Source organism: Haloplanus rubicundus, assembly GCF_003342675.1.
Taxonomy (GTDB): domain Archaea; phylum Halobacteriota; class Halobacteria; order Halobacteriales; family Haloferacaceae; genus Haloplanus; species Haloplanus rubicundus.
In genome coordinates this window covers 1774821-1886255 of the sequence record NZ_CP031148.1, presented here as the reverse complement: position 1 = coordinate 1886255, position 111435 = coordinate 1774821, and the positions used below count along the sequence as shown (strand labels likewise).

The 111435-nt window shown below is 67.6% G+C and carries 114 protein-coding genes, 1 tRNA gene and 2 pseudogenes (2 of these 117 running past the window's edge); 51 read left to right on the top strand and 66 right to left on the bottom strand.

Features of this window, described 5'->3' with window-relative positions:
- Both DU484_RS10565 and DU484_RS10560 read left to right on the top strand, forming a co-directional pair.
- Window positions 1-457 carry the 3' portion of a hypothetical protein gene (locus DU484_RS10565; RefSeq protein WP_114605868.1) on the top strand. Its footprint begins 440 nt before the window's first position, so only the last 457 of its 897 coding nucleotides appear in the window; its start codon lies off the left edge, out of view; it ends in the stop codon at window positions 455-457.
- A gap of 2 nt (window positions 458-459) precedes the next feature.
- Window positions 460-2169, top strand: a complete 1710-nt coding sequence (locus DU484_RS10560) for a GMC oxidoreductase (protein ID WP_114605867.1) — start codon at window positions 460-462, stop codon at window positions 2167-2169.
- 86 nt (window positions 2170-2255) lie between these two features.
- Here the strand turns inward: DU484_RS10560 and DU484_RS10555 are convergent, their stop codons facing one another.
- Complete coding sequence (locus DU484_RS10555) at window positions 2256-2606, bottom strand: type II toxin-antitoxin system PemK/MazF family toxin (RefSeq protein ID WP_114586017.1); 351 nt, start codon at window positions 2604-2606, stop codon at window positions 2256-2258.
- The gene (locus DU484_RS10550) at window positions 2603-2974 is read right to left on the bottom strand and encodes a MarR family transcriptional regulator (RefSeq protein WP_114587235.1); all 372 of its coding nucleotides are present in this window, start codon (window positions 2972-2974) and stop codon (window positions 2603-2605) included. The genes DU484_RS10555 and DU484_RS10550 overlap by 4 nt, the downstream gene beginning before the upstream one ends.
- Window positions 2975-3207: 233 nt before the next feature.
- Between DU484_RS10550 and DU484_RS10545 the strand changes: the two genes are divergently transcribed.
- The 5 genes from DU484_RS10545 (at window position 3208) to DU484_RS10525 (ending at window position 7580) form a co-directional block, all read left to right on the top strand.
- Complete coding sequence (locus DU484_RS10545; protein ID WP_114605866.1) at window positions 3208-3909, top strand: SOS response-associated peptidase; 702 nt, start codon at window positions 3208-3210, stop codon at window positions 3907-3909.
- A gap of 171 nt (window positions 3910-4080) precedes the next feature.
- Complete coding sequence (locus DU484_RS10540) at window positions 4081-4455, top strand: DUF5805 domain-containing protein (protein WP_114586015.1); 375 nt, start codon at window positions 4081-4083, stop codon at window positions 4453-4455.
- 41 nt (window positions 4456-4496) lie between these two features.
- Entirely contained in the window at window positions 4497-5468 is a 972-nt protein-coding gene (locus DU484_RS10535; RefSeq protein ID WP_114587234.1) for a tyrosine-type recombinase/integrase, read from the top strand.
- Window positions 5469-5641: 173 nt separating this feature from the next.
- Window positions 5642-6619 (top strand): aminopeptidase, encoded by a 978-nt coding sequence (locus tag DU484_RS10530; protein WP_114605865.1) that lies wholly within the window; start codon window positions 5642-5644, stop codon window positions 6617-6619.
- 1 nt (window position 6620) lies between these two features.
- Window positions 6621-7580 carry an NAD(P)-dependent oxidoreductase gene (locus DU484_RS10525; RefSeq protein ID WP_114605864.1) on the top strand — a complete coding sequence of 320 codons (960 nt, stop codon included), beginning with the start codon at window positions 6621-6623 and terminating at the stop codon, window positions 7578-7580.
- A gap of 9 nt (window positions 7581-7589) precedes the next feature.
- Here DU484_RS10525 and DU484_RS10520 read toward each other — a convergent pair whose 3' ends face one another.
- Window positions 7590-7934 (bottom strand): cupin domain-containing protein, encoded by a 345-nt coding sequence (locus tag DU484_RS10520; protein ID WP_114586012.1) that lies wholly within the window; start codon window positions 7932-7934, stop codon window positions 7590-7592.
- 102 nt (window positions 7935-8036) lie between these two features.
- Here DU484_RS10520 and DU484_RS10515 point away from each other — a divergent pair, with 102 nt between their 5' ends.
- Window positions 8037-8975 carry a thiamine-phosphate synthase family protein gene (locus DU484_RS10515; RefSeq protein WP_114586011.1) on the top strand — a complete coding sequence of 313 codons (939 nt, stop codon included), beginning with the start codon at window positions 8037-8039 and terminating at the stop codon, window positions 8973-8975.
- A 221-nt stretch (window positions 8976-9196) separates the two neighbouring features.
- Here DU484_RS10515 and DU484_RS10510 read toward each other — a convergent pair whose 3' ends face one another.
- Window positions 9197-9838 (bottom strand): halocyanin domain-containing protein, encoded by a 642-nt coding sequence (locus DU484_RS10510; RefSeq protein ID WP_114586006.1) that lies wholly within the window; start codon window positions 9836-9838, stop codon window positions 9197-9199.
- A 127-nt stretch (window positions 9839-9965) separates the two neighbouring features.
- Here DU484_RS10510 and DU484_RS10505 point away from each other — a divergent pair, with 127 nt between their 5' ends.
- Window positions 9966-10394: a universal stress protein gene (locus DU484_RS10505; RefSeq protein WP_114586005.1), complete on the top strand. Its 429-nt coding sequence runs from the start codon at window positions 9966-9968 to the stop codon at window positions 10392-10394.
- Between the two features lie 3 nt (window positions 10395-10397).
- On the opposite strand, the gene DU484_RS10500 is transcribed toward DU484_RS10505, so the two are convergent.
- Both DU484_RS10500 and DU484_RS10495 read right to left on the bottom strand, forming a co-directional pair.
- The gene (locus tag DU484_RS10500) at window positions 10398-10997 is read right to left on the bottom strand and encodes a HalX domain-containing protein (protein ID WP_114586004.1); all 600 of its coding nucleotides are present in this window, start codon (window positions 10995-10997) and stop codon (window positions 10398-10400) included.
- Between the two features lie 186 nt (window positions 10998-11183).
- Window positions 11184-11621, bottom strand: a complete 438-nt coding sequence (locus tag DU484_RS10495) for a chemotaxis protein CheW (RefSeq protein ID WP_114586003.1) — start codon at window positions 11619-11621, stop codon at window positions 11184-11186.
- A 243-nt stretch (window positions 11622-11864) separates the two neighbouring features.
- On the opposite strand from DU484_RS10495, the gene DU484_RS10490 reads away from it, so the two are divergent.
- The 5 genes from DU484_RS10490 to DU484_RS10470 are packed head-to-tail and all read left to right on the top strand — an operon-like array spanning window position 11865 to window position 17789.
- Entirely contained in the window at window positions 11865-12926 is a 1062-nt protein-coding gene (locus DU484_RS10490) for a protein-glutamate methylesterase/protein-glutamine glutaminase (protein ID WP_114605863.1), read from the top strand.
- Entirely contained in the window at window positions 12923-14884 is a 1962-nt protein-coding gene (gene cheA, locus DU484_RS10485) for a chemotaxis protein CheA (RefSeq protein ID WP_114586001.1), read from the top strand. Before DU484_RS10490 ends, cheA begins: the two co-directional genes overlap by 4 nt.
- A gap of 4 nt (window positions 14885-14888) precedes the next feature.
- Window positions 14889-15707, top strand: a complete 819-nt coding sequence (locus DU484_RS10480) for a CheR family methyltransferase (protein ID WP_114605862.1) — start codon at window positions 14889-14891, stop codon at window positions 15705-15707.
- Window position 15708: 1 nt separating this feature from the next.
- The gene (locus DU484_RS10475) at window positions 15709-16926 is read left to right on the top strand and encodes a HEAT repeat domain-containing protein (protein ID WP_114585999.1); all 1218 of its coding nucleotides are present in this window, start codon (window positions 15709-15711) and stop codon (window positions 16924-16926) included.
- Entirely contained in the window at window positions 16923-17789 is an 867-nt protein-coding gene (locus DU484_RS10470; RefSeq protein WP_114585998.1) for a CheF family chemotaxis protein, read from the top strand. The genes DU484_RS10475 and DU484_RS10470 overlap by 4 nt, the downstream gene beginning before the upstream one ends.
- Window positions 17790-17826: 37 nt before the next feature.
- On the opposite strand, the gene DU484_RS10465 is transcribed toward DU484_RS10470, so the two are convergent.
- The 16 genes and pseudogenes from DU484_RS10465 to DU484_RS10390 all read right to left on the bottom strand — a co-directional run bounded on the left by DU484_RS10465 (window position 17827) and on the right by DU484_RS10390 (window position 31952).
- A complete protein-coding gene (locus tag DU484_RS10465) occupies window positions 17827-18681 on the bottom strand; it encodes a DUF7504 family protein (RefSeq protein ID WP_114605861.1) in 855 nt (284 codons plus the stop codon).
- A 68-nt stretch (window positions 18682-18749) separates the two neighbouring features.
- Window positions 18750-19619, bottom strand: a complete 870-nt coding sequence (locus tag DU484_RS10460) for a CheF family chemotaxis protein (RefSeq protein WP_114605860.1) — start codon at window positions 19617-19619, stop codon at window positions 18750-18752.
- Window positions 19612-21357, bottom strand: coding sequence for an archaellar assembly protein FlaJ (flaJ, locus tag DU484_RS10455; RefSeq protein WP_114585995.1), 1746 nt, complete (start codon window positions 21355-21357; stop codon window positions 19612-19614). Before flaJ ends, DU484_RS10460 begins: the two co-directional genes overlap by 8 nt.
- Window positions 21357-23030, bottom strand: a complete 1674-nt coding sequence (locus DU484_RS10450) for a type II/IV secretion system ATPase subunit (protein WP_114585994.1) — start codon at window positions 23028-23030, stop codon at window positions 21357-21359. Before DU484_RS10450 ends, flaJ begins: the two co-directional genes overlap by 1 nt.
- Window positions 23030-23788 (bottom strand): ATPase domain-containing protein, encoded by a 759-nt coding sequence (locus DU484_RS10445; protein WP_114585993.1) that lies wholly within the window; start codon window positions 23786-23788, stop codon window positions 23030-23032. The genes DU484_RS10450 and DU484_RS10445 overlap by 1 nt, the downstream gene beginning before the upstream one ends.
- Window positions 23785-24231, bottom strand: a complete 447-nt coding sequence (locus DU484_RS10440; protein ID WP_114585992.1) for a CARDB domain-containing protein — start codon at window positions 24229-24231, stop codon at window positions 23785-23787. Before DU484_RS10440 ends, DU484_RS10445 begins: the two co-directional genes overlap by 4 nt.
- On the bottom strand, window positions 24232-24672 hold the full coding sequence (locus tag DU484_RS10435) for a fla cluster protein FlaF (RefSeq protein ID WP_394338743.1): 441 nt from the start codon (window positions 24670-24672) through the stop codon (window positions 24232-24234). It lies immediately after the preceding gene.
- Window positions 24659-26032: pseudogene (locus DU484_RS10430) on the bottom strand (FlaD/FlaE family flagellar protein); the annotation flags it as partial. The pseudogene DU484_RS10430 and the gene DU484_RS10435, both read right to left, overlap by 14 nt.
- Before the next feature lie 190 nt (window positions 26033-26222).
- Window positions 26223-26723, bottom strand: a complete 501-nt coding sequence (locus tag DU484_RS10425; RefSeq protein ID WP_114585989.1) for a chemotaxis protein CheD — start codon at window positions 26721-26723, stop codon at window positions 26223-26225.
- A gap of 1 nt (window position 26724) precedes the next feature.
- Window positions 26725-27951: a chemotaxis protein CheC gene (locus DU484_RS10420; RefSeq protein ID WP_114585988.1), complete on the bottom strand. Its 1227-nt coding sequence runs from the start codon at window positions 27949-27951 to the stop codon at window positions 26725-26727.
- A 2-nt stretch (window positions 27952-27953) separates the two neighbouring features.
- The gene (cheY, locus tag DU484_RS10415; RefSeq protein WP_114585987.1) at window positions 27954-28313 is read right to left on the bottom strand and encodes a chemotaxis protein CheY; all 360 of its coding nucleotides are present in this window, start codon (window positions 28311-28313) and stop codon (window positions 27954-27956) included.
- A gap of 108 nt (window positions 28314-28421) precedes the next feature.
- Window positions 28422-29006, bottom strand: a complete 585-nt coding sequence (locus DU484_RS10410) for a DUF7500 family protein (protein WP_114585986.1) — start codon at window positions 29004-29006, stop codon at window positions 28422-28424.
- Window positions 29007-29081: 75 nt separating this feature from the next.
- Complete coding sequence (locus DU484_RS10405; protein ID WP_114585985.1) at window positions 29082-29831, bottom strand: archaellin/type IV pilin N-terminal domain-containing protein; 750 nt, start codon at window positions 29829-29831, stop codon at window positions 29082-29084.
- Window positions 29832-29987: 156 nt separating this feature from the next.
- Window positions 29988-30662, bottom strand: coding sequence for an archaellin/type IV pilin N-terminal domain-containing protein (locus DU484_RS10400; protein ID WP_114585984.1), 675 nt, complete (start codon window positions 30660-30662; stop codon window positions 29988-29990).
- 155 nt (window positions 30663-30817) lie between these two features.
- Window positions 30818-31525, bottom strand: coding sequence for an archaellin/type IV pilin N-terminal domain-containing protein (locus tag DU484_RS10395; RefSeq protein ID WP_114605858.1), 708 nt, complete (start codon window positions 31523-31525; stop codon window positions 30818-30820).
- Between the two features lie 145 nt (window positions 31526-31670).
- A complete protein-coding gene (locus DU484_RS10390) occupies window positions 31671-31952 on the bottom strand; it encodes a DUF7521 family protein (protein WP_114585982.1) in 282 nt (93 codons plus the stop codon).
- A 146-nt stretch (window positions 31953-32098) separates the two neighbouring features.
- Between DU484_RS10390 and DU484_RS10385 the strand changes: the two genes are divergently transcribed.
- Window positions 32099-32437, top strand: coding sequence for a winged helix-turn-helix domain-containing protein (locus DU484_RS10385; RefSeq protein WP_114605857.1), 339 nt, complete (start codon window positions 32099-32101; stop codon window positions 32435-32437).
- Here DU484_RS10385 and DU484_RS10380 read toward each other — a convergent pair whose 3' ends face one another.
- Window positions 32438-33172 (bottom strand): RAD55 family ATPase, encoded by a 735-nt coding sequence (locus tag DU484_RS10380; protein ID WP_114585980.1) that lies wholly within the window; start codon window positions 33170-33172, stop codon window positions 32438-32440.
- 158 nt (window positions 33173-33330) lie between these two features.
- Between DU484_RS10380 and DU484_RS10375 the strand changes: the two genes are divergently transcribed.
- Window positions 33331-34035 (top strand): RAD55 family ATPase, encoded by a 705-nt coding sequence (locus tag DU484_RS10375; RefSeq protein WP_114585979.1) that lies wholly within the window; start codon window positions 33331-33333, stop codon window positions 34033-34035.
- A 1-nt stretch (window position 34036) separates the two neighbouring features.
- Window positions 34037-34444 carry a hypothetical protein gene (locus DU484_RS10370; RefSeq protein ID WP_114585978.1) on the top strand — a complete coding sequence of 136 codons (408 nt, stop codon included), beginning with the start codon at window positions 34037-34039 and terminating at the stop codon, window positions 34442-34444.
- Here DU484_RS10370 and DU484_RS10365 read toward each other — a convergent pair whose 3' ends face one another.
- The 3 genes from DU484_RS10365 to DU484_RS10355 form a co-directional block, all read right to left on the bottom strand.
- Complete coding sequence (locus DU484_RS10365) at window positions 34445-35086, bottom strand: chemotaxis protein CheW (RefSeq protein ID WP_114585977.1); 642 nt, start codon at window positions 35084-35086, stop codon at window positions 34445-34447. It lies immediately after the preceding gene.
- A 64-nt stretch (window positions 35087-35150) separates the two neighbouring features.
- The gene (locus DU484_RS10360) at window positions 35151-37661 is read right to left on the bottom strand and encodes an efflux RND transporter permease subunit (RefSeq protein WP_114605856.1); all 2511 of its coding nucleotides are present in this window, start codon (window positions 37659-37661) and stop codon (window positions 35151-35153) included.
- 13 nt (window positions 37662-37674) lie between these two features.
- Complete coding sequence (locus DU484_RS10355; protein WP_262342769.1) at window positions 37675-39312, bottom strand: COG1361 S-layer family protein; 1638 nt, start codon at window positions 39310-39312, stop codon at window positions 37675-37677.
- 121 nt (window positions 39313-39433) lie between these two features.
- Here DU484_RS10355 and DU484_RS10350 point away from each other — a divergent pair, with 121 nt between their 5' ends.
- A complete protein-coding gene (locus DU484_RS10350; RefSeq protein ID WP_222844830.1) occupies window positions 39434-40051 on the top strand; it encodes a TetR/AcrR family transcriptional regulator in 618 nt (205 codons plus the stop codon).
- Between the two features lie 117 nt (window positions 40052-40168).
- Here the strand turns inward: DU484_RS10350 and DU484_RS10345 are convergent, their stop codons facing one another.
- Window positions 40169-40456 carry a HalOD1 output domain-containing protein gene (locus DU484_RS10345; RefSeq protein WP_114585975.1) on the bottom strand — a complete coding sequence of 96 codons (288 nt, stop codon included), beginning with the start codon at window positions 40454-40456 and terminating at the stop codon, window positions 40169-40171.
- Window positions 40457-40707: 251 nt separating this feature from the next.
- Between DU484_RS10345 and DU484_RS10340 the strand changes: the two genes are divergently transcribed.
- A complete protein-coding gene (locus DU484_RS10340; RefSeq protein ID WP_114585974.1) occupies window positions 40708-41625 on the top strand; it encodes a ketopantoate reductase family protein in 918 nt (305 codons plus the stop codon).
- Window positions 41626-41740: 115 nt separating this feature from the next.
- Window positions 41741-42508 carry a 3-methyl-2-oxobutanoate hydroxymethyltransferase gene (gene panB, locus DU484_RS10335; protein WP_114585973.1) on the top strand — a complete coding sequence of 256 codons (768 nt, stop codon included), beginning with the start codon at window positions 41741-41743 and terminating at the stop codon, window positions 42506-42508.
- On the opposite strand, the gene DU484_RS10330 is transcribed toward panB, so the two are convergent.
- A complete protein-coding gene (locus DU484_RS10330; RefSeq protein WP_114605855.1) occupies window positions 42505-43314 on the bottom strand; it encodes a TrmB family transcriptional regulator in 810 nt (269 codons plus the stop codon). The genes panB and DU484_RS10330 overlap by 4 nt on opposite strands.
- Window positions 43315-43507: 193 nt before the next feature.
- Here DU484_RS10330 and DU484_RS10325 point away from each other — a divergent pair, with 193 nt between their 5' ends.
- A complete protein-coding gene (locus tag DU484_RS10325) occupies window positions 43508-44488 on the top strand; it encodes a transcription initiation factor IIB (RefSeq protein ID WP_114585971.1) in 981 nt (326 codons plus the stop codon).
- Between the two features lie 3 nt (window positions 44489-44491).
- Here DU484_RS10325 and DU484_RS10320 read toward each other — a convergent pair whose 3' ends face one another.
- Both DU484_RS10320 and DU484_RS10315 read right to left on the bottom strand, forming a co-directional pair.
- Window positions 44492-45436, bottom strand: a complete 945-nt coding sequence (locus DU484_RS10320) for a hypothetical protein (RefSeq protein WP_114605854.1) — start codon at window positions 45434-45436, stop codon at window positions 44492-44494.
- Window positions 45437-45496: 60 nt separating this feature from the next.
- Window positions 45497-46840, bottom strand: a complete 1344-nt coding sequence (locus DU484_RS10315; RefSeq protein ID WP_114605853.1) for a hypothetical protein — start codon at window positions 46838-46840, stop codon at window positions 45497-45499.
- 119 nt (window positions 46841-46959) lie between these two features.
- Between DU484_RS10315 and DU484_RS10310 the strand changes: the two genes are divergently transcribed.
- The 5 genes from DU484_RS10310 (at window position 46960) to DU484_RS10290 (ending at window position 56237) form a co-directional block, all read left to right on the top strand.
- Window positions 46960-49938 (top strand): GAF domain-containing protein, encoded by a 2979-nt coding sequence (locus DU484_RS10310; RefSeq protein ID WP_114605852.1) that lies wholly within the window; start codon window positions 46960-46962, stop codon window positions 49936-49938.
- Window positions 49939-50075: 137 nt separating this feature from the next.
- Window positions 50076-51611 carry a globin-coupled sensor protein gene (locus tag DU484_RS10305; protein ID WP_114605851.1) on the top strand — a complete coding sequence of 512 codons (1536 nt, stop codon included), beginning with the start codon at window positions 50076-50078 and terminating at the stop codon, window positions 51609-51611.
- 141 nt (window positions 51612-51752) lie between these two features.
- Window positions 51753-52442: a response regulator transcription factor gene (locus tag DU484_RS10300; RefSeq protein ID WP_114585966.1), complete on the top strand. Its 690-nt coding sequence runs from the start codon at window positions 51753-51755 to the stop codon at window positions 52440-52442.
- On the top strand, window positions 52435-54990 hold the full coding sequence (locus DU484_RS10295) for a hybrid sensor histidine kinase/response regulator (protein ID WP_187347688.1): 2556 nt from the start codon (window positions 52435-52437) through the stop codon (window positions 54988-54990). The genes DU484_RS10300 and DU484_RS10295 overlap by 8 nt, the downstream gene beginning before the upstream one ends.
- On the top strand, window positions 54987-56237 hold the full coding sequence (locus DU484_RS10290; RefSeq protein ID WP_157969550.1) for a sensor histidine kinase: 1251 nt from the start codon (window positions 54987-54989) through the stop codon (window positions 56235-56237). The genes DU484_RS10295 and DU484_RS10290 overlap by 4 nt, the downstream gene beginning before the upstream one ends.
- A gap of 4 nt (window positions 56238-56241) precedes the next feature.
- On the opposite strand, the gene DU484_RS10285 is transcribed toward DU484_RS10290, so the two are convergent.
- Window positions 56242-57084: an MBL fold metallo-hydrolase gene (locus tag DU484_RS10285; protein ID WP_114585963.1), complete on the bottom strand. Its 843-nt coding sequence runs from the start codon at window positions 57082-57084 to the stop codon at window positions 56242-56244.
- A gap of 48 nt (window positions 57085-57132) precedes the next feature.
- A complete protein-coding gene (locus DU484_RS10280; protein WP_187347687.1) occupies window positions 57133-59421 on the bottom strand; it encodes a sensor histidine kinase in 2289 nt (762 codons plus the stop codon).
- A 165-nt stretch (window positions 59422-59586) separates the two neighbouring features.
- On the opposite strand from DU484_RS10280, the gene DU484_RS10275 reads away from it, so the two are divergent.
- Window positions 59587-60063, top strand: coding sequence for a PUA domain-containing protein (locus DU484_RS10275; RefSeq protein WP_114585961.1), 477 nt, complete (start codon window positions 59587-59589; stop codon window positions 60061-60063).
- Here the strand turns inward: DU484_RS10275 and DU484_RS10270 are convergent, their stop codons facing one another.
- From DU484_RS10270 to srp19, 3 genes are all read right to left on the bottom strand, one after another.
- Window positions 60064-61104: a presenilin family intramembrane aspartyl protease PSH gene (locus tag DU484_RS10270; protein ID WP_114605847.1), complete on the bottom strand. Its 1041-nt coding sequence runs from the start codon at window positions 61102-61104 to the stop codon at window positions 60064-60066.
- Window positions 61105-61153: 49 nt separating this feature from the next.
- Complete coding sequence (locus DU484_RS10265) at window positions 61154-61384, bottom strand: H/ACA ribonucleoprotein complex subunit GAR1 (protein WP_114585959.1); 231 nt, start codon at window positions 61382-61384, stop codon at window positions 61154-61156.
- Between the two features lie 82 nt (window positions 61385-61466).
- Window positions 61467-61745, bottom strand: a complete 279-nt coding sequence (gene srp19, locus DU484_RS10260; protein WP_114585958.1) for a signal recognition particle subunit SRP19 — start codon at window positions 61743-61745, stop codon at window positions 61467-61469.
- Window positions 61746-61854: 109 nt separating this feature from the next.
- On the opposite strand from srp19, the gene btuC reads away from it, so the two are divergent.
- The 4 genes from btuC (at window position 61855) to DU484_RS10240 (ending at window position 65373) form a co-directional block, all read left to right on the top strand.
- Complete coding sequence (gene btuC / locus DU484_RS10255) at window positions 61855-62865, top strand: vitamin B12 ABC transporter permease BtuC (RefSeq protein ID WP_114605846.1); 1011 nt, start codon at window positions 61855-61857, stop codon at window positions 62863-62865.
- Window positions 62862-64160, top strand: coding sequence for an ATP-binding cassette domain-containing protein (locus tag DU484_RS10250; RefSeq protein WP_114585956.1), 1299 nt, complete (start codon window positions 62862-62864; stop codon window positions 64158-64160). Before btuC ends, DU484_RS10250 begins: the two co-directional genes overlap by 4 nt.
- Window positions 64161-64198: 38 nt before the next feature.
- Window positions 64199-65251, top strand: a complete 1053-nt coding sequence (locus DU484_RS10245) for a class I SAM-dependent methyltransferase (RefSeq protein WP_114585955.1) — start codon at window positions 64199-64201, stop codon at window positions 65249-65251.
- 49 nt (window positions 65252-65300) lie between these two features.
- Window positions 65301-65373 (top strand) — tRNA-Thr (locus DU484_RS10240).
- Window positions 65374-65713: 340 nt separating this feature from the next.
- Here DU484_RS10240 and DU484_RS19540 read toward each other — a convergent pair.
- Together DU484_RS19540 and DU484_RS10235 are read right to left on the bottom strand one after the other, a co-directional pair.
- A complete protein-coding gene (locus DU484_RS19540; protein ID WP_157969549.1) occupies window positions 65714-65866 on the bottom strand; it encodes a hypothetical protein in 153 nt (50 codons plus the stop codon).
- A 204-nt stretch (window positions 65867-66070) separates the two neighbouring features.
- Window positions 66071-66982: a DMT family transporter gene (locus DU484_RS10235; protein WP_222844829.1), complete on the bottom strand. Its 912-nt coding sequence runs from the start codon at window positions 66980-66982 to the stop codon at window positions 66071-66073.
- Between the two features lie 89 nt (window positions 66983-67071).
- On the opposite strand from DU484_RS10235, the gene DU484_RS10230 reads away from it, so the two are divergent.
- Complete coding sequence (locus DU484_RS10230) at window positions 67072-67683, top strand: class I SAM-dependent methyltransferase (RefSeq protein WP_114605845.1); 612 nt, start codon at window positions 67072-67074, stop codon at window positions 67681-67683.
- Here DU484_RS10230 and DU484_RS10225 read toward each other — a convergent pair.
- Both DU484_RS10225 and DU484_RS10220 read right to left on the bottom strand, forming a co-directional pair.
- Entirely contained in the window at window positions 67680-68057 is a 378-nt protein-coding gene (locus tag DU484_RS10225) for a DUF2237 family protein (protein WP_114585952.1), read from the bottom strand. The two genes, DU484_RS10230 and DU484_RS10225, sit on opposite strands and share 4 nt — an antisense overlap.
- Window positions 68058-68103: 46 nt before the next feature.
- A complete protein-coding gene (locus DU484_RS10220; protein WP_114585951.1) occupies window positions 68104-69336 on the bottom strand; it encodes a HEAT repeat domain-containing protein in 1233 nt (410 codons plus the stop codon).
- A gap of 102 nt (window positions 69337-69438) precedes the next feature.
- Between DU484_RS10220 and DU484_RS20000 the strand changes: the two genes are divergently transcribed.
- Window positions 69439-70392 carry a PGF-CTERM sorting domain-containing protein gene (locus tag DU484_RS20000; RefSeq protein WP_187347686.1) on the top strand — a complete coding sequence of 318 codons (954 nt, stop codon included), beginning with the start codon at window positions 69439-69441 and terminating at the stop codon, window positions 70390-70392.
- A 96-nt stretch (window positions 70393-70488) separates the two neighbouring features.
- On the top strand, window positions 70489-71109 hold the full coding sequence (locus DU484_RS10210; RefSeq protein ID WP_114605844.1) for a DUF7547 family protein: 621 nt from the start codon (window positions 70489-70491) through the stop codon (window positions 71107-71109).
- A gap of 30 nt (window positions 71110-71139) precedes the next feature.
- Here the strand turns inward: DU484_RS10210 and DU484_RS10205 are convergent, their stop codons facing one another.
- The 5 genes from DU484_RS10205 to DU484_RS10185 all read right to left on the bottom strand — a co-directional run bounded on the left by DU484_RS10205 (window position 71140) and on the right by DU484_RS10185 (window position 74296).
- The gene (locus tag DU484_RS10205) at window positions 71140-71382 is read right to left on the bottom strand and encodes a helix-turn-helix domain-containing protein (protein ID WP_222844828.1); all 243 of its coding nucleotides are present in this window, start codon (window positions 71380-71382) and stop codon (window positions 71140-71142) included.
- Between the two features lie 157 nt (window positions 71383-71539).
- A complete protein-coding gene (gene phaC, locus DU484_RS10200) occupies window positions 71540-72928 on the bottom strand; it encodes a class III poly(R)-hydroxyalkanoic acid synthase subunit PhaC (RefSeq protein WP_114585949.1) in 1389 nt (462 codons plus the stop codon).
- On the bottom strand, window positions 72925-73467 hold the full coding sequence (locus DU484_RS10195) for a poly(R)-hydroxyalkanoic acid synthase subunit PhaE (RefSeq protein ID WP_114585948.1): 543 nt from the start codon (window positions 73465-73467) through the stop codon (window positions 72925-72927). The genes phaC and DU484_RS10195 overlap by 4 nt, the downstream gene beginning before the upstream one ends.
- 39 nt (window positions 73468-73506) lie before the next feature.
- Window positions 73507-73929 carry a hypothetical protein gene (locus DU484_RS10190; RefSeq protein ID WP_114585947.1) on the bottom strand — a complete coding sequence of 141 codons (423 nt, stop codon included), beginning with the start codon at window positions 73927-73929 and terminating at the stop codon, window positions 73507-73509.
- Between the two features lie 52 nt (window positions 73930-73981).
- The gene (locus DU484_RS10185; protein ID WP_114585946.1) at window positions 73982-74296 is read right to left on the bottom strand and encodes an AbrB/MazE/SpoVT family DNA-binding domain-containing protein; all 315 of its coding nucleotides are present in this window, start codon (window positions 74294-74296) and stop codon (window positions 73982-73984) included.
- Between the two features lie 152 nt (window positions 74297-74448).
- Here DU484_RS10185 and DU484_RS10180 point away from each other — a divergent pair, with 152 nt between their 5' ends.
- A complete protein-coding gene (locus DU484_RS10180; RefSeq protein ID WP_114585945.1) occupies window positions 74449-75108 on the top strand; it encodes a MaoC family dehydratase in 660 nt (219 codons plus the stop codon).
- A 38-nt stretch (window positions 75109-75146) separates the two neighbouring features.
- Here DU484_RS10180 and DU484_RS10175 read toward each other — a convergent pair whose 3' ends face one another.
- Genes DU484_RS10175 through DU484_RS10165 form a run of 3 tightly spaced genes read right to left on the bottom strand, consistent with a single transcriptional unit; the run spans window position 75147 to window position 78060 of the window.
- Window positions 75147-75503, bottom strand: a complete 357-nt coding sequence (locus tag DU484_RS10175) for an OB-fold domain-containing protein (protein ID WP_114587229.1) — start codon at window positions 75501-75503, stop codon at window positions 75147-75149.
- Between the two features lie 2 nt (window positions 75504-75505).
- Complete coding sequence (locus DU484_RS10170; RefSeq protein WP_114605843.1) at window positions 75506-76660, bottom strand: thiolase domain-containing protein; 1155 nt, start codon at window positions 76658-76660, stop codon at window positions 75506-75508.
- A gap of 41 nt (window positions 76661-76701) precedes the next feature.
- Entirely contained in the window at window positions 76702-78060 is a 1359-nt protein-coding gene (locus DU484_RS10165) for a heme o synthase (protein WP_114606766.1), read from the bottom strand.
- Window positions 78061-78321: 261 nt separating this feature from the next.
- Here DU484_RS10165 and coxB point away from each other — a divergent pair, with 261 nt between their 5' ends.
- Window positions 78322-79122 carry a cytochrome c oxidase subunit II gene (coxB, locus tag DU484_RS10160; protein WP_114585943.1) on the top strand — a complete coding sequence of 267 codons (801 nt, stop codon included), beginning with the start codon at window positions 78322-78324 and terminating at the stop codon, window positions 79120-79122.
- A 65-nt stretch (window positions 79123-79187) separates the two neighbouring features.
- On the opposite strand, the gene DU484_RS10155 is transcribed toward coxB, so the two are convergent.
- Window positions 79188-79613, bottom strand: coding sequence for an adenylyltransferase/cytidyltransferase family protein (locus DU484_RS10155; protein WP_114585942.1), 426 nt, complete (start codon window positions 79611-79613; stop codon window positions 79188-79190).
- Window positions 79614-79792: 179 nt separating this feature from the next.
- On the opposite strand from DU484_RS10155, the gene DU484_RS10150 reads away from it, so the two are divergent.
- Window positions 79793-81709: a DHH family phosphoesterase gene (locus tag DU484_RS10150; RefSeq protein ID WP_114585941.1), complete on the top strand. Its 1917-nt coding sequence runs from the start codon at window positions 79793-79795 to the stop codon at window positions 81707-81709.
- Between the two features lie 20 nt (window positions 81710-81729).
- Here DU484_RS10150 and DU484_RS10145 read toward each other — a convergent pair whose 3' ends face one another.
- The gene (locus DU484_RS10145) at window positions 81730-83346 is read right to left on the bottom strand and encodes a phospholipase D-like domain-containing protein (protein ID WP_262342768.1); all 1617 of its coding nucleotides are present in this window, start codon (window positions 83344-83346) and stop codon (window positions 81730-81732) included.
- A 67-nt stretch (window positions 83347-83413) separates the two neighbouring features.
- Here DU484_RS10145 and DU484_RS10140 point away from each other — a divergent pair, with 67 nt between their 5' ends.
- The 3 genes from DU484_RS10140 (at window position 83414) to DU484_RS10130 (ending at window position 85356) form a co-directional block, all read left to right on the top strand.
- On the top strand, window positions 83414-83656 hold the full coding sequence (locus DU484_RS10140; protein ID WP_114585939.1) for a hypothetical protein: 243 nt from the start codon (window positions 83414-83416) through the stop codon (window positions 83654-83656).
- A 96-nt stretch (window positions 83657-83752) separates the two neighbouring features.
- The gene (locus DU484_RS10135) at window positions 83753-85114 is read left to right on the top strand and encodes a phosphoribosylamine--glycine ligase (protein ID WP_114605841.1); all 1362 of its coding nucleotides are present in this window, start codon (window positions 83753-83755) and stop codon (window positions 85112-85114) included.
- 38 nt (window positions 85115-85152) lie between these two features.
- The gene (locus DU484_RS10130) at window positions 85153-85356 is read left to right on the top strand and encodes an HVO_0649 family zinc finger protein (RefSeq protein ID WP_114585937.1); all 204 of its coding nucleotides are present in this window, start codon (window positions 85153-85155) and stop codon (window positions 85354-85356) included.
- A 5-nt stretch (window positions 85357-85361) separates the two neighbouring features.
- Here DU484_RS10130 and DU484_RS10125 read toward each other — a convergent pair whose 3' ends face one another.
- Together DU484_RS10125 and DU484_RS10120 are read right to left on the bottom strand one after the other, a co-directional pair.
- Window positions 85362-86204, bottom strand: a complete 843-nt coding sequence (locus DU484_RS10125; protein ID WP_114605840.1) for an aldo/keto reductase — start codon at window positions 86202-86204, stop codon at window positions 85362-85364.
- 75 nt (window positions 86205-86279) lie between these two features.
- On the bottom strand, window positions 86280-87359 hold the full coding sequence (locus tag DU484_RS10120; protein ID WP_114605839.1) for a sensor histidine kinase: 1080 nt from the start codon (window positions 87357-87359) through the stop codon (window positions 86280-86282).
- 97 nt (window positions 87360-87456) lie between these two features.
- Here DU484_RS10120 and DU484_RS10115 point away from each other — a divergent pair, with 97 nt between their 5' ends.
- The gene (locus DU484_RS10115; protein WP_114605838.1) at window positions 87457-89625 is read left to right on the top strand and encodes a thioredoxin domain-containing protein; all 2169 of its coding nucleotides are present in this window, start codon (window positions 87457-87459) and stop codon (window positions 89623-89625) included.
- A gap of 5 nt (window positions 89626-89630) precedes the next feature.
- Here the strand turns inward: DU484_RS10115 and DU484_RS10110 are convergent, their stop codons facing one another.
- Entirely contained in the window at window positions 89631-90014 is a 384-nt protein-coding gene (locus tag DU484_RS10110; protein ID WP_114585933.1) for a thioredoxin family protein, read from the bottom strand.
- Window positions 90015-90107: 93 nt separating this feature from the next.
- Here DU484_RS10110 and ligA point away from each other — a divergent pair, with 93 nt between their 5' ends.
- Window positions 90108-92144: an NAD-dependent DNA ligase LigA gene (gene ligA / locus DU484_RS10105; RefSeq protein ID WP_114605837.1), complete on the top strand. Its 2037-nt coding sequence runs from the start codon at window positions 90108-90110 to the stop codon at window positions 92142-92144.
- Between the two features lie 35 nt (window positions 92145-92179).
- On the opposite strand, the pseudogene DU484_RS20760 reads toward ligA, so the two are convergent.
- Window positions 92180-92568 (bottom strand): annotated as a pseudogene (locus DU484_RS20760) (type II toxin-antitoxin system VapC family toxin).
- On the bottom strand, window positions 92565-92717 hold the full coding sequence (locus tag DU484_RS19995) for a hypothetical protein (protein WP_187347685.1): 153 nt from the start codon (window positions 92715-92717) through the stop codon (window positions 92565-92567). Before DU484_RS19995 ends, DU484_RS20760 begins: the two are co-directional and overlap by 4 nt.
- Before the next feature lie 111 nt (window positions 92718-92828).
- On the opposite strand from DU484_RS19995, the gene DU484_RS10095 reads away from it, so the two are divergent.
- The gene (locus DU484_RS10095) at window positions 92829-93731 is read left to right on the top strand and encodes a PLP-dependent cysteine synthase family protein (RefSeq protein ID WP_114605836.1); all 903 of its coding nucleotides are present in this window, start codon (window positions 92829-92831) and stop codon (window positions 93729-93731) included.
- Window positions 93732-93734: 3 nt separating this feature from the next.
- Here the strand turns inward: DU484_RS10095 and DU484_RS10090 are convergent, their stop codons facing one another.
- The 4 genes from DU484_RS10090 to cyaB all read right to left on the bottom strand — a co-directional run bounded on the left by DU484_RS10090 (window position 93735) and on the right by cyaB (window position 97357).
- Window positions 93735-94187, bottom strand: coding sequence for a DUF5804 family protein (locus tag DU484_RS10090; RefSeq protein WP_114585930.1), 453 nt, complete (start codon window positions 94185-94187; stop codon window positions 93735-93737).
- Between the two features lie 23 nt (window positions 94188-94210).
- Window positions 94211-95401: a tRNA sulfurtransferase gene (locus DU484_RS10085; protein ID WP_394338763.1), complete on the bottom strand. Its 1191-nt coding sequence runs from the start codon at window positions 95399-95401 to the stop codon at window positions 94211-94213.
- A gap of 133 nt (window positions 95402-95534) precedes the next feature.
- Window positions 95535-96755 (bottom strand): methionine adenosyltransferase, encoded by a 1221-nt coding sequence (locus tag DU484_RS10080; RefSeq protein WP_114585929.1) that lies wholly within the window; start codon window positions 96753-96755, stop codon window positions 95535-95537.
- A gap of 59 nt (window positions 96756-96814) precedes the next feature.
- Window positions 96815-97357 (bottom strand): class IV adenylate cyclase, encoded by a 543-nt coding sequence (gene cyaB, locus DU484_RS10075; protein WP_114585928.1) that lies wholly within the window; start codon window positions 97355-97357, stop codon window positions 96815-96817.
- A gap of 84 nt (window positions 97358-97441) precedes the next feature.
- Here cyaB and DU484_RS10070 point away from each other — a divergent pair, with 84 nt between their 5' ends.
- Both DU484_RS10070 and DU484_RS10065 read left to right on the top strand, forming a co-directional pair.
- Entirely contained in the window at window positions 97442-98440 is a 999-nt protein-coding gene (locus DU484_RS10070) for an FKBP-type peptidyl-prolyl cis-trans isomerase (RefSeq protein ID WP_114585927.1), read from the top strand.
- 33 nt (window positions 98441-98473) lie between these two features.
- Window positions 98474-98734, top strand: coding sequence for a hypothetical protein (locus tag DU484_RS10065; protein WP_114585926.1), 261 nt, complete (start codon window positions 98474-98476; stop codon window positions 98732-98734).
- On the opposite strand, the gene DU484_RS10060 is transcribed toward DU484_RS10065, so the two are convergent.
- Window positions 98731-99354, bottom strand: a complete 624-nt coding sequence (locus DU484_RS10060) for an RAD55 family ATPase (RefSeq protein ID WP_114605835.1) — start codon at window positions 99352-99354, stop codon at window positions 98731-98733. The two genes, DU484_RS10065 and DU484_RS10060, sit on opposite strands and share 4 nt — an antisense overlap.
- Window positions 99355-99375: 21 nt before the next feature.
- On the bottom strand, window positions 99376-99999 hold the full coding sequence (locus DU484_RS10055; RefSeq protein WP_114605834.1) for a MinD/ParA family ATP-binding protein: 624 nt from the start codon (window positions 99997-99999) through the stop codon (window positions 99376-99378).
- Between the two features lie 201 nt (window positions 100000-100200).
- Between DU484_RS10055 and DU484_RS10050 the strand changes: the two genes are divergently transcribed.
- On the top strand, window positions 100201-101403 hold the full coding sequence (locus DU484_RS10050) for a SipW-dependent-type signal peptide-containing protein (RefSeq protein ID WP_245957227.1): 1203 nt from the start codon (window positions 100201-100203) through the stop codon (window positions 101401-101403).
- A 47-nt stretch (window positions 101404-101450) separates the two neighbouring features.
- Here the strand turns inward: DU484_RS10050 and DU484_RS10045 are convergent, their stop codons facing one another.
- Entirely contained in the window at window positions 101451-101825 is a 375-nt protein-coding gene (locus DU484_RS10045) for a YlbF family regulator (RefSeq protein WP_114585922.1), read from the bottom strand.
- 82 nt (window positions 101826-101907) lie between these two features.
- Between DU484_RS10045 and DU484_RS10040 the strand changes: the two genes are divergently transcribed.
- Together DU484_RS10040 and DU484_RS10035 are read left to right on the top strand one after the other, a co-directional pair.
- Window positions 101908-103947 (top strand): hydantoinase/oxoprolinase family protein, encoded by a 2040-nt coding sequence (locus DU484_RS10040; RefSeq protein ID WP_114605833.1) that lies wholly within the window; start codon window positions 101908-101910, stop codon window positions 103945-103947.
- Window positions 103944-105650 (top strand): hydantoinase B/oxoprolinase family protein, encoded by a 1707-nt coding sequence (locus tag DU484_RS10035; RefSeq protein ID WP_114605832.1) that lies wholly within the window; start codon window positions 103944-103946, stop codon window positions 105648-105650. Before DU484_RS10040 ends, DU484_RS10035 begins: the two co-directional genes overlap by 4 nt.
- Window positions 105651-105656: 6 nt before the next feature.
- On the opposite strand, the gene DU484_RS10030 is transcribed toward DU484_RS10035, so the two are convergent.
- The 3 genes from DU484_RS10030 to DU484_RS10020 form a co-directional block, all read right to left on the bottom strand.
- Window positions 105657-106322 carry an RAD55 family ATPase gene (locus DU484_RS10030; protein WP_114605831.1) on the bottom strand — a complete coding sequence of 222 codons (666 nt, stop codon included), beginning with the start codon at window positions 106320-106322 and terminating at the stop codon, window positions 105657-105659.
- The gene (locus DU484_RS10025; protein WP_114605830.1) at window positions 106315-106914 is read right to left on the bottom strand and encodes a response regulator; all 600 of its coding nucleotides are present in this window, start codon (window positions 106912-106914) and stop codon (window positions 106315-106317) included. The genes DU484_RS10030 and DU484_RS10025 overlap by 8 nt, the downstream gene beginning before the upstream one ends.
- A gap of 93 nt (window positions 106915-107007) precedes the next feature.
- On the bottom strand, window positions 107008-108135 hold the full coding sequence (locus DU484_RS10020) for an NAD(P)/FAD-dependent oxidoreductase (protein WP_114605829.1): 1128 nt from the start codon (window positions 108133-108135) through the stop codon (window positions 107008-107010).
- Window positions 108136-108221: 86 nt separating this feature from the next.
- Between DU484_RS10020 and DU484_RS10015 the strand changes: the two genes are divergently transcribed.
- Window positions 108222-108755 (top strand): hypothetical protein, encoded by a 534-nt coding sequence (locus DU484_RS10015; protein ID WP_114605828.1) that lies wholly within the window; start codon window positions 108222-108224, stop codon window positions 108753-108755.
- Here DU484_RS10015 and mvaD read toward each other — a convergent pair.
- A complete protein-coding gene (gene mvaD / locus DU484_RS10010) occupies window positions 108752-109720 on the bottom strand; it encodes a phosphomevalonate decarboxylase MvaD (RefSeq protein ID WP_114605827.1) in 969 nt (322 codons plus the stop codon). The two genes, DU484_RS10015 and mvaD, sit on opposite strands and share 4 nt — an antisense overlap.
- 83 nt (window positions 109721-109803) lie before the next feature.
- Between mvaD and DU484_RS10005 the strand changes: the two genes are divergently transcribed.
- Together DU484_RS10005 and DU484_RS10000 are read left to right on the top strand one after the other, a co-directional pair.
- Entirely contained in the window at window positions 109804-110700 is an 897-nt protein-coding gene (locus DU484_RS10005; protein WP_114585914.1) for a hypothetical protein, read from the top strand.
- A 47-nt stretch (window positions 110701-110747) separates the two neighbouring features.
- On the top strand, window positions 110748-111356 hold the full coding sequence (locus tag DU484_RS10000) for a DUF655 domain-containing protein (protein ID WP_114585913.1): 609 nt from the start codon (window positions 110748-110750) through the stop codon (window positions 111354-111356).
- Window positions 111357-111373: 17 nt separating this feature from the next.
- On the opposite strand, the gene DU484_RS09995 is transcribed toward DU484_RS10000, so the two are convergent.
- A protein-coding gene (locus DU484_RS09995; RefSeq protein WP_114585912.1) for a hypothetical protein crosses the window boundary here: on the bottom strand, window positions 111374-111435 show its 3' end. 601 nt of this gene lie beyond the right edge of the window; the window shows 62 of its 663 coding nt (coding positions 602-663); the start codon falls outside the window, past its right edge — the gene reads right to left on this strand; it ends in the stop codon at window positions 111374-111376.

Genomic DNA, 111435 nt, shown 5'->3' with positions numbered 1-111435 from the left:
TCGGAGAGCGGCCGGCCCGTTCTCGAAACTGTCCCGACGGGACCGCCTCCGCGCCATCGGCCTGCTCGACGAACTCGAACTCGAACTCAACCAGTTCGAGGACGAACTGTTCGAGTTCGACGGCGGACTCGTCGGCCAACTCGTCGTCGGGTTCACCGAGATGATCTACTACAGCGAGTGGCAGGGCTACGACGAGTTCACGCAGCGGCCGAGCGACCGCGTGCATCCGAACGATTCCACGGCCGTGCAGAGCTGGCGGCAGACGGGCTATCCCGGCTTCAGCGACGGTTACGCCGCCTTACGGGGGTATCTCGGGAGCGACGACGGGCCGCTCGGCGAGGGCGAAGTCTGGACGACGATAGACGCATCCGGATCGGTTCGGATCGCCCGCGAACCCGGTTCGTTCCGCGAGAACGACTACGACACGAGCGGCTACGCGGAGCCCTACCCGGAGTGACCATGGTCGCACCTAACTACGACGTCGTCGTCGTCGGTGCGGGCGGTGACGGCCCCGTGACGGCCTGGAAGCTAGCCGAGGCGGGGCTGTCGGTACTCGTCCTCGAAGCCGGACCGTTCTACGGGAACGAGCAGTGGCCGAAGCCGAGCGAGGAGTCGGGTGGAGAGGCGTCGTCCAGCAGCACGGACCTGAGCGGCGAGTTGCTCGACGAGCAGTTCACGACCCGAGAGTTCGAGATGGTGAACAAACTGCTCTTCGGGCCGGCCGACCACGAGCGGGGCTTCTGGTTCCGGAAGTTCCCCGGCGACGGGGCGATCCTCCAGTGTGCGGGCGTCGGGGGGACGACGCTTCACTACACCGGCTGTCATCCCCGGGCCTACCCGGCGTCGGTCGACGAGCAGGGCCACTGGCCCATCGACTACGCGGACCTGCTCCCGTACTACCGAGAGATCGAGGCGATGTGTGAGGTGAGCCCCGCGCCCGTCACCGCGAAGGAGGAACTGTTCTTCCGCGGAGCGGCGCGGGCGGGCTGGGACCTCCTCCACGACCTGAACGTCACCGAACCCGGATACAGACCGCAACCGAACGCGATCAGACGGCCCGATCCGAAACTCCACGTCGACGCGGGCTACGACGGCGACTTTAGCTATCCCGAGGTGGAGGGTGACACCCTCGCGCTCGGCAACATCGCGGGGAATCCCCATCCACGGGGGGCGCCCTACGAGGAGAAGGCGAAGCGATCCAGCAACGTCAGCTTCGTACCCGCGGCACTCGAGACGGGCAACGTGACGATTCGCCCGAACGCGTTCGTCACGGACGTGCGGACGGAGACGTCACTCGGCGATAGGCCCACGGCGACGGGCGTCACGTTCCGGGACACGTGGTCCGGCCGGACCGAACGCGTGGACGCCGAGGTGGTGGTTCTCGCCGCGGGCGCCATCGAGACGCCGCGCCTCTGGCTGAACGCGGACCTGCCGGACAACGAGTGGGTGGGCCGGGGACTGACCATCCACTTCGGTGACAACGTGATGGGGCTGTGGAACGAGGACGATCTGGACGAACTACTGGGCAAGGACACGGTCGACCAACACGAGGGGCAGGACATCGCCGCCCGGTTCGACTACCCGGGACTGGGGATGTTACAGACGGTGGGCACCACGCCCGGCGTCGGCGCGATACTGGGCTTCGGCGCCAGCGCATCGGGCTTTACGTTCCAGAACGACACCGCGGACGCCCCGTGGGACACGATGGGACGGCTGGCCGGCCCGGAACTGAAGCGACTGCTCGCGGACTACCGTCGGATGCTGCAGGTACTGGTCGTGAGCGACGACCGGCCCCACCGGCGAAACGGCGTCACCGTGACGCCGGGGTTGGCGGACGAACACGGGCCGATTCCCGTCGTGAACTACGAGCCGAGCGAAGGGGATCAAAAGCGCCGCGACGAACTCGCGACCATCGCGGCGGAAATCCTCAGGGAGGCGGGCGCCTCGCACGTCCACCGGTCGGACTCGCCGCCGACCGCCCTGCACGTCCACAGTACGATGCGGATGGGGAAGGTACTCGACGAGGCGTGTGAGGCCTACGACGTGGAGCGACTGTTCGTCGCCGACCACTCGGCGCTCCCGAACGGCGTCGGCGGGGCGAACCCCACGAACACGGGGCAGGCGCTCGCGGCCCGGACGGCCGACGAGATTCTCGACCGGTGCTTCTGAGGGCCCGATCCAGCCGAGCGCCTAGTTCACGATGGCGGGCTTCGAGATGCAATCTCGTTGTCGACAGGTCGAGACGACAACGCGCGCTACTGGAGTTCGTCGACGAGGGACGCAACCGCGCCGTCGACGAGGGCACTGTCGAGACGACCCTGCCAGAAGTCGATGTCCTCGTAGTCGATCGACTGGACGGCCCATGGAACGATCCGACTGTCATCCGGTGTCCCACCACGAACCCAACTCGTCTCCGGAATCTCGATCAGGCCATCCATCCACGATTTCGACGTCAGCGTCAGCGCGATATACTGCTCGCCGTGGAACGGACGGCCGTCGTGGTTCGAGAGAACGAGCCAGGGCCGAGCGTTCTCGTCACCTTTGAACGGATCAGCACCGTAGACGACATCCCCACGCTCGAAGATCGGTGTCTCTTCGTCGGTCACCGTTCGTCCTCGACGCTCGGGTGTGATTCTTCGGGTGCGTGCTCGCGCCACGCCGCCGCGTCTTCCGTCCCGAGTTGGTCGTTGAACAGTGCGGTTGCTCGCTCGTAGCCGCGGTATCCTTCGAGTCGCTCGTCGTCGTCGATCACCGCCCAGTACGTCGCCTTGTGTTCGACTAGGTCGCGACTCTTCAACCGCGAAAGAGCGGTGCTGACTGCTCCCTCGTCGACGTCGATTCGCGACGCGATTTCACGGGCTTTGAACGCGTGATCTGCATTGGCTGCGAGGAAGCCGAGCACCTGATCCGGGACCGAAAGGTCCGCGAGTTCGCCCTCACTCGCGTTCTCGAAGGTGTCTCGATCGATGGACATCGTCGAATCGAGGTACATCATCTACTGTAAAGAGTGTTAGGAGTGAAAGATACGAAAACGCCGAAGGGGAGTACATGCTCTGGACGAAGGGCCGTATGCATCGAGACAGCCGGTCTCGACTACGCCCCCGATAGACTCTATATAGCGACATACAGTTTATCGTTGCGGGCAACGGTACCGACGTGCGAGTCGTCCGGCGGGCGCTTTAACCCACTCCGACCGAAGGAGCAGGTATGTGTGGCCGGTACACGCTCTTCACGTCGGCCGAGGAACTGGCCGAGCGGTTCGGGACGCAGTCGCCGAACGTCGAACCGCGGTACAACTGCGCGCCGGGGCAAGAGCTCCCGGTGGTGACCGGGGCGGACCCAAAGCAGTTCACTCACCAGCAGTGGGGACTGGTCCCGGAGTGGGCCGACGACGACGCGAACCCCCCGATCAACGCCCGTTCGGAGACCATCACGGAGAAGCCGACGTTCGCCGAGGCGGTCGAACACCGGCGCTGTCTCGTCCCCGCGGACGGCTTCTACGAGTGGGTGAGCCGTGACGAGGGAAAGCGACCCTACCGCGTCGCCTTCGAGGACGACCGCCCGTTCGCGATGGCGGGTATCTGGTCGCGGTGGGAGCCACCGACGCGACAGACGGGGCTCGGCGAGTTCGGGAGTGCGGGGGCGTCGAGCGAGAGCGAGCCGATCCACACCTTCGCCATCGTGACCACGGAGCCGAACGACCTGGTGAGCGACCTCCACCACCGGATGGCCGTCATCCTCGACCCGAGCGAGGAGTCGACGTGGCTCCACGGGTCGGTCGAAGCGGCCCTCGACTGCTGTGATCCCTACCCTACCGACGACCTGACCGCCTACCCCGTCTCGACGCAGGTGAACGATCCGCGGAACGACGACCCGTCACTGGTCGAGCGGGCAGACGGGGCGGCGTGAGCAGGGAATATTTGTATTTGTGAGTGTCGGACTGTCATCAGTGCCATAGTAAGACTATATTCACAAATACAACGACATTGCGGGGTGAATTCCGGCACTACAACCCCAGATAAAGACCCTTATCCCCCTGAGTGGGACTACTTTGAAGTAACCGGCAATCGAGGGGCCAATATGGCAGACGACTCCGTTCCGGTGAAGACGTACGTGCCGCCCTACCAGAAGGAGCGCTGGCGCGAACACGCCGACCGACTCGGCATGAGTCAAAGCGAGTTCGTGCGGACGATGGTGCAGGCCGGCCGCCGCGACTTCGAGGTGCCCGATCGGCCGTCGTCCGAGGAACCCGCCGAAGACACGTCTTCGGGGCTCGAACCCCGGGTGAAAGACGCCCTCAGCGGGGATGACCACCGTTCGTGGGACGCCCTCCTCGAATCCGTGACCGACGGGGTCGAGGACCGGCTGGAGGAGGCGCTGGAGTCGCTCCAGGAACGGAACGTCGTCCAGTACAGCGGTCGTGAGGGCGGCTACCGGCTCGTGGAGGAGTCGTGAGCGACGACGTCGACGATCCCGTGGGCTACTTCCTGCAGGACATGACCTACCACGGGAAGACGGACCGCACGCGCGCGGCCTACGAGCGCGTCCTCCGGACGTTCGAGTCCTTCCTCGCCGACGAGCGAGGGGCGACCCCGGCGACGGCCGAGCACCGGGACTGTATGGCGTGGGTCCACCAGCTGCGCGGCACCGTCGCCGAGAGCACCGTCGCCACCTACGCCGCCTACCTCCACCGCTTCTACGCGTACATGACGCAGGTCGGGGCGTTCGATTCGAACCCCATGACGCTCGTCGCCGAGGAGATGGACGAGCGCATCAACACCGATCCGACGCGGCGGGAAATCGCCGTCCCGGAGATGCGCGACTTCCTCGCCGACGTCGCCCATCCGCTCGACCGCGCGCTCCTCGTGACGATGCTCAAGACGGGCATCCGGGTGGGCGAGCTCTGCAATCTCGACCTGCGTGATCTCTCGGTGCCAATCACCCGCGAGACGCTGGACGTACCGATCCGTCCGCAGCTCGACGGCCGCGGGGACGCCCTGTTCGTCGCCGCCGACCGCGCCGTCGGCGACGAAATCGACGGCGAGCGACGGACGGCGGCCAACAAACGCAAGCGCGCGACGGTGATCCCCGTCGACGACGAACTGCGGATCGTCCTGCGGCGCTGGCTCGCCATCAGACCCGACACCGCCACCCGGGCGGAACCACTGTTCGTGAGCACCCGCGACGACTGGGGAGCGCGTGTCACGCCACACGTCGTCCACCACATGGTCGAATCGCACGCGCGCGAGCGCGGGTGGCACCGCGACGGCGGCGGCGCCGAGGAGAACGTCACGCCCCACTACTTCCGGCACTTCTTCACGACCCACCTCCGGGACCGCACGGGCGACCGGGGCATCGTCAAGTACCTCCGCGGCGACGTGGCCAGCGACATCATCGACACTTACACCCACGACTGGGGTGATCGGGTGCGCCGGACGTACGAGGACAACATATACCAACTCACCTGAGTGGGCGCCGTTCGGGAAGTTATAAATTGTATGTCGCTATATCAAATCTGCGTGTGGCGCTGATCCGCCGGCGTGCGCACGGCCCATCGCGTTCACGGCCGACACGGGCGTGCTGTCCGCGTCGTCGCCGGCGTGGAGTAGATTTATTGACATCGCCGGACGGGGTGTGGGGTATGGACTCGGTTCAGGAGATGGGTGGCGCGAGCATCGTCGTCGACACCTGCGCGGGCATCGAGGCCGGGGAAGACGTCCTCGTCGTCTCGGACTGGGAGGTAGCCGACGTGGCCGAACGCGTCGCCGCAGCCGCCAACGAACGGGGCGCGAACGTGACGATGACGTTGATGGACCCCCGCGAGTACGACGGCAACGAGCCGGAGCCGTCCGTCGCGGCCGCGATGCTCGAAGCCGAGGTGATCATCACGCCCGTCCACCGCTCGATCACTCACTCGAGCGCCGCGGCGGCGGCCAGAGAGGCCGGCGCACGCCTCATCAGTATGGTGAAGTTCACCCCCGAACAGCTCAAAACCGGCGGCCTCTACGCCGACTACGAGGGGATGCGCCCCCACTGCGAGGAGATGGCCCGGAAGTTCGGCGAGGCCGACGAGGCCCGCATCACGTCGCCACAGGGGACCGACGTGACCGTCGGCCTGGAGGGTCGGGACGGGAACGCCCACCCCGGCATCGCCCACGAACCCGGCGAGTTCACCGCGCTGGTCCACATCGAGGCCAACATCTCGCCCGTCGAGGGAACGACCGAGGGAACGGTCGTCTTCGACGGCGCCATCCCCAACCTCGACATCGGCGTGCTGGAGGAGCCGGTCCGGATGGAAATCGAAGACGGCGCCGTGACGTCCGTCGAAGGCGGCCGTGAGGCCCAGCGCATCGCGGACGTGTGGGCCGAACACGACGACCCGGCCGTCTACAACATCGCCCAACTCGCGGTCGGCATGAACCCCGAGTGTCCCGAGTTCAACGGCTGGTTCTCCAACGACCACGGCCGGTACGGCAACGTCCACTTCGGCATCGGGACGAGCAGCAACCTCGGGGGCACCACCCGCGCACCCGTGCACTTCGACGCCATGATCGCCGAGCCCACGCTCGAACTCGACGGCGAGGTGGTCCTCGAAGACGGCGAGTTCACCTTCTTCTGAGATGAAGGCACTCGTCGATCAGGACGTCCAGCCGTTTGCGGTGCTCGAAACGAGGGTGGACGACCGCCTCGACCTGACCGTCGGCGTCGAGGCCAGTGAAGCCGCCCTCGTCGACGCCCTCGACGGGGTGGACGTGCTCTTCACCACCTCTCGCCTCCCGATCACGGACGACGTGCTCGCGGCGGCCGAGAGCCTGCAGGTGGTCGGCAAGATCGGGACCGGCATCGACAACGTGGACCTCGACGCGGCGGCGGACCTGGGCATCGGCGTCACCTACACGCCGGGGTTGAACGCCGCCGCCGTCGCGGAGTACACCCTCGGCCTCGCCATCGCCGTCTCCCGGGACATCGTCCACAACGACCGCCTGCTGGAAGCCGGTGGCTGGCGCGACGAGACCGACCTCAACACGACGGTCAACGGCCGGACCGTCGGCATCGTCGGCTTCGGCGACGCCGGCAGTCGCGTCGCCGCCTTCTTTGCCGGCCTCAATATGGAGGTCCTCGCGTACGACCCCTACGTCTTCGAGGAGGACACCGACGTGACGGGTGCGGAACTCACCGATCTCGACGACCTGCTCTCGCGGAGCGACATCGTCACCGTCAACGCCGAGTTGACCGACGAGACGCGGGATCTGATCGACGCCGACGCGTTCGCCCGGATGCAGGACTCGGCCATCCTGATCAACACGGCGCGGGGGCCTATCGTCTCGGAGTCGGCCCTGATCGACGCGCTGGAGCGAGGCGAAATAGCCGGCGCCGGCCTCGACGTGTTCGAAACCGAACCCCTCCCGGCCGACTCGCCGCTCCACGACTTCGACAACGTGGTCGCGACGCCACACGTCGCCGCGACGACGACCGAGACGCGCGTCGACATCGTCCGGACGCTCGTCGACAACGTGTTCGGCATGCTCGATGGCTCGGGGGCCCCCGAGCGCTACACGGCGACGCCGGCCGAGCGATAGTGGCTCGGCCTACTCCCGGTCGGTCCAGAAGTCGAAGGAGCGCCCCGGCGCAAACACGTCGAGGCCGACGGCGCGTTCGTCGCCCGTGTTCTCGACCCGGTGGGACTCCCAGGCCTCCAGATGGACGGAGTCGTACGGGCCGAGGGTCACCTCGTCGTCCTCGGTGTAGACGGTCATCTCGCCCTGGAGGACGAGACAGACCTGTTCGTTCTCGTGATCGTGCATCGGCGAGGAGTGACCCGGCGGTTTCTCGAACCACTCGAAGGTGAATCGGTCGCTACCGGCCAGCGACACCCGGCGCCAGCCCTCGTCGGGTTCGTACGTCTCGGCCTCGTCGAAGGGGACGGGTTGCATGGGCCGAGTGTGGCGCGGCGTCGTCTAAAGGGCACCGCCGCCGGCCGAGAATTAAGGCCCGGCCCGACGAGTGAACGGTATGGACGGGCAGCAGGTGGAACCGTGACGGTGCAGTTGCCGAGCGAAATCGTCGTCGACAAATTTCTGCCGACGGTTCGGTCGATGCTCGCGGCGGAGCTGTCGGATCGGGGGTTCGCCCAGCGCGAAATCGCCAGCCGTCTCGGCGTCTCACAGGCGGCGGTGAGCCAGTATCTCGCGGGCGAGCGCCGTGGCGAGGAGCGGTTCCTCGATCATCCACGGACGCAGGCGACGGTCGAGCGCATCGCCGAGGGGTTCGACGCCGGCACGATGGACGACTACGAGGCGCTGGCCGAACTGCTGGAACTCGTCCGTGCGTTCGAGGATCGAGGGCCGATCTGTGCGATCCACGAGGAGGAGATGCCGGCGCTCGCGGGGCTGGGGTGTGATCTCTGCGTGCGCGGGCGCGACACCGCGGTACAGGCCGAACGCGAGGTGCTGTCGAACGTCCGGCGGGCCGTCCGACAGTTTGCGAACGCGACGGGCGTGCTCGCACACGTCCCGAACGTCGGGACGAACGTGGCGATGGCGCTACCCGACGCCGCCGACGAGACGGACGTGGCCGCCGTCCCGGGCCGCATCCACGCGATGCGGGGGCGGGTCAACGTGCCCGCGAACCCCGAGTTCGGGGCGTCACACCACGTGGCCACGACGGTGCTGGCCGCGACGAGCGCCGATCCGACCGTCCGTGGGGCGGTCAACCTCGCGACCAGCGACGAACTGCTGGCGGCCGTCCCGGACGAACTGGACCCCGTCGCGTTCGACGCCGGGTACGAGAACCGGCGCCGCCGCCTCGACGACCTGTTCTCCGACGGCGTCCCCGGCGTCCTCTATCACGAGGGGGCGTTCGGCGTCGAGCCGATTACCTACGTCCTCGGAACGGGGGCGGTCGACGCCGTCGAGCGAGCGCTGCGGATCGTCGACCGGACCGGCGGCCGTGACCGAGCGCCGAGTGAACCGTAAACCGAATGTCGCGATATCGAATCGAGCGGATCGGATATTCGACGCGGGATACTCGGCGGGAGCGGACGGGACAGGGGTCGGTCTCACCATCGTCCGTGACGTGGTCGACGCCACGGCTGGTCGATTCGGATCGGTGAGAGCGAGGCGGGCGGCGCTCGCTTCGAGGTGACCGGCGTCGAAACGGTCGACGGGACCGACGCGGCTCGTACGATTATGCCGTCTCAGGCGCCTTCGAACTCTTCGCCGTAGTCGCCGCCGTAGCGGATGAAGAAGTAGGCTAGACCGAGCACCGACACCAGCATGGTCGTCAGGCCGACGGCGAGTGACTTGGCGCTGTCCGGGACGGCCGGGGCACTGGCGCCACCGCCACCGCCACCACCGCCGCCACCGCCGCCACCGCCGCCGCCGGAGTCGGGCATCGCGCCGACGACGAGGACGCCCTTCATGCCGAGCGCGCGGTGGGGCTGACAGAAGTACTTGATCACGCCTTCGGACTCGAAAGTCTGTTCGAAGGTGAAGCCGGCTTCGGCGGTGAGTTCGCTCTCGAACTCGCCGCCCTCCTCGGCGACGACGTTGTGCTGGCCGCCCTCGCCGTTCCACTCCCAGACGATCGTCGTTCCGGGGTCGACCTGGACGGCGGGCGGGCCGAACGCGAAGTTCCCGCCGTTGCCCGACGCACCGACGGTGATGTTCACCTCGTCCTGTCCGGTCGCGTCGGCGACTTCGCTGTAGTTACCGACGTCGCTCATCCACCCGTCGAACGACGCCTGCGCCGTGGCGGTGCCGGCGGCGGCCGCAGTCGCCGCGGTGCCCGCGACGGTCGTCAGAAATCCACGTCGCGAGACGGAACGATCGCTTCCCATACCGGGAGATACGGGCCATCCTACGAAAACCTGACTATCCCGTCCGGGCAGGAGACGTTGCCGCCCCGCTTCCCACCGACGAGGAGCGATCCCCCACGCTTAGGAGGGTGTCGTACGGACTGGGTGTATGGCAAAACGACTGCTCGTCCCGGTAGACGGATCGGACCCCGCAGACGCCGCCCTCGAGTTCGCCCTCGAGGAGTATCCCGACGCCGACATCACGGTGCTCTCGGTCATCGACCCGACGGACGTGGGCTACGGCTCCATCGAGGCGGCCCCGAGTACGTTCGAACACCTCCAGGAGAGCGCCGAGGAGCGGACCCAGAAGGTCCTCGACGAGGCCGAATCCCGGGCCGCCGATCACGACATGACGGTGACGGCGGAGACGGTGATCGGAATGCCCTCCCGGGCTATCGTCGAGTGGGCGGAGAACAACGACATCGACGGCATCGTCATCGGGAGCCACGGCCGACAGGGGGTCACGCGCGTCCTCCTCGGGAGCGTGGCGGAGTCGGTCGTCCGGCGGTCCCCGGTACCGGTGACGGTCGTCAGATAACGACTACCCTTCGGTCGAATCGATCGGACCGCCGTCCGGCAGTTCCCGGAAGGCGACCGAGAAGTCGGTGTCGTCGAACTCCTCGACGGCGGAGTCGAGTTCGCGCTCGACGGCCTCCAGTCGCCGGGTCAGTTCGGCGTACTCCTCGCTCTCTTCCAGTTCGTGGGGTGTCTTCGCCGCCTCGAGGGTCACCTTCTTTTCGACGAGCTGGAACTTCTCCTGCAGCTGATCGTCGTACGAGCTCCGGACGACCATGCGTTCGACGGTGTCGACGAGTTCGGGCTGATCGACCGGTTTGATCAGGTAGTCGTCGATGCCCATATCGACGATGTCGAATCCGGGGTCGACGGCCGTCACCATGACGATGCGCACGTCGAGCCCGCGCTCCTCGACGGCCTCGACGACTTCGTCGCCGGAGAGGCCGGGCATCCGCCTGTCGAGGAGCATCACGTCGATCCCGTCGTCGAGTTTCTCGATCGCCTCGGTCCCGTCGTACGCCGTGTGGGCCTCGGCGAACTCGTCGATCCAGTAGGCGTACAGGTCCGCCAGCGACTGCTCGTCGTCGACGATGAGCACTGTCGCGTCCGAGAGCGTGGTCGTCATGTTCGGGATCCTTGATCGAGTGTGGCGCGCCGACGGGCACGGGTCGCCGCGGTCGGAGAGCCGGGGAGCCGGAAAGCGCCGAAGTCGGCGTCTCGCCGGCGAATCTTCGGTTGTTCGGTTCGGCTCCCAGCATATGAATGTGTTGGCCGAATTATCGACATTGATATAAGATCGGCGGCGCGGGCGCTACGCATCGAGGACCGTCGGGCGAACCCAGATGACGAAGTCGTCCTCGCGCTTGATGACGCCACGGACCGCGTCGTCGCCGTCGTCGACCGGCGACGACTCGACGTCGTCCCGGTCGACCTCGACGACTTGCTCTACCTCGTCGACGATCCAGCCGACCGACTTGCCGTCGGCGGTTCGCTCGCGGTCGAACACCACGATCCGCTTTCGCGCGCCGTCGCCGTCGATGCCGAAGACGGCCTTCGGGTCGACGATGGTCGTCGTCTTGCCCCGCAGATCCATCACGCCCTCGACGTGTGGTGCCGAGTTGGGAACGACCGTGAGGTCGTTCACGTCGACGATTTCGGCGACGTGTGCGATGTCGACCGCGTACGACTCGTCGCCCAGTTCGAACTCGAGTAACTGGACGGTCCGACTGCGGGCCGTCGTCTCACTCATCGTTCGTCACCCCGTTCGGCGTCGCGTCGATCCCGCGCCCCGTGTGGCTCCATACACGATCCGTCGGTCAAATCGGGGTTAAGCGTACTGGTTGCATTATCCGATCTGATAACCGTGCCGGTGTATTTATTTCAGTTCTGCCGGAACCAAGGACTAACCTATGATCGGACGAACCCCCCCGGAAACCGACGGGCAACGGCCGGCCGTCGCGACCTACCGGTCGTACAGCGGGGCGACCCGTCGATGAGTCGACCGACGCCGCGAGCCGTCGTCGTCGACGACTCTCATTTCATGCGGACGATGCTCTCGGACATGCTCGAAGACGGCGGCGTGACGGTCGTCGACACCGCCGCGGACGGCGCCGAGGCCGTGAACGCCGTCCTCGAACACGAACCGGACGTGGTGACGATGGACCTGCAGATGCCGGAGGTCGACGGGTTGGAGGCCGTCGAGCGCATCATGGCCGAACGGCCGACACCGATCCTCATGCTGAGCGCCCACACCGCGGACGGCGCCGACGTGACCTTCGAGGCGCTGGAGAAGGGGGCGGTCGATTTCTTCACCAAACCCGGCGGCGAGGTCAGCACCCGGATGTCGAGCAAGGAAGACCAACTCGTGCGCAAGGTGAAAGCCGTCGCCGGCGCCGACGTGGGCGGCGGACCGTCGACGGCGGATCGGTCCCGGTCGGCCGAGGCGACGACCGACGGCGACCATCGGGACGGCGGGACGGTGCTGATCGCCTCCTCGACCGGCGGGCCGACGGTCGTCGAGCGGGTCGTTGCCGGACTCCCCCGCGACGCCGACTTCCGGGTCATCGTCGTCCAGCACATGCCCGACGCGTTCACCGGGCGGTTCGCCGACCGCCTCGACGCCGCGAGCGAGTACGACGTGCGGGAGGCGGAAGACGGCGACCGAATCGGCGGCGGCGAGGCGCTCGTCGCCCCGGGCGGCAAGCACCTCGTCGTCGCCGGCGCCGGCGGCGGGCGACTCCGGATCAAACTGACCGAGGACCCGGCGGAACACGGCGTCCGCCCGGCCGCCGACGTGACGATGCGCTCGGCGGCCGAGACGGTCGACGACCCGCTCGTCGGCGTCGTCCTCACCGGCATGGGTGCCGACGGTGCCGCCGGCGTACAGGCCATCGCCGACGCCGGCGGCCACGTCATCGCCCAGGACGAGGCGTCCTCGGCGGTGTTTGGAATGCCCAAACGCGCCATCGAGCGCGGCTGCGTCGACGACGTGCTCGCGGGTGACGACGTGCCCGAGGGGATTCTCGACGCGATCACACTGGAGGTCAACGCATGAGCGAAGAGTACGTCCAAGCGTTCGTCCACGAGAGCGAGGAACAGCTAACCGACCTCAACAACTCGCTGCTGGCGCTGGAGTCCGATCCCGACGACCGCGAGGCGATGGACGACATCTTCCGGACCGCCCACACCCTGAAAGGTAACTTCGGGGCCATGGGCTACGACGAGGCCAGCGACCTCGCTCACGCCATCGAGGACCTTCTCGACGAGCTCCGGGAGGGAGAGATGGCCGTGACGCCCGAGGTGATGGACCTCGTGTTCGCCGGCGTCGACCGTCTCGAACTCGCCGTCGAGTCCATCGACGAGGACGGCACCGTCGACGTGGAGACGGCCGACCTCGAAGACGACATCCGAACGATTATCGAGGCCGGCGGCGCGACTGGCGACGACACGGGAGCGAAAGCTGACGCCGAGACGGACGCGAACGACGACGCCGACCAGGTCGACACCTTCGAGGTGACCGTCGAGGTGGGCGACTCGGAGATGAAAGGCGTCGACGGGATGCTCGTCCTCGAAGCCATCCGCGAGGAGTGCGATCTGGTCGACGCGACGCCCGACCCCGAGAGTATCGAGGACGGCGAGTACGAGGAGGAGTTCGACCTCGTCGTCGCCTCGACGACGGCCGACGAACTGGAGGCGACGCTCGACAGGGTCTCGGCCATCGAGGACGCGACGCTCTCGCAGGCGGGCGTCGAAGACGAGGGAGTGGCGGACGACGCCGCTGACCTCGACGCCGACGACGATGTGGACGACGACGGGACGAGCGACGACGGCGACGACAGCGAGGACCGCACGAGCGGCGAGACCAACGGCTCCTCCCGGGAAATCAGCTCCGTCCGGGTCGACGTGGACCAACTCGACGACCTGCACGGGCTGGTCGAACAGCTCGTCACCAGCCGGATCAAACTCCGGCGCGCCGTCGACGACGGCGACGTGGGGGGCGCGACGGACACGCTCGGCGAACTCGATAAGATCACCGGCAATCTCCAGAACACGGTGATGGACATGCGGCTGATCCCGATGCGAAAGGTGATCAGCAAGTTCCCGCGCTTGGTCCGGGACCTCGCCCGCGAACAGGAGAAAGAGATCGACTTCCGGATGGAGGGCCAGGACATCGAACTCGACCGCACCATCCTCACCGAGATCAGCGATCCGCTGATGCACATCCTCCGCAACGCGGTCGATCACGGCATCGAACCCCCCGCGGAGCGCGAACGGGCGGGCAAGGACCGCGAAGGCACCATCGAGCTCCGGGCCAAGCGGGAGCGCGACCACGTCACCGTCACGGTCGAGGACGACGGCCGCGGCCTCGACGTGGACGAACTCCGAACGAAGGCGCTGGAGAAGGGCGTCCGGAGCGAGGCGGAACTCGACTCGATGGAGGACTCGGAGGTGTACGACCTCGTGTTCCATCCCGGCTTCTCCACCGCCGACGAGGTGACGGACGTGAGCGGGCGCGGCGTCGGCATGGACGTGGTCCACAGCACGGTCAAACAACTCGACGGCTCGGTGAACGTCGAGAGCGAGCGGGGCGAGGGAACGACCGTCACCCTGCGCCTGCCGGTGACCGTCGCCATCGTCAAGGTCCTGTTCGTCGAGGTCGGCGAGGAGGAGTACGGCGTCCCGATCAAGAACATCGACGAGGTGAGCCGCATCCCGGAGATAGAGACGATCAACGAACAGCCGATGATCGAACACGACGAGGACATCTACCCGGTGGTCGACCTCGCCGCCGAACTCGACGTGCCGAGCGAGACGAAAAACGGGGACGGCATGCTCCTGCGCATCCGGAAATCCGAACGGCGGGCCGCGCTCCGCTGTGACAGCGTGAACAAACAGGAGGAAGTCGTCGTCAAGCCACTGGAGGGCGTGTTGAGCGGCATTCCGGGGCTCAGCGGGACGGCCGTCCTCGGCGACGGAAACATCGTTCCGATCCTCGACGTGGTGACCCTGTGAGCCGATGACCCCGAACCCCACAACCGAGGACGAGGCGTTCGACCGGTTGCTCGATCACCTCTCGACGGACCTCGATTTCGAGTCGGCGTACTACAACGAGTCGTATCTCGACCGCCGGATCTCGGCCCGGATGCGCCGTCGGGACGTGGAGAGCTACGAGGACTACCTCGACTTGGTTCGCTCGGACCCGGAGGAGCCGACGGCGCTGCTCGACTCGCTGTCGATCAACGTCACCAGCTTCTACCGCAACCCCGAGGCGTGGGAGCCGATCCGGGACGCCCTGCGGGAGGTGACGGCCGGACGCGGCCGGGCAACGGTGTGGAGCGCCCCCTGTTCGGACGGGCGGGAGTCGTACTCGCTGGCGATGCTCGCCCTCGACGACGACGAGATTCGCACCCGGCGACTCGACATCGTGGGGACGGATATCAACGAAGACGTCCTCGACCGGGCACGCGAGGGCGTCTACCGGACGACGAAGACCCGCGACGTGGCGGCCGAACTCGAACCGCTCGACGACGCGGAGCAGTACGTGGACCGCGAGGGCGATACGTTCGCCGTACGCGACGCGGTGAAAGAGCTCGTCACCTTCGAACAGCACGACCTGATCGCGGACGAGCCGAAGCGGGACGTCGACCTCGCGCTCTGTCGGAACCTCCTCATCTACATCAACACGGAGTCGAAGCGGGCGGTCGTCGACACCGTCCTCTCCTCGATCCGCGAGGGGGGCTACCTCGTCATCGGGATGACGGAGACGCTGCCGCGGGAGAGCCGCGACGCGGTCGAAACGGTCGACAAACGGCGGCGCGTCTACCGGCGAGCCTGACATGTCGCTCTACCAGCTCGAAAAGGACGGCGACACCGACTCCCTGCTCGATCACCTGAAACTCAGCGACAACCCCTCCATTCGGCAGCGGGCCGCCGAGATTCTGGGCGACGTCGTCGACGACGAGCCACAGGCGGTCGACGCCCTCGTCCGGACGGCCAAGGAGGACGACGACGAGGCAGTCCGGGGCGCCGCCATCGACGCCCTCGACGCCATCGGGAGCGAGGCCATCGAGCGACTGGTGGCGGAGATGGCGGGAGTCGACGGCGCGGATGGCGCCGACTGGGTGCGCGCCGAGGCGTTCGTCGAGACGCTCTCCGCCGACCGCCCGGAGCTGCGGATGGCGGCCGCGAACGCGCTTCGCCGACTCGGCGATAGCGGGGCGCTCCCGGCGCTGGTCGAGACGCTCGACGACCCGAATCCGCGGGTTCGCGCCCGGGTCGCGCGGGCCTGTGGCGCCATCGGCGACGAACGGGCGACGGACGCGCTCGGGGCGCGCCTCGACGACCCGGTCGGACAGGTGCGCCGGGAGGCCGCCGACGCCCTCGCCGCCATCGGCACCGACCGGGCGCTCAAACCCCTCCTCGACGCCGCCGCCGACGAGAACGACGAGGTGCGTTACGCGGCGGTGATGGCGCTGGGTGGGTATCGGGGTCCGGAAGCCATCGACCCGCTGATCGGCGCGCTCGACGACGACAGCGACGTGGTGCGGCGGGCGGCCGTCTTCTCCATCGTGGAACTACTCGCGTCCGCACCGACCGAGCAGAGCCACCGCATCCGCGAGACGGTCGTGGACCGGCTGGGCGCGGCCGACCGCAGCGTCGTCGACCCGCTCGTCGAACTGTTAGAAGAGAGCAGCCAACCCCGCGAGCGGCGTAACGTGGCGTGGCTCCTCGGTCGCGTCGCCAGCGACGAGGGAATCGACGACGCCGTCGGGGCGCTGGTCGACGCCCTCGACGCCGACGACGGCACGACCGCCCAGTTCGCGGCGACGAGCCTCGTCGAACTCGACGGGGAGCGGGTGGAAGACGAACTGCTCGCCCTGCTCGAAGACCCCGAGTGCACCGAGGCGGCCCGGTCGAAGGCGGTGTTCGTCCTCGGCAAGGTGGGCGGAGAGCGTGCCCGCGAGCAACTGGAGGAACTACTGGATCGGGCCGACGACGAGGAGGTCCGCAAACAGGCCTTCGCGGCGCTGTCGAAACTCGGAGGGCGTCGATGAGCGAGGGCGAACGCAAGGTCGTCGACACCCGCGGGAAGTTCACTCAGGTGGTCAAGGACGGCCGCGAACTCAACGACGCGGAGTGGACCGGCGGGCGTATCCTGCTGTCGAACAAGCGGCTGATCCTCGCGGGCAACGGCGGGAAGCGAACGATCCCACTCCCCAAGATTCGGAGCCTCGACGGTCGGACGGACGTGAACCAACTGGTGGCGAAGGTGTCGGGCTACGTGAGCCTCCAGTTGGCGACCGACGACGTGGTGCTCGTCTCGGCGGAGGACCCCGAATCCTTCGAGCGGATGCTCTACCGGGCGCTGCTGGACCGCAAGATGGTCCTCGCCCGCCACCCGGCGGTCGAGGGAGGCGTCGTCACCGACGCCGAGTGGGAGAAGGCGCGGCTGAAAATCGAGGAAGGGGCCGTCGCCCTCGCCGTCGCCGACGGGTCGTTCGTGGAGATCGATCTCGACGACATCGGCTCGATGGAGGCCAACGAGCGGTCGGTCAGAGAGGAGAAGCGGCAGGTGCTCGAAGTCGAGCACAGCGAGGAGGGGACCAGCGTCCAGACGTACATCTCCGGGACCGAACGCCGGTGTGCGATCCTCGAAACCCTGCTCCGGAAAGGCGAGAGCCGGAGCGAAATCGGCGTCGACCTCTCGGAGCGAGAAAACGAGGTGCTGATGGCGCTTTACTCCGGCGTCTCGCCGTTCGAGGTGCCCGACTTCCTCGGGATGGACGTCGACGAGGTTGAGTCGGTGTTCGACCGCCTCCTCGAACTCGAAGTGGTCGAGGAGATCAGGGTGCGCCGCGAAGTCGCGCTCAACGCCCGCGGGCGCAACATCGCCAGCGAAGCGATGAACGATCAGTAACGCGGCCGGCCGAACTCGTTGTCCGTTGAGAGCCCGGTCAGGACGGCGTCGATGGACGCGTTCTGCTCGACCGGTTCACCGACTCGGACGTAAACACCGCACCGTCGGCCCGAATCACCAGGTCGAACACCTGTTCGAGCACGTTGATGCTCGCCTGCTGGACCCGTTGCGGGTCGAGGTAGTAGTGCGCGAGCGCGCCCGCCTGTTCGAGCCGCGACGAGAGGAGATGGAGAAAGCGAAACACCGTCTGCAGTTCGAACGTATCGACCAGTTCGGTGAGGATGTCGAACTCGACGGAGAGCGCGCCGCGTGCCTCGGTCGATTGGATCGTCCGCGAGAGGGTCTCGCCGACGCCGCTCAGATCCGGTTGGCCGTCGACCGTCACGACCGCCAGCTCGGTCGGTGGATCGACATCGAGCCCGGATAGGGGCTCCGCGGCCGTCGTAACGAGGGTCGTCGAGGCCGGCCACGAGGGGAGTTTACGATCCAGCAGTCGAAGACGAGCGGCCGGGTCCGCCGTGACGACGACCGCAGCGTCGCCCCGGGAGAGGAAATGCGCGCGGGCGTTAGCCGCCGCGTCGCAGTCGATTGGGGCGAGCACGAGGACGCTGCCGGTGCCGCCGACGGCGTCCACGACGTGGGCATCGGCCTCGATTTGGGACTCCACGTGGCCGAACAAGTGTGACTTGAACGACTCCAGCGCACCGTCGCCCGCGTAGGTCTCCCCCTGCGCCCCACAGTGCGGACACCGCCACACGGTCCGCAGGTCGTCACGGCGGAGGTTCGATTCGGCGTGGTCGAACAGGTGGGACCTGATCGCCTCGGCCGCGGCGTCGGCGCTCGCCGCCCAGAGACTAAACGTACACGTTCGACACCGCCATCGATAGACCACCGTCGATCAGCCTCCCACCGATCGGTCGTGTCGCGTTCGACGTGGCCGGCCGGCGCGTGACGGGAGCGTCACGCGTTCACTTCCTCCAGCCGGCTGTTGATCACGACCCGACCCTTCGGCGTCAGCGCCGTGCCGCCGTCGCCGTCGACGACGAGACCCTTCTCGCGGAGGCCATTGAGCACCATCGTCGTCTGGCTGGCGTCGGCGGCGACTACCTCCAGCGGATCGACGCCCTCGCCGGCGGAGTAGACGGCGACGAGCACCTGCACTTCCTCGTCGGAGAGCGATACGTCCTGTAAGTCCTCGACGATGTCGCTGTACTCCAAGCGGAAGTAGCGGCCGAGCAGGTTCATCACGCGTTCGGAGGGGAGGGCGACGACCGAGAGGAGGGCGGTCCGTCCCGGGACGTGACGGACCGAAAGCGCCGGTCGGGACTCGCCGCCGAGCGTCCGCGTCTCCTTCTCGAAGTCGGTCACCGTCGCCAGATCGATGGCGAAGTCCACGTCGGGGCCGTTGAACGCGAGGGCGCCGTCGTCGACGGAGAGTTTCGCCTTGCGGATCGCCGAGTCGACGACGCGTCCCCCACGCTCGGCGGGGTGTTCGACCGTCACCGTCCGGCCGTTCAGGTGGGCTTTGAACAGGACTGTGGCGAACTTATCGACCGTCTCGCTCTCGGCTTCGACGACGGCCATGCGTCGTCCCTCGTCGGTCCGGTAGGCGACGGTGACGGAGTCGCTGAAAAACGAGCGCATCTCGGGCGGGACGTGCCCGACGGCGATGTCGAACATCGCGGCGGTGGGCACCGTCACCTTGTGGTCGTCGCCGACGAGCACGAGGCGTTTCCGACTCATCACGATCCGCCCGCGGACGGGGTCATCGCGGTTCATGTCGGTCACGAAGAAGTGGCCGACGAAGTCCGCGATGACGCGCTCAGACATTCAACAGCCCTCCTACGACCGACATGGTGAGCACGGCGACGGCACAGCCGATCCACGTCAGCATCACGAAATGCAGGAGGGCGTTTGCCTTGTGGCCGCCGTCCACCGTCCGGATGATGAGCGCGGAGAGGACGGCGTTGATCATCACCACGCCCAGGAGGAGAAACTGTATGAGCGGGAGGTCGTACACCTGGGTGTGGATGAGCCGCCCCACGTTGAGTTGGGAACTCGCCGTGAGGTCGAGCGACATCCCCGCGAGGATGTCGACGATTTTGAACCCGATGAAGAAGGCGAAAGAGGAGGCGGCGGTGATACCGTAGAGGAGGCCGATCATCGTCACCGTCGCCTGCTGGCGCTGCTGTCTGAGCTGGTTGACGTGGTTCATGTTCTCGCTGATGAGTTCACCCAGTTGTTTCGGCTCGCCGCCCATCTGTCTGCCGACGAGGTACATCTCGCTGAACTTCTGGATGAGGTAGGAGCGCGTGTTGGCGGTGAAGTAGTCCCACGCGCGGTCCGGTTCGAGCCGCATGTTCAGCCGCTTGAACAGGTCGTCGACGTCCTCGGTGAGGGGACCGAAATCCTTCTTGCGCAGGGTCTTGAGCACCGCCGTCGTCGTCGACTGCTTCGCCGTCTCGCTCGCACCGAGCGCCCGGATGAAACTCGGGAACTCGTCGTCGCGGGATTTGATGCGCTCCTCCTGGACGCGGAAGGCGACGCCCGGAATCGCGAGCGGCGTGACCGGGATGGCCATGTAGAGCGGGCGGGGAATCGACGACACGGGGAGCAGGTCGGTCAGCCCGGGCACGCCACCGAACAGGTCGCCGGCGACGAGGACGACGAGCACGACGGAGAGGACGGCTCCCGCGGCCAGGCTGGCGATCATCGACCACTCCCCTTCCGGGCGCACGTCGTCGGGGTAGTACCAGATGGGGTCGTAGGGCGACATCGTCCGGATGACGAGGAAGAAGCCGGTCTGGACGAACGCGTAGAGGACGATGACCGCTCCCACGGTCATGGTCGGGTCCGTCCCCGTCAGGATGGGGAGGACGATGGCGAACACCAGCGCGAACGTCATCGAGAGCACCATCGACAGGTAGAGGTCCTTCATGACCTCGAGGTTGTCGAGCGTGCTCTCGTACATCGTCACGTAGTTCTGAATCATCACCTGCTGTTCACTGAGGAGGAACTCGCTGAGTTCCTGTCCGGCGTTGACGGTGTAGGCGAGCCGGTCGAAGAAGTCCGCGAGGGGTTCGCTCGGGATGTTCCGGGCGCGGCGACGACAGGCGTCGTCGAGGCTCTGGTTCCAGGTGTCGACGAGCTGGACGACGCGATTGATCTCGTCCGCGAGGGCGCCGTACTCCTCCTCCTCGCCGAGCTTTCGGAACACCTCCATGCGGTCGATGTTCGTCGTCGACAGCACGGTCATGTGCGTCATCAGGAGGTGGTACTGGTTCTCCATCTCGACGCGTTCCTGACTGACGAGGAGTTTCGGGTAGGCAACGGCGGCGAACAGAACGAGGCCACCGAGGAGGGGTATCGGGAGTCGCACCGAGAGCGGCAACTCGACGAGGACGGCGACGGCGACGGTGCCGGCGAAAAAGAGGACGGAGGGGAAGACTATGAAGAGGAGATACCGCGACATCTCCATGTCCATGCGCTCGTACGCCTCGACGATGGACGCGACCGTCTCGGAGGCGGTGATGCCGGTGCCGTTCTCCGCGGTCGGTTCGGACGCCATTATTTGTGGATATCGAACGGGAGCCCCTCGACACCGTCGCGCTGGAAGGACTTGATGGCCTCGTTGACCTCGTGGTACTCGAGGATGTTCTCCTCGATCATGCGCTCGACCAGTCGCGCCCGGAAGTCCAAGTCGTCGTAGATGTCACGCGTGTCGGCGTAGCCGAGGAGCGTAGCGATCTGTTCTTCGAGGACGTAGGAGTTGTTCATGCCCTGGAAGACGATTTCGTCCTCGACGGGGTCCCAGCTGAACACCTGCCGGGTGACGACGCCGTCCATCTCCTTGGAGTACCCCTCGATTTCCTGGACGCTCGTGACCCGCCGGAGCACGTCGTCGCCCTGTTTCACCCGGTTCTGGAACAGCGCCACGTCGGCGTTGTCCATGAACGTCTCGGGGACGTTGATCGGGTCGCCGGTGAACCGCTGGATCATCGAGACGATGTCGCTGGCGTGGAAGGTCAGCATGACGGGGTGGCCGGTCTGGGCGGCCTGGAACGCCATCCGCCCCTCCTCGCCACGGACCTCGCCCACGACGATGTAGTCGGGGCGAGAGCGCAGGGCGGCCGCGACGAGGTCGAACATGTCCACGTCGGAGTTCTCCTCGCCGCCGCCCTCGCGGGTGAGCAACTGCTGCCAGGTGTCGTGGGGCGGGAGCACCTCGGCGGTGTCCTCGGCGGTGTAGATCTTCGAGTCCCGGGGAATAAAGGACATGATCGAGTTGAGCGTCGTCGTCTTCCCGGAGGCCGTCTCGCCGACGACGAAGACGGTCTGTTCGTTCTCCAGACAGAGCCAGAGGTAGGCGACGAGTTCGGGCGAGAGCGTCCCCCACTTGGTGATCTGGTTGATCGAGAGCGGCGTCTCGTCGCCCTGGCGGATGGTGAGGCTCGGCCCCTGGACGCTCACGTCGTCGGAGTAGATGACGTTGAGACGCGAGCCGTCGGGGAGTGTGGAGTCGACGATAGGGTTGGAGTCGGAGACGGGGTCGCCGATGCGTTCGCCCATGCTCCGGATCCAGGAGTCGAACTGCTCCGGCGTCCCGAAGTCGACGGTGGTCTCGATGAGGCCGTAGGTACCGTGGTCGACGTAGCACTGGTGGGGACCGATGACGTGAACGTCCTCGTTGGCCGGGTCGCGCATGACCGGTTCGAGCGGGCCGAGGCCAACGATGTCGCGGTTGAGCCGGTAGCGGATGTTCTCGTAGGTCTGCTCGCTGACGCGGTAGTTACTGAGACCGAGGAAGTCCAGCAGGCGGTCGATCCAGTAGCGCAGGCCGCTCCGATCCTGTTCGATGGTCGTCGTCTCCTGAAGGAGTTCCTCGATCCGGTCGTCGTACTCCGACTCCTCCTCCGGGACGGCCTTGCTGACGCTGCGGTCGAGGAGCTCGTCACGGATCTTCGCGAACAGGCTCTGCTCGTCGCCGGAGAGCGACGGTTCGATGGCGTAGTACTTCATGTCCTGTCCCAGGTCGCCGTAGATGTGGCAGTAGATGGGGCCACCGATGGGATAGAGGACGTTCGGACGGCTCGTCTCGTAGTCGCTGGTCGGCTCGTCGATGAGCAGGGGGAACTCGCCGGTGATCTGCTTGAACTTCTTGAGGTGGTCGCGCAGGTGGGGCCTGTTGGCCGCGATCTGTTTCAGTTCGTCCGAGGGGGTGGCGGTTCCGAGTTCTGTCATTATGCGACGCTACGACTCTCGATGACGATCCCCGTCCCCGAGCGGACGGAGTAGCCGATGGTGTCTCCGACCTGCTGTCCCATGCCCGCGAACCGCTTGACCGAAATCTGCCGGCGCACGTCGTTGCCCACTTCCACCATCTCGAGTTCGAGGAACACGTCGGCGATGGAGCGGAAGGGGCCGATGGCCTCCTCGTCGACGGTGGAGGGGTCGACCGTCAGGACGATCACCTTCCCCTGCGAGATGACGTCGCGGAAGAAGCCGATGATCTCGAGGGCGGCCTGGCGCTCCTCGTTCTGCCGGACCAGCGCCTCGAACTTCGGGTCGTTACGGAGGATGGCGTCGAAGGTGTCGACGACGACGACCTCCGAGTTCCACATCATCTCCGCGTTCATCAGACGCTTGAGGAGTTCCTTGCGCTCGCCCTCCCCCTCGTCGGAGAGGCGGCCGCCGGTGTCGAAGTCGGCGTGGAGAAAGAGGACGTTCTCGTCGAGTAGATGGTCGACCATGTCGTACGACAGCGAGTGCATCTGGTCGATGAACCCGCGGGTGGTCAACTCCGTCGAGAGGTAGGTCACGGTGTGGCCTTCCTCGCAGAAGCCGTAGGTGAACCGCTGGGACAGGGCACTCTTGCCGGCGCCGTAGTCGCCCTCGGCGAGGACGATGCTCCCGCGGGGGACGCCGCCGCCGAGTTCCTTGTTCAGGCGGTCGTGATCCTCCAATCCGAGCGACAGCAGGTTGGAACCAGTCCCACTCATGTGCGGAACCTGAACACCTCCTCGTCGCCGTTGACGATCAGTTTCACCCGGTGGTCGCCGGGCGAGAGGTCCGTCCCGTTGATTTCGAGGCGGATCACGTTGTTTGGCTGCCACGTCTCGCCGTCGACGACGGTGATCGTGACGTTCGTCCGGTACCGGCCGTCGACCAGTATCTCGATGAACCGTGAGTCGGCCGGGATGTTGGCGGTCCCCGTGTTCTTCACGAGGAGCGTCACGGTGTTCGTCGAATTGTTGTAGACCGGACTGCCCGCGTCGCTGATGACCTCGATGTCGGTGCGCACCTCCTCCGAGACTTCGAGGCTCTGGTCGTCGATACCATCGCTCAGCCGCGAGATGCCCTGCGTGAACGTGCCGGCGACGCCCGCGGCGATGACGAGGCTCGCGATGAAGAGGATCAGGTGAGAGGCGGAGACGCTGGCCACTCAGATCACCTCCACGTCGGCCACGCCGGGACCGGAGACGAGTTTCACGCGGTTCGGGCGGGTCGTGGCGTTCACTTCGAGGTGGAGGCGCTCGCCGGGGAGCCACAGCGCCGTCGAGTTGTCGCCGCCGACGGTCCGCGCGGTGAAGTCGTCTCGGTACGCGTTGTCCACGATGAGGTCGACGGCCGCGACGTCGAGGGTCGTCGATCCCTCGTTGACTGCCTCGACCGTCAGGGTGTCGGTGCCGGCGTCGTACGTGGCGTTCGTCACCGTGAGGGCGGTGTTCTGCCGTTCGAGGGCCTCCTCGTCCACCGCGGATCGGGCGTCGTTCACCCGCTCGAACCCGTTGGCCGAGGCGGTGTACGCCGTCGAGAAGGCGAGGAAGATACCGACGAAGATGATCGCGGCCGACCCGCTGACGCTAAAGCCCAAAGGGGACACCTCCGCCACCGCTCCAGCAGTCGAAGACGACCGAGTCGGCGGTCGACCCAGTCAGTCGGCTGATGTAGCGCAGGCTGGCGACGTGGTGGTCGATGGCGAGCGTCGACGGGGCGCCGGTCACCTCCCGGTCCGCGTCGAGTTCGCCGAAGCCGACGAGGAAATCGCGGAGTTCGTCCGCGGCATCCTCGCCGACCCACTGGATGCGTCGGTAGTACTCCACCGCCCGGGCCGCATCCTCCACGTCGCCCTCCTCGACGAGGTATTCGAGCCACTCCATCACGAGGAGGTCGCCGACGTAGCCCGACGGAACGGTCTCCAGGTAGGGTTTCGACGTGCCCGATCCCTGCATCATCGTGTTGGCGGCGAACTGCATGTCGCCCGCGTCGGTCGGTTCGTCCGCCCTCGCCGCCGACTCGTCCGCTGCCGTCGCCCCGTCGGCCGCCATCTCGGCGGGCGCGGGGTCGGCCTCGACGTCGGCGGTGTCGTCGACGTCCCCGAAGTCGCCGTCGTCGTCCCCGAAATCGCCGTCGTCGTCCTCGAAGTCGTCGTCGACGTCCCCGAAATCGCCGTCGTCCTCGAAGTCGTCGTCGCCGAGACCACCGAAGTCGTCGTCGCCGTCGTCGATGCCTCCCAGGTCGTCGCCGTCGAGGTCACCGAAGTCGTCGCCGTCCTCGATATCGGCGGCGTCGCCGTTGGTCGCGTCCCCGTCGTCGGCCCAGTCGGCGTCGCCGCTTTCGTACTCGTCTTTCAGTTCCTCGAACGATTTCCCGGAATCGTCTCCGTCGTCGGAATCGTCGGACATGGTATCGGTGTTCGCGTCGTCGAAGTCGCCGAAATCGTCGTCCTCTTCCTCGTCGAGGAAGTCGTCGTCGAAGAAGTCCTCGGCGTCGGCGCCGGCGATGTCGTCGTCCAGATCCGCTTCGTCTTCCTCGTCCTCGTCGTCGAACAGACCCAGCGACCCGCCGCCGCCGTCGAACCCACCGCCGCCGGCCTGCACGTCGTCGACGAAGGGGTTGACGCCGCGGGTGACCATCTCGTAGATGTCGAGCAGTTTGCGGACGTTCTCCTCCACGTCCTCGACGGTGTTGCTGATCTCCTCGTTCTCGCTGCGGATGGTGCTCACCGTCGAGGAGAGGCTGGCGACCTCGTTTTCGAGTTCGTCGATCCGGCCTTCGAGTTCGGCGGTCGCGGCGCCGCCGCCGTCGTCGCCGTCGTCGAATCCGAGTCCGTCGTCGCCGCCGAAGTCGTCGCCGCCGAAGTCGTCGAGGTCGTCGTCCTCCTCGAAGAACATGTCGTCGTCGCCCTCGGCGTCGCTGCCGTCGTCGTCGTCACCGCCGAGGAACCGCTCTAGGAGTTCCATGCGGTCCCTCCCGTCACCCGACAACCCGTCGAACCCATTCTATCGTGTTCCCTATGTGCGTGCCGTACTTTAATCGTTGTCCTTCAATTATCAATTCTGATACGTGTATGACGGATGTCTGTCAACCGTCGTCGCTCGCGTATCGGGGCGCTGACGCGTGATTCGCTCCGACCGCTGTCGGCGATTGGTTTCAGATCCGACGTTCGGTTCCGGCGGATTTGATACGGAGATCTCCGGTGTCGCCGTGAAACCGAATCGACCGCCCCGAGTTGCCGCCCACGTCCTCGGCGTCGACGGGGATGCCGAGTCGGTCGAGCGTCGCCCGGGTGACCGCGACGTTTCGCTCACCGATGGGTTCGTCCTGACTGTCGAACTCGAACATGGCGCTCCCGCCGACGAGTTTCGCCCGGACGCGGTCCGGCGACGCCCCTTCGGCACACATCGCGTCCAACACGGCGTCGATGCCCGTGTCGGCGTATTTGGCGACGTTCGGCGGGTCCTCGGGCGCCGTCGGCAGCATGACGTGGATGAGGCCAGCGACACCCGCCCGTCCGTCGCGGAGACCGATCCCGAGACAGGAGCCGAGTCCGCTGGTGGCCAGGACGGCCCCGTCCGCGGTGACCGCGAAATCAGCGATGCCGACCCGCTTGCGGGTCCGGCCCGACGCCGACGTCCCGCCGTAGGTCTTCATGTTAGAAGAGCGACTCTCGGTTGGCTTCGAGCTGGTCGCTCCGTTCGACCAAAAGGGCGTCGAGGGCCTCCTTGAGCTTCTGTTCGTCGGGGATGGCGTATATCTCGCAGTTGAACTCGCCTTCCGGCGTGACGACCGTCGAGTCCATGAGGAACGCGTACTCCTGTGACTGGCCGAGCCGACCCGCGATGGGGCTGAGGATCGCCGTCCCCAGGTCGTGAACCAGTTCGGGCGGCGTGTGGTCGATGCTCGTCTGCAGGACGTTCGCCCACCCGTCGATGAACCCGCTGGTCATGATGTTTCCCATCTCCTGAATCGCGCTCTCGCCCATGTCGCCGAGTGGTTCGTCCAGTTCCATGGGCACCGTGGCGTCGACGATGGTCCGCGCAGACGGCTCGTCGAAGAGGATCGCGAGGTAGCCGCCGGGGGTCCCCTTGAACTCCATGACCGTGCCGACGTACACCTCGTCCCGTGCCGTGTTCGGGACGTCCTCGATAGGGACGAAGCTGAGTCGACTCACGTCGACGTCGGTCTCGATGCCCGTCATCGACGAGACGTTCTCGGCGGCGCGTTCGGCGCCCTGCCGCGTCATCTCGTCGAAGACCGTCAGCTTGTCCATCGGGATGGCGTCGTCGTGGTCGTCGCTCGCCTCGAGCATCTCCGCGAAGGCGCCGTACTCCGGCAACATGTAGATGTAGGCGTCGATCTCCTCGTCGACGGCCGTCATCTGACTCTCGAAGACGAAGACGTGTTCCTCCTCGGCGCGGTCGAGCGCACCCTCGGGAAGGACGTCGGTGCCGTCGCGTTCGACGTAGGTCGGCGGCGTCATGTCGACGCTCGTCGACAGGTAGTCGGCCCAGCCGTCGACGAAGCCACCCATCATGATGTTGCCGATCTCGTTGATCCCGCTCCGTGCCATGTCGTCGAACTCGTCGTCGTCGCCGGCGCTCGCCCCCGGGACGAGGACGTCGACGATGCTCGCGGCGCTGTCGCGGTCGAACGCGAGCGCCGTCTCGCCGGAGAGCCCGCCACCGAGACCGATCTGGACGCCGACGAACTCCGTCCCGCCGAAGACGTCCTCCACGTCACGTTTCGACATGAGCGTGACGTTGGTCACGTCGACGTACGTCTCGATGCCCGTCATCCCCGTCAGCGACGCTGCGGCGTGTTCCGCCCCCTCCTGTGCGAGGCGGTTGTAGGTGCCGAGCGACTGAATATCGACACGCATCGTCAGGCCACGACGTCGTCGATTGCTTCCAGCACGTTCGGCTTCTGGAACGGTTTCGTGATGTAGCCGTCCGCACCGGCCTTCACGGCGTTTTTCATCTTCTCTTCCTGACCCACGCTGGTGCACATGATGACGTTCGCGTCGGGGTCGCTCCCCGTGATTTCGCTCGTTGCCTCGATCCCGTCGCGGATCGGCATCACGATGTCCATCATCACCAGATCGGGATCGTGCTCCCGATAAAGTTCGACGGCCTCGACGCCGTTTTCGGCTTCATCGACGATCTCGAAGTTCTCTTCGAGGATTTCGCGCAGAAGGTTGCGCATGAAATCCGAGTCGTCGACGAGTAGCACTTGCGGTGGCATCTGTTCCGAACGTTCACGACTCGGCAAATAAAGACTCGGGCGCGATTCTCAGTACTGATACGGGTGCGGGCGGCGGATTGGCGGGGCGAGCGGAGACGGCCGTTCCGATCAGTCCGGCGACAGTGCAACGGCCTCCTCGTCGGCGACAGCTTCGAGCAGGTCGCCGATGGAGTCGTCGCGGTCGAGGTCGTAGCGCTTGAGCAGCCCCGTGAGCGTCCGGACCGGGTAGCGGACCGACACGCTCGACTCCGCGAGCAGAATGCCGAGAACGTCCTCGACGGGCGTCCCGCCGCCGACGTGCTGGGCGTACCAGATCAACAGCGACTCGAAGCTGGTGACCACGTCGTTCGAGACGACCTGGTGGCGGCTGACCCCGTCGTCGAACTTGGCCGTGGCGTGGAACCCGTACTGGGCGTCGGCTTCGCGGAAGTAGTCTTCGAGCCACGCGTTGACGTCCATTTCGGTGATCTCCGGCTCGTCGTCGGCGGCGCTGTCGCCGGGGTCGTCGTCGAGGGCGTCGCGGACGTTCTCGCGAGCCTCCGTCGCCTCGTCGCTGGTCGGACCGCTGCCGGTCGAGACGACGTATCGACCGTCGTCGAGTTCGGAGACGTTGTCGTGTCTGGTGAGGTCTAACTCCTCCTCGGTGAGAACCTTGCCGCGCTCCGAGACGGAGTCGTCTGAGTCGGATGGCATACCCTGAGCAGTGTTACCACTTTCGGGAGTGAAAACATAAAGATTCCGTGGTGCAGCGGTGCGCTGGCCGCGAGATTACAGCTCGACGGATTCCTCACCGGACAGCGACTGAGGCACCTGGATGCGAATGATACTCGTCGCACCACTCTCGGTGTTGATCCGGAGCGTAACCGTCTCGCCGGAGTCGAGTGGCCCGTTGACGAACGTATCGTCTTTGGCCGTCTCGTTGAAATCGAGCGTGACGACCAGCCGGTCGGTCCGGCTGTTCAGGATGAGGCCGCTACCTCGACTCTCGTTGAGCGAGTTGTCGTCGTCCTGAAGCGCACGGGTCCGGTCGTCCGGCCCGGACGCGTCGGATCGGTTGATCACGTCCTCGTTGGTGAACGCGAAGCGGTCGGTGCCGTCCGGTCCGACGAGTTCGAACGTGGTCGCGCTCATGTTGATGTCGCTCGCCCCCGGTGACTTCTGGACCACCAGTGACACCTCGTGAACCGCTAGCGACTGGTTCGCCGCCGAGAGATTCCTGTCGTCGCCGGTTTCGACGCCCACGAACGTGGCGTTCTCGGTACCGGGACTGACGACCGAGCCGTTGTCAAGGGTGTACGTACGGTTGTACGCGGACACGTTCCCGGTTTTCGAGACGGGTTCGAGCCGGTCGGTGACCTGTGCGCTACTCTGTTGGCCGGTCTGTTCTGACTGCGTCTGGAGGAAGCCGGCGGTGTTGATCAGGACGCCGGCCGCGATCGCCGCGACCAGGACCATCGCGATGAACACGATGAGCGTCCCAATACCGACCTGCCCCCTCTCCGTTCGTTCTTCGAACATTTTGTGTGTGTCCCCCGAGAATCCGGTGTCTCGGGCTCTGTGTCCCAGTCATTCGGAGGAATGTTAAACCTATATCCCCGAATATCATCAGTGAAATTCGAAGACGGCTGTCGGACTGCCGTCGACTAAAAAAAAACGGAGGAGCGCCGCCGCGAACTACAGTTCGACCGACTTCTCGCCGTTGAGCGACTGGGGCACCTGGATGCGGATGATGCTTGTCGCGCCGCTCTCGGTGTTGACCCGGAGCGTGAGCGTCTCACCGGGTTCCAGTGGATCATTGTCGTATGCTCCGTTCTGGTCGAGGGCAGTCATGTTGATCGTGACGACCAACCGGTCGGTCCGGCTGTTCAGTATCAGGCCCGCGTCGCGGGTCGTGTTGAGCGAATTGTCGTCGTCCTGAAGGGACCGCACGTCGCCACGGGTCTTGTTGATCGCCGTGCCGTTAGTGAACGCGAAGCGATCGGTGCCGTCCGGCCCGATGAGTTCGAACGTCGTCGCGCTCATGTTGATGTCGCTCGCCCCCGGCGACTTCTGGACCACCATCGACACGTTGTCGACGGCAAGAGAAGTGTCATTGTTGACCGCGACGCTGCCCCGTATCGAGTTATTATTGTAGTCGTAGGCGGACACGTTCCCGGTTTTCGAGACCGGTTCGAGCCGATCCGTGACCTGTGCGCTACTCTGTTGACCCGTCTGTTCTGACTGCGTCTGGAGGAAGCCGGCGGTGTTGATCAGGACGCCGGCCGCGATCGCCGCGACCAGGACCATCGCGATGAACACGATGAGCGTCCCAATACCGACCTGTCCCCTCTCCGTTCGTTCTTCGAACATATGTTTGTGGATCCCCGAGGCCGCGTCCGTCGGGAGCTACGCCAACGTAGTCAGAAGTGAGTGTTAAACCTACACCCCCGAATATCACTGATGAAATCGGGAGACGGCGTTGGCGTCGCTGGACAGTCGCGAAAAACGAAGAAAGGCGCCGCAGATTACAGTTCGACGGATTCCTCACCGGACAGCGACTGGGGCACCTGGATGCGGATGATACTCGTCGCGCCGCTCTCGGTGTTGACCCGGAGAGTCATGGTGTCACCGGGTTCGAGCGGTTCGTTGGCGAAGGCACCGTTGGTCGCCAACTTGGTCATGTTGAGGGTGACGACCAGTCGGTCGGTCCGGCTGTTCAGGATGAGGCCGCTGTTACCCTCGGAGGCGTTGAGCGACGAGTCGTCGTCCTGAAGCGCTCGCGTCCGGTCGTCCGGCCCGGCCGCCCCGGACCGGTTGACAACCGTCTTGTTGGTGAACGCGAAGCGGTCGGTGCCGCCCGGTCCGACCAGTTCGAACGTGGTCGCGCTCATGTTGATGTCGCTCGCCCCCGGTGACTTCTGGACCACCATCGATACCTCGTTGACCCGCAAGGAGACGTTGGTGTTGTTCCCATCGGAGTACGGAGTCGTGTTCGCGACGATGGTCTCGTTGTACGAGTCGTAAGCGGACACGTTGCCGGTCTTCGAGACCGGTTCGAGCCGGTCGGTGACCTGTGCGCTACTCTGTTGGCCGGTCTGTTCTGACTGCGTCTGGAGGAAGCCGGCGGTATTGATGAGGACGCCGGCCGCGATCGCCGCGACCAGGACCATCGCGATGAACACGATGAGCGTCCCAATACCGACCTGCCCCCGCTCCGTTCGTTCTTCGAACATCGTTGGTTGTGTGTCCCCGGGTCGTGCCCGTGGGCTCTGTCCTACCGTTCTCGAAGTCACAAATAAAGCTACGTCCCCAAATATCATCTGTGAAAATAAAGGCTTCAGCCGGATCTACACCCGAAATCCGCCGGGTAGCCGAATATCAATCGTAGATAACGAGACTGTAGACGACGAGAATGAACCCGAGCGACGAGAGGCCGTTGTTGACCAGCAGCAGCGACCGGACGCCCTCGAAGTCCGTGACGAACGCACTGATCGCCGTCGCGATGGCGGCGGCGGCGATGAGGCCGAAGCCGAGCGAGACGTGGATCATCGCGCGGCGAGTGGTCTGGAGGTACGCCCTGATCGCCATGCCGACCATCGTCAGCCCGGAAACGACCAGCACGGCCGTGGCGGCTAAATAAAGGTATTCGACGACGAGCATCGTGGTTCGTTCGCAAGCTCGCCACAGCGATGTATAAACCTGCGCATGATATTCTCAGTGCTGATACTCTACTGCCGACCCCCCGCGTCTTGCACGCGTCCGACAGTACATTTTATTGTGCTCCCCCGTATCTGAACTGATAACGAATGGACGGGATCGAGATGCTTCGGGTTCTGGGCAACGAGTACAACCCGCAAATACTGAGTTTCGCTCACGAACCACGGTCGGCCCAGGAACTCAGCGACGAACTCGACGTACCGATCGCCACCTGTTACCGCCGGATCGAGGAACTACAGGACGCGGACCTGCTCGAACACCACGACCGGGTGCTCTCCGACGAACGCCGGCGAGTCAACGTCTACCGTCGGAACATCGAGGAAGTCGTCGTGTGCTTCAGCGAGGGGGACGTCTCCGTCGAGGTGGAAGAGCGCCGACAGGTCCAGAATCAGATCGACGAGGTCTGGCGAACGCTCTCCTCGGAGTGATCACTCGCCGGGGAACGGGCCGTCACGCTGGCCCATCATCGAGAATCCAGCGGCGCGTTCGTGGACGGTGATGCCTCCGTCGGTGATGTCCATGGGGAAGATGTCCGTCTCGATGTCCTGTTTTCGCATCTTCGCGACCCAGATGTACCGGTTGACGCCCGACTCGGTCGGCGTCTGGATCAGGTAGATGTTCCCGTCGGTGAGGAAGTTCTCGAGGCCGATGTCCTGTTCGGGAAAGACGGCGGACTGCTCCGCGATGAGCAGCGATGTCAGCCCGTTGGCCTTCAGAATATCCGAGAATTTGAGGAGGTACGTCCGTTTTTCCTGTTCGTCCGCGAAGAACAGTTCGAACATCGTCAGCGAGTCGAGGACGAGTCGTTCGTACTCCATCTCCTCGAACTCGTCCAGCAACAGTTCCAGCGTGTCGTTGAAGTCGTTGTGGCGGAGCAGTTCCTGCTTGTCGTAGATGAGGATTTCGTCCTCCTCGACCAGTTCGCGCCAGTCGTCGAAGCCGATGGATTCGGCCGCCTGTGCGATGTCCTCCCGGTTCTCCTCGAAGGAGAGGTAGATTCCCTTCTCGTCGAACTCCTGTACGCCGTTGTAGATGTACTGCAACCCGAGGATGCTCTTTCCGGTGCCGGGGTTCCCACTGATCAGTACGGTCGCGTTGTCGACAATGCCCCCACCGAGGATCGAATCGAGTCCCTCGATTCCGGTGCGTGTGAGCTCGGTCATTACGACATACCGTTACGTGGACTGACTGAAATAAATTCGCAACGCGGAGCACGGCCCGAGGGGCGCGATAGCGCGACTCGACGGCTCCGACGAGGCCGATTTTCACGTATGAGAACCCGGGCGCAACCTATTTGATTCGGAGCGGCGATGTCCGGCCAATGAGGCTTTCCACCGGCGTGGACGGTTTCGACGAACTCGTCGACGGGGGACTCCTCCGGAATCGGTTGTACATTCTCAGCGGGCCACCGGGCAGTGGGAAGACGACGTTCTCCTCGCATTTCGTTACGGAGGGGGCGCGGGTGGGCGATAAGTGCCTCTTTCTGAGCATGCACGAGACGGAGGCCGAACTGACCCACGACATGGGATCTTACGACTTCGGCTTCGAGAAGGCGGCACAGTCGGGGAACTTCCAGTTTCGGAACGTCTTCGACTCGAACGCCAAGCGACTGCTGAAAGGTCCCGGCGGCAACGACTTCTCCACCGGCGTCAAGAACATGACCAACCGGCTGGTGGGATTCATCAACTCCCGGGAAATCGACCGCCTGGTCATCGACTCCACGATGATCCTGCAGTATTTCTACCCCGACAACCACGAGGCGTTCGTCCAGTTTCTCACATCACTCAAACGCGTCGACGCGACGACCATCCTGATCTCGGAGATGACCGACCCCACGTCCTACGCGGACGAACACTACCTCGCTCACGGCGTCGTCTTCATGCACAACTACATGGAGGGCGACGGGATGCGGCGCGGCGTCCAGATCATCAAGATGCGCGGGACGGACATCGACAGCGACATCTACCCCGTCGAGTTCGACGACGACGGCTTGCACGTCCGCCCCAAACGTGAGGTCGAGGCCTGAGATGTACGACTCCGAGTTCGATACCGACTGGGACGACCTGGACAAGGCGGGGGCGCTCGAACGGGCCTTCGCCCTCGGCGTCGCTCGGAGCCTCGGAACGCCGAACCGCGAGGAGTACGAACGGGTCCGCGACGCCGCCGACACGACGTACGAACGGAGCATGATCGAACTCTCCTACGAGGAGGGGCGACGGAAGGCGTCGGGCCGGGCGGCGGAGAAGTCGGCGGTCTGGGAGGAACTCGTCGTCGAGACGGAGCCGGTCGACGCGACCGGCTCCCCGGCCGATCCCCGCACGCGCACCCGAACGCGGGACGGTCCGCCGAGCATGACTGCCCGCCCGGAGCCGACCGTCGTCCCCGAGGATGGCCTGGATCGGATTCGGCTCCCCGAGTTCCTGCGGCGCCGATAGTTACGCCGCGTCGTCGCCGTCGGCCCGCATCAGTTTCCCGGGCTCCGTCCAGATGACGAACTCGCCGTCGTCCTCGCGTTTGACCACCCCGTTGATCCACGGCTCGTCGACCGGGGACTCCTTGACCGCCGAGAGCGAGACGGTCGAGACGCGCCTGACGCCGTCGACGGCCCACCCGACGCTCCACTCGTCGTCCATCCGCGCCGAGTCGAAGACGACGATCAGTTCGCCCGCGTCGTCGCTCTCGGCCGCCAGCGTCTCCATCGGGTCGATGACCGTCGTGATGTCGCCGCGGAGGTCGATGACGCCCTCGACGAAGTCGGGAGCGTTGGGGATCCGCGTGACCGTCCCCCGTTCGACGATCTGTTCGATGTAGGTGATGTCCAGACAGTAGCGCTCGTCGCCGAGGACGAACTCCAGGACCGAGATGGTCTCGTCGTCGTCCTCGGGCGCCTCGTCGTCCGCGTCGGTCGACGACGCCCCGTCGGCGTCGAGGGGCGCGTCGCCGTCGTCGTCCGCGTCGTCGATGGCGGTCGAGACGGGCGCCGCGACGTCGGACGTGTCGATGCCCTCGACGGCTGCGATCATCTCTTCGTCGAGATTCGGCACGTCGGCGTCCGACTGCGTGGTCGGATCGGTCATTGCGCCGGGATTCGAGCCACCCCATAATAAACCCGGCCGCCGGGTTCTCAGGTGTGATACTCGATCAGTCGAGCGGCGCCGCCTCGGCGTCCGCGGACTGAAGCGACCGGCCGGCCCCCGAGGCGACGTAGCGATCCCAGAGGACGAGCGTCGTCGGGAGGACCAGAATCGAGGCGAGATAGGAGTAGAGCACGCTCAACGCGATGAGGAGCCCGAACTGGCCGAGGATGGGCGAGATGGCCAACCAGAGCACGCCGAGGCCGGAGACGGTGGTCAGCATGCTCCCGGTGAGCGCCCCGCCCGTCCCACGGACCGTCGCGAGCAAGGCGGCGTCTACGTCCGTCGCCCCGTCGTACTCCTCGACGAACCGGTGGAGGAGGTGTGCGGAGTAGTCGATACCGAGACCGATGGCGATGGAGAGGCTGGTGCCCGTCAGGACGTTGAAGGGGATGTCGAGAAAGCGCATCGTCGACGCCAGCGCCGCGACGGTGAGCGCGATGGGCAGGACGTTGACGAGTCCGAGCGACGGCCGTCCCTCCAGTACGCCGTAGACGAAGACGAGAAAGCCCGCGGCGGCGACGAGCGCGATGACGAGGCTCCGGAACGCCGACGCGCCGATCACGTCCGAGACGGCTTTCAGCACGATGACGCCGCCGGTCGCCGTCGCCTCGAAGCGCATCCGGTCGGCCACGGCGCGGGTGTCGTCGGTGACGGCCTCTTGGGACGCGTCCGCCTCGACGGCGTATTCGATCCGAGCGCTCGTGTAGTCGTCGGTGATGTAGTCGAGCGCCCGGTCCCGAGCCGGAGAGTCGAGGAGAGCGGCGTAGACCGTCCGAAGGTCGTCGTCGGGGATGCCGTTGTCGTTCCGGTCGTTACGCGCGACCAGCGCCGCGAACTCCGGATCCTGGGCCGCGTACGACCGAATGACGGTGACGATACTCGTCTCGCGGGCGTGGCCGTCGTCGTCGACGAAACTCGGTGGCGGGTCCGCACCCGCTCGCCACATGGATTCGAGGGCGTCGTCCCGGTGGAGAGGCCCCTCGACGTACACCGTGGTCGTATCCTCCTCACCCGTCTGGAAGTTCCGCTCGAGGAAGTTCGTCGTCTGCGTGACGGTGTAGTCCCCGGGACGGAACGGTTCGGGGACGTACTCGAGGTAGGCCGGCGGCTCCTCGGGCGGCAGGAAGTCCTCCTGCGTGAAGCGGCTGTCGACGCCGGCGCCGTACTGGCCCAAGAGGGCCGTGGAGACGAGGACGACGACGAGGAACGCCTTTGGCGCGACGCGGGCGACGTAGACGCCGACGGGCAGAATCCGACCGAGCAGCGAGCGCTCCGATCCGAGCGCCGCCGAGCCGAACTCGGGGGCGCCGAGGCGCTCGCGCCAGCGATCGGCGAGCACCTTCGTCGCGGGGAGAAAGATGCCGAAGACGAGGGCGGTGAAGACGATGCCCACCGCGGCGACGACGCCGAGTTCGCGGATGGAACTCAGGCCGCTGCTCAGGTTGGCCGCGAACCCGAGCACCGTCGTTCCGGTGACGATGAAGAAGGCGATCAGCAGTTGATCGGTGGTGACACGCATCGCGTTGCCGACGCTCACGCCGTCGACGTGCTCCTCGCGGTAGCGGTTGATCGCGTGGATGCCGAAGTCGATACCCACGGCCAGCAGGAGCGGCGGGATGGCGACGAGCAGTTGGGAGAAGGCGATGCCCGCCAACCCCATGAAGCCGAACGTCCAGAGCATCGTCATCGCGAGGGCGACGAGGCCGAGCAACAGGTCGAGGGGGTCGCGGTACGCGACGATCAGAAAGAGCAGGATGAGCGCGACGGCGGCCGGGATCACCAGGCCGAGCGAGTCGTTGATCACGTTGCCGAGTTCCTCGCTCGTGATGCCGCTCCCGAAGACGGTGATGTCGCCGCCGACGGCGTCGACGACGTACTCGGCCTGCAGTTGGATGGCCGTGAGCGGGCTCTCGCCGCTGGTGCCCGGGCCGTCGCTCCCGCCGCCGGGAAGGCGGTGCGTGACCGTCCCGATGGTGGCCGACGCCGACGCGGACCGGGCATTGTAATCCTCACTGAGGAGGGCACGGAGTCCGGGGTTCCGCTCGACGGTGGTCCGGACCGCGCGGTCGATTTCGCTCGGGGAGGAGCGTTCGACGGCGCGAATCTCGTCGTCGATGGAGTCCGCCGACGGATCGAGGGTTCGTGCGACCGCCCGGGCGACACTCGACGTGCTCGACACCTGGAGGTCCGGATCACCGGCGAGTCGTTCCTGTGCCTCCAGCATCCGCAACAGGGCGGGCTTGGCGAGCACGTTCGTCCCCTCCTGGATCAGCTGCGTCGATCCGCTGTCGGCGCCGAACGTGATCCGCTCGAAGTTGTCGTTGACTTCCTGAAGCGCTTGCTCCGCGGGCACGTCCTCCGTGAACTGGTCGGTTCCGGAGTCGGTCCCACCGCCGCCGAGGCCGACGACGAACAGCCCCGACACGACGAGGAAGGCGAGCACCACCCGCGCGGGGCGGTCGACGATCCACGCGTCGAGCGTGTCGACGACGCGCTGGGCGTCGAAGGAAGGCACCGGCACGGGTCGATCAGTCGTTCCCGTCGGCGCCGTTCCGTCGGTACCAGACCACCAGTCCGACCCCCGTCACCGCGAGGGCGCCGACGGTGATCGGGAGGAAGGGGAGGCCGCCGCCCTCACGGTGCTCGACCGAAACGGGGACGCGGTACGTCTTCGACACTTCCGTGTCGCCGTCGGGGAGTTCGTACTGGAAGTCGATGGAGACGGGGTAGGTCTTCTCCAGCGCCGAGCCGCCCGCGCTCAGGCCGACGACGAACGTCGCGGACTCGCCGGGGGCGAGCGCGGAGACGAGTCCCTCGTCGTCGTCGCTACTGAGCGGCGACTGGACGAAGGCTTTGGCCTCGACGTCGCGGAGCGGCTCGTCGCCCTCGTTGGTCACGCGGAGTTCGAGCGTCGTCGTCCCGCCGGCGACGACGGTTCGGTTGACCGCCTCGACGCTGAACCGGTCGCGCTGGGGCTGGATGGCCACTCGCTCGTTGAGCGGGTCACTCTGTCGAACCTCGTCGCGCGCGTTGCGGTAGCGGACGGAGACGTTGAACTGCTGGGTGGTGGCGCTCGCGGCGTCGCTGATCGTCACGTCGAAGGCGAACTCCCCCGCCTCGTCCGGTTCGAGGGTTTCGAGGGCGTACTCGGTGGATTCGACGTTGACGTTCGGGTTCGAGGATCGGAAGACGACGACCGGCTGGCGAGCGGTGTCCGGCCCGCGGTTGACGACGGTGCCGGCGAAGCGGCCGTCCTCGCCGACCCGGAGGGTCGCCTCGGTGTCACGGATCGCGAAGGCCTGTTCGCGGTCGGGCCGGATACCGACCGCGAGCGGTTCGGACGTGCGCGCGATGCCGTCGGTGTCCTGGTACTCGACGGTCGCCGAGAGGCTGTAGTTGCGAAGCGCCGCGTCGTCGTCGAAGGTGACGGTGTACGCCACCGTCGCGTTCGTGCCCGGTTCCCAGGCGCCGACGTAGCCAGTCGAACTCGACGAGCCACTCCCGAACGTGAGTTCGTCGGTCGACGAGGAGAGGACGACGCTGGCGTCGCGGGCCGTCCGCGTTCCGTCGTTTTCGAGCGTCACGGTGACGGTGCCGGTGTCGCCGATCTGTGTCGTCGACGTCGACTCGATCACGTCGAACTGCGGCTGATCGCGGACCCGGAGGGTGACGTAACGTGTCTCCTCGCTCGTGAGGTCGTTGTACTCGGGGGAGCCGACGGCGCTGTACTCGACGCTGACGGTGTAGCTGTACGAGACGGTGACCGGAATCCGGTAGCGGCCGGGGTCGATGTCCTCCGGAACGGTGATCGAGATGGGATCGACGGCGGTCGTCCCGCGGGGCGCTTCGCCGACGGCGACGGGGCCGGTGTTGACCTCGAACGGCGTGTCGCCGGCGTCGACGTCGACGGTGACACCGCGGGCGGTGGTGACGCGTTGCTCGTACTCGGCGGGACCGCCGCGATTCAGCCGACCGTCGTTCGAGAGGACGAGGTCGAGGTCGGTCCGGGTGCCGGGTTCGACTTCCGTCGTCGAGGAGAACACCTCGACGGTGGGGCGGCCGATGACGGTTCCCGAGGAGGACTGGCCGGCGACGACGCCGGTCGCTGCGACGGTGGCGAGGACGACGAGGACGACGAGGAGCATCGAGCGGTGTGTAGATGGCATGGATGGAGCGTGGTGAACGCCGGGTGTCGGTGCGAACGACGGGGACCAGCCGACGCCCTGGCGGATGTATGAACGGTAGACAGAACGAACTAAATAAGTTGTGAATGAACGTTCAGTCACCGTGGCCTTCGACGACCCCTTCGGGAGCGACACCGGCGAGACCCGCACCGCGATCATGCGGGCGACGTACGAGGCGCTCATCGAGCACGGGTACGAGAACCTCACCATCCAGCGGATCGGCGACGAGTTTCCGAAGAGCAAGTCCCTCATCTACCAGCACTACGACGGCAAAGACGAGGTGCTGGTAGAGCTACTGGAGTTCCTGCTCGATCACTTCGAGGCCCAGATGCCGAAGCCGGCGGGTGGAAACGCCCACGACTGTCTGCGGACGATGCTCGACTACGTCCTCGCGCCGGAGCCGGACACCGAGCGCGTCGAGTTGACGAAGGTGATGGTCGAACTCCGGGGACAGGCGCCCCACAACGAGACGTTCGAGGCCTACTTCACGGCCAACGACGGTCGGTTCCGGCGGAGCCTCGCCGACATCGTCGAACGCGGCATCGAGGAGGGCGTCTACCGCCCCGTCGACGCCGACGCCGTCGCGGAGTTCCTCCTGACGACGATCAGCGGCGGGACCGTCAGGCGGGCGACGGCCGCCGACGCCGTGGACATCGTGGCTGTCAGAGACGAGGTGGACGCCTACCTCGACGCCCGACTGCTTCGCGACGACGCGGCGTAACGACTGGTGGCTGTCGGAAAACCGGGACGAGAACGGGAGACGGCGCTCGGAGGGATTATCTGAAGTCAGCAGCGGTTCTCGCCGGATCGGCGGGAATCGCTGGACAGTGAGATATCCCTAGTTGATGCGGACGTGGCCGGTTCCGTCGACGGTGACGGTGTGTGACTCGTACTCGAAAGTGAGGCTACGGGTCGCCACCTCGTCCGACGGTCCGCTGAAGAAGGCTTCGAGCGCGTCCGGATCAACGTAGTCCGCGAGGGGGTCCAACTCCACCGGCGAGCGGTCCTCGACCTGACCGAGGGCCGTCTGCACTGCGAAGCTGATCGGTTCGCGTCGATCCCAGTCGATTTCGAGTTGGTGAGGGGTCGTCGTCGCCGTCGTGTGCTCGTCGCCGGTCGCGGACATACCCGAAGGAATCTCCTCTCGTCGTATAAGTTTAGTGGCCAGATTATCTAATTTGATATCTTTATGGCGCGAGTCGACCAACATCGATTTGACAGCTTGGGCGGAACGATGAGACGAGTCGCCACGCGCGACTGGTCACCCATGGCACGCGACGCATTCGCCGCCGAGAACGCACCGGCCGAGGGGGCGGATGCCCTCCAGGGACAGCACGGCGAACGCCCGGTCGTCGGCCAGCCGTTCGGGGAGCGGTGATGGAGGTTCTCGTCTTCGGCGCCGGGAGTCTCGGAAGCCTGCTCGGCGGCCTCCTCGCGCGCGCTCACGACGTGACGCTCGTGGGGCGTGATCCCCACGTCGCGGCGGTTCGGGCCGACGGCCTGCGGATCACGGGCGTCGAGACGCTCGACACCCGCCCGGCGGCGACGACGGACGCGACGGGGGCGAGCGCCGACCTCGCGCTCGTGACGGTGAAAGCCTACGACACCGGGACGGCGGCGCGGGCACTCGCGACCGGCGACTACGGCGTCGTCTGCTCCCTCCAGAACGGGATGGGCAACGAGGACGTCCTCGCCGACGCCGTCGACGCGCCCGTCCTCGCCGGCACGGTGACCTACGGGGCGGGACTGGTCGATCCAGGACACGTCGAGTGGCGGGGGCGGGGGACGATCACGCTCGGGGCGTGGCGCCCGGCCGACGACGCGGCGACCGCCGAGCGAATCGCCGCGGCGTTTCGCGCGGCCGACCTCGACGCCGAGGCCGTCGGGGACGTCCGGCGGCGGCTCTGGGAGAAGCTGGCAGTCAACGCCGCGATCAACCCCGTCACCGCGCTGGCACGCGTGGAGAACGGCGCGCTGACCGAGGAACCACTCGCAGGGCTCGCGCGGTCGGCGGCGGTCGAGACGGCAGGGGTCGCCCGCGCCGACGGTGTCGCCCTAGCGGACGAGACGGCGGCGGAAGCGGCCGCGACCGTCGCCGGCGAGACGGCGCGAAATCGGTCGTCGATGTTTCAGGACGTGTCGCGGGGACGACGGACCGAAATCGACGCTATCAACGGCTACGTGGCCGACCGGGCGGCGGTGACCGACCGGGCGGCGCCGGTCAACCGGGCGCTCGCCGCGCTGATCCGGGGCTGGGAGCGGGGCGCCGGCGTCGGTCGGTCGGGGGACGAGTAGGTCGCCGTGCCGAGTACGACGATCCCGGAGACGGAATCACCCCCGGGCGGGCCGAACGGCTCGCGTCCGGGTGTGAGGGAGTAGGGTTAATTCCCCCGCGGCCGATCCACGGACCATGCCAACGGTACAGGAGATTCAGCGGGCGTCGCCGGAGGAGCCGCTGACGATGCTGACGGCGTACGACGCGCCGACGGCGGCCATCGTCGACGCGGCCGGGATCGACGTGATCCTCGTCGGCGACAGCATGGGCAACGCGGTGCTCGGCTACGACTCGACGCTCCCGGTGACGATGGACGAGGTGGTCAGTCACACCGCCGCGGTGGCGCGCGCGGCCGACGAGGCCCTCGTCGTCGGCGACATGCCCTTCCTGAGCTACGGGACGAGCGCGGAGACGGGCATCGAGAACGCGGGGCGGCTGCTCAAGGAGGCGGGCGCCAACGCGGTCAAGATCGAATCCGGGCCGCATACGGTCGAGTTGACCGACCGGCTCGTCGACCTCGGCATCCCGGTGATGGCACATCTCGGCCTGACGCCCCAGCGGCGCAACCAGATCGGCGGCTACGCGCGGCAGGGGACGACCGAGGAGGCCGCCGCGGAGATCCGAGACCTCGCCGCAAAACACGAGGCCGCGGGCGCGTTCTCGCTGGTGCTCGAACACGTCCCCGACGAGTTGGCCGCCGAGGTGACCGCGGAACTCGACATCCCGGTCATCGGCATCGGTGCCGGTCCCGAGACGGACGGACAGGTGCTCGTGTTGACGGACGTGCTCGGCCTCTCGGAGTCGGTCCCCCCGTTCGCCGAGGAGTTCGGCGACGTGCGAACGGAGATGGAAGACGCCGTCGCGGCGTACCGCGCCGCGGTCGAGGACGGCTCCTTCCCCTAACCGTGGATCGCGGTCGAGAGCAGTGGACGCATCAGGCCGACGACCGGCGCCTCGGCGCTGTCGGTCCAGATGGCGCGATGCTTGCGGACGCCGGGAAGTTCTGTTTCGGCGTCGGCGCTGACGAGAAGGGCGTCGCCGTCGACCATGCAGACGCTCGTGACGGCGCCGGCCTCGATCGGGTGAGCGTCCCACCACGTCCACGTCTCGACCACGTCGGCGTCGGGGACCGCCTCGTGCAGACGCTCGCGGATCGGCGCGCCGGGTGACCCGATCACGACGTCGACGCCGCGGTCGACCGCGTCGGCCAGCGCGTCGACCAGATCGTCGTTGAGGAGTTCGTCGACGGCGATGGCGAGCAACACCTCCGAATCGGCGTCGGCGACGAGCGTCGCGAGCCGTTCGGCGACGGCGGCCTCCCCCTCCATCGTCCACACTTCGCCAGCGCCCGTGGTTCGGTTCGGCGATCCGAGTCGGGGCAGGGCGGTGCCGAGACGGTCCAGCCGACTCCGACACTCCCGTTCGAGGAGGTCGACCGCTTCGCGGGGGGAGACGGCCCGGAACCGCCGTGGCTTCGACTCCTGGACGCTCACCAACCCGCGGTCCTGAAGCGCGTCCATGCTGTCGTAGATTCGCGCGCGCGGAACGTCCGCGACATCGCTCACCTCCTTTGCCGTGCCCTCGCGCAGGCGCGTCAGGGCCACGAAACATTTCGCCTCGTACTCGGTGAGTTCGAAGGTCCGGAGCGTCCCGACTACCTCCTCGACGAGCGTGTCCGTCTCTGCGTTCGTTGTTGTGTTGTTCGTCACGACGACTCTCCCGGTTCGCTCCCCGGTAAGGATGACACCACCAAAAAGAGTCGGGTCGCCAAGCGTGCGCCGTGGGACCTCGGCACGCAGGTTGTTTCTATTGGAGTAAAAACACAGTAGAAACTATTAAGATACTACCAATCGTAGGCGTAATCGTGAAGCGAACTGCGGCCACGCGCCGCCTCCAACAATCATGAGTCAGCAGCCCGAAACCCTCCGAGAGACCGGCGGGGAACAGCGTTCGACAACCACCGAGACGGACGAGCGCGTCTGTCCGGAGTGTGACGCGTCGCTGGTCGTGGACGAGTCCCACGGCGAGACGGTGTGTGAGGCGTGTGGTCTCGTCGTCGAGGCAGACGGGATCGATCACGGTCCCGAGTGGCGCGCCTTCGACTCCAGCGAGCGCGCGGAGAAGAGCCGCGTCGGCGCGCCGACGACCAAACTCCTCCACGACGATGGCCTCTCCTCGGTCATCGACTGGCAGGACCGCGACGCCAAGGGTCGAACCATCGACGGGAGCAAGCGCCGGAAGCTCCAGCGCCTGCGCACGTGGGACGAGCGCTTCCGCTCGAAGAGCGCTCAGGAGCGCAACCTGAAGCAGGCTCTCGGCGAAATCGACCGGATGTCGTCGGCGCTCGGTCTCCCAGAAACCGTCCGCGAGACGGCGAGCGTCGTCTACCGTCGGGCGCTGGAGGACGACCTCCTGCGCGGGCGCTCCATCGAGGCGATGGCGACCGCCTCCCTGTACGCCGCCGCTCGGCAGGCGTCGGTGCCCCGGAGCCTCGACGAGTTCGAACCCGTCAGCCGCGTCGACCGCAAGGAGTTCTCGCGGGCCTACCGCTACATCGTCCGCGAACTCGGTCTCGCCATCGAACCGGCCAATCCCCTCGAATACCTCCCCCGGTTCGCCTCCGACCTCGACCTCGACGGCGACACGACGACCCGCGCCCGCGCCCTCCTCGAAGAGGGCATGGAGAGCGGCGTCCACAGCGGCAAGAGTCCCGTCGGTCTCGCGGCGGCGGCGCTCTACGCCGCCTCGATACTCGAAGGCGATAAAGTGACCCAGAAGGAGGTCTGCTCGGTTAGCGACGTCTCCGAAGTGACCGTCCGCAACCGCTACACCGAACTCCTCGAAGCCGGCACCGATCCCGACGCGGCCCGCGGCGCCGCGTAGGTTCTACGACGGACCGATTGCCGTCTCGAGATCCGCCCCCGTCAGCGCCGCCTGCAACCGTTCGGCGGCCGGCCCCGCCTCCGCGGCGTTCTCCATCAACACCGTCTCGCTCGGGAAGAGGTCGTCACCGACGACGAGGCCGTGATTCCGCGCCGTCGACCCCGTCATCGTCAGGTAGACGCCCAGCCCCGCGTCGGCGATGGCGGCCTCCTCCTCCATCGCGGGATCGGGGTACGTGAACGTCACGCCGTCGAGAGCGTGCGTCCCGAGGACGGCCCTGACGAGGCGTTCGTACCGCGGCGAGATACAGAGCGGTCCCTCGTAGTCGGCGACGAACGACCGGTCGAGGTCGGCGCCCGGCGGCAGAATCTCCGGCGTCGCCAGCAGGGTGTGATAGACGGTGTCGCCGAGGCCGCTCACGACCCGCACGTCCGTCTCGCGGGGGTCGATCCGGGCGTTCACGTCAGCGATGGACTCGACGCCCGTTTCCCCAAGCGTGACGACTTCCTCGAGGACGAGGTCGGCGCTGTCGAAGCCGAGACCGAACTCGTGGGTGCGGAGCGCACGGAACGGCTCCTCGCGGCCGATCAGTTCGACGGTCACGCCGTCGTCGGTCGACGGCCGACCGACCGCGGAGCGCGGTCCCGCGTCGTCGACGTGGACGGTCACGCTGTCGAAGACGATCCGCCGCGGTTTCCCCTCGCGGTCGTCGCGCAACAGCGTATACTCCGGCTGCGTCGGATCGGAGAGGTCGCTGTACGCTGCCAGCCGTTCGTACACGTCGCGTTCGGGGGTCGCGGTCCCCTTGGTGATCGCCTTCTCGTATCGGAGCGTCGAGGACACGTCGTCCGCGAGGCCGTCGACCCCGGCGACGGCCGCGAAGCGTTCGAGAACCGCCTCCAGCGGGCGCCCCTTCCGCGGGACGGCGACCCGAACCGTCTCGGTCATTGTCGGGTCGACGCGGGCGCGGGCTTTACCGATTGCGCTTTCCGAGCGGCGTCGCCCCGCCTACTCGTCGGTTCCGAAGGCGCTGTTCAGCCGGTCGCGGAAGTCCCGGAGGTCGTCCAGTTCCGCCTCGATGTCCTCGACGTCCGATTCGAGGTCGTCGACGGCGTCGAGGCGCTCCTCGATCCGCTCGGCGGTCGCCGACAGGTCGTCGAGGTCGGCCGCGACCGTCTCGAGTCGGTCGGCCACGTCGTCGACGCGGTCGGTCACCGTCGCCACGTCGTCCGCGAGGGCTGCCCGCTCGTCGTCGGCGTCGACCACCGCGTCGTCGAGGGTCTCGACCCGTTCGGTCAGGTCGGTCAGTGCCTCGTTCACCTCGCCCACTACCTCCTCGGCAGTCCCGTTCTCGTCGAGGAAGTCCGCGAGGGCGTCGCGGTAGGCGAGCAGATCCTCGATCTGTGACTGGAGCCGGCCGATACGCACGTCGACGCTCGTCGGCACCCCGCCTTCGGCGTCCGCCTCGAACGCCTCCCGCAGGACGGTCAAGTCGTCGTCGTCGACCGTGCCGGCGCGTATCTCGGCGGCCAGGGCGGCGGCGATGGACGATCCGGCCGCGGCGGCCGGGGCGTCGGCCGTCGCGTCGTCGTCGGCCGCCTCCGCGTCCGCGTCGGCAGTCGGCTCCCGCACCGTCGCCTCGTCGTCCCGCGGATCGAGCGCCTCGGCCGCCTCGGCGGACGGGACGGTGTCGTCCGTTTCCTCCTCGTCGGCGTCGTCCGCATCCGTTTCCTCCTCGTCGGCGTCAGCGTCGACCGCCTCGCCGTCCGCCGCCTCGACGTCGACGGCAGTCACGCTCCCGTCCCGGTCGCCGGTCACGACGGTCGGGTCGTCGGCCCGCTCGCGAGGGGTGGGCGCCTCGTCGTCGAGTAGCGGTTCGGACTCCAGCCCGGACAGGTCGTCACCCGATTCGTCGCCCGAGAGCGCGTCGCGGACGACCTGTGTCGTCTCCCGACCCAGCACGTCGCCGGTGGCCGCGGCGTCGCCGTGCTCGATCAGTTCGATTTCGGGGTCGCCGAGGAAGTCGTCGGCCTCTCCGGGGTCGTCGATGCGGATGCCGTACACCGTGAGCACGGATTCGCCGGGTTCGAGCGTTCGCTCGTAGGCGACCCGGTTGTCGCGGTACGCGGTCCAGTTGTCGCCCTCGTAGTCGGGGTGAAAGCCCACGCCCTCCATCGGGAACGACTCGGGGATGTCGTCGACGATCCGAACCCGGATCGGCTCGTCGGCCAGCGATTCGATCTCGAAGGCGATGGCCGGAACCGGGAAGCGGTCGGCCTCGAACGCCTTCCCCACGCGAACCTCCCCCGTCGAGACGGTTACCGGGATGTCGGGGCCTGGGTCGTTCGCCATGGGCCTTACTGTTCCCAGCGGGAGCATAAAACAACCGGCAGGGCGCTCGACCGGTGTCGAGGGGCCGTTCGAGGGCCATGTTTTAATCCACTACACGAATGTGTTCCGTTCACTACACCATGGACGACGACGAGGCGGCACTCGTCGAGGTACAGTCACGCATCGGGGGCGCCGCCACCATCGCCGACATCTACCGCGTAGCGGCCGAAACGGGCGGGCGGGTGTTCGACTGTGACGCGTGTGAACTTCTCGTCGAGGAGGGCGGGTCGGTCGACCTCGCCGAACGGTTCGTCCCAGACGGCATCGACCCGCCGCCCGGCGGGGCGACGAGCCCGGCCATCGCGACCCACACGTACCGGTCGGGCGAACCGATGCTGATCGACGACACGCACCGAGACGACCGGGTCGACACCGACACCGACTACCGGTCGATCCTGAGCGTTCCCCTTCTGCCGCACGCCGTCATCCAGTTTCTCGACCGCGATCCAAACGCGTTCGACGACCGCACCCTCGCACTCGCCGCCGTCTTCGGCGGCTACGTCGCCCACGAACTCGACCTGCGGGTGAGCGAGCGGCAGGCGACGGCCGGAGACGTCCTTTCGGCCGAGTCGACGGAGCGGCTCTTCGACTTGGTCGACGTACTCGTCGTCGCCATCGACAACGAGGGTCGAATCACGTTCGTCAACCGCCAGGCACGGGAGACGCTGGGCTACGAGGAGGGGGCGCTCGTCGGCCGAGACTGGTTCGATACGTGTCTGCCCGAACCGCGCCGCGACGAGGTACGTGGCGTGTTCGAACGCGTCATGGCCGGCGAACTCGACTCGGTCGGCCGGTACGAGAACGCCATCGTCACGGCCGAGGGGGAAGAACGGATCGTCGAGTGGTACAACACGGTGCTCCGTGACGTCGACGGGGCGATCACGGGAACACTGAGTTGTGGACTGGACGTGACGGATCGCGAGGAGCGCGAGCGCGAACTCACGGCGGCGTGGAGGCGCTACCGGACGCTCCTGCAGGCGGCACCGAATCCGATCTTCGTCGCGGACGCCGAGACGGGCGAGATCGTCGAGGTCAACGAGGCGGCGGCCGAGTTCCGTGGCCAGGCGCGCGAGGAAATCGTCGGTCTTCACCAGACGGATCTCCACCCCGAGCAAGAGACCGAGCACTACCGCGACCTGTTCGAGCGACACGTGAGCGAGGGCGGGACCAAACGACGGCTGCCGGACGGCTCACCAATCTACGCGGTCACGGCCGACGGGGACCGCGTCCCGGTCGAGATCAGCGTCGAAATGGTCGAGCTCGAACTTGAGACGGTCATTTACGGGGTCTTTCGCGACATCAGCGACCAACTGGCCTACGAACAGGCGCTAACCGGGATCAACGAGGCGGCCCGTGATCTCTTCGAGGGAAAGCTGCCGTCCGAAGTTGCCGACGTGACCGTCGAGACGGTGACGGAGATTCTCGATCCCACCGGAGCAGTCGTGTATCTCGCCGACGAGGGGGCTGGAACGCTGCGTCCGGCCGCGTACAGACCGCCGGAAGCGACCGACCTGATCGGCGAGCCGCCGGTGTTCGAACCGGCCGACAGTATCGCGTGGCGGGTGTTCGTCGACGGAGAGACGGCGGTGTTCGACGACGTGCGGGAGGCGGAGGGCGTCTACAATCCCGAGACGCCGATCCGGAGCGAGATCATCGTCCCACTCGGCGAGTACGGCGTCTTGCTCGTCGGGCACACGGAGACGGCGGCGTTCGACGACCGGGCGGTCGAACTCGCGGAAATTCTGGGGGCGACGGCCGAAGTCGCGCTCGAACACGCCGAACACGAGCGACATATAGAAGACCAGACACGTCAGCTGAAACAGCGAGCCCAGCAACTCGAACGCGTCGAGTCGATCAATACGCGCATCCGTGACGTCGCACGGGCCGTCGTCCAGTCGACGACGCGGGGGGAAGTCGAGCGGACCGTGTGTGCCGAACTGGTCGAGGACGACGCGTTCGCCCTCGCGTGGATCGGGACGATCGACCCGGTCGACGACCGACTCGACGTCCGCGCGTGGGCCGGCGACGCACAGGAGTATCTCGACCGCGTCCCGCTCTCGCTCGACGACGCGAACGCCGAACCGGCCGTACGGACGGCGCTATCGAAGGAACCGACGGTCGTGCGAAATACGGCGACGAACGTGACCAAGGAGGCGTGGCGTTCGGAGGCCGTTCGGCGCGACTTCCGCTCCGTCGCGAGCGTGCCCCTCGTCTACCAGCACTCCCTTCAGGGGGTGCTCACCATCTACGCGACGACACAGTCCGCGTTCTCCGGCGTCCTGCAGTCCGTCCTGACGGAACTGGGGGATCTACTCGCCCACGCGATTACGGCGATCGAGCGCAAGCAGACACTCCTGACGAACCAAGCGATCGAACTCGACTTCGAAATCTTGGATCGGGGCTGCCTGTTCTTGCGATTCACGCAGGAGACGGGCTGCGCGCTGGACGTCGAAGCCATCGTTCCCCAGTCGGACGACTCGTGGCTCGTATTCGTGAGGGTGCAGAACGGGGCAGCCGACCAGTTACTCGACGCGGCAGAGGCGGCGACGGCCCTCGCGAGCGCCCGACTCATCGATCCCGCGGACGAGTCGCTCGTCCAACTCCGGTTCGTCGAACCGTTCATCGCGTCGGTGCTGGCGGATCAAGGAATCGCGGTTCGCGACATCTCGGCCGACGGCGACGCCTGCCGCGTTACCGTCGCGGTGCCGCCGACGTTCGACATCCGGAGAGCGGTCGACGTGGTGTCGACCACCTATCCCGACTCCGAACTGGTCGCGAAACGCGAGCACACCCCGTCGGCGGACGTGAGCAAAAGTCTCACGCTGCGGGGGCTGGAGAAACTCACCCCCCGTCAGCGGGAGGTCCTCGAAGTCGCCTACCACCGGGGCTACTTCGACTCCCCGAAGAAGGCGAGCGGCGAGGAACTGGCGGCGGAGTTCGGCTTCTCGCCGTCGGCTTTCCACCGACACATCCGCGCCGCCGAGCGGAAACTGTTCGACACCGTGTTCCGGAACGAGACGGCCGTCTCGCGGGAGTACGGGGACGGTCCCGGGGGATAGGGGACGTTTCGACGAGTCGCTCCCCGTCCTGCTGTCGACGTGGTCGTACGAGGCGTTCACATGTTGACCGTTTATACTGAGAATTCAACACATGTTGACCCCGTGCTTTGTGGGAGCCGAGAAGAGTGTGTAACTCGATGACCCCCCCGGAGGATATCAAGATAACCGACGACGACCGCCGGCAGGTGAGTGGCCGAGAGCTGATCGAGGAAATCGGGATCGACCCGAACGAAATCGACTGGCGAAAGGAGTTTACCAACTTCGACGACGCCGACTGCCGTCGACTGGACGAAATGTCGGAGACGTTCGGTCGGATCGCCGACGACCTCGTCGAGGAGTTCTACGACCACCTACAGGCACACGCGGAGACCGTCGCGATCATCGACTCGTCGACGAAGTCGGTCGAGGGCCTCAAGCGGTCTCAGTCGGAGTACCTCCGCGACCTCGGCCGCGGGGAGTACGGATCGGACTACTTCAGCCGACGGGCACGGATCGGGAAGATCCACGACATGCTCGATCTGGGACCGAAGATCTACCTCGGCGCGTATTCGATCTACTACGAGGGGATTCTCACCGCGATTGCCGAGGACGTGAAACGTCAGCTAGCCGCGGATGGGGGCGTGGCGGACGCGGGTGGACGGGCGGGCGACTCGGACGAACACGAGCCGACGACGGTCGAGGAGGCAGTCGATACGGTGATAGCACGGTCGCTGTCGGCGCTCAAACTCCTGAACCTCGACCAGCAGGTCGCGGTGGACACGTACATCCACTCGTACAACCAGCGGATCGAGACGGAGCTCGATCGACGAGAGCGGGTCGCCGAGGAGGTCGAGACGGCGGTCGACGACCTGCGCCGCACGTCCGAAGATGCCGCGAGGAGTTCGCGGGCGATCAGCGACCTCGTCGAAAAACAGGCGGAGGGGATGCTCGAGGTCTCAGACGAGGTGTCCGACCTGAGTGCGACGGTCGAGGAGATTGCCTCGACCGCCGATCAGGTCGAATCCACGAGTTCGACCGCCGAACGTCTCGCCGAGGACGGCCGCGAGTCGGCGACCGAGGCGATCGACGCGATGGAGACCGTCGACGAGGCGGCTGCCGAGGTGGTCGCCGATGTCGATCAGCTCCAAGACCGCGTCGACGAGATAAACGAGATCGTCGAGGTGATAAACGACATCGCCGAACGGACGAACCTGCTGGCTCTCAACGCCTCGATCGAGGCGGCACGGGCCGGCGAAGCGGGCGAGGGGTTCGCCGTCGTCGCCACGGAGGTCAAGGATCTCGCCGAGGAGTCCCAGCGGCGGGCCACCAACATCGAGGAGATGGTCCACCGCATTCAGGACGACACCGAGGAGACGGTCGACAGCCTGCAGCGGACGAACACGGCGATCGAGGACGGAATCGAGCAGGTCGAGCGAGCGATGGACAACCTCACCGAGATCGTCGAGGCGGTGAAGCAGGCGTCGCACGGGATCGAAGAAGTCGCCGACGCGACCGACGATCAGGCCGCGAGCACCGAGGAAGTCGGGAGCATGATCGAGCAGGCCGTCGAGCAGGCCCAGCGCGCTCGCGAGGAAGTCGAGGACGTCGCCGCGATCAACGAGGCCCAGACCGAGAAAGTCGACGAGATCAGTCGGTCGGTGCAGCGGCTCACCGACGCCACCGGAGGCCAGTAGCCATGCGTCTCGACACGCCGGCGTCCGTCGTGGCTCGCATCGGCCCCCGTTCCGAGCGTGCCGCTCCCCGTCGTTCCGGCGCGATGCCGGCTCCCGTCCCCCGACGGCACCGCGACACGAGTCGACAGCCGCCTTCGAACCATGTCGCTCGATGAGCGTCGGTCCGAATCCGACGTAGTGTCCGAACAGGGAACGGTGCTCGTCGTCGACGACGACCCGCATCTGGTCGGAATGTACGCGGCGATGCTCGAAGATACCCACACCGTCCTGACGGCGACCAGCGGGGAGGAAGCGCTCGTCCGCCTCTCCAACGAGGTTGACGTGCTCCTGCTCGACCGACGGATGCCGGGGCTGTCGGGCGACGAGGTGCTCGAAACCGTCCGGGAGGAGGGGTACGATTGCCGCGTCGCGATGATCACGTCGGTCGATCCCGACACGGACATCGTCGAGATGGAGTTCGACGCGTACGTCGTCAAACCCGTCCGCCGACAGGACCTCCGGGAGTTCGTCGAGAGCCTGCTCCTTCGGGCCCGGTGTGGCCGCGATACCCGGGAACTGCTGTCGGTCACGTCGAAGATCGTCGCGCTGGAGTCACGGTTCGACGAGGACAGCCTCGACGACAACGAGGAGTACCGACGACTCCGCGAGCGACGGGAACGCCTCGAAGCCAAGAACCGCGAGCGGATCGCGGAGCTAATCGACCGTGACGAATCGCGGCTCGTGTTCCGGGACGTCCTGCAGAAGATCATCGAGTCCCAATCGGTCGTGGGCGCGGGCGCATCCGAACCGATCGAACGGACCGCCGATGCGGAGGGCGGACACGATGGATAACCTCTCCTCGAACCGTCGGGACCGTCGATCTGGGGCGCCGCTCCAGTCGCCGCCGACCGTCCTCTACCTGTGCCGAGCGTCGTCGGACGTGCCGCCGATGCTCGACGCAGAACACGGGATGGAGGTACACGCCGTCTCGGAGCGAGCCGCCGTGACGGCCACGCTGGACGAGCAGTCGATCGACTGCGTCATCGTCGAGGGAACGTGTCCGGAGGACGCGGACGGCCTACTAGCGGCGCTCGATGAGCGGCGATCCACCCCCCCAGTCCTCGCGTACGATCAGTCCGACGGCGATCCGCGACGCTGGTTCCGAGCGGGCGCCGACGACTACCTCTCCGGACGCACCGACACCGAGCGCCGGACGCTCCTCGCGCGTCGCATCGAACGGTGCGTGGCGTCTCGGCGAATACGGACGGACTGCCGCCGGTTCCGAACGGCGGTCGACGGAATGGGACTCCCGTTCCTTATCGCCGACCCCAACGGCCGGATCGAACACGTGAATCGGGCGTTCGAGACGATCCTCGGCGAGGATCGGCGCGCTCTCGTCGGACGACCGGTCTCCGCCCTCGGCACCGCGATCGATGACGACTGGGGGTCGATCACCGACGGCGACCCGTGGGAGGGTGAACTCGTCGTCGACGGCGCCGGCGAGACGCGACGGATCGATCTGCGGGTGCGATCGGTCCGTGACGACGACGGACGGACCGAACGGATCGTCGCCACGGGAACCGAGCGGTCGGCACCCGGCGCCGAGGACCGGAAGTGCGACGGAAGGCGACGAAAGTACCGGGAGCTGATCGACGCGGCACCGGACGCGATCATCGTCGCCGACACGGACACCGGGATTATCGTCGAGGCGAACGAAGCCGCCACCTCGTTGATCGGCCGGCCGCGGGGAGAGATCATCGGAATGCACCAGTCGGCACTCCATCCCGACGGCGACCGGGAACGCTACCGGCATCTCTTCGACCGCCACCAGCGCCACGACGAATCGGTACGACGCCGCTTCGACGACGATCCGATCCACGTCGAGACGGCCGGCGGCGACCGCATCCCGGTCGAGATCAACGCCAGGGTGGTCGAACTGGACGGACAGACCTTCCTCCAAGGGCACTTCAGGGACATCTCGGAGCATCGCGACCGCGAGCGCAAACTCCGGACGATCCTCGACGCCGTTCCGGATGTCGCGATCGTGTACGACGAATCCGGGACGTACGAGGACGTGTTGTCGGGCGCCGAGGATCTGCTCGTCGACTCGCCGGACGCACTCGAAGGGTTGGCCGTCCACGACGTGTTGCCTCCGGAGCCGGCCAACCAGATCTGTGAGGCGATCCGGGAGACGATCGAGGCGGGCGAGACCCAGAACCTCGAATACCGGCTGCCGCTCGACGGCGACACGCACCACTTCTCGGCGCGGATCTCCCCCCTCCGAACCGAGGGATCCGAGTCCGAGCGCGTGTTGTGCCTCGCGCGGGACATCACGGCACGCAAACGACGCGAGCAGGATCTCCGGAGCTTCAGACAGGCCGTCGAACAGGCTGGACACGCCATCATGATCACGGACACGGACGGGTCGATCGAATACGTCAATCCCGAATTCGAGAGCGTGACCGGCTACACGAAGGCCGAGGTGACCGGCGAGACGCCGGCGATCCTCAACTCCGGCGAACACGACGAGAGGTATTACCAAGATCTCTGGGAGACGATCCTCGGCGGCGAGATCTGGGAGGGAGAACTGGTCAACCAGCGCAAGGAGGGCGAACGCTACCACGTCGAGCAGACGATTGCGCCGATCACCGACGAGACAGGGGATATCGAGCGGTTCGTCGCCATCAACACCGACATCACCGAACGCAAACAGTACGAGTACCAGCTCGAGCGCGAACGGGATCGGCTCGAGGAGTTCGCCCGAACGGTCGCCCACGACCTGCGGAACCCGCTGTCTATCGCGCTCGGCCACGTCGACATGGCTCGGCAGGGCGACGAGTCCGTCGACGCCAGCCTCGATCGGGCGCTGTCAGCACTCGAGCGGATGGAAGCCATGATCGAGGAGGTACTCGAACTCTCGAAACAGGGGGAAATCGTCCACGAAACCGACCCGGTTTCCTTCGAGCGTATCGTCGACCTGGCGTGGGAGCACGTCGACACGGACACGGCCACCAGACGGATAGCCGATGACCTCCACGGCTGGACGCTGCCGGCCGACGAATCACGGCTCAGGCAGTTGCTGGAGAACCTCCTCGGGAACGCGGTGAAACACGCCGGGCCGGGCGTGACGATCCGACTTGGCCGCCTGTCGGGGCGAGAGGGATTTTTCATCGAAGACGACGGTCCGGGCATCGAGCCGAGCGCGCGCAACCGAATCTTCGAGAGCGGGTTCACGTCCGCCGCCGACGGCACTGGCTTCGGGCTGGCAATCGCCAAGCAGATCGTCGATGCCCACGGCTGGTCGATAGACGTCACGGACGCCGAGGACAACACCGGCGGGGGACGGTTCGAAATCACGACGACGTACCACGAACACGCGGTCGACAAGGAGTGGCGATGATCGAGAGCCGGACGTTCGTGGAGTGGTTCGATACCCTGCAGGAAGTCGATCTGCCCTCGTGCAGCTACGTTGCGTCACTCGGTGTCGTCGGTGGGATCGGCGCTACCTCGCTCGGCCTCCATACCCTGCATCTGTTGATGCAGTCGGAAGGGCTCTACACGCGGCTACTCGGAACCCTCATTCCGATGGGCCTCTCGATGATGCTGTTGATGACGATGGTCAGAATCCACCGGCGCAAGGAAGCGGACATCGCCGCTCGCATCGGAATCTGGTGTGTCATCGGCGCCGTCGTCATCGTCGCGGTGGGCGTCGTCTCGATCACCTATCAGCGGGTCAACGGCGTCGTGATGACGGACGTTCCCTTCGTTCTGACCAGCCACGCGACGGTCGGCGCCCTTTTGGGCGCGCTCATCGGGTCGTACGACGGAGAACGACGCCGAAGGGAGCGTGACCTGCACGCGGAGCACGAACGAACTCGGCAGTTGAGCAGCCGGCTTACGATCCTCAATCGCGTCTTCCGCCACGACATTCGCAACGCCGTCAACGTGATCCTCGGATACGCGAGCCACATCAAGGGGGGGCGAATCGACCGCAGGCAGGCGATGGCGCGGATCGACGAGAAGGCACGTGAGCTACAGGAGATGAGCGACTGTGCCCGTCGATTCGAGTGGTTACTGGACGAAGAGGCGGCCACCACGAGACCGATCGATATCGGTCCGCCGCTCCGGACGAAGGCGTCGACACTCGCCGGCGAGGGCGTCACCGTCGAGACGACGATTCCCGAGTCGGTCGAAGTTCGCAGCACCCCGCTGATCGAGGAAGCGATCGACGAACTTCTGACCAACGCCGTCGAACACAACGACGCGCCGAGGCCTCATCTCGCCATCACCGTCCGATCGCCGGAGTGTGACGGCGGAGAGCGCGACGCCGTGACGATCGAAGTTCGTGACAACGGTCCGGGAATCCCCGAACACGAACTGGACGTGCTCGAACGCGGCCACGAGACGGAGCTTCGGCACTCGAGCGGCCTCGGTCTCTGGTTCGTTCACTGGACTGTCGACGCCTCGAACGGCCGTCTCACGTTCGATCAGAACAGCCCCCGGGGAAGCGTCGTCGAAGTCCACCTGCCGTCAACGACGGCGAGCGCCACGGATCGGCTACACGACGAGTCGAGACACGATGCGGTTTCGGACGTCGCTCCGTCCACGGCCAACGACCGAGACGAACCGACAGTCACCGATCGCTGATGGCCTACAGGTCGATCCGATCCCCGATCTCGACGACCTCCAGTCGCTCCGGGTAGTCGAAGCTCCGCGCGTGGTGATGGAGGACGGTCGGATCGGCGGTCAAGCCCTTCCACATGTCCCAGTGACTCGGCACGAGGCGATCCAGTTCGAGCGCGTTGGCCGCGCGGACCACCCCGTTCTCGTCGGCGTACCACTGCGTCCGTTTGGGTTCCCGAGTCTCCTTGTCCGGGATGCGGCCGGCCGATCCGAACGCGAGGACGCCGAGGTCGATGTCGAAGCGGTTGGCGAGGGAGCGGAAGGAGTCCGCGGGACGGGTGTCGCCGCCGTGGAAGACGGTGCCGGCGTCGTGTTCGATCACGTAGCCGACCGGATGGTCGGCGTCGGGGTCGTTCACGGCGACGACGGTGATCGTGAACTCGCCCACCTCGAACGTCTCGTCCTCGGTGACGGTGACGAACTGTTCGGCGACGACGCTCCAGTCGTCGATCCAGCCCCCTCCCTCGACGGTCGCCATGCTGGCGTCGGGGGCGTAGTAGTCGGCGCCGGTCGACGCGAGGATCGGCGCCTGCGTCGGCCCGTGGACGTGATCGGAGTGTTCGTGCGTCGCGAGGATCGCGTCCGCCTCGCGCACGTCCGTGGGGTCGAACGGGACGGGGATCATCCGCACCGTCCGCGGCGGGTCACCGAGCCCGCAGTAGGGGTCGATAAAGAGCGTCGTGCCGTCGCTGCCTTTCAACACGAAGCCGTTACACCCCAGATACCAGATCGCGACGCCGTCGGGGTCGGCGTCGGCGACGGCCGTCGGGAGCCAGTCCCCCCAGTCGCTCTCGCCGAGTTCGTGTGCCATGCCCTCCCGTCCGGTCGGTCGGGTGCTAAGGGTTGCGCTCCCGGGCGCTCACTCGACGACCACGTCGAAGCGCGCGCCGCCGTCGGCGGACTCCCCGACCGTGATCTCCCAGCCGTGGGCGCGTACGATCCGTTCGACGACGGCCAATCCGATGCCGGTGCCGTCGGCGGTCGAGGAGTGTCCGTACTCGAAGACGTGGTCGCGTCGGTCGGGCGGGATCCCGGGGCCGTCGTCGGCGACGTAGAACCCCGTCGCCCGGTCGAGGGGGCCGACCCGAACGGTGACCGAGGGGGCGGCGTCGTCCGAGTGGGACGCGGTCGAGCCGTGGTCGACGCTATCGCCGGACTTCGGCCGGCTTTCAGTGGAGCCGTGCTCCACAGTATCACCGGCGCTTTCGCGCCGGTTGTTCGTGGAACCATGTTCCACGCAATTCCGAAACAGATTCTCGAACAGTTGCTGGAGTCGGCCGCGATCCGCCCGAACGGTGCCGAGGTCGTCGGCGCGTCGCAGGCGGGCCGCGTCGGTGTCCACGCTCCGCCACGCGTCGTCGACGCAGGCCGACAGGTCGACCGTCTCCACCTCCCCGATGGCGTCGCCCTGCCGAGCGAGCCTGAGGATGTCGGTGATGATCGACTCCATGCGGTCGAGCGCCGTCCGGAGGGGCTCGACGTGTTCGCTCGGCGCGTCCTCGGCGTCCGCGAGGAGTTCGAGCCGTCCGCTGGCGATGGTCAGTGGATTTCGCAGATCGTGGGCGACGACGCTCGCGAACTCCTCGAGTCGGTCACGCTCGTCTCGAAGCTCCGCCTCCGTCTCGGCGCGGTCGACGGCCGTCTCGACGTGTGACGTGAAGAGGGCGATCATCTCGCGGTCGTCCTCGTCGAACGCCCCGGAGTCGGTCGACAGCAGTTGTACGACGCCGTGGTCCCCGATGGGGGCGCTCAACAGCGACCGGTAGGGTCGCGACGATCCCGTATCGAGGGCGGAGGCGCCGCGCACGTCGGTCAGATCGTCGACCACGACGGGGTCACCGGAACGGTACGTCGTGCCCGCGAACCCCGACCCGATCCGCTGTGGCGACGGATCGTCGTGATCGTCGCCGGCGCTCGCCACGGGCACGAACCGGTCGCCCTCGACGACGGCGATCCGACAGGCGTCGGGACCGAACATCTCGTGACCGCCCTCGACGGCCCGCTGGAACACCGCCTCGACCGTGTGGGCCGCAGTGAGGTCGTTGACGACCCGCAGCATCCGTTCGACCGTCCGGTTCCGTCGCTCCACGCGCTCCTCGGCCGCCTTTCGGGTCGTGATGTCGTGGAGGATCAACGCGTAGCCGTCCCGGTCGTCGACGGCGTCTCCGACCGACGAGAGCTGCAGGTCGAACACCCGCCGGCCGTCCGGCGTCGCTATCGACACCTCCGAGCGCGCCGGCTCGTCGGTCGCGTCGCGGGCGTCGAGCGGCGACGCGAGTTCGGGGATCAGATCGGGGAGTCGCCGACCGACCGCCGCCGCCGCCGAGGTGCCGGCGATCCGTTCGGCCTGTCGGTTGAGGTCGACGACCCGTCCGTCCGCGTCGACGACGACGACGGCGTCGACGATGGCGCGAAACACCTGATCCCTGGCGATGGGGGTCAGGTCCAGCCACCCGAACCGGGTGACGCTGAACGCGCCAGCGACGGCGGTCACCGCGACGGACAGCGGCCCGAAGTCGAGCCCCGGCGTCGGGGCGTAGCCGAGCAGGTCGAGGACGACGGCGCTCCCGGGGAGCATCGCGAACGACAGCAGGACGGCGAGCTGCCAGCGGAGGATGCCACGCGATCCGATGGCCGCGGCCACGAGCAACAGGAGCGACGCGGCGAACAGCGCGTAGCCGACGACGACGTAGCCGAAAAAGAGCGGGGCGTACGCGGCGTCGAGGACCACGAACGAACCGACCCGGAGTAACTCGGCGTCGGCGAACAGGGAGCGTCGCGCAGCGGGGACCGCCGCGACGGCCAGCAGGCTCGCGGGGACGAGCGAGCAGAGTCCGAACGCTCGCCGAGAGAGCCACTCCGACCGAGCGGTGTACCAGCAGACGTACGCCAGCCAGACGAGCACCAGCGACAGGATGGCGGCGGTCGTGAGGACGCGCCAGAGTAGCTTCGCCGCGAGCGTCGTGCTCGACAGCTGCGCGACGAAACAGAACACCCACGCGCCGCCGGCGAGCATCAGGGAGCCACCCAGTTTCGCCCCCGGCATCCCGTCCTCGCGACCGAGATACCGGAGGGATACGGCGAAGGCCGTCAGGAGGCCGCCAACGAGCAACAGGACGAGCGTGTACGGGGTCCACTGTAGCGCCATTGATGTCGGGTCCGATGGACCGGTCCGGGGGGAGAACACCGAATCCGTTCGGTACGCCGTATTCTGCAAGCTCATTTGTAAAGTCACGGGTGGTCGGGACACGCGGCGGGCGGAGAGCCGCGGCAGCCGAGAAGGCTTTTGCCCGTGGCCCCGCGAGGAGGGCCAATGAGTCAGTCCGACACCGAACTCGCCCGACTGCGGACGGTCGCCGACTACCAGTTCGGCGCCGGCGCGGGCGCGGCGCTCTTTCCTCCCGACGAGACCCTCGACGTGACCCACTCGACCGGCGGGCGGCCACGACAGGTCCGCGCCGAAGGGGACCGGATCGTCTCCTACGGGGTCGACGGACGCTTCACCCTCGGTATCGAGGGTGGTCGCCGACTCGTCGCGGCGCTCCCGGCACCCGCGGCCCGCGTCGTCGTCGGATCGGAGAGCGAACCCTTCGTCCGCGACGGCAAGAACGCCTTCGCGAAGTTCGTCCGGGGCGTCGACGACGACGTCCGGCCGAGCGACGAGGTGGCCGTCGTCGACGGGGACGGCGACGTGTTGGCGGTCGGGCGGGCGGAACTCGCCGCCGACGCGATGCGCGACTTCGAGACGGGGATGGCGGTGAAGGTGCGGGCGGGCGCCGGCGCCGAGTAGCTAGAGGTACGCGGCCAGCCCGAGTGCCCGAACCAGCGGGACACCCGCGAGGACGGAGCCGAGGAGGTAGCCGCCGATGGCCCCGCCGTTGAGCAGCGGAAGCCCGGCGTGAGCGCGCCCCTTCAGCACTGCCCAGAGCAGGATGCCGAGGCCGAGGAAGGTGCCGACCATCGACAGGAGCGCGGGGAGGTTGAGCGCGGGCAGGCCCGCGACGCCGAGCGACGCCGCCGGCGAGAAGAAGGCGCCACTGGCGACCATGACCGTCGGCATGACGGCGTCGCCGAGGCCGATGAAGAAGGCGTCGCGGGTGGGTTCGTCCGCGTCGCCGGGCGCTTCGTCGTCTGTCGCCGATTCCTCGTCGTCATCCACCGGCGCTCCGTCCCCGTCGGCCACCGCCGCCGACTCCTCGTCCTCGTGGACCTCGTTCGCGCCCGAGAAGTCGTCGGCGAGGAGGGAGTACGAAAGGGAGAGCGGAACGACGAGGATGACGGGGATGCGCAGTTCCATCACGCCCTCCGCGAGGCTGAGCATGTGACGGGTGCCGTAGACGCTGATGGCGTCGTAGACGGCGAGCACCGAGAGGAGGAGGATGGCGGGGAGGAGACCGAAACTGATGCCGAAGAGGGCGCCGGCGCCGATGCCCATCACCACCCCCGCGGCGTCGACGACGTACCACTCGGGGTAGATCAGGAGGGCGAGCGCGACGCCGATAGAGAGCGCGACGGCGACGACGTTGACCGGGCCGACGGTGACGAGTGGCGGCGTGACGACGGCGAAGACGTACCACGAGACGAGGGCGCTGGAGAGCAGGACGACGGCCTTGACCGCCCGCTCGAAGGCGTACTTGAAGGCCGCGAGCATCAGCGCCGTGGCGACGAGGATGGCGGCGATGTAGACGAGGCTGTTGGTCGGGTCGGAGGGGTCCTCGACGGCCTGATAGCCCGCCGTCTCGAAGGGACCGACCATCGCGAGCGCACCGACCTGGACGAGCAAGAAGAGCACCGCGGCGACGGCGGCGCCGCGAACCTCGCGCGCGTTCATGTCCCTCGGTTAGGTGGGGGTCGGTTTGGAGGTTGTGACTTCCGCTCCATCAGCGGGCGTACAGCGTCGTCCCGAGGAGGTCCGGCAGGCGGACGCGGGCCGCGGGCGAGACGGCGAGATACGGGCGGGAGACGGGGCCGAACACGTCGACGACGCGGCCCACGTCGGAGAGCGATTCGTCGAGGGCGCCCGTGCCGATGTCGGGAACGCCGTCGCCATCGTCACAGCGGACGATGGCCAACCCCCCCGCGGTTCGGGTGACGGTGCCGAGGCGGCGCATTATACTGGCCCTCGTAACTGGGCATCGGCGGGTCGCCAGCTCGATTCGGCGACCCGCCGGTACTGACTGACGACGCCCATTATCACTCGCGGAGGATACCCACGTAGGCCGCGATGGCCTGCACGAGGTCGTTTTTCGTCGCGTCGTCGGCCCCCTGCACCAGGACGCGCCCGCGAGGGTCGAACTCCCGGGAGTAGGTCTTGTCGCGTTCGATGACCGCGTCGTAGCCGACCTGCTGAACGGCCTCGGCGATCTCGTCGACCGTCGGGTCGTCGACCGCCTGATCGCGGGGGACGCGCCGCCCCTCGGCGCGCGTCTTCGACGCGTCGAGATAGGCGGGCCAGATGACGTTCTCCACCATACGGTTACGCGGCGGGCCGGGCGTAATACGGTTTTGGATGGCGACGCGCCGGCGGCGCGGACCACGCATGCAACAAATACTTACCTACTGCAAGCGCGGCTGTAAAGTGATGTACACGAGCGTCCGGACGGGCGCGTGGGTCGTCGGGCTACTCGGAGCGCTCGTCGCCGTGACGCTCGTCAGCGCGACGATTGGCCCGGTCGCAATCGGGGTCCGGAGCGTCGCCGACATTGCGCTCGCGGCACTGCTCGGCGGCACGGCCGCGGCGCCGGAGAGCCACCGGACCATCGTCATGTCGATCCGGCTCCCTCGCATCGTCCTCGGCGCCATCGTCGGCTTCGCCCTCGCGGCGGCGGGGACGGTGATGCAGGGCTTCTTCCGGAACCCGATGGCCGACCCCTCCATCGTCGGCGTCTCCGCGGGCGCGGCGACGGGGGCAGTGGCGGCCATCGTCGCGCCGGTCGCCGTCCCCGTCGCGCTTCCCGTCGCCGCGTTCGTCGGCGCCCTGCTCGCCGCCTTCGGCGTCTACGGCCTCGCGTCGGAGGGCGGGCGGACGCCCGTGGGGACGCTCCTGCTCGCCGGCGTGGCCGTCCAGACCTTCCTCGGCGCCGTCGTCTCCTTCATGCTCGTCAGCGCTGGGCGAGACCTGCGCGAGGCAATCTACTGGCTGATGGGCCACCTCCAGCACAGCACGTGGACCGAGGCCGGCGTCGCCGCCGCCGTCGTCGTCCCCTGCTTTTTCGGCCTCCTCGTGTACGCGCGCGACCTGAACGTCCTCCTCCTCGGCGAGGAGGACGCGGGGTCGCTCGGCATCGAGGTAGAGCGGAGTAAACGCCTTCTGCTCGCGGTGTCGAGCCTCCTCACCGCTGCGGCGGTGGCCGTCGCGGGCGTCATCGGCTTCGTCGGCCTCGTCGTGCCCCACATCATGCGCCTGCTCGTCGGCCCGGACCACCGGATTCTCCTCCCGACGAGCGCGCTCGCCGGCGCCGCGTTCCTCGTGGCGACCGACACCGTCGCGCGCGCCGGCCCCGCCGAACTCCCGGTGGGCATCGTCACCGCCGCGGTCGGGGCTCCCTTCTTCCTCTACCTGCTCCGCAAGCGGGAGGTGCGGACGCCGTGACGCCCGCCATCGACGTCGACGGCGTCTCCGTCTCCCTCGGCGGCGTGACCGTCCTCGATGCGGTGTCGACGAGCGTCGACGAGGGGCAGTTCGTCGGCCTCGTCGGTCCGAACGGCACCGGCAAGACGACGCTGCTTCGGACGATCAACGGCGCGCTCGCCCCGGATCGGGGGGCGGTCCACGTCGCGGGCGAGGACGTGGCGGCCCTCGGCTCGCGGGCGACGAGCCAGCTCGTCGCGACCGTCCCGCAGTCGACCGCAATCGCCTTCGAGTTCCCCGTTCGCCACGTCGTCGCGATGGGGCGAACGCCCCACATCGGCCGGTTCGGCACCCGGACGACGGCGGACCGGGAGGCCGTCGACGCGGCGATGGAGCGCGCGGCCATCGCGAACCTCGCGGACCGCCCCGTGACGGAGGTGAGCGGCGGCGAACGACAGCGGGTCTTCCTCGCGCGGGCGCTCGCACAGGACACGCCCGTCCTCCTGCTCGACGAACCCACCTCCGACCTCGACGTGAACCATCAGGTCCGGACGCTCGACATCGTGTCCGAACTCGTCGCTGAGGGCCGAACCGTCGTCGCGGCCATCCACGACCTCGACCTCGCGGCGCGGTACTGCGACGAACTCCGCCTCCTCTACGACGGGCGGGTGCAGGCGGCCGGACCGCCGGCGTCGGTGCTCACCGGCGCGACCGTCGAGGCAGCGTTCGGCGCGCGGGCGACGGTCACCGACCACCCGGTGACCGGATCGGTATCGGTGACGGCGTTCGTGGACGACCCCGATGCCGCGGACGGGCGCGTCCACGTCGTGGGCGGCGGCGGGGCCGCGACGCCGCTGCTTCACCGCCTCGACGCCGCCGGGTTCGAGTGCTCCGTCGGCGCCGTGAGTGCGGACGACCCCGACGCCGAGACGGCGCGGGCGATAGATGCGGACCTCGTGACTGTCCCGCCGTACGCGCCCGTCGACGACGAGGCGCGGGGGGGCGTCGTCGACCGACTCCGCCGGGCGGACGCCGTCGTCGTCGCCGACGTGACCGTAGCGCCGGGGAACCGACCCGTCCTCGACGCCGTCCGCGGGGCCGACGCGCCGGTCGTCGTCGTCGACGGCCGTCCCATCGACGAACGGAACTTCGCGGGCGCCGCGGGACGGCGACTCGACGCCCGACTCCGGACGCGGGGGCGCGTCGTCGACGACGACCCGGCGGCCGTCGTCGCGGCGGTGCGCCGCGTCGTCGGAAGGGGGACGACCGACACCGATCCGGACTCCCGAACCGCCGAGACCGACCCCCGACCGTAGGTCGACACCCTTACTCCCGCGGCCGGCGAGTCACCGGTATGGAACGGCCCTGCGTGCGCGTGCCCCGCGAGGCGGGTGAGGAGACGCGACAGGCCCTCGCCGAAGCGGGGCTCCTCGACGACGAGTACGAAATCGTCGTCGAGGACGGAGCCCTCTATCTCCCCGTGACCGACCGCGAGGCGGCGAGCGAGGGGTACGAAGTCGTCACCCGCGACGTACCGGTCCACGACACCCAGCAGACGCCGGCCGACCGCCTCGGCTTCGACCCCTCGTACGAACGTCTCGGCGACGTGGCCATCGTCGACGAGGACGACCCCGAGCGGGCGCGCGAAATCGGCGACGCGATCCTCGACTCGGACCTGCCCGTCCGTGCCGTGATCGACCGCGCCTCGAAGGTGAAAGGCGACCTCCGCGTGCGCGACTGGTCGGTCGTCGCGCGAGCCGACGACGGCGAGAACGACCGCCCCGTCACCGAAACCCTCCACCGCGAGTACGGCTTCGAGTACCTGCTCGACCTCTCGCAGGTCTACTTCTCACCCCGCCTCGCGACCGAGCGCCACCGCGTCACGGAGCAGGTGGCGGCGGGCGAGCGGGCGGTCGACATGTTCGCCGGCGTCGGTCCCTTCGCCGTGCCGATGGCCGCCCGCGGGGCGACCGTCGTCGGCGTCGACCTCAACCCCGTGGCCGTCGAGTACCTCCGGGAGAACGCCCGCCGCAACGGCGTCGCCGACCGCGTGACCGCCATCGAAGGCGACGTGCGCGACGTGGCCGCCGACTACGCCGACTGGGCCGACCGCATCGTGATGAACCTCCCCCACAGCGCCGACGAGTTCCTCGACGCCGCCGTCACTCTCGCCGCCGACAGCGAGGGACGCCGTCCCTCGGGCAGTCGGCCGAAGGCCGACGACGACTGCGTCATTCACTACTACGATATCCAACACGAGGACGACCCGTTCGGGCCGGGCGAGCGGGCCATCCGCGAGGCGGCGGCGCCGGCCGGCTACGACGTGGACGTGCTGACCCGGCACGTCGTCCGGTCGTACGCCCCCCACGAACTGAACGTCTGTCTCGACGTTCGCCTGTCACGGTAGGGGCGTTTCGGAACCCTTATTTGAACGATGGCAGTACGAATGAGTGCGCGCCGGAGTAGCTCAGCTGGCAGAGCGATTCCTTCGTAAGGAATAGGCCGAGGGTTCAAATCCCTCCTCCGGCTCTTCTGGTCGAACGAAGTGAGACCGAAGAGTCTCACGTGAGGGATTCGAACCAGGGAGCAGCGTGCTGCGACCGTGGTTCACGATCCCCCTCCTCCGGCTGGCCGCCGCGAACAGCGTGAGCAGCGAAAGCCTTCTCTCGGCCTTGCTCGCCGAATCGTCGAACTGGTCCGAGGTAAAGTGGAGCCCCCCTGACTCGCCGACACACACTCAGCAGCGTCTTTATGTGTCGACGGGGGTCCCGAAACGTGGGCACGCTTTCGGAGTGACGGGGCTCGGTTCATCCGTACGTATATGTAACTAAAAACGATGTTGTTACCGGAAGAATCGGCGCTCGACCCGTCAGTCACCGGATCGGCGGCGGGCGTGTCCGAGCAGAACGCCCGCCAACACCCCGACGGCGATAGTGAGGAAGGCGACGACGTCGCTCCGCTCGGTCGACAGCAGTTGGACGACACCGCCGCCGCGATTCGACGGGGCGCGAACGGCGACCACGAACCCCTCGCGCGGCCGACCCGCGCGAGGGACGGTCCGGTGGCATGTCGCACGCTGCTCAGGCGGGACTGCGAAACTGTGCGTCGGCATCGGTTGCGAGACGAACGGGTCTCGGCGCCGCACCCGAGCGGGGAGCCGTACGTCACCGAGAATACTAAATCTTGCCATCATTTATATGCCGAAAAATAGTCGCATCGACACCGGTCACGACGAGAGTCGCGCCAGTTCGGCGGCGACGACCCGGCGTTCGAGGAGGGCAACGCCGGCGACGACGATACAGAAGCCGACGGCCGTCGCGGGCGTGACGGGTTCGCCGAGGAGGAGCCACCCGGTGAGCGCGGCGACGATGGGGACGACGTACGCGACGAGGTTCGTCCGGACCGGCCCGATCCGACGGATGAGCGTGAAGTAGATCGGATACGCGGCCGCAGTCGAGGGGATGGCGACGACGAGAATCGCCGCCACGATCGTCGGCGTCGGGGCGGTTCCCGCCACCGACTCGCCGATGGCGAGGCTCCAGGCGTGGAGGAGGACGGCACCGAGGGCCATCGCCCACGCGGTCATCGGGATGCTCTCGATCGTCGCCTCGATGCGTCGCGTGAGGACGCTTCCGAGGGCGATGACCGCCGCCGCGGCGAGGACGTAGAGTTGGCCGACCGTCGATCCGGACGTGATCGTCTCGGGGGACGGCTGGACGATGACGACGACGCCGACCAGTCCGAGAAGGATGCCGACGATGCCCCGCACGTCGAGTCGCTGGCCGAGCAGCAAGAACGCGAACGCGGGCGAGAGGAGGGGGTTGAGACCGTACATCACGGACGCCGCGGCGGGCGTGATCGTCCGCTGGCCGAGAAAGAGCAGGCCGTTGTTGGCGGCGACGATGGTGACGGCGCCGACGACGAGGCTCGCGACGTCGGGGCGGGTCCGCGGCACCCAGTCGTCGTAGCGGACGGCGGCGTAGACGAGCAGGAGCGGTGCCGCCACGTCGAACCGAAGGGCGGCGAAAAAGACTGGCGGGAGGGCGTCGAGACCGGCCTTGATCGCCACGAAGGAACTGCCGAACAGCACCCCGAGAAGGACGAACAGGCCGGCGTTTCGGTAACGACCGAGGGACACGCGCGATCCTTCTCCGTCGGGGGGAATGGGTGTGTCGATCCGACGGCGGTCGGGGGAGGCTTAACCCGCCGCCGCCCCACCGTCGACCCGTGACCGACGACCGCGAGCGCTGGAACGAGAAGTACAGCACGGACGAGGAGTTCGAGTTGCCCGACGACCCGATTCCGGAACTGGCTCGGCGGGTCGACACGCTCCCGACGGGGCGGGCGCTCGACGTGGCGACGGGGACGGGGCGGAACGCCCGCTTCCTGGCGAGCGAGGGGTACGACGTGGACGCCGTCGACGTCTCCGACGAAGCGCTCGATCGCGCCGCGCAAGCGGCCGACCGCGAGGGCGTCGACGTGAACTGGATCCGCTCGGACATCGACGACTTCGGGTTCGAGGAGGGCGCGTACGACGTGATCACAGTGAGTTTCTTCGCCGCGCTGGAGCGGCTCCCGGACCTGATCGCGGCGCTCGCGCCGGGTGGCGTCCTCGTTTACGAACACCACCTCCGGTCGAGCGATCCCATCGAAATCGGGCCGTCGGATCGCTACCGCTACCCGTCGAATCACCTGCTCCACGCCTGTCTCGATCTGACGATCCTGCACTACGAGGAACGGACGCGACTCGACGACGAGGGGCGGACGCAGGCGGTGGCGACGCTGGTCGGGCGGCAGTCGACGGGAGGGGCGCAGTCGTATCCGCAGCTGTCGGACTAGCCCTCGTACTCGTGTTCGAGGAGCGTCGAGAAGGGTATCTCCTCCAACACCGCCTCGTTGGTCGCTTCGAGGACGACCGGCGGGGCGACGCCCTCCTCCACGGCCTCCACCCACCGACCGAGACAGAGACACCAGCGGTCGCCGGGGTCGAGACCGGGGAAGTCCAGTTGCGGTCGGGGTGTGATCAGGTCGTTACCCTGCGCCTTCGAGAACTGGAGGAACGCGTCGGTCATCACGGCACAGACTTCGTGGCGGCCGCGGTCGGAGTCGAGGTGACGGCAGCAGCCATCGCGGAGGTAGCCGGTTTCGGGGTCGGTGCTGCAGGGTTCGAGGTCGGTGCCGAGGGCGTTCGATTCGGTCGACTCGCTGGTCATGGGTGAGGGAGGAACGGGACCGGGGAGAACGTTGGGGTCGACTGCGCTACGCGGTCGGTTCGACCGACAGTGCGTCGGCGGCCTGGCTCGCCTCGTGCTGGACGAGGTAGGCCCGGTCGTCGGCGTAGTCGGCGGCCACGGAGAGCGCGCGTTCGGTGCCGATCTGTCGGAGCGCCCACGCGGCCGCGGCGCGGGTCTCGTCGGTGTCGGCGTCGGCCAGCGCGTCCGCCAGCGGCTCGATGGCTCGCGTGTCGCCGATGAGGCCGAGCGCGCGGGCAGCGTAGGGGCGAATCTGCTCGTTCTCGGCGACGAGTTTGTTGGCGAGCGGTCCGGTCGCCTCCTCGCTCCCGATTTCGCCGAGCGCCTTGAACGTCACCTTCTGGAGGCCGGGGTCGGAGTCGGCGTCGACGTACTCCAAGAGCGTCTCGACGGCGTCCTCGGCGCCCATCTTTCCGATCGCCTTGATCCCGGGCTTGTCGCGCTTGCCCGCGCGCTGGTGCATGGCGTCGAACGCCGCCGCGTCGTTCATGCGCGTGAGGGCTTCGAGGCAGTGCCGTTCCATGAAGTCCGACTGGAAGCTGTCGAGCGCGAGCAGCACCATCTCGACGTTGCCGCGCTGCTCCCACTCCTTGAGCGCGGCCCACTCGGGCGGGAAGTCCTTGTAGTGGCCGAGCACGTCGTAGTAGCCCTGTGCCTGCAGCTTCTCGTGGGTTTCGAGGTCGTCCCACTCCTCCGCGTCCTCCAGTCCGGCTTCGAGCGCGTCGGTCGCCTCCAGCAGCGCCGCGATGGTTTCGGCGTCCTCGTCGGGGTCGAGGCCGGCGTCGTCGACGGCCTCGGCGGCGGCGTCGAGAGCGTCGGCGTCGTGCCCAGAGAGGTCGGCATCGAGCGTCTCGTTCACGTCCGCGACGAAGGATTCGACGGCCGCGGCGGCCTCGTCCTCGCCCGTCTCGGTCCAGCGGGTGTCGGTGAGCGTCGCCGTCGCGTCCGCCACCGCGTCGGTCACGTCCGAGGCGTAGGGGCCGCGGGCGGCCGCCAGATCCTCGCGGAGGGAGTCGAGCCGGTCTTCGAGTTCCGCGCCGGGGTCCTCGGCGTCCTCGTCGTCCTCGTCGGGGGCCGGGAGGTCGGCGGCGTCGAGGTCCTCGGCGATGGCGTCCAGTTGCTCCTCGACGGCGTCGAGGTCGGCTTCGGTCTCGGCGGCGTCGAGCGCCTCGGCCGCCTCGTCGAGGCGGGAGTCGAGGGTCTCGGCTGGGAGGTCGGTCTCGTCGTCCCCGTCGGTCATACGCGCACACTCGGTGTGACTGTCAAAAGAGCGTTTCCATTCGGGGCAAGACGGTCTCCGCGACGGAAAGCGACATATCGACGGCACGCGAACGCCGATCACATGCCCTTCGATCGACCCTCCACGCTCCGAACCGTCGCGACGGTGCTCGTGATCGTCGGCGTCGTCGCCGCCGTGACGGGCGCGGGCGTCGCAGTCGACGAACCGCGCGAGCAGCCGGCGGACACCAGCCCGCCCGTCCGCGTCTACGTCAGCGAGACGCTCGACATCTCGGACGTAGAACTCACCGGCGGCGGGACCATCGGCACGGACCGGACGACGTTCGTCGCCACCGGCGGCGACGGCGTGTTCACCGTCGCCCCGGAGAACGCGAATTTCGGCGGGGTCGACCCCGGGTCGTACGACGCCGAGAGCGACGCGGACGACGACCCCGAACTGCGCGTCGTCAGGCCGCGAATCACGGAGTTCGAAGTGCGCAACGAACGCGGCGTCGACGTCGCGGGCGACACCCTCGACGCGAACGACTTCGAGGAGGTGACGATCACGGCCGAGTACAACTTCGAGGAGGCCGACCGGCTGGACGTGACCGTCGAGAGTCCCGACGGGATCGACCTGGCGGGGAACGCCCGGATCACCGAGAGCGGCGACAGCGTCACGGTGGACACCCGGAATCCCGATCCCGGCACGTACCGGATCAGCGTCGAAGGGAGCGACATCGAGGACGGGCGCGCGTCCACGACGGTGACGGTCGCAGGGGCGGCCGCGGAGCCGACGGCGACGGCGACGGCGACCCCGACGGCCACCCCCACCGCGACCCCGACGGCAACACCCACGCCGACCGCGACCCCGACCCCGACCCCGACACCCACGCCGACACCCGCGCCGACGGCAACACCCACGCCGACACCCGCGCCGACGGTCACGCCCACCGAAACGCCGACGGCGACGGCGACCTCCACCCCCACCCCGACCGAGGGCGGCGGCGCCGGGTTCGGCCCCGTCGTCGCCGTGCTGGCGCTGTTGGCCGTGGCGGTGGCGGGTCGCAGGCGCGACTGACGTCGCTCACGCCGTCGACGACCGGCCGCCCGCATCCGGAGTCGGCCGAGACGGTGGACGGGGGCATATATCTGCGTCCGGCCCTAACCGCCACGCATGTCGAGCCGAGACGACGAGGAACTGGCGGTCCTGCTGGCCGACCTCGAACGAACGCTGACCGAGCTGCGGGCGGCGGTCGACGAGGACGTTCGGGGTGGCCGACCGCCCCGTCGGCGCCCGCCGACGCCCGGCGAGATTCTCCGGTTCACCGAGGAGTACACCCTTCCGACGGTCATCGCACTGCTCGAAGCGACGGTGCAGTCGCTGGAGCTCCTGCGGGCGGTGCTTCGCCTCGCCGGACCGGCGTCGAACGCCGGCGAACTCCGTGATCGGCTGGAGTCACGCCGCGGCCCCGAGACGGCGGCGCTTCGCGACGCCCTGGCCGACCTGCGCGACGCGCTGACGGGTGCGGACCTGCCCGAGGACTCGGCGGCCAGATCGGTCCTGACCGACGCACGGGCGTTGACCGCGGAGATAGACGAGCGCCTCGACGAGGTGGGGGACGACCGGCGTCGGGAGCGGGGCGCGGACCGAGAGCGGGCGCCGTCCGGACGGGGCGTCGCCATCGACGTCGAGGAGGAAGGGGACGACGCCGTCGACGTGGACGCGGAACTGGAATCGATCAAGCGGGAAGTGACCGAGGAGTCCGGAGACGGCACGGACGACTCGGTGAAGTAAGCCGCGATAGAGAGGAGAGGAACAGTCGGATTACGACGCCTGGGCGGCGACGTACTCGTCCTCGACGCGCTCGATCAGGCCGCGCTCGGAGAGCGTGTCGAGAACCGGGAACAGCGAAATCTTCTTGATGTCCAGCGCGGTCTGCAGGTCGTCGACCGTCGCACCGTCGGAGACGGCGACGAACAGGTAGACGAGCTTCGAGTCGGCGGCAGTGAGGTCGTCGGGCAGGTCGAATCGGTCGGCGGCGCGCGAGATCATCTGTGTCGTGCTCATGTTCAACTGAAATGTTCACTTACTAAGTAATAAACCCTTCCAACATATGCATCATATTCTGAAAACTCCTTATATGAGACAATATTACAAGGTATAGTTCACGTTTGTAAATGTGGGATGTGGTGGCACGACTCACGAAGAGATAGCAGACGTCGCGTTACGACGCGCGTTCGTTCGCGGCGTCGATCCACCGTCGGATGCGGCCCTCGTCGATGTCGGTGTCGGCCGCGACGATGGCCGGTTCCGCGTCCGCGAGTTCTTCCACGGAGCCGATGCCGGCCTCGTCGAGGCGCGACGCGTACGCGGGGCCGATGCCGTCGAGTTCCTGTAGATCGGTCCCGGGGATGTCGGCTTCTGTCGTCTCGACGTCCTCGACGACGGCGGCATCGACGGTATCGCCGTCCGCATCGTCGCTCGTCTCCTCGATGGGCACCTCGACGGACTCGTCCTCGTCGTCGACGACGGACCGCTCGGCGAACCACTCAGCCACGGCGGGCCAGAGGTGTTCGTGGCTGGAACTCGACACCGAGAGACCGATGTGACCCGTCGAGAACTCCTTGAGTTCGGTGTCGTCGCTGCCGACGACGTCGTTGAACGGCCGGCTCGCCTCCGGCGGGATGAGATGGTCGTACTCGCCGATCACCTGGATCACGGGCATCGTGATGTTGTCCAGATCGACCCGCTCGCCGTTCAGTTCGAGTTCGTTCCGGTAGAGCTTGTTCTCCTGGTAGACATCCTCGAGGAACTCCCGGTAGGCGACCCCGGCCACGTCGATGGGGTCGTTGAGCCACTTCTCCATCCGGGCGAAGTTCTCCACGAAGTCCTCGTCGTCGATGTTGTCGTAGAGGTTGCCGTACTTCGTGACGTAGTTGTGGACGGGGTCCATCAGGGCGAAGCCCACGTCGAGGAACTCGGCGGGGACGTTGCCGAACGTCTCGGTGATGGCGCCGGGACTGAAGAAGTCCTCGTCGCCCCACATCTCCAGGATGCCGCCGGTGCCGTCGAAACAGAGGCCGGCCGCCATCAGACCCAGATTGCGGATCTTCTCTGGATGGAGCGCGGCGTACATGACGCTCATCGTCCCGCCCATGCAGTAGCCCATGAGGTTGATCGAGTCCTGACCGGAACGCTCGCGCACCACGTCGACGCAGTTGTCGATGTAGCGGTTGACGTAGTCGTGCAGCGAGAGGGCGGTATCGAGGTCCGAGGGCTCGCCCCAGTCGATCATGTACACGTCGAAGCCGGCTTCGAGCATCCGGCGAATGACGCTCCGATCCGACTGGAGGTCGAGGATGTACGGCCGGTTGATGAGCGCGTAGACGAACAGGATGGGCACATCGTGGCGCTCCTCCGCCGGCACCAGCGGTTCGTAGTGGTGGAGTTCGAGCTTGTTCTCCTCGTAGACCACCTCGCTCGGCGTCGCCCCCACTTCCACGTCGGCCATCGTCTCCAATCCTTCGGGGATGGCGCCGACGGACTCCGCGTCGTCGGCCGCGCGTTCCCAGAGGTCACGCTGGGCGTCCAGCGGGAAGGTAAAGGGATTCATAGCTGTTCGAGCACCTGATCGAGCTTCTGCTCGATCGAGTGTTGCCGGCGTTCGAGTTCGACGAGCCGTTCGCCCACCTCGCGCACGTCGCCGACGGTGGCGAAGTTGAGCGCGTGGAGCGTCTCCTCGGAGGCTTCGTCGATGTTCTGACGCATGTTCATCGCCTCCTCGACGGTCTGGCCGGTCGCCGCCGCGAACGCGGTGGTGGTCATCATCTCCTTGAACGCCTCGTTGGCCGAGGAGAGCCAGATGTCACGGAACTCCTCGGGCTCGACGTCCTCGCCTTGGAAGGCGCTGCCCATGCGCTCGAAGGAGGTTTCGGCCGCGTCCATCCACGCCTCGTAGGCGCGCATCGACCCCTCGTACCCCTCCTGGATGCGCTCCTCGGAGAGGTTGTCCTCCATCGAATCCATCCAGGACTCGAGGAAGGCCGACTGGGCGTCGAGGTTCCGGTCGAGGGCGTTCATATACGTCTCTGTCATGCGTTCCAGGAACGCGTCCATCTGTCCGTCGAACGTACCGCTGGCTTCGTTGGTCATCGTATGCAAATAAGGGGATCGGGGGTGAAAACGCTCCGGTTAGGCGGACTCCGCCAGTTCCTCGGCGGACGCGACGACCTCTTCGGTCGTCTCCGCGGCGTCGGACTGCAGCTGCTCGAAGGCGTCGAAGCTCTCGGCGAGCAGTTCGAGCTGCATCTCCGTCATCTCGTCGTAGGTCGCCTCGGCCTCGTCGAGGCCCTCGAGGAAGGACTGCCACGCGTCCTCGTGAATCTCGTCGGCGGCCTCGAACTGCTCGTCGACGGCGGCTTCGAGCTCCGCGACGGACTCCTCGGGGAAGACGGACTTCAGGCCGTCGAGGTAGGCCTCGATTGCCGTCTTCGAGAGCGTGACGCCGCTCTTCTGGACGGACTTGGCCGACTCGAAGGAGCCGAACCAGGTTTCCACGGCGGCGCGCTGGGCGTCGATGCCCGTCTCCATCGCGCGGCGACTCTGGTCGATCATGGTACGCTGCATCTCGAAAGCCGAACTGAAGGGGTTGGAAGCACTCATTGTATTACTCCGAATTTCGTTTGACGGGGATGACGATTGTCTGGACGATGTCGCCGTCCTCGATGTCGAGCGTCTCGCGCTCGGCATCGGGAATGCTGATGCGACCCCCGCTCTGCACGCGGGTCTTGAACATGGCCGTGCCCATACTCATCGCGCCGAGCTGCGAGAACCCGTCGAATCCGCTCCCGGCGCCCGCCGACATGAACTGCTTGAACAGCTTCATTTGCTGTTCGACGGCGTCTTCGCTCGCGTCCTGAAACTGCTGGGCAAAGGGCATTCCCGGCCACGTCGGCGCGCCACCGTCCTCGTCTTGCGTCATCCTTACCCCTACAGATGGGGGCCAGAGGCATAAGCTTTACTTTTGTTACCATCCTATACCACTCAAAGACATCAGATGGTCTCGTCGGGGAGTACCCGGCGACGAAAGCGACCAGTCTTTAAGTGACCACCCCTAACACATCCCAATCAACAATGCCGGAACGAACCACCACGTCGATGAGTGAAGTCACGGATACGTGGCTTCAGTCGCAGAAACACTTCTCGAACAGCGTCGAGCACTTCTACAACAGCATGATGGCGGCGAACCGGGCGATGTTCCCGACGTTCGCCGACGGCGAGAACGGCGAGGACGAACGTCAGCCCGCCTCGTCTCCCGAACTCACCTACTCCAAGGCGGAGTGGACGTTCGAACACTCCGACGAGGGCGACGGGGTGGTCGGCGTCGGCGACCGGATCCGATTCTCGAAGCGTCTCACCGAGGAGGAGATTCAGGTGTTCGCGGACGCCAGCGGCGACACGAACCGCCTGCACCTCGATTCCGACTTCGCCGAGCAGACCCGCTTCGGCCGACAGATCGTCCACGGAACGCTCGTCTCGGGCGTCATCAGCGCCGCGCTCGCGCGCCTGCCCGGGCTGACGATCTATCTCTCTCAGGACCTCCAGTTCCTCGGCCCCGTCGACATCGGCGAGACGGTCACCGCCATCTGTGAGGTCGTCGAGGACCTCGGCGACGGCCGCTACCGGCTGACGACCGTCGTCGAAGACGAGGACGGCGAGACGGTGATCGACGGCGAAGCCATCGTCCTCATCGACGAGGTGCCCGAGGACGCCCTCGACGAAGTCGACGCGTAGCTACTTCTCGACGACCCCAGCGTTCCGGAACGCCGGCGTCAGACCGGTTCGAACCGGTAGCCGTCCCACTCCTGGCTGTCGGGTTCGCGGATGCCCGCACCCGGCTCCCGGAGTTCCTCAACGTACACCGGGCGCACCTCGTCGCCGATCTCCACCTCGTCGCCCGTCGTCACGCCGCCGATGGCGCGAACCGGTTCGCCGTCGACGTCGAACTCGACGATGGCGAGCGTGTTCGGTTCGCGGACGCCCGGCGGCGCCGCCGTACTCGTCGTCCACGTGATCACCTCGGCGGTGTACTCGCTGAGGTCGACCGTGTCGACCGGTTCCTCTCCACCCGGCCCGATCGGATGGCCGGGGTACGTGATACTGCCGTCGGGGTAGCGGTACGCTTCCATCATTAGTTGGCCTCCATGAGGGTAGTGATGACACAGTTGCCGAAGCCGCCGACGTTACACGCCAGACCGGTGTCGGCGTCGCCGACCTGTCGCTTGCCGGCCTCGCCCATCAGCTGTTCGTAGATTTCGTACACCTGTGCGACGCCGCTGGCGCCCAGCGGGTGGCCCTTCGACTTCAGGCCGCCCGAGGGGTTGATCGGCATGTCGCCGCCCATCTCGGTGCGCCCCTCCTCGATTGCCTTCCAGCCGTCGCCCTTCTCGAAGAAGCCGAGGTCCTCGCTCTGGAGGAACTCGAGGATGGTAAACATGTCGTGGAGTTCGGCCACGTCGATATCGTCGGGGCCCATATCAGCCATGTCGTAGGCGATGCGGCTCGACTCGACGACGCCGCGCATCGTCGTCGGGTCCGCACGTTCGTGGACGACGTGGGTGTCCGTCGCGCCGCCGACGCCGGGGACGAGGACGTAGTCGTCGGTGTACTCCTTCGCGACCGACTCCGGACAGAACATGAGCGCCGCGCTCCCGTCCGTGATCGGGCAGAAGTCGTACAGGCGAAGCGGGTCGGCCACGATGGGCGACTCGAGGACGGTGTCGAGGTCGACCTCCTTCTGGAACTGGGCGTGTGGGTTGTGAACCCCGTGTTTGTGGTTCTTCACCGCCACCTTCCCCAGGCTCTCCCGGGGCGCGTCGTACGTGTCGAGATACAGCCGCGCCGTCAGCCCCGCGAAGCTCGGGAGCGTCACGCCGTGTTTGTACTCGACGGGGTGGGTGATGGAGGCGATGACGTCCGTCGCCTCCGGGGTCGTCCGGTGGGTCATCTTCTCCGCGCCCACGAGCAGCGTCATGTCGCTGGCGCCGGAGGCGACCGACTGCCAGGCGTGTTTGACGCCCGCACCGCCGCTCGAACTCGTCTGGTCGATGCGGGCGGTGTACGCCGGCATCGCCGCGAGGTCGTGGGCGATGGCGTTCATGATCCCCGTCTGCCCCTCGAACTCGCCGCTCGCCATGTTCGAGACGTAGAGGTGATCGATCGCGTCCGGCGACACTCCCGCGTCGTCCAGACAGGCCGTTCCGGCTTCGGAGAGCAGGTCCAGCACCCACCCGTCCCGCTGGCCAAACTGGGTCATCGACGCGCCGATGATCGCTACGTTCTCCATACGCCCCCCGCGTAAGCCACCGGCTTACCGTTTACCCTTTTTCAGATCACCAAGGTGTCGACGACCACCGCGAGGAGGAGCGCGCCGAGGTAGGCGTTCGAGGCGTGGAACGCCCGGAACGCGGCGGATTCGGTCCGGTCCACGTGCAGGCGGACGACGGCCCACAGGAACGCCGCCCCGAGGACGACGGCCGTGGCCACGTAGAGCCAGCCGAGCGCGCTCCAGGTCGCCAGCACGCCCGCGCCGACGAACGTCGCGCCGAGCCACCAGAGGATGTGCTTCCGGGTCTCCGTCTCGCCGCGCACGACGGGCATCATCGGGAAGCCGCCCCGGGCGTAGTCGTCCTTGTACGCGAGCGCGAGGTTGTAGAAGTGCGCGGGCGTCCAGAGGAAGATGACCGCCGCGAGCACGAGGCCCCCGAGACCCACCTCGCCCGTCACCGCCGCCCAGCCGATCAGCGCCGGGAGCGCGCCCGCGGCGCCGCCGAGAACCGTGTTCTGGACCGTGTTCGGCTTCAACACGAGCGTGTAGATCACGCTGTAGAAGACGATGGCGACGAGGCCGAGGACGGCGACCAGCCAGTTGACGGCGGCGAAGGCCACGAGCGACCCCACGGTCAACAGGGCGCCGAAGGCGAGGGCGTTGCGCACCGACACCACGTCCGTCGCGAGCGGGCGGTCACTCGTCCGCGACATCCGGCGGTCCACGTCGCGTTCGAGGACGTGGTTGAACGTGCCGCTCGCGCCGATGGAGAGGACGCCGCCGAGGAGCGTGAGCACCACCGTCCGCGCCGAGAGTCCGGTCCCCGCGGCCAGCCCCATCCCCGCGGAGGCGACGAGACAGAGCAGCCACATCAGCCGTGGCTTCGTGAGCCGGAAATACGCCCCGGCGACGGTACGGACCCGAGCGACGGGGTCGTCGGGCAGGGACGGCCGCTCGGCGGGTTCGACGGGCGCCTCGGGCGGCGAGAGCGTGTCGGGGTCCGTGACGGGGCCGTCCGACGGGTCGCCCGTCTCGGCTTCGAGCGTCCACGCGAGGGCGGCGACGAGGCCGCCGAAGATGACCATGCCCACGACCAAGTGGGCGGCGGGGAGGAGCCCGGCCGCGCCGGTGGTGGCGACGACGGCGCCGAGGGCGGCCTGCACGGGGTAACAGACGAGCGAGATACCGAGGGCGGCACGGACGCGGCGGCGCGAGTCGGTCCGCCACGCGGCGATGCCGGCGGCGAGGACGAGGAGGCCGACGACGACGGCGGCGAGGCGGTGGCCGACGACGAGGGCGCCCGCGGCGGTCGTCGGGAGCGTCAGGCCGTCGCCACAGGCCGGCCACGCGGCGCACGTCTCGACCGCGTCGGTCACGGCAATCGTCGTCCCGACGAGCAAGAGCAGGTAGACGCCCATGGCGCTCGCCGCGAGGAGGCCCGGGAAGCGGTCGGTCACGTCTCGCACGAGTCGATCACTACGCGGCGATTGGAAAGCCGCGTATTTATGCGCCCCGCTTTTTCCCACGGTCCGACGGCGACACCCCCGTATCACCGCCACCGGACGAGGCGCCGGCGCCGGTGATCGAGGCTCGACGCCGTGCTCGCGGGACGCCGCCGGGGCGCGCGATGCTCCCTATCAGTAGCTATTTACGGAGGAGATTCTAACGGCCCATAGAGTATGAAACGGTCGCGCCTCGTGCTGGCGTCGCTGCTCTCGGCGGTGGCTCTCTCCCTCGCCGCCGACCCCGTGGTCGCCCAGCCATCAGAGTCCGCAGAGCTGATTTATGGTCTGAACGAGAAACTGTTGCTCGTCGCCGTCCCGATCACCCTCCTCGTCGAAGGCATTCTGATCTACACGGTGTACCGGTTCAAGGACGCCGACGAAGCCAAGCCGACCAAGGAGAACCGCCGACTCGAAATCACGTGGACGGTGGCGACGGCCATCGTCCTCCTGTTCGTCGGCGTCGCCTCCTACGGCGTGCTCGCGAACGAGAACATCTCCTTCGAACAGGACGAACAGGAGATCGCCCCCGAAGGTGACGACGTGGTCGTCCACATGGACGCGTTCCAGTGGGGCTGGCAAGCGAGCTACCCACAGGAGGACGTGCAGATAGCGAGTACGGCCCCGACGGTGGTGATACCAGCCGGAGAAGACGTCTACTTCAACGTCACGTCGAGTGACGTGTTACACGCGTTCCACGTACCCGAACTCGGCCTGAAACAGGACGCCATGCCCGGCCAGTCGAACGTCATCAAGACCGTCGCCCTCGAAGAGGGGACGTATCAGGGCTACTGCGCCGAGTTCTGTGGCGTCGCCCACTCGCAGATGTACTTCGAGATTCAGGTCGTCTCGCAGGACGAGTACCAGCAGTTCCTCGAGGAACAGCAGAGCGACGGGTCGTCCGGTGACCTCGAAGCCGACGAGGACGTGGTCCGCGCCCACGACGAGTCGCTGTCGCAAGCACCGATTCGCGCCTGAACCTGAACGTCGTCCCGACAGTTTTCCAGCCCGCTACCGTCCGCGAGCGACGCGTTCGTTCACGTTCAGCACCGGCGGTCGACGATCCGATCGATGATCCGCCCCGTCGAAGGGAGTACGTCCTCGGCGGCCTCGAGCGGCGTCGCTCGCCGAATCTCGCAGTCGATGCCACGGTCGCGGAGCGCCCGCTGGAGACCCTCCTCGTCGTGGTGTTGGTCGTAGCCCAGAGCGATGACGTCGGGGTCGATGCGTTCGATGGGGACGAAGATGTCCTCGGGGTGGCCGAGGTGGGCCTCGTCGACGACGGCGAGGGCGTCGACCATCGCCCGGCGCTGTCGCCCCGAGAGGATGGGTTCGGGTTTGTGCGTGACGTTCTCGCTGCGGGCGACGATGACGTGGAGGCGGTCACCCATCGACGCTGCGTCGGAGAGGTAGTGGACGTGGCCGGGGTGGAGAATGTCGAACGTTCCCTGGGCGACGACCGTCGTCATGCGTCGTCCTCCCGACTCGGGTGGTCGACGGCGCCGGCGGGGGGTTCCGACCGCATGTATTCGAGTCGGGGGCGTCTCCTTCTAAGGGTTCCGGATGTGCGCCGAAGCGGCCGGGACCCTCCCCGACTCGGGCGACGGATTCTGCAAGGCTTAACTTCGGTCACCTATCACACAAAAGTATGACCGCAGGGACTGCCGGGGATTCCGGCACCGACGCGGGCGAGAATTCTCGTCCCATCGTCTACGATCTCGCGCCCGACTGCACGGCCGACGACATCGACGTCGGCGACCACTACCACGCCGTCGTCAACGGCGTCGTCGCCTACGGCGTCTTCGTCGACGTCTCGGACGACGTCTCCGGCCTCGTCCACGAGTCGAACCTGATCGGCAACTACGACGTCGGCGACCGACTGCTCGTTCGCCTCGACGAGGTGCGTGAGAACGGCGACGTCGCCTTCGTCGAAGCGGACCTCGACGACTACCGGACGGTCGCGGTCGACCACCAGCCGACGGTGACGTCCATCGACGCCCTCGAAACCGGCGAGACGGTCACCGTCGAGGCGACGGTCAGTCAGATCAAACAGACCGCCGGGCCGACGGTCTTCCGGTGTCGCGACGCCACCGGTATCGTCGCCTGTACCGCGTTCGAGGACGCGGGCGTACGCGCCTACCCCGAGGTGGAACTCGACGACGCCGTCCGCATCGCGGGCACGGTGGAGGAACACGAGGGGAGCCCACAGATCGAAGTGGAGTCGCTCACGCGTCTGACCGACGAGACGGCCGAGGAAGTGCGGGAACGCGTCGACGCGGGGCTCGACGAGCGCGCCGAACCCCACGACGTCGACCCGCTGGTCGAGTGGGACGCCTTCGAGAAACTGCGATCCGACCTCCACGCCGTGGCCAAGCAACTCCGCCGCACGGTCCTCGAGGGGCGCCCGATCCGCGTCCGTCACCACGCCGACGGCGACGGCATGTGTGCCTCCCTCCCCGTGCAGGTGGCGCTCGAACGCTTCATTCGAGCCGTGCACGACGACGACGACGCGCCCCGCCACCTCATCAAGCGCCTGCCGAGCAAGGCGCCGTACTACGAGATGGAGGACGTGACCCGTGACCTCAACTTCGCGCTCGAAGGGCGAGAGCGCCACGGGCAGAAACTCCCGCTCCTGCTCATGCTCGACAACGGGAGCACCGAGGAGGACGTGCCCGCCTACGAGAACCTCGCGCACTACGACGTGCCCATCGTCGTCGTCGACCACCACCACCCCGACCCCGACGCGGTGGATCACCTGCTCGACGCGCACGTCAATCCCTACCTCGTCGACGAGGACTACCGCATCACGACGGGCATGATGTGTGTCGAACTCGCACGGATGATCGACCCCGAGATGACCGACGAACTCCGACACGTCCCCGCCGTGGCGGGACTCGCCGACCGCTCGAAGGCCGAGGCGATGAGTGACTTCGTCGACCTGGCGGACGCCGAGGGGTACGGCCGCGAGGACCTCGTCCGCATCGGCGAGGCGCTCGACTACGCCGCCCACTGGCTCCGCTACAGCGAGGGCAAGACGCTCGTGAGCGACGTGCTCAACGTCGACTGCGACGACGAGCACCGCCACGACGAACTGGTCGACTTCCTCGCGGACCGCGCGGAGCGCGACATCGACCGCCAGCTCGCCGCGCTCGACCCCCACGTCGAACACGAGCGACTCGACAACGACGCCCACCTCTACCGGGTCGACCTCGACGACTTCGCACACCGCTTCACCTACCCCGCCCCCGGCAAGACGACCGGCAACCTCCACGACCGGAAGGTCGAGGAGACGGGCGACCCCGTCATCACCATCGGCTACGGCCCCGACTTCGCCGTGCTCCGCTCCGACGGCGTCCGCCTCGACATCCCCGAGATGGTCGCGGAACTCGACGAGGAAGTCGTCGGCGGCGGCGTCTCCGGCGGCGGCCACCTCGTAGTCGGCTCGATCAAGTTCGTGAAGGGCATGCGAAGCGAAGTGATCGACGCGCTCGTCGAGAAGATGGCCGACGCGGAACTGGACGAAGCGCTATCGAGCGCGACGGCGCTGGATCACGGCGACGACTGATCGGGGTCGATCGCCGCCGTTCACCCACCGAACCGAACCGTCTTTCGGGCGACCACGAGGGCGAGCACCAGCGCCGCGAGCGCGCCCCCGACGACTACCCACGTCGCCCGGTCGACGCCCCGGCCGCCCTGCCAGTCCGCCGCGAACACCTCACGGAAGTACGTCGCCAGCGCCTCGCTTCGAATCGCGAGTACCACCTCGCGGTTCTCCGAGACGGCGTTGTCGTTCCAGTTGAGGCTCCCGACGACGACGACCCCGTCGGCGACGACGCCTTTCGCGTGAATCTTCTCGTACCGACCCGCCGGCTCGGCGACGCGGGCGGTGAGCGGCAGGTCGCGCCGCGTTGCGACGCCGTTCAGCCACTCCACGAGGGCGGCGTTTTCCTCCGCGACGTACCACGCCCCCGAGACGAGCACGCGAACCTCGACGCCCCGTTCGGCGGCACGGATCGTCGCGCGCAGGAGCGGGCCGTCACGCCGGCCGATGGACGGCTGGATCACGTCGACACGCTCGTCGGCACCGTCGACGACCCCGGCCAGCGCCGACTCGGCGTTACCCGGCGCGGTGAGGACCCGCACCTCGGCGGCCGTTTCGGTCGTCGGCTCGAACCGTGACGGATAGGAACCCTCGGCGGGGGCCCCGGAATCGAACGTCCGCCCGCGCCGGTACCGGCGCCACGGCATCGCGTCGCCTCCCCCGGCGTCGACGCGGAACAGGGCGGCGAGGTCGGCGGCGACGGGGCGGGCGTCGACGACGACGCCCCAACCGCGGCTACTCTTCCCACCGACGCCCGCGGGCTTCCAGTTTTCCGTCAACACGACCGCCCGGTCGTCGACGACGGCGTACTTCGGGTGGTGGTAGTCGAACCGCGCGCGGGGGCCGCCGAGGACCCGGACGTCGACGCCGGCGGCGGCGAGTCGGTCGAGCGCCCGCGCGCCCCGGGCCGTCCGTCCGCCGACCGGATCGGCGTCGACGAGGACGCGAACCGCGACGCCGCGGCGCTCGGCGGCGATCAGGGCGTCCGCGACCCGTTCGCTCGTGAACGTGTAGCCGGCGAGGAAGATCCGACGGCGCGCGCCCCGAAGCGTCTCGACGGGGACCGACGGCGCGTCGGGGAGGACGAACCCGGTGACGGTCGCGGGACCGTACCGATGCACGTCGCGCGGGCGGTAGCCGACGGGTCGCCACGCGGTCCCGCCGTCGGTTCGGACGATTCGCTCGCTCTCCGGGGCGTCTTCGTAGTCGAGGCGGGCGACGACGGCGCCGTCGCGTCGGAGGCGAAGCCGCTCGCCGGCGTTCGACAGCGAGAGGTGAGAGACGGAAACGACGGGCGCGTCGGTCAGCCGCCGGGTCGCGTTCGGATCGTCGGTGACGGCGATGTGGGACGCAGGGCGGTCGGCAGGGAGGGAGACGACGCGTTCCCCGTCGCCGAGCGTCCAGTTGGCGGTCGACCCGGCCGGAACGCGAACGACGACGTACTCGCCGGCGTCGCCGTCGGTGGTGGGGTTGGGAACGGCGGCGACGATGGTCGCCTCGGCGCCGGCGTCGCCGTCGGCGGCAGTCACGCCTGCCGGCATCGCGACCGACAGGAGGACGGTGGCGACGACGGCGGCGGCGTACCGGTTGCCTCGGAACACGGGGCGGGTGGCCGCGGCATCGCTCATAAACGGGAGGATTTTTGTCCTTCTCAGTCACCGTAGGAGCATGGTCGCGGTGGCGAACGCACTCCGGTTGCTCGGATCGGCGCTGGGCGCCCTCGGCGGCGCGCTGGTGTTCGTCGAGTTCTTCCAGATGCCGAACTACGTCGAGTACAACCCGGAGTTCCAGGACTATCGCATCGACACCAACCGGGCGGACGTCCGCGAACACACCTGGATCGGCCGCGTCGGCGGGCTCTGTCTCTCGCTCGGGTTCGCACTCCTGTTCGTCGCGACGTTTCTGGGGTGAGCGCCGAGCGTTCGACCGGAGTGAGTCGAGCGGCCGGGGACACGCCCGGACGGCCCGGGGCGACGAAACTTTACTGCTGTCGTGCGTCCGTGCGGCATGGACACCCGACGATTCCTCTTCGTCTCGATGGATGCCGCGCTGATCGGCGACCTCGCGTGGCAGATCCGTCGCGAAGGTCACGAGGTGAAATACTACATCGAGGCCGAATCGGATCGGGAGATAGCCGACGGCTTCGTACCCAAGACCGACGACTGGCGCGCCGAGGTAGAGTGGGCGGACGTGATCGTCTTCGACGACATCTGGGTCGGGGCGGACGTCGGTACCGGCGCCCTGGCCAAGGAACTCCGCGAGGAAGGAAAGGCCGTCGTCGGCGGCACCCCGAACACCGACCGGCTCGAAGAGGATCGTGGCTACGCGATGGAGATGCTCGAAGCGCACGGCGTCGACACTATCGAGCACCACGTCTTCGAGGACTTCGACGCCGGCATCCAGCACGTCCAGGAGAACCCCGCACCGTACGTGATCAAGCCGCTCGGGGAGGTCCAGAACGTGAAGCGACTCCTCTACGTCGGCAACGAGGACGACGGCAGCGACGTCGTCGACGTGCTGAGAGCCTACAAGAAAGCGTGGGGCCACCGGATGAAGGGCTTCCAGCTCCAGCGGAAGGTCGAGGGCGTGGAGATCGCCATCTGCGGGTTCTTCGACGGGGAACGGTTCGTCGATCAGATCAACTTCAACTTCGAGCACAAGAAGTTGTTCCCCGGCAACATCGGCCCGTCGACGGGCGAGATGGGGACGTCGATGTTCTGGGGCGGGCGGAACAGGCTGTTCGAGGAGACGTTCGGGAAGCTCGAAGGCTGGCTCGCCGAAGAGGGCTACGTCGGGAGCATCGACATCAACTGCATCGTCAACGAGTCCGGCATCTACCCGCTTGAGTTCACGCCGCGCTTTGGCTACCCGACCATCGCGCTGCAGGAGGAATCGTTCGAGTCGCCGACCGGGCAGTTCTTCTACGACCTCGCCCACGGGAACGACCCCGAATTAGCGGTTCACGACGGCTACCAGATCGGTGTTCGCGTCGTCCTCCCACCGTTCCCGTTCGACGACGAGAAGACCTACGACGAGAACTCCCGAAACGCCGCAGTCGTCTTTCAGACCGAGAGCCGCGACGGGGGTCACGCGAGCGGAGCGAGCGTGACCTCGCCGGGGGTCGCCCCCGACGGTGTCCATCTGGAAGACACGAAACTGGTCGACGGACAGTGGCGCGTCGCCGGCGAGAGCGGCATGCCGCTCGTCGTCACCGGCACGGGCGAGACGATGCAACACGCACGAGCGCAGGCCTACGGGCGCGTGGACGACATCGTCGTCCCGAACTGCTACTACCGCGACGACATCGGGGAGCGATGGATCGAGGGCGACGGGGATCGGTTGCTCGCGTGGGGGTATCTGGGACCCTGACACGGGGATTTATCAGCTTCCCACTCGAAGTGTGAGAGATGGCAACGAATAGCATGGGAGGGAGCACGGCGCTCGACCGTCTCCGACGGCGGTACGAGACGACCGAGAAGAAGTGCCCGGCGTGTGGCTACGTCGACCACGACGCCAACTGGACGAGCCGAACCGACGGCCGGCGGGTCGTCTACCGGCACGTCTGCCCGTCCTGTGGCGCGAGCCGCGAGCACACGTTCCGGCTGCGCTGAGACGCCTACGAGAGCCGCGCCATCTCGTCGTCGGTGAGGTCGATGTCGGCGGCGGCGACGTTGGCTTCGAGGTGGTCGACAGTCGACGTGCCGGGGATGGGGAGGACGACCGGCGACCGTTCGAGGAGCCACGCGAGCGCCACTTGCCGGCGCGTGGCGTCGTGGGCTACCGCCACGTCGTCGAGGACCGCCGCCTTCCCGCCGAGGTCACCGCCGCCGAGCGGGAAGTACGGAACGAAACCGATGCCCTCGTCCTCGCAGACGTCGAGGACGTCGTCGTGGGTGCGGTCGGCGACGTTGTACTCGTTTTGGACCGTCGCGACGGACACCACGTCGCGGGCGCGTTCGAGTTGCTCGACGGAGACGTTGCTGACGCCGACGTGGCGGACGAGGCCGCGGTCCTGCAGATCGGCGAGCACCCGCATGGACTCCTCGATGGGCACGTCGGGGTCGGGGGCGTGATACTGATACAGGTCGATGGCGTCGACGCCGAGTCGGTCGAGGCTACAGAGCGCGGCGTTCCGGAGGTAGTCGGGGTCGCCGTGGCGGAGCCAGTCGCCGTTCGGCGCGCGCAGGAGGCCGCCCTTCGTGGCGACGACGGCGTCGTCGGGGACGCCCGCCTCGGCGAGGAGGCGTTCGCTGGTGCCGGGCCCGTAGGCGTCGGCGGTATCGACGAAGTCGACGCCGAGTTCGAGGGCGCGGGCGAGGACGCGGTTCGCCTCGGCCGGATCGTCGGGGTCGCCGAGGATGTTCGGGCCGGTGATTCGCATGGCACCGAAGCCGAGGCGGTTGACGGTCAGGTCGCCGCCGATGTCGAACGTATCGCCGATGTCGTCGAGGGAGCGCATGGGCGACGTTGATCGGCCGCGGGGTTATATCCGCCGCGTCACTGGGGCGGCGGCCGCCGGAACTCGACCGCCGCGTCACTGGGGCGGCGGCCGCCGGAACTCGACGACGACTTCCGTCCCGCGGGGGTCGTTGTCGGAGACGGACACGTTCCCGCCGTAGTGGTTCATCAGCGTCTTCACGAGGGCGATACCCCGGCCCTCACCGGACTCGATGGCCGAGTCGAAGAGGTTTTCTTTCACGTCGTCCCGAATCCCGGGACCGTCGTCGGCGACGTGAACCAACACCGTCCGTGGGGTTCGCTCGGCCGAGACGGTGACGGTCGGCGCCGTCCCGTCGTGGTGTTCGACGGCGTTCTGCAGGAGGTTGGCGAAGACGGCCGAGACGGCACCGGTCGCCATCACGTACAGTTCGGGGGGGACGTCCACCTCGAACGTCGCCGCCTCGTGGTTCGCGCGCGCGGTCTCGACTTCGCGAAGGAGCAGCGTCGAGATGTCCGTCGGCACCGGGGTGCGCTCGCCGGAGAAGAGGTCGGCGAGTTCCCTCATGTCCTCGATGAGCGACGCGATGGTGTCGCTGCGGCGTTCGATTGGTTCGAGATACTCGTCCGGTTCGTCGTCGCGTTCGCCGAGCAGCGTCGTGTACCCCTGGATGACCTGCGCCGCGTTCAGGACGTTGTGCCGGAGGTGGCTGTTCAGAAAGACGAGGGCGTCGCGGCGGCGGTCGGCCTCGCGGGCCGCGTGGTTCGCCCGGGCGTAGTAGACGCCGGCGACGCCGCCGCCGATCCCACCGCCCGTCGCCATCACGAGGAGACCGAGCGACGCCCCGCCGACGGTTCGTCCCTCGGCGAGACGGATGCCGATCGTCAGGGCCGTCAGGGCACCGAATCCGACCATCCCGCCGAGCGACCACCTGACGACGGTCCACGTTCCGGCGACCGAGAGGTCGCTGACCGCGAGCCAGCGGCTCAGCGCGAAGAGGCCGACCGACAGCGAGAGACAGAGGCCGAGCGAGAGGACGGGCAAGGGACCCAGTCCGAGCGTCTCGATGTCGTAGAGGAAGTGGGCGAGCGAAACGGCGGCGGCGGCGACACCGAGGATAGCGAGCAGCGTGGGAGCACGACCGACGAGTCGCCGTTCCCACGCCGAGACGTCCATATCCCACGCTCGGCGAGCATATATAAAACGGTTGGCACAGCCGACGGACGCGAGCGCGGTTCTGTGGCTTTACCCGTCTGGACGCCGAACCGTGACCATGCCCCCGACGCCGACGGATCGAAACCGCCTCGACGAGGAGGCCAGCCCGTATCTGGAACAGCACGCGGACAACCCGGTCAACTGGCAGCCGTGGGACGACGAGGCGCTCTCCGCCGCCCGCGAACACGACGTCCCCATCTTCCTCTCCGTCGGCTACGCCGCCTGTCACTGGTGTCACGTGATGGAGTCGGAGAGCTTCCAGGACGCGGAAGTGGCGACCGTCCTCAACGAGCGGTTCGTCCCGATCAAGGTGGACCGCGAGGAGCGCCCGGACGTGGACAGCGTCTACCAGACCATCTGTCAGCTCGTCTCCGGCGGCGGCGGGTGGCCGCTCTCGGTCTTTCTCACTCCCGAGGGGAAGCCCTTCTACGTGGGGACGTACTTCCCGCGCGACCCCCAGCGGGGGCGTCCGGGTTTTCTCCAGCTATTGAAGGATATCTCGAACTCCTGGGAGACCGATCGCGGGGAGATCGAGAACCGCGCCGACCAGTGGACGGCGGCGATCACCGACGAACTCGAGTCGACGCCGGAGAACCCTGGCGACCCGCCCGAATCCGACGTGTTGGGGACGGCGACGGCGGCGGCGGTCCGGAGCGCCGACCGCACCCACGGCGGCTTCGGCTCCGGTGGCCCGAAGTTCCCCCAGCCCCGCCGCCTGGATCTGTTGCTCCGGGCGTCGATCCTCGACGACGACGAGGCGGCGGGCGAGGTGGCCGGGGAGGCCCTCGACGCCATGGCGGCTGGCGGCCTCTACGACCACGTGGGCGGCGGCTTCCACCGCTACGCCACCGACCGCGAGTGGACGGTGCCCCACTTCGAGAAGATGCTCTACGACAACGCGGAGCTACCGCGGGTCTACTTCGAGGCCGCGGCGGCGACCGGTAACGACCGATACGCCCGCGTCGCGTCCGAGACGGTCGCCTTCCTCGAACGCGAACTCCAGCATCCCGACGGCGGCTTCTACAGCACGCTCGACGCCCAGAGCGCCACGCCCGACAGCCGCCTCGGCGAGGGCGACGAGCCCACGGACGAGGAGGGCGCCTACTACGTCTGGACGCCCGACGAGGTGCGGGCGGCGATGGGGGCGGCCGATATCGACGGCGTCGACGCCGAGACGGCGGCCGACCTGTTCTGCGACCGCTACGGCGTCACCGACGGCGGCAACTTCGAGGGCAGGACGACGGTGCTCACCGTCTCCGCGAGCTACGAGGATCTGGCCACGGAGTACGACCTCGACGCCGAGACGGTCGAACGCACCCTGATCGAGGCCCGGACCCGCGCGTTCGACGCCCGGGCCGACCGTCCGCGGCCCGCCCGCGACGAGAAGGTGCTCGCGGGGTGGAACGGCCTCGCCATCTCGGGTATCGCGACCGGCGCGCAGACGCTCGATCCGGCGCTCGTCGAGACGGCGACCGACGCGCTCGCGTTCGTCCGCGATCACCTCTGGGACGAGGAATCGGAGCGGCTCTCGCGGCGGTACAAGTCCGGCGACGTGCAGGTCGACGGCTACCTCGACGACTACGCCTTCCTGGCGCGCGGCGCGTTCGACTGCTATCAGGTGACCGGCGAGGTGGAACACCTCGCCTTCGCAGTCGACCTCGTGCGCGTCGTCCGCGAGGAGTTCTGGGACGAGGAGGCGGGGACGTGCTACTACACGCCGGCGAGCGGTGAGGGGCTGGTGACCCGACCGCAGGAGCTGAACGACCAGTCGACACCGTCGAGTCTCGGCGTCGTCGCGGCGCTGCTCGACGAACTCGACCTCTTCGTCCCCGACGAGGGGTTCGGCGAGATGACCGACCGCCTGCTCGCCACGCACGCCGACCGCATCCGGGCGAGCCCGCTCGAACACGCGTCGCTCGTCCTCGCGGCGGACGCCCACACCCGCGGCCCGGTGGAACTGACGCTCGCGGCCGACGAGGTGCCCGCGTCGTGGCGGGAGACGCTCGCGTCCCGTCCGCTTCCGACGGGCGTGATCGCGCCGCGGCCGGCTTCCGACGCCGACCTGGAGCCGTGGCTCGACGCGCTCGGTATCGACGAGGTGCCGCCCATCTGGGCGAACCGGGAGGCGGAGGGGGGCGAACCCACGGCGTACGCCTGCCGCGACTTCACCTGCTCGCCGGCGCGGACCGATCTGAACGCGGCGCTCGACTGGCTCGCGGATCGATAAAGGGACTAGTCGTCGGCGTTGGCCGGCGCCTCGTCGGCGTCGGCGGCCGCGATGCGGTCCGAGAGATACGCGGCGATACCCTCGGGTTCTTCCTCGACGAACCGGGCAATCTCCTCGCCGTCCCGTTCGACGACGACGGTCGGGATGAACTCGATACCGTAGGCGTCGACGCCCTCGCCCTGCTTGTCGTCGTCGACGGGGAACTGCTCGATTCGGTCGGCGGGGACGCCCGCTGCGTCGAGGGCGGCGGCGAAGGCGGGCAACTGCTCGCGGCAGTCGCCACACCAGTCGGCACCCCAGACGAGGTAGGTCAGGCCGTCGCGGCCGAGGGCCGCGAGTACGTCGTCGTCGCCGTTCCAGTCACCCGGCTCCATGGACTCCAGCGTCATGCGGAGTCGTACCACGCCCGCGGATTTAATTCTCGCGCTCCGTATCGGAGCCGCTACCTATTCCTGTTCGGCGTTCACCCCTCCACCAACGAGATGGTCGAGGAACCCGCCGACAACCCGTACGTTCGAGACCCCGACACGTCGTTCGCGCCGGTCGAGGAACTGAGCGAGGGCGACGCCCGCGAGCAGGTTCGTCGCCTGCGCGAGGCCATCGAGTATCACGACTACCGATACTACGTCGCGAACGATCCCATCGTCGCCGACCGCACCTACGACACGCTGTTCGAGCGACTGGAGGCACTGGAGGACGCGTTCGACTGCCACGACGAGAACTCGCCGACCCGGCGGGTTGGTGGCGAACCGCTCGACGAACTGGAGACGGTCGAACACGTCGCCCCCCTGTTGAGCCTGCAGTCCTCGGGCGACGCCGACGAGATCCGGGCGTTCGACCGCCGCATCCGCGACCGGGTGGCGGACGTGCGCTACTCCGCCGAACCCAAATTCGACGGCTTCTCGGTCGAAGTCGTCTACGAGGACGGCGGCTTCGACCGCGCCGTCACTCGCGGCGACGGCCGCGAGGGCGAGGACGTGTCGGCGAACGTCCGCACCATCGGGAGCGTCCCCCTCCACCTTCCCGACGGCGCGCCGGACTTTCTCGCCGTCCGGGGCGAGGTGTACATGCCCCGCTCGGGGTTTCAGGAACTGAACGAGCGTCGGATCGAACGCGGCGACGACCCGTTCGCCAACCCGCGCAACGCCGCGGCGGGGACGGTCCGTCTCCTCGACCCCGAGACGGTCGCCGACCGCCCTCTCGACGTTTTCTTCTACGACGTGATCGACACGTCGGCCACCCTCGACACGCAGACCGAGGCGTTCGCCCTCCTGCGTGAGCTCGGCTTCCGGGTCAACGACGAGACGACCGTCGTCGACGACGTGGACGTAGTGATCGACTACCGCGACCGACTCGCGGACGCGCGCGACGAGTTGGAGTACGAAATCGACGGCATCGTCGCCAAAGTCGTGGACTTCGACGCCCGCGAGGAGTTGGGGTCGACCGCGCGCCACCCGCGCTGGGCCTTCGCCTACAAGTTCCCCGCCCGGACCGGCGAGACGACCGTCGAGCGAATCGTCGTGCAGGTGGGACGGACGGGGAAGCTGACGCCGGTCGCCCTGCTCGACCCCGTCGACGTACAGGGCGTCACGATCAGTCGCGCGACCCTCCACAACGCCGCCCAGATTCGGGATCTGGGTGTTCAGAACGGGGCGACCGTCCGGCTGGAACGCGCAGGCGACGTGATCCCCGAAGTGGTCGAGGTGGTCGAGGGTGGCGATGGCGACTTCGCGATGCCCGAGACCTGTCCCGTCTGTGACGGTCACGTGGTACAGGAGGGCGAACACCACTACTGTACGAACGCGTCGTGTCCCGCCCAGCTACGACGGTCGCTCCAGCACTTCTGTTCGCGCGACGCCATGGACGTCGAGGGCGTCGGCGCGGAGGCGGCGGATCAACTGGTCGAGGAGGGCCTGGTCGAGTCGCTGGCGGACCTCTACGATCTGGACCGCGACGAACTCGCGGCGCTCGACGGGTGGGGCGAGCGGTCCGCGGACAACCTGCTCGCGGAACTGGAGGCGAGCAAGACGGTGGACCTCGGCACCTTCGTCTACGCCCTCGGCATCCGCCACGTCGGGACGGAGCGGGCGCGGGCGCTCGCCGCCGCGTTCTCGCTCGACGATCTGATCGACGCGAGCGCCGAGGACCTGCGGTCGGTCGAGGACGTGGGCCCGGAGGTGGCCGAGTCGGTCGCCGCCTACTTCGACGAGGCGGAGAACGTCGAGACGGTCGAGCGACTGCTGGCGGCGGGCGTCTCGCCCGAGCGTCGGGAGCGCGGCGACGAACTCGATGGGCTGACCGTCGTCTTCACCGGGAGCGTGCCGGGGTACACCCGGTCGGAGCTGACCGATCTGCTCGAAACGCACGGTGCGTCGGTCACGTCGTCGGTCAGTGGCGAGACGGACTACCTCGTCGTCGGGGAGAATCCGGGGACACGAAAGCGGGAGCAGGCCGACGAGGAGGGCGTGGAGACGCTCGACCCCGAGGCGTTCGAGGCGCGGATTCTGTCGCGGCTGTAGCGGAGACCGAGTGGTCCGCGCGACGGTCGCAGGGGTCAGTTCACGTCGGCGGGACGGACGGCCCCGTGTTCGACCAGTTCGCCGTCGAACGAGACGAGCGTCGCGTCGACGGCTTCGGCGGCCGCGAGAACGAGGGCATCCATCGGGTAGAGAAGGGTTTCCGACTGAAGTCGATTGGCGGCCATCACGTCCGATGCGTCGGGGAACGTGAGCGTCGTTCGGGACGAGATCCGGTTCTCGATTCTATCGATTCGTCGCGTTCGAAGCCCTTCTTTTTCGTCAACACGCTTCGAAGCTCCATCAGACTCAGCACGGAGACGTACGTATCCTCGGCGTCGTTGAGCAGTCCGACCGCATCGTCCGACCGATCAGTATCGCGCGTAACCGCTGCGACGAGGATGTTGGTATCGAGAAGTAGCTTCATAATCGCTCGCGGACGTCTCGTACCGCCTCGACGGAATCGACCTCGACGTCGACCGACAACTCCGCGAGCGCGTCACCGAGCGGGACGGCGTCGTCGTCCGTCGGATCGGTATCGAGAAAGTCCTCGAAATCGTCGGTAGTGAGGCTCATAGCCGTCGATTGTGCGGCTTGACGCAAAAGGTTGCTGGTGGCGTCGAACGGTCGGTTCAGAGTCCCTCAGTTCCATCACCGATTTACGCGCCGCCCCCGAACCGGGCGTCCATGCACGACAGCATCCTCGACGCCATCGGCTCGCCGCTGGTCCGGATCGACTCCCCGCCGGGGACGACCGTCGCGGCCAAAATCGAGTCGAAGAACCCCGGCGGCTCCGCGAAGGACCGCCCGGCGAAGGCGATGGTCGAGGCGGCGGAGGCGGCGGGCGAACTCGAACCCGGCGACGCCATCGTCGAGCCGACGAGTGGCAACACGGGCATCGGGTTGGCCGTCGTCGGCGCCGCGAAGGGGTACGACGTGACGGTCGTGATGCCGTCGTCGAAGTCGCCGGAGCGCCGGCAGATCATGGAAGCCTACGGCGCCGAGGTGGAACTCGTCGACGGCGAGATGACGGCCGCACGGGAGCGGGCGGACGAGTTGGAGGCAGAGGGGATGGTCCAGATGTACCAGTTCGAGAACCCCGCGAACCCACAGTCCCACTACGAGACGACCGGTCCCGAAATCGTCGAACAGGTGGGCGAGCGAACGGTCGACGCGCTGGTCTGTGGCGTCGGCACCGGCGGCACCATCTCGGGGACCGGCCGCCGGCTGAAGGAGGCGTTCCCCGACGTCGAGGTGGTCGGCGTCCAGCCCGACACCAACCAGTTTCTCACCGGTAACCCCGGCGCGGACGACTTCCAGGGGATGGGGCCGGGATTTATCGCCGAGAACGTGGACACCGACCTGCTCGACGGGGTGGAGAACGTCTCCCTCGACGCCGCGGAAGCGGAGTGCCGGCGTCTCGCGCGCGAGGAGGGCATCCTCGTGGGGCAGTCGAGCGGCGCGTCGAGCGTCGGCGCGAAGCGAGTGGCCGAGCGGCTGGCCAACGACGACGATGTGGACGATCCCCTCGTCGTGACGGTGTTCTGGGACAGCGGCGAGCGGTACATGTCGACGGGCCTGTTCGACTAGCGGCTACCCACCGAACTCGGATTCGGTGACGCGGACGACGAGCGTCTCCGCGACCTGCCGGAGGTCGTACTCCGGCACCGCCCCCTCGACGCGGCTGGCGAACATCGGTTCGACGAGTTCGTCGCCGTCGAGGCCGTGTATCCGGAGAAACTGGTCGGTGTCGTCCGGGTCGACGTCGCCGTCGCGGACGCGTTCGGCCAGGGCACGCGAGAGCCACTCGTCGGTGGAGATGCTGGGTTCGCGCACCAGAGCGTAGTCGGCGAAGCGAACGAGATACCAGTTCAGGTCGTTCAGGAGCGAGACGGCGGCGCCGAGGCTGACGGTGTCGACGGCGACGGTGTTCGCGAAGGGTTCGTGGAGGTCGTAGGTGGCGAGTGCCGCCCGCGCCGTCTCGCGCGAGAGGAGTTCGTATCGGAGGTCGACGTCGTCGGTGCCGACCAGACACACCTGCGTCACGGCCGGAGCATCGGCGGGCGGCCCTAAAGCGATTGCGCCGCCGGATCGATCCGCCGCAGGTCGTCGACGGCGGCGGCGGCCCGAGCTAGCAGGTCGTCGGGTTCCGCGGCCGCCACGGCGTCGAGGGTCGCCCCCGTCGCGGGGAACGGGGGGTCGAGGCGCTCGCAGCCGACCGGGATCGAGGAGTCGTCGTAGGTGCCGATGCTCCGCGCGCGCTCGACGATGTCGGCCTTGTCCCACGCGAGGAGGGGGCGATGCACCGGCAGGTCGACCGCCGCGTCGGTGACGGCGAGGTTGGCGGCGGTCTGACTCGACTTCTGTCCCAGCGCCTCGCCGGTGACGATGCCGGCCGCACCCTCCTGCTCGGCGACCGTTTCGGCAACCCGCAGGAGCGCGCGCCGCCACGAGAGCATCCGGGTGTCGCCCACCTCGTCGACCAGGGTGTCCGCTACCCCGCCGCCGGGGACGACCCGGAGGCGGCAGTCGAAGTTGGGCGCGTAGCGGGCGAGATGTCGGGTGGTCGCGGCCGCCCGCGCCTCGTGGTCGGGGCCGCCGTAGTCGCCGAGGGAGACGTAGACCGGAACCACCGGCGCCCCGCGGCGCATCACCTCGTAGGCCGCGACGGGGGAGTCGTGACCGCCGCTGACGAGGGCGACGAGCGGATCCTGCGTGCCGAGGGAGAGGCCACCCGGCCCATCGTAGGTCGTCGCGGCGACGAACGCCGCGTCGCCGCGGACCTCGACGTGGTAGGTTCGCTCGGGGTCGTCGAGGTCGACGGTCGCGTCGGCGGCGTCGCCGACGGCGCGCCCGCCGACGCGTTCGACCTCGCGGCTGGAGAAGTCGTGTTCGTCCGCGTCGCCGGCGCGGCGGGCGCGGACGGCGTAGGTGTCGACCGGCGGCGCGTCGCGGGCGAGGGCGGCCAGCGTCTCGGCGACTGCATCGAGGTCGGCCGGGCGGGAGACGGCGGGGCGCGCCCGAACGACGCCCATGGCGTCGGCGGCGACGCGGGCGGCCCGGTCGGCGGCGTCGGTGCGGACGACGACCCGCGCCCACTCGGCGTCGACGGCGGCGTCGACGCCGCGGGCGTCGAGGAGGGCGGCCACGTTGTCACGGAGGCGACGCGTCATCTTGCCGCGAACCTCGCGGCTCTTGACGCTGAGGTCGCCGAAGCTGACGAGGGCGGTGTCGGGCGTGGCAGGAGTGTCGTCGTCCACGGTCACGGAGGTGTAGGCCGACGGGGTACTATATCCGTTCGGTCCGGGCGTCGTACGGTTTACTGTAAGTCAGTGCCGGTGGTTCGCCAAGACGGTCCGGCGAACCACCGGTACACAGTTACAATAATCCGTATCAGAACGTCCGGAGGTCGCCCTCGATCACGTCGCGGGTCACGTCGGTCACGGCGGCGAGTTCGCGGTCGACGATGGCATCGATGTCGGCCTCGATGTCGGAGAGGGCCACGTCGTCGTCGGTGACGACGAAGGCGTCGGCGACGTGTGGCTGGTCGATGGGACGACCGATCTGGGAGAGCAGGCGCACCCGGAAATCGCGGATGCCGGGCACCTCGTCGACGACGGCCTCCGCGATGCGCGTGCTGAGGAGGTTGTAGATCTTTCCGATGTGGTTGACGGGATTTTTCCCGCTGGTGGCCTCCATGCTCATCGGGCGGTTGGGAGTGATGAGGCCGTTCGAGCGGTTGCCGCGGCCGACGGAGCCGTCGTCGCCCTGTTCGGCGCTGGTGCCGGTGGTCGTCAGGTAGATGGCGCCGTCCTCGTAGTCGTCGGCGGTGTTGACCTCGACGCCCACGCTCCGGTCGGTGTAGGACGCCGCGAGGTCGGTCACGGCCTCGCGGACGGACGCCACCGCGTCCTTGTAGGCTTCCATACCGTCGAGATAGCGGTCGATCATGGCCGCGGCGACGGTGAGGTCGATGTGGTCGCCCTCGCGTTTGCCCATGATCTTCACGTCGGGGCCGAGTTCGGGGTTGTCGTCAGCGTACGGGCCGTTGAGGTACTCCTCGGTTTCGAGGACGATCCGTTCCGTCTCGGTCAGGGGGGCGTGGCCGACGCCGAAACTCGTGTCGTTAGCCATGGGGACGGCGGCGCCGTCCTCGCCGAAGACGGTCTGGAGGTCGCCGCTTCCCTCGCCGAGGCGGACGTCGACCACCACGTCGGTGCCGAACTCCAGTTCGGGAACGGTCTCCGCGAGGTAGTCGCGGGCGGCCGAGAGGGCGACGGAGTCGACGGGGAGGGTGTACTCGGTGCCGTCGTCGGCCTCGTACTGTTTGGTCGCGCGGCCGACGAGGAGGATGTAGATCGGTTCGACGACTTCGCCGCCGCCGAAGGCGGGGGCGGCGTTGCCGGCGGCCAACTGCGTCTCGTCCGTGTTGTAGTGGAGCACTTCGCCGACGCGGTCGAGATAGAGGTTCGAGAGCGCGCGGGAGACGTTCTCGGCGATCCCGTCACAGAGGGAGTCGGGGTGACCGATCCCTTTCCGCTCGACTATCTCCACCTCTTGGTCCTCGACCGCGCGCCGGTCGACGGACTCGATACGGATGTTCCGATCGCTCATCGACGGAGCTTCTCGCCGCCGGGTGCTATAACTTGCGGAAACCTTTCGCGCTCTGAGTATTACTCCGAGGAATTTAAGAGGAGGCCGAGGTAGGACGTGCGGATCTGGTCGTCCGGGTCGAGACCGAGGTCACGGAGGTGGGCAACGGCGCCCTCGCGGGTCGTCTCCACCGCCGCCTCGGGCGCTTCGCGTTCGATTTCGACGAACTCGCCGAGGCCGGCGACCGTATCCAGCGTGACGGTGTAGCCGTCGAGGGCGTAGCGTTCGCGCTCTTTCTCCACCACTGCGGCCGGCGAGAATCCGAGGGCGACGAGGATGTCGTCGAAGCGGTCGGCGTCCGCGACGCCGGTTTCGATCTCCTGTCGGGTCTTCGACGCTGCTTCGACCAGCGGCCCCTTGTAGGTGACGCGGGTCGTGGCCTCGTCCCCGTGCTCTTCGCGCCGGATGCGGAGCGCCTCGTCCGTCTCGGCGAAGTCGCGGTGGGGCGCGTCGTAGTAGGTGTCCACCTGCGTGACGGCTCCGGTGCGCTCGGCGCCGAGGGCGTCGAGGCGGTCCCGGACCGCGTCGTGGCTCGCCCGGACCTTCAACTCGACTTCGTACATGTGACCCGCGTCGCGGGCAGCGGGCAAAAACGGCTCGGAGACGGAAACGTGATTCTTAAGGGTCGCACGGAAGTTGTAGGGTGTATGAGTGACGAACAGGCCGAACCGACCGACGAACCGGTCGACGCCGACACGGCCGATGACCCCGAAGCGGAGCCAGAAACCGAGACCGAGGCCGAGGAGGCGGCCGGCCTGCAGGACGGCGACTTCGTCCGCATCGACTACACCGTCCGCACGGTTGACGACGAGACGGTCGTCGACACGACCGACGAGGACGTGGCCGAGGAGGCCGGCATCGACGAGGAGGGCCACGAGTTCGGGCCCCGAACAATCGTCGTCGGCGCCGGACACGTCTTCGAAGCCGTCAACGACGACCTGATCGGGAAGGCGGTTGGCGACGAGAACACCGTCCACATCGACGCCGTCGAGGCCTTCGGCGAGTTCGACCCCGACGACGTGCGCACCGTCAGCGCCAGCAAGATCGACGAGGACGACCGCTACCCCGGCGCCCACGTCAACGTCGACGGCCAGCAGGGCCACATCGAGACGATCATCGGCGGTCGCGCCCGCGTCGACTTCAACCACCCCCTCGCCGGCGAGGACCTCGAATACGAGTACGAGGTCGTCGAAATCGTCGACGACCCCGAGGAACAGGCTCAGGGCCTCCTCGGCATGTACCTCGACCACGCCCCCGAGGTGTGGATCCAGACCGACGAGGTCGACGAGGAGGTTCAGGTCGAAGTCGAGTCCGACGACGAGGACGAGGAGCCGACCTACGAGACCGAGACCCAGACGGTCGAGAAGGAGACGCTGTACATCGAGGCCACGCCCCAGATGACGATGAACCAGCAGTGGCTCTTCCAGAAACAGCAGATCGCCCAGCAGGTCATGGACCGACTCGACCTCGACCGGGTCATCGTTCAGGAGACCATCGACGGCACGGGCGGCATGATGGGCGGCATGGGCGGCATGATGGGCGGTATGGGCGGCGCCGGCGGCGCCGACGTCGAGGAAGCCCTCGAGGACGTCGACGTCGACGCCGACGAAATCGTCGAAGAACTCGAAGAGGACATCGAGGAGTAACTCCCTCCGTCTTCCTGCGGTCCCCGCCAGATCATGCATATTCCCGACGAGGTAGCGGTCGACCTCCGCGTCGCCGCCGTCGCGGCCGGCTGTACCGTGGCCCTCTCGCTCGCGTTGCGGTACGGTCTCGGCGTGTCGGCCAGTCCCCTCCTCCGTCTCTCGCCGGTCGCCGTCTACTTCGGCTACCTCTTTCTGGGGAAGGGATCGACCGGAAGCGCGTTCGAGAACCCGCGGCTCTGGATGCTGCTGACGGTCGCCGTGACGGTCGGCACCGGTGCCTACGCCGTCGCCTAAGCGATGTCGCGGCTGGTGTCGATGGTGACGCCGTCGGTGAGCTGTAGCTTGATCGTCTCTTCGAGCGCGCTCCCGCCGCGGAACTTGGGAACCGCCAACCGGTTGACGATCTGTGAGCCGCTCGTGTCGGTCTGCAGGTCGAACACCACGTCCGCCATGTGTTCGGTCAGTCCCCGGTTCGCGGGCGGATCGCCGTGCATCGCGTGTAACACCGCGACGGACCCCGTGTTGACCATGTGCGTCTGGAGTTCGTTGAGGAAGGCGCGATACCGGGTCGAATCGGCCTCTTCGAGCGGGTCGACGACGTCGACGAGGAGGTTCGAGCTCTCGGGGAGTTCCCGCACGAGGCGGGTCGCGTTGTCGATGGGCGGGTAGTCGCCCGCGTCGCGGATCGTCAGCCGCCCGACGCTACCGCGGTACCGGTCGACGGCGTCCCGGACTGCCTCCTCGGATCGGACCGTCGTCACGTACAGCGTCCCCCGAGCACCGGCGATTTCGTAGAGTAACGACTCCGACTGGCTGGCCGGATCGGCGCTCAACAACAGGATACTCCCCGGCGGAATCCCGCCGTCGAGTTGCCTGTCGAGGACGGAGATGCCCGTCGGCAGACGGTCCGCCATGGCACCTTCGTTTGTGGCGAATCATAATATGTCTTCTCCCAGATTCGCGGCGAGTCGCCGGTAGGCGGTACGGGACCCCTCGTCGGCGAGAATCGGTGGCTCGGCGGCCGGCACCGACGCCACCACCGGACAGCCGAGCAAGTCGACGACGGCGTCGGGCGCCGACCGCGTGCGCGTCAACACCACGCCACGGGGAGGCGCGTCGAGGGTCCGGGCCATCGCCGCCGTCTTCGCCGCGTCCCGCAGCGCCGGCGCACAGAGCGTGGTGACGAGCAGCGTCGCGTCGGCAGCACGAAGGGGGACCGCGGCGTCGGGACCGGCGCCCGCGGGACAGTCGACGACCGCGGGCCGGCCGCTCCGGGCCAGTCGGTCGAGCGACCGGTCGAGGCCGTCCGCGTCGTCGATTCGAGGGGCGGGGAGGACGCTCACGCCCGACTCGTCGGGGAGCGACTGCGCGACGGCGCCCGGATCACGTCCGTCGAGCGACGAAAGCGTCGGTTCGCGGTCGACGCCCGCGAGGGCGTGCAGGTCTGGCATGTCCGGGTCGGCATCGGCCGCGACGACCGGCGCGTCCAGCGCGGCGGAGAGCCCGAGCGCCGTCGTCGTCTTTCCCACGCCGCCTTTGCCTCCGGCGATGGCGAGCATAGGGCGGGGTGGCCGCCCGATTGGATTTGAACCCTCGGGGAGCGCCATTTATATAATTATTTATTGTTATGTTATTTAATTATAGTAATCTGTGGTTAGCTATTGCGGTCGCGCCACGACCTGCAAGGGTCTCAAATGGGGGACACGGGTCGGCGGTTCGACTCCGCCGAGGGGACCTCCCCCGAAAGGGGGATGAACGCCATGCCAGACGAATTCGAGCTTTCGCGACGGAAGGTACTCGCAGCGTTGGGGACGGCAGGGGTCGCGTCGGCCGGCGCAGGTGTCGGGACGAGTGCCTTCTTCAGCGATGAAGAATCGTTCCAAAACAACCGCCTCGTCGCCGGGGAACTCGATCTAAAGGTTGACTGGCAACAGACGTACAACGGCGAGTCAGTCAATGCGTTCCCCGACGAGGACGGTGACGGCCAGCAGGATCAAATCCGAACACGGGAATCGATTGCAAACGAGGCTGGCTTACCGATCGACAGTCCATCAGTCGAGAACACATTCCAGGCACAGTTTGCGGACGTGCCCGACGACCACCCACGGCCGTTGATCGAACTCGACGATGTCAAACCGGGGGATTCGGGGAGTGTACTCTTCAGTCTCCATCTATTCGACAACCCCGGCTACATCTGGATGAACGGGCAGTGCGAAAACGATGAAAACGGCCTAACCGAACCGGAAGCCGAGGATCCGGACGAAGGTCGGGGCGTCGAGCTAGCACGTGCAGTGCAAGTTACGCTCTGGTACGACGACGGCGATGGAGTACCCACCGCCGACGAAACGGTCATCTACGAGGGGTCGCTGGAGAACCTCCAGTACATGCTTTGTGACGGAATCCCGCTACACGGTGACCGCTCGACAACGTTCCCATCGGTCAACGAAATAGCGCCGGTAAGCGGCGATGGGCTCCGTGGCGAACTTGCTGCCAACGGTGGGGGAGCGGGACGTGCCTGTTTCGAAAACTCGACGACCGCGTACCTCGGTTTCTCGTGGGAATTGCCGGTCGATCACGCAAACGAGATTCAGAGCGATACCAATCGGTTCGATCTGGGGTTCTACACGGAGCAGTGCCGCCACAACGACGGGGCCAGTCAGGAGGCACGACTCTTCACCGCGTCGTGTCCCAACGCAGAGGAGATTGGGTGGTGTAAATACGAGGTAACGGCGATGATCGCAAAGTCCAGCGTGCTCTGTCCGTTCACTGTCGGAGACATCATCTGCACGCCCTGTATCGCACCGGATAGGGAGACGTGTAAGCTCTCGAAAGGCGAAACCACCAACCACACCGTGACGAGCGTGACCGGGGATCAGTACTGTACGGTTGAAGTCACGTCGCTCCGCGACGCGTGTCAGGATGGCTGCAACGGCGATCACAACATCGCACCGTTCTTACACTGATCAGTCGGCCCCCGGCGAATCGATGGGAGACACTCCCATCACCGTTGTCAGTCCTGACAGCACCCACCCGCTTCCCCGCCGAAGTCGACGGAGAGCGGCTCGGAAATCGCCACGTTGATCGCTTCTAACTGACTCTGCAGCGCCTCCTGGGCGTTCAGATACTCCACCATCACGTCCATCGAGTGGAGTTCGTTCTGTGCCTGCTGGAGCTTCGCGACGTGTTCCTGTGTCGCCTCGCCCGTCTCGCGGGCGGCGACGAACTCGTCGCGCAGACGTTCGACCTCCGCGATTTTCGCCTGCGCGTCGTCGTCGTCCTGGACGGCCGCGCGCGCCTCCTCGAACCGTTCGTAGGCCGGCGTGTCGGCGATGGCCTCGCCGAGTTCCCGCCCCATCGCCTCCAGCTGTGACACCTGCGTGCTCATGGATTCCCTTACGGGCCCGGTCGCTTCAATTTGCCGTCTCGGGGCAACCGGGATTTATCAGCCCCACCGCCGTGGCCCCGGTATGGTAACCGACGTACGGGTCGGGGTCGACGTCGGCGGCACGTTCACGGACGTGGTCGTCGCCGACGAGGCCGGCCTCACGATGCTCAAGGTGCCCTCGACGCCCGACGCGCCGGACCGGGGCGTCCTCGACGGGCTGGAGGCGGCGACCGACCGCGCCGACTTCGCGCCCGCGGACGCCGATTTCTTCGGCCACGGAACCACCGTCGCCACGAACGCCCTCCTCGAACGCGAGTGGGCGGAGACGGCGCTCGTGACGACCGAGGGCTTTCGCGACGCGGTGGAGATCGGTCGCCAGACGCGACCGAGCCTGTACGACCTGCGGGCGGAAAAACCGGCCCCCATCGTCGAACGCGACCGGCGCTTCGAGGTGCCCGAACGCCTCGACAGACGGGGCGACGTCGTCGAACCGTTCGACGGGGACGCCGCCCGCGCCGTCGCGCGCTCCATCGCCGACGCCGGCGTCGAGAGCGTCGCCGTCGCCTTCCTCTTTGCCTTCGAGGACGACGCCCACGAGCGCCGGATGCGCGAGGCCCTTCGGGAGGAGGGCGTCGACTGCGAGGTATCGCTGTCGAGCGACGTGCTCCCCGAGATTCGGGAGTACGAGCGCACGCTCGCGACGAGCATCAACGCCGCGCTCAAGCCGGTGATGAACCGGTATCTCGGCCGACTGGAGGCTGGTGTCGCCGACGCCGGCGTCCCGGCGGCGGTGAAGGTGATGCAGTCCAACGGGGGCATGGCCTCGGCGTCGGCGACCCGCGAGCGGCCGGTGAACACCCTGCTCTCCGGGCCGGCCGCGGGCGTCCGCGGCGCCGCCCACGTCGCCGGCGAGAGCGGCGTCGACGACGTACTCACGATGGACATGGGCGGCACCTCGTGTGACGTGTCGCTGGTGCAGGACGGCGACCCCGTGGTTACGACGGAGGGCCAAGTCGGCGACTACCCCGTCACCGTCCCGATGGTCGACGTCCACACCATCGGTGCCGGCGGCGGCTCCATCGCGTGGGTGGACGAAGGCGGGAGCCTCCGTGTCGGCCCCCGGTCCGCGGGGGCGGACCCCGGCCCCATCTGTTACGGCCGCGGCGGCACCGAACCGACCGTCACCGACGCCCACCTCCTCCTGGGTCGGATCGACCCCGCCTCCTTCTTCGAGGGGAGCGCGGACGAGGCGACGGTCCGGGAGGCGGTTCGCGAGCGGGTGGCCGACCCCCTCGACCTGAGCGTCGAGGCGGCGGCTCAGGGCATCGTCGACGTGGCCAACGCGAACATGGAGCGCGCGCTGCGGGTCGTCTCGGTCGAACGCGGCCACGACCCCCGCGACTTCTCGCTCGTGGCCTACGGCGGCGCCGGGCCGCTCCACGCCGCGGAACTCGCGGCGGAACTCGACGTGCCGCGGGTCGTCGTCCCCCGATCAGCCGGCGTCCTCTCGGCGCTCGGCCTCCTCATCAGCGACGCGGCCTACGAGGAGGGCGTCTCCGCGGTGCGCCCGTGGGCCGAGGTGAATCCCACCGATCTGACCGAGCGCTTCGAGGCGATGGAAGCCGAGGGGCGAGAGCGGCTGGAGTCGGAGGGGTACGGCCCCGACCGACGGCGATTCGAGCGCGCGGTCGACCTGCGGTACCGCGGCCAGTCGTTCGACCTTCGGGTGTCGATGCCGGAGGGTCGTCTCGACGCCGACGCCCTCGACGACGCCGCCGCACGGTTCCACGAACGTCACGAACGGCGGTACGGCCACGCCTCGCCGGACGAACCGGTCGAACTCGTGACGGTGCGCCTGCGCTCGCGCGGCGTCGTCGACCCGCCCACACTATCGATGGCGGGGGACGAGGGGGGCGACGCCGAGGCGACACCCCGGACGACGCGACCGGCGACGTTCGGCGGCGAGACGGGCGAGACGCCGATATACGACCGTGAGACGCTGGGTCCGGGCGCCGAACTCGACGGCCCGGCGGTGATCGAGGGCGTCGAGAGCACGGCCGTCGTCCCGCCGGGGGCGGACGCACACGTCGACGACCTGGGGAACGTGGTGATCGAGCCATGAGCGGGAGCGGCGTCGACCCCGTCACGCTCGAAGTCCTGCGCAACGCCTGCGTCGCGGTGGCCGAGGAGATGAACGCGACGCTCGTGCGGACGAGTTACTCCCCCAACATCAAGGATCGCCGCGACTGCTCGTGTGCGCTGTTCGACGTGGTGGGGGAGGGCGAGGACGCGGCCGCCGAGATGATCAGCCAGGCGGAGAACATCCCGGTCCACCTCGGCGCGATGCCGTACTCCGTCGCGGCGGCCATCGAGGCGTTCCCGCCCGCGGAGCTGGAAGACGGCGACGCGATCCTTCTGAACGACCCGTTCCACGGCGGCGCCCACCTGCCCGACATGACGCTCGTGACGCCGATCTTCGTCGATGGCGAGCTGGTCGCCGTCGCGGCCAACCGCGCTCACCACGCCGACGTGGGCGGGGGGCGCGCGGGGAGCGTCGCCGCCGACTCGACCGAAATCTACCAGGAGGGGCTGCGCGTCCCACCGGTGAAACTGTACGAGGGCGGCGACCCGGTCGAGGCCGTCTTCGACCTCCTGTTGACGAACGTACGGACCCCGGACGAGCGCCGGGGCGACTTCCGTGCCCAGCGGGCGGCCAACCGGACGGCCGTCGAACGGGTGCGCGACCTCGCGGACCGCCACGGCCTCGACACCCTGCGGGCGGCGACGACGGAGATCAAGGCCTACGCCGAGCGGCGGATGCGCGCCGAAATTTCGGAGTTGCCGGCCGGCACCGTCACCTTCGAGGACCGCCTCGACGACGACGGACAGGGGACGGAGGACGTTCGGATCGCCGTCGCGGTGACGGTCGACGGCGACGAACTCGTCGTCGACTTCGAGGGGACGAGCGAGCAGGTGCCGGGCGCGGTCAACGCCCCCCTCGCGGTGACGGCGTCGGCGACGTACTACGCGGTGCGCTGTGTGACCGATCCGGACGTGCCGCCGAACGCGGGGACGTACCGCCCCATCGAGATTCGGGCACCGGAAGGGACGGTGGTCAACGCCCGGCCGCCGGCCGCGGTGGTCGGCGGCAACCTCGAAATCTCCCAGCGCGCGACCGACGCCCTCCTCGGCGCGTTCGGCGAGGAGGCGCCGGAGCGATCCGTCGCGGCCGCACAGGGGACGATGAACAGCGTCACCTTCGGCGGGGCGGATCGGACCGGCGAGGCCTTCGCCTTCTACGAGACCATCGGCGGCGGCTACGGCGGCCGGGCGGGCGCCGACGGGATGGACGGCGTCCACGCCCACATGAGCAACACGCTCAACACGCCGGCGGAGGTGCTGGAGACCGTCTACCCCGTCCGCGTCCGGCGCTACGAGTACCGCCCCGACACCGGCGGCGCGGGCGAGTATCGGGGTGGCCTCGGCCTCCGGCGGGACGTGGAAGTGCTCGACGACGACGTTGCCTTCAGCCTGCTGGCCGACCGTCGACGACATCCGCCGTACGGCCTCGCGGGCGGCGCGCCCGGCGCGCCCGGCGAGGACTACCTGACGCCGGCGGACGACGACGCCGAGCGGATTCCGGGCAAGTCCACCCACGACCTGGACGCGGGCGACGTGGTGAGCGTCCGGACGCCGGGCGGCGGCGGGTTCGGCGACCCGGCCGACCGCGATCCGGATGCCGTCGCTCGTGACCTGCGTCTCGGAAAGGTGTCGGCGGAGACGGTTCGGCAGGTGTACGGGCTGGACCCGTCGGACCTAAAATAGCGCTGGTCAGTACGGGAACGGCGTCCACTCGGGCGCCACGTTCGAGACCCCACGGACGCGGAGTTCCCGGTCGCCGTCCTGTTCCCGAATCTCGACGGCGGCGTCGAAGATGGAGGTGACGACGTTGACGAAGCGCTCCTCGTGGGTCGTCGGATCGATGCTGTAGACGCCGAGGTAGCCGGCGGCGCTCGTCCGCCGGGAAAGGACGTGGAGGAACGAGAACGCGCGCTCGGCGTCGACGTACTGGAGGAGCGTCGAGATGGAGACAAAGCCCAGTCGGAGGCGGTCGGGCGTCCCCATCTCGTCGACCGCCTGAGTGAAGGCGACGCCCATCCCCGTGAGGTCCGCGGGCGAGGAGACGCGGTGGACGGCCGGGTCCGCATCCCCCGGCGCTCCCGTCGCGTCGACGACGCGGAACGTCGTCGGATCGAACCGGACGCCACGCTCCTCGAACCCCGTTTGGATGCGCGACGCGGGGTCGTCGGTCGTCATCACGACGATGGGGTCGGCGGGGACGCTCTCGGGAGCGAGGAGGTCGAACACCAGTTGGCGCTTCCCCGACATCGGCGGCCCGGACACCAGCACGTTCGTGCCCGGATCGAGGTCGGCGAGATCGATCGGCAACGCGTCGGCGAGCGAGTAGCGGTCGGCTCTGGCGTCGCCTTCAGCCATCGGTGTCCTCCGGTGTCGCCGCGGTGTCGATGGCCCGGAGCGTCGCCACGAACCGCGAGTCGTCGACCAGTTGCTCGGCTTCGGCGTCGAGCGTCGCTTCGAGATCGGAAATCCGCGATTCGAGGTCGGTGTACGCCCGGTTTTCGTTGAGTTCGTACGTCGACTTCCCCTCACGGAGCGCGGCGGCTTTCACGAGCAACGAGTGGTACTTTCGCACGTCGACGGCGTGTTGATCGAGTTCGAGTAGCCCTTCGACGGTCCGGCGGAGTTCGTCGCGGGTCGTCGGTTTGGTGACGTAGTCGTCGAACCCCATATCGACGATGTCGAAGTCGGGGTCGACGGCCGTCACCATCGCCACGCGAACGTCGTAGCCCCGGTCACGGATTCGGTCGAGCACCTCCCCTCCCGAGGGACCGGGCATCAGTCGGTCGAGCAGGACGACATCGACGTCGTCGTCGAGTTCGTCGAGGGCCTCCTCCCCGTCATACGCCTCGCGGATCGTGTACGTGTCGTCGAGGTAGCGCCGGTAGGTTCGGACCACCTCCCGGTCGTCGTCGACGATGAGTACGGTTCCCCCCTCGCTCGCGGTCATGGCTATCCTATCTATACTCCCGAGTCGACGACAATTAAACCCACCTGTCACGCGTGCGGGTGACAGGGAACTCGTCGTCCGGGGACCGTCGTTTCAGCCGAGTTCCTCACGAACTAGGTCGGCGGCGCGGCTGATCGCACCGACCGAGGAGAGGTGACCGGCGCCGACGGTGGCTTTCATCGTCCGCGCCGCCGCGCCGGTGAACACCTTCGGCCCGACGGTCGCGACGGCGTCGTCGCCGACGGAGGCGATCCACCCCGGCGCGTCGAACCGGAACGGGTCGAGCTTCGGGGGAAACTCGTCGGTGTCGCCGTCCAACTCCCAGCGGACGAGGCGATCGAGGTTCGTCGCGACGGTCCGAGCCTCCCGGATGGCGGCGGCGGCGCTCGCGGGAACGGCCTCGCCGTCGGCGTCGACCACCCGCGCCACGTCGCCGACGGCGAAGGCGTGGTCGTCGAGTCGCAGGTCGCCCCGGACGACGGGGCGGTCGCTCCCGAGGGCGTCCGGGCCGCGGATGCCGCCGGTCCAGACGAACGCGTCGTAGGGAACGGTCCGGTCGTCGAGTTCGACCGCGTCGGCCGTCGCGCCGGTGACCCGGGCGTTCGTCCGGACCGTCACCCCGGCGGCGTCGAGGGCGTCGTGGACGGCGGACTGGAACGCCTCGGGGAAGGCGGGGGCGACCGAATCGAGACGTTCGAGCACCGTCACGTCCACGTCGGCGCCGCGCTCCTCGGCCAGCGCCGCGAGTTCGCCCGCCACCTGGACGCCGGAGAGACCGGCGCCGCCGACGACGGCACGGCCGTCGGCCTCACAGGCGTCGAGGAAGGACTCGCGGATACGGTGGGCGTGCTCCAGACGCTTCAGCGGGAGGCCGTGTTCGTCGACCCCCGGGAGGTCGTAAAACGCCGTCTCGGCGCCCAGACAGACGGCGGCGTAGTCGTACTCCAGCGTCCCGTCGGACAGACGGACGCGACGGGCGTCGCGGTCCACGCTCTCGACGCGAGCGGTTCGGATCGTCGCGCGATCCAGGGCGTCGCGGAGGGGGACGGTGATGGCGCCTTCGACCGCCGGTCGGCGGATCACGCGGTGGAGTTCGTGCTGGACGAGATGCTGATCCGCCTCGTCGACGACGACGAGGTCGGCCGTCTGGGGCAGTTTGGATTCGAGGCGACGGGCGAGCGTGAGACCGGCGTACCCGGCACCGAGGACGACGACGCGCATACCGGGGGTTGGTTCGCAGGGCAAAGAAACGGGGGGTCGCGGCGGGGCCGACAGCTATACCTTCACGCCCCGTCACCCCCGACTCGATGGACATCGAGGGGTTCGTCTGCTGGACGGCACACGCCGTCGACGACCCGGCCGAGTTGCGCCGCGTCCTCGACGCCCAACTCCCCGAGGGCGGGAGTCGCGCCGTGGCTGACGCGCAGTGTGCGGGGTTGCTGGAGGGGACGACGCTCCGTCCCGCCGGTCTCGCCGCGGCCCACGCGTTCGCCGAGCGGAGCGAGTTGCCGATGGCGGGGCCGACCGACGCCATCGCGGACTTCGGCGCCCTCGTCGACGCACTCGCCGCGACCGAGCGCCGCGGCGGCCGCCTCGACGCCGACGCCGTCCCCGAAGGGTTCGAGACGGTGACGCCGACCGTGGACCGGTTCGACCGGAGCTACCACACCGTCAACGTCGCGCGGGAGTACCCCTCCGGCGCGGCGGTGGAGCTCAACTACCGGTCGCGCGATCCGAGTCACCCCGGCGAGCGACGGGCCAACCGATCGAGTGCGGTCCTGTGGCTCCGGAAGGACGGCGCGACGACGTACGAACACCGGGTGGAGTGGGACGAGCGCTAGAAGAGGGCGTCCGACGCCGGGCGGATTTCGGCCGGGCCGCCGACCTCCCAGACGTCGGTCTCGACGCCGCAGTCGGCGACGGCCGATTCGACCTCTTCGACGTACTCGGCGGTCGTGTTGACGTAGACGCTCGCGCCGGTGTCGGTCGAGAAGTAGACGGGCACGCCCTCCTTGCGGAGCGCGCGGACCGCGTTGAAGACGGCGATGGTGCGGGGCTGCCAGTAGACCCAGCCCGCGGGACCGGTCATGGTCGTCGCCGCGAGCGAGAGCGAGTCGTGTTCCGCGAGTTCGAACGCGCGGTCGAACTCGGCCGACCGGAGCGCGTCGCGCATCTCGGCGATCTGGCCGTGGATGTGGGCCATCCGCGCCTGGAACATGTGGCTGTCCGCGGCCTCCTCGTGGGCCTGTTCGGTCTCCTTGTAGGAGGGGACGAGGGCGGCGACGATCCGCAGGTCGTCCTCCAGCTCCGTTTCGATGCGCTCGGAGCGGCAGTCGTGGTCGTTGAGTCCGGCGTAGAGGTGGGAGAACGCACCGGTAACGGCACGGGCCGCCGAGGAGGAGCCGCGGCGGGCGATGGTGGAGATTTCGGGGCGCGTAAGATCGAGGCCCGCCGCCTCGGTAAGCGCCATCGCGGCGGCGGCGAAGCCCGACGAGGAGGAGCCGAAGCCGACGTTCGACTGGAAGGAGTTCTCGCTCTCCAGACGGACGGGGGCGTCGAGGTCCGCGAGGGCGCGGACGTGGTCGACGACGGCGTCGATGCGTTCGGCGCCGCGACCCTCGACCGGTTCGCCGTCGATCACGTACACGTCCTCGTCGGTCGCACCGAACTCGACGGTGGTGAGCGTTCGACTCGGCGCGGTACAGACGCTAATGCTGTCGTGGTAGGGGAGGCGGAGTTCCGGGTCGCGCATCCCGTGGTACTTCACCAACCCCTGGATCGGGTGGGCCGTCGCGGTCGCTTTCATGCTCGAACGGGGGGTAGACGGGCGCATAAACGTCCCGGAACGGGCGGGAGCAGGTATAAGCCGCGCCGGCGCGTGCCACCAGTATGCCACGCGTCCCCCGGCGACGCTTTCTCGAAGCGATGAGTGGAGTGGGTACGGTCGCGCTCGCCGGCTGTTCTGCCGATGGGGGCGACGAACCGACGGGTCGGTCGACCGTGACGGAAACGAGGACCGCGACGGCGACGGCCACCGAGACTGCCACGGCGACCCCGACACCACGGGCCCCGGCCGACGAGGCGGTCGGCTTCGAGGCGATGCTCGAACGGACGCCCACCCATCCGGAGATGCCCGACGCCTCCTTCGTCTGGGCGCGCTATCTGAACGCCCGAGAACTGCTGGCCGACGTGGAGGACGAAAACATCGACACCCACCTCCGCGAGGGATGGCTCGGCTCCGGGCCGCCGGCGCATACGGCGGCGGACGCGTTCGAACTCGTCCACGTCCAGCCCGGCGACCTCTCGAACGTGACCTTCGGACGCGGTGCCTACGACCCGCCGGCGGTGGTCGAGGGGATGGTCGCGGACGGCTGGGAGCGACTGGGTGCTACGGAGGCGTACGCGTATCTCGGCTACGGCGGCTACACGGCGGCGATCGGGGACCGGTACTGGGTCGTCGTGAGCGACCCCGACCGCGCCCGGATCGAGGCGCTCGTCGCCGCCATCACGGCCGACCCGCTCGCCGGCTCCCTCGACGAGGTGGATCGGGAGGCGGTGGGCCGGGCGACCGAGGAACGGGGCAACTACCTCGTCGTCCAGCGGTCAGTGCCCGGCGACTACGCGGCCGGCATCGCCATCGACTACGAGCCGTATCGGTACCCGCTGGGCGCGATGCATTACGCGACCGGGCGCGAGTCGCCGTCGTGGCAGCGCGTCGAACACCGGTTCCGGACGCAGATCACCGGCGAAATCCAGGCCGGAGCCTTCGGCGAGGACTTCGGCTGACGGCGCCGGCCGACGGTTTAAATAGTCCGTCACCGTACAGGTTGGGTATGACGACCTCCGAGAGCGAAGAGGCTGGCGACGACGGGAGCGCCGATGCCGCGGAGGGAGTGGAGCGATCCTACGCGGTGGTTCTCGACTACCTTCCCCACGGGCGTCCCGACGACGACCGCCCGCAGTACAAGAAGTCGCCGCTCGCGTACGCGCTCGGGGAGTCGGATTTCCAGTTGCTCGAGCTCACGATCACCGACGACGCCGACGTGAGCATCGGCGACCGCATCGTCCTCGCGCCGGACGACGAACGGGAGGTGGTCGGTCGCATCCGCGAGGTGGACTACGACGACCTCTCGAACGCCGCCCACTCCGAACTGGAGTACGTGGTCGAGGAAGTCGTCGACCGCAACGAGCGGCGCTTCGTCGACTTCTACAACGAGGCCCAGCCGATCACGCTTCGGCTCCACCAGCTCAACCTCCTGCCGGGGATCGGCAAGAAACTCCGGAACGACGTGCTCGACGAGCGCAAGCGCGCGCCCTTCGAGAGCTTCGACGAACTGGAGGAGCGAATCTCGGGACTACACGATCCGAAGGGCGTCCTCGTCGACCGGATTCTGGAGGAACTCCGGGACGAGGACCTCAAGTACCGGACGTTCGTGGAGTAGTCGGCCGCGACGCGCGGTCAGCCGTCGCGCCGCCACCGGAGGGCGACGAGAGCGAGCGCCAGCACCGCGAAACCGACGA

Excerpts from the sequence above, each read along its gene's own strand:
- srp19 (WP_114585958.1), bottom strand. The coding sequence starts at position 61,745 with ATGGTGGAGAACGTCATCTGGCCCGCCTATCTCGACGCGTCGAAGACG.
- DU484_RS10180 (WP_114585945.1), top strand. The coding sequence starts at position 74,449 with ATGCCGGAACGAACCACCACGTCGATGAGTGAAGTCACGGATACGTGG.
- DU484_RS10195 (WP_114585948.1), bottom strand. The coding sequence starts at position 73,467 with ATGACCAACGAAGCCAGCGGTACGTTCGACGGACAGATGGACGCGTTC.
- DU484_RS10050 (WP_245957227.1), top strand. The coding sequence starts at position 100,201 with ATGCCAGACGAATTCGAGCTTTCGCGACGGAAGGTACTCGCAGCGTTG.
- DU484_RS10370 (WP_114585978.1), top strand. The coding sequence starts at position 34,037 with ATGTACGACTCCGAGTTCGATACCGACTGGGACGACCTGGACAAGGCG.
- DU484_RS10245 (WP_114585955.1), top strand. The coding sequence starts at position 64,199 with ATGGAACGGCCCTGCGTGCGCGTGCCCCGCGAGGCGGGTGAGGAGACG.
- DU484_RS10290 (WP_157969550.1), top strand. The coding sequence starts at position 54,987 with ATGATCGAGAGCCGGACGTTCGTGGAGTGGTTCGATACCCTGCAGGAA.
- panB (WP_114585973.1), top strand. The coding sequence starts at position 41,741 with ATGCCAACGGTACAGGAGATTCAGCGGGCGTCGCCGGAGGAGCCGCTG.
- DU484_RS10270 (WP_114605847.1), bottom strand. The coding sequence starts at position 61,104 with ATGAACGCGCGCGAGGTTCGCGGCGCCGCCGTCGCCGCGGTGCTCTTC.
- DU484_RS10000 (WP_114585913.1), top strand. The coding sequence starts at position 110,748 with ATGACGACCTCCGAGAGCGAAGAGGCTGGCGACGACGGGAGCGCCGAT.
- DU484_RS10420 (WP_114585988.1), bottom strand. The coding sequence starts at position 27,951 with ATGCGTGTCGATATTCAGTCGCTCGGCACCTACAACCGCCTCGCACAG.
- DU484_RS10395 (WP_114605858.1), bottom strand. The coding sequence starts at position 31,525 with ATGTTCGAAGAACGAACGGAGCGGGGGCAGGTCGGTATTGGGACGCTC.
- DU484_RS10070 (WP_114585927.1), top strand. The coding sequence starts at position 97,442 with ATGAGTGACGAACAGGCCGAACCGACCGACGAACCGGTCGACGCCGAC.
- DU484_RS10005 (WP_114585914.1), top strand. The coding sequence starts at position 109,804 with ATGCCACGCGTCCCCCGGCGACGCTTTCTCGAAGCGATGAGTGGAGTG.
- DU484_RS10355 (WP_262342769.1), bottom strand. The coding sequence starts at position 39,312 with ATGCCATCTACACACCGCTCGATGCTCCTCGTCGTCCTCGTCGTCCTC.
- DU484_RS10165 (WP_114606766.1), bottom strand. The coding sequence starts at position 78,060 with ATGGGCGTCTACCTGCTCTTGCTCGTCGGGACGACGATTGCCGTGACC.
- DU484_RS10475 (WP_114585999.1), top strand. The coding sequence starts at position 15,709 with ATGTCGCTCTACCAGCTCGAAAAGGACGGCGACACCGACTCCCTGCTC.
- DU484_RS10410 (WP_114585986.1), bottom strand. The coding sequence starts at position 29,006 with ATGCCATCCGACTCAGACGACTCCGTCTCGGAGCGCGGCAAGGTTCTC.
- DU484_RS10205 (WP_222844828.1), bottom strand. The coding sequence starts at position 71,382 with ATGAGCACGACACAGATGATCTCGCGCGCCGCCGACCGATTCGACCTG.
- DU484_RS10405 (WP_114585985.1), bottom strand. The coding sequence starts at position 29,831 with ATGTTCGAAGAACGAACGGAGAGGGGGCAGGTCGGTATTGGGACGCTC.
- DU484_RS10445 (WP_114585993.1), bottom strand. The coding sequence starts at position 23,788 with ATGAGTGGGACTGGTTCCAACCTGCTGTCGCTCGGATTGGAGGATCAC.
- phaC (WP_114585949.1), bottom strand. The coding sequence starts at position 72,928 with ATGAATCCCTTTACCTTCCCGCTGGACGCCCAGCGTGACCTCTGGGAA.
- DU484_RS10275 (WP_114585961.1), top strand. The coding sequence starts at position 59,587 with ATGAGTCAGTCCGACACCGAACTCGCCCGACTGCGGACGGTCGCCGAC.
- DU484_RS10470 (WP_114585998.1), top strand. The coding sequence starts at position 16,923 with ATGAGCGAGGGCGAACGCAAGGTCGTCGACACCCGCGGGAAGTTCACT.
- DU484_RS10340 (WP_114585974.1), top strand. The coding sequence starts at position 40,708 with ATGGAGGTTCTCGTCTTCGGCGCCGGGAGTCTCGGAAGCCTGCTCGGC.
- DU484_RS10310 (WP_114605852.1), top strand. The coding sequence starts at position 46,960 with ATGGACGACGACGAGGCGGCACTCGTCGAGGTACAGTCACGCATCGGG.
- DU484_RS10185 (WP_114585946.1), bottom strand. The coding sequence starts at position 74,296 with ATGACGCAAGACGAGGACGGTGGCGCGCCGACGTGGCCGGGAATGCCC.
- DU484_RS10560 (WP_114605867.1), top strand. The coding sequence starts at position 460 with ATGGTCGCACCTAACTACGACGTCGTCGTCGTCGGTGCGGGCGGTGAC.
- DU484_RS10265 (WP_114585959.1), bottom strand. The coding sequence starts at position 61,384 with ATGCGCCGCCTCGGCACCGTCACCCGAACCGCGGGGGGGTTGGCCATC.
- DU484_RS10285 (WP_114585963.1), bottom strand. The coding sequence starts at position 57,084 with ATGGCACACGAACTCGGCGAGAGCGACTGGGGGGACTGGCTCCCGACG.
- DU484_RS10225 (WP_114585952.1), bottom strand. The coding sequence starts at position 68,057 with ATGACCAGCGAGTCGACCGAATCGAACGCCCTCGGCACCGACCTCGAA.
- DU484_RS10175 (WP_114587229.1), bottom strand. The coding sequence starts at position 75,503 with ATGGAAGCGTACCGCTACCCCGACGGCAGTATCACGTACCCCGGCCAT.
- cheY (WP_114585987.1), bottom strand. The coding sequence starts at position 28,313 with ATGCCACCGCAAGTGCTACTCGTCGACGACTCGGATTTCATGCGCAAC.
- DU484_RS10135 (WP_114605841.1), top strand. The coding sequence starts at position 83,753 with ATGGACACCCGACGATTCCTCTTCGTCTCGATGGATGCCGCGCTGATC.
- DU484_RS10115 (WP_114605838.1), top strand. The coding sequence starts at position 87,457 with ATGCCCCCGACGCCGACGGATCGAAACCGCCTCGACGAGGAGGCCAGC.
- DU484_RS10385 (WP_114605857.1), top strand. The coding sequence starts at position 32,099 with ATGGACGGGATCGAGATGCTTCGGGTTCTGGGCAACGAGTACAACCCG.
- DU484_RS10060 (WP_114605835.1), bottom strand. The coding sequence starts at position 99,354 with ATGGCGGACCGTCTGCCGACGGGCATCTCCGTCCTCGACAGGCAACTC.
- DU484_RS10530 (WP_114605865.1), top strand. The coding sequence starts at position 5,642 with ATGGACTCGGTTCAGGAGATGGGTGGCGCGAGCATCGTCGTCGACACC.
- DU484_RS10345 (WP_114585975.1), bottom strand. The coding sequence starts at position 40,456 with ATGTCCGCGACCGGCGACGAGCACACGACGGCGACGACGACCCCTCAC.
- DU484_RS10325 (WP_114585971.1), top strand. The coding sequence starts at position 43,508 with ATGAGTCAGCAGCCCGAAACCCTCCGAGAGACCGGCGGGGAACAGCGT.
- DU484_RS10150 (WP_114585941.1), top strand. The coding sequence starts at position 79,793 with ATGACCGCAGGGACTGCCGGGGATTCCGGCACCGACGCGGGCGAGAAT.
- DU484_RS10365 (WP_114585977.1), bottom strand. The coding sequence starts at position 35,086 with ATGACCGATCCGACCACGCAGTCGGACGCCGACGTGCCGAATCTCGAC.
- DU484_RS10550 (WP_114587235.1), bottom strand. The coding sequence starts at position 2,974 with ATGTCCATCGATCGAGACACCTTCGAGAACGCGAGTGAGGGCGAACTC.
- cyaB (WP_114585928.1), bottom strand. The coding sequence starts at position 97,357 with ATGTACGAAGTCGAGTTGAAGGTCCGGGCGAGCCACGACGCGGTCCGG.
- DU484_RS10125 (WP_114605840.1), bottom strand. The coding sequence starts at position 86,204 with ATGCGCTCCCTCGACGACATCGGCGATACGTTCGACATCGGCGGCGAC.
- DU484_RS10510 (WP_114586006.1), bottom strand. The coding sequence starts at position 9,838 with ATGGGAAGCGATCGTTCCGTCTCGCGACGTGGATTTCTGACGACCGTC.
- DU484_RS10545 (WP_114605866.1), top strand. The coding sequence starts at position 3,208 with ATGTGTGGCCGGTACACGCTCTTCACGTCGGCCGAGGAACTGGCCGAG.
- DU484_RS10170 (WP_114605843.1), bottom strand. The coding sequence starts at position 76,660 with ATGGAGAACGTAGCGATCATCGGCGCGTCGATGACCCAGTTTGGCCAG.
- DU484_RS10380 (WP_114585980.1), bottom strand. The coding sequence starts at position 33,172 with ATGACCGAGCTCACACGCACCGGAATCGAGGGACTCGATTCGATCCTC.
- DU484_RS10210 (WP_114605844.1), top strand. The coding sequence starts at position 70,489 with ATGTCGAGCCGAGACGACGAGGAACTGGCGGTCCTGCTGGCCGACCTC.
- DU484_RS10080 (WP_114585929.1), bottom strand. The coding sequence starts at position 96,755 with ATGAGCGATCGGAACATCCGTATCGAGTCCGTCGACCGGCGCGCGGTC.
- btuC (WP_114605846.1), top strand. The coding sequence starts at position 61,855 with ATGTACACGAGCGTCCGGACGGGCGCGTGGGTCGTCGGGCTACTCGGA.
- DU484_RS10130 (WP_114585937.1), top strand. The coding sequence starts at position 85,153 with ATGGCAACGAATAGCATGGGAGGGAGCACGGCGCTCGACCGTCTCCGA.
- DU484_RS10140 (WP_114585939.1), top strand. The coding sequence starts at position 83,414 with ATGGTCGCGGTGGCGAACGCACTCCGGTTGCTCGGATCGGCGCTGGGC.
- DU484_RS10400 (WP_114585984.1), bottom strand. The coding sequence starts at position 30,662 with ATGTTCGAAGAACGAACGGAGAGGGGACAGGTCGGTATTGGGACGCTC.
- DU484_RS10495 (WP_114586003.1), bottom strand. The coding sequence starts at position 11,621 with ATGAGTGAGACGACGGCCCGCAGTCGGACCGTCCAGTTACTCGAGTTC.
- DU484_RS20000 (WP_187347686.1), top strand. The coding sequence starts at position 69,439 with ATGCCCTTCGATCGACCCTCCACGCTCCGAACCGTCGCGACGGTGCTC.
- DU484_RS10300 (WP_114585966.1), top strand. The coding sequence starts at position 51,753 with ATGTCGCTCGATGAGCGTCGGTCCGAATCCGACGTAGTGTCCGAACAG.
- cheA (WP_114586001.1), top strand. The coding sequence starts at position 12,923 with ATGAGCGAAGAGTACGTCCAAGCGTTCGTCCACGAGAGCGAGGAACAG.
- DU484_RS10480 (WP_114605862.1), top strand. The coding sequence starts at position 14,889 with ATGACCCCGAACCCCACAACCGAGGACGAGGCGTTCGACCGGTTGCTC.
- DU484_RS10220 (WP_114585951.1), bottom strand. The coding sequence starts at position 69,336 with ATGACCGACGGGGACGACGAGACCGACCTCCCAGCCGAGACCCTCGAC.
- DU484_RS19995 (WP_187347685.1), bottom strand. The coding sequence starts at position 92,717 with ATGAGCCTCACTACCGACGATTTCGAGGACTTTCTCGATACCGATCCG.
- DU484_RS10520 (WP_114586012.1), bottom strand. The coding sequence starts at position 7,934 with ATGCAACCCGTCCCCTTCGACGAGGCCGAGACGTACGAACCCGACGAG.
- DU484_RS10490 (WP_114605863.1), top strand. The coding sequence starts at position 11,865 with ATGAGTCGACCGACGCCGCGAGCCGTCGTCGTCGACGACTCTCATTTC.
- DU484_RS10295 (WP_187347688.1), top strand. The coding sequence starts at position 52,435 with ATGGATAACCTCTCCTCGAACCGTCGGGACCGTCGATCTGGGGCGCCG.
- DU484_RS10020 (WP_114605829.1), bottom strand. The coding sequence starts at position 108,135 with ATGCGCGTCGTCGTCCTCGGTGCCGGGTACGCCGGTCTCACGCTCGCC.
- DU484_RS10155 (WP_114585942.1), bottom strand. The coding sequence starts at position 79,613 with ATGACGACGGTCGTCGCCCAGGGAACGTTCGACATTCTCCACCCCGGC.
- DU484_RS10425 (WP_114585989.1), bottom strand. The coding sequence starts at position 26,723 with ATGAAGACCTACGGCGGGACGTCGGCGTCGGGCCGGACCCGCAAGCGG.
- DU484_RS10095 (WP_114605836.1), top strand. The coding sequence starts at position 92,829 with ATGCACGACAGCATCCTCGACGCCATCGGCTCGCCGCTGGTCCGGATC.
- DU484_RS10030 (WP_114605831.1), bottom strand. The coding sequence starts at position 106,322 with ATGGCTGAAGGCGACGCCAGAGCCGACCGCTACTCGCTCGCCGACGCG.
- DU484_RS10505 (WP_114586005.1), top strand. The coding sequence starts at position 9,966 with ATGGCAAAACGACTGCTCGTCCCGGTAGACGGATCGGACCCCGCAGAC.
- DU484_RS10025 (WP_114605830.1), bottom strand. The coding sequence starts at position 106,914 with ATGACCGCGAGCGAGGGGGGAACCGTACTCATCGTCGACGACGACCGG.
- DU484_RS10190 (WP_114585947.1), bottom strand. The coding sequence starts at position 73,929 with ATGATCGACCAGAGTCGCCGCGCGATGGAGACGGGCATCGACGCCCAG.
- DU484_RS10065 (WP_114585926.1), top strand. The coding sequence starts at position 98,474 with ATGCATATTCCCGACGAGGTAGCGGTCGACCTCCGCGTCGCCGCCGTC.
- DU484_RS10375 (WP_114585979.1), top strand. The coding sequence starts at position 33,331 with ATGAGGCTTTCCACCGGCGTGGACGGTTTCGACGAACTCGTCGACGGG.
- coxB (WP_114585943.1), top strand. The coding sequence starts at position 78,322 with ATGAAACGGTCGCGCCTCGTGCTGGCGTCGCTGCTCTCGGCGGTGGCT.
- DU484_RS10120 (WP_114605839.1), bottom strand. The coding sequence starts at position 87,359 with ATGGACGTCTCGGCGTGGGAACGGCGACTCGTCGGTCGTGCTCCCACG.
- DU484_RS10015 (WP_114605828.1), top strand. The coding sequence starts at position 108,222 with ATGGACATCGAGGGGTTCGTCTGCTGGACGGCACACGCCGTCGACGAC.
- DU484_RS10450 (WP_114585994.1), bottom strand. The coding sequence starts at position 23,030 with ATGACAGAACTCGGAACCGCCACCCCCTCGGACGAACTGAAACAGATC.
- flaJ (WP_114585995.1), bottom strand. The coding sequence starts at position 21,357 with ATGGCGTCCGAACCGACCGCGGAGAACGGCACCGGCATCACCGCCTCC.
- DU484_RS10535 (WP_114587234.1), top strand. The coding sequence starts at position 4,497 with ATGACCTACCACGGGAAGACGGACCGCACGCGCGCGGCCTACGAGCGC.
- ligA (WP_114605837.1), top strand. The coding sequence starts at position 90,108 with ATGGTCGAGGAACCCGCCGACAACCCGTACGTTCGAGACCCCGACACG.
- DU484_RS10540 (WP_114586015.1), top strand. The coding sequence starts at position 4,081 with ATGGCAGACGACTCCGTTCCGGTGAAGACGTACGTGCCGCCCTACCAG.
- DU484_RS10040 (WP_114605833.1), top strand. The coding sequence starts at position 101,908 with ATGGTAACCGACGTACGGGTCGGGGTCGACGTCGGCGGCACGTTCACG.
- mvaD (WP_114605827.1), bottom strand. The coding sequence starts at position 109,720 with ATGAAAGCGACCGCGACGGCCCACCCGATCCAGGGGTTGGTGAAGTAC.
- DU484_RS10035 (WP_114605832.1), top strand. The coding sequence starts at position 103,944 with ATGAGCGGGAGCGGCGTCGACCCCGTCACGCTCGAAGTCCTGCGCAAC.
- DU484_RS10110 (WP_114585933.1), bottom strand. The coding sequence starts at position 90,014 with ATGACGCTGGAGTCCATGGAGCCGGGTGACTGGAACGGCGACGACGAC.
- DU484_RS10460 (WP_114605860.1), bottom strand. The coding sequence starts at position 19,619 with ATGTCTGAGCGCGTCATCGCGGACTTCGTCGGCCACTTCTTCGTGACC.
- DU484_RS10390 (WP_114585982.1), bottom strand. The coding sequence starts at position 31,952 with ATGCTCGTCGTCGAATACCTTTATTTAGCCGCCACGGCCGTGCTGGTC.
- DU484_RS10320 (WP_114605854.1), bottom strand. The coding sequence starts at position 45,436 with ATGACCGAGACGGTTCGGGTCGCCGTCCCGCGGAAGGGGCGCCCGCTG.
- DU484_RS10315 (WP_114605853.1), bottom strand. The coding sequence starts at position 46,840 with ATGGCGAACGACCCAGGCCCCGACATCCCGGTAACCGTCTCGACGGGG.
- DU484_RS10280 (WP_187347687.1), bottom strand. The coding sequence starts at position 59,421 with ATGGCGCTACAGTGGACCCCGTACACGCTCGTCCTGTTGCTCGTTGGC.
- DU484_RS10055 (WP_114605834.1), bottom strand. The coding sequence starts at position 99,999 with ATGCTCGCCATCGCCGGAGGCAAAGGCGGCGTGGGAAAGACGACGACG.
- DU484_RS10305 (WP_114605851.1), top strand. The coding sequence starts at position 50,076 with ATGACCCCCCCGGAGGATATCAAGATAACCGACGACGACCGCCGGCAG.
- DU484_RS10045 (WP_114585922.1), bottom strand. The coding sequence starts at position 101,825 with ATGAGCACGCAGGTGTCACAGCTGGAGGCGATGGGGCGGGAACTCGGC.
- DU484_RS10500 (WP_114586004.1), bottom strand. The coding sequence starts at position 10,997 with ATGACGACCACGCTCTCGGACGCGACAGTGCTCATCGTCGACGACGAG.
- DU484_RS10525 (WP_114605864.1), top strand. The coding sequence starts at position 6,621 with ATGAAGGCACTCGTCGATCAGGACGTCCAGCCGTTTGCGGTGCTCGAA.